Source organism: Pseudomonas sp. No.21, assembly GCF_054558415.1.
Genome location: NZ_BAAJNO010000003.1, coordinates 1 through 111,243 on the forward strand (window position 1 = coordinate 1; position 111,243 = coordinate 111,243).

105 protein-coding genes (1 of these 105 only partly in view) are annotated in these 111,243 nt (G+C 68.0%); 53 read left to right on the forward strand and 52 right to left on the reverse strand.

Annotated elements, in window-relative coordinates; translation table 11 throughout:
- The first annotated feature begins 374 nt into the window (after positions 1-374).
- Entirely contained in the window at positions 375-1,367 is a 993-nt protein-coding gene (locus ACYJSS_RS05630; protein ID WP_236204637.1) for an alpha/beta fold hydrolase, read from the forward strand.
- Positions 1,368-1,576: 209 nt separating this feature from the next.
- Here the strand turns inward: ACYJSS_RS05630 and glpD are convergent, their stop codons facing one another.
- Both glpD and ACYJSS_RS05640 read right to left on the reverse strand, forming a co-directional pair.
- A complete protein-coding gene (gene glpD / locus ACYJSS_RS05635) occupies positions 1,577-3,103 on the reverse strand; it encodes a glycerol-3-phosphate dehydrogenase (RefSeq protein WP_236204636.1) in 1,527 nt (508 codons plus the stop codon).
- A 136-nt stretch (positions 3,104-3,239) separates the two neighbouring features.
- Complete coding sequence (locus tag ACYJSS_RS05640) at positions 3,240-3,998, reverse strand: DeoR/GlpR family DNA-binding transcription regulator (protein WP_111261076.1); 759 nt, start codon at positions 3,996-3,998, stop codon at positions 3,240-3,242.
- Between the two features lie 106 nt (positions 3,999-4,104).
- Here ACYJSS_RS05640 and ybaK point away from each other — a divergent pair, with 106 nt between their 5' ends.
- The 4 genes from ybaK (at position 4,105) to ACYJSS_RS05660 (ending at position 8,067) form a co-directional block, all read left to right on the forward strand.
- Positions 4,105-4,575 (forward strand): Cys-tRNA(Pro) deacylase, encoded by a 471-nt coding sequence (gene ybaK, locus ACYJSS_RS05645; protein ID WP_111261077.1) that lies wholly within the window; start codon positions 4,105-4,107, stop codon positions 4,573-4,575.
- A 29-nt stretch (positions 4,576-4,604) separates the two neighbouring features.
- On the forward strand, positions 4,605-6,101 hold the full coding sequence (gene glpK, locus ACYJSS_RS05650; protein ID WP_236204635.1) for a glycerol kinase GlpK: 1,497 nt from the start codon (positions 4,605-4,607) through the stop codon (positions 6,099-6,101).
- A gap of 39 nt (positions 6,102-6,140) precedes the next feature.
- The gene (locus ACYJSS_RS05655) at positions 6,141-6,932 is read left to right on the forward strand and encodes a substrate-binding periplasmic protein (protein ID WP_236204634.1); all 792 of its coding nucleotides are present in this window, start codon (positions 6,141-6,143) and stop codon (positions 6,930-6,932) included.
- Between the two features lie 64 nt (positions 6,933-6,996).
- On the forward strand, positions 6,997-8,067 hold the full coding sequence (locus tag ACYJSS_RS05660; RefSeq protein ID WP_236204633.1) for a GGDEF domain-containing protein: 1,071 nt from the start codon (positions 6,997-6,999) through the stop codon (positions 8,065-8,067).
- Here ACYJSS_RS05660 and ACYJSS_RS05665 read toward each other — a convergent pair.
- Entirely contained in the window at positions 8,049-9,155 is a 1,107-nt protein-coding gene (locus tag ACYJSS_RS05665) for an ABC transporter ATP-binding protein (protein WP_236207043.1), read from the reverse strand. The two genes, ACYJSS_RS05660 and ACYJSS_RS05665, sit on opposite strands and share 19 nt — an antisense overlap.
- A complete protein-coding gene (gene argF / locus ACYJSS_RS05670) occupies positions 9,152-10,069 on the reverse strand; it encodes an ornithine carbamoyltransferase (RefSeq protein WP_111261082.1) in 918 nt (305 codons plus the stop codon). The genes ACYJSS_RS05665 and argF overlap by 4 nt, the downstream gene beginning before the upstream one ends.
- A 474-nt stretch (positions 10,070-10,543) precedes the next feature.
- Between argF and ACYJSS_RS05675 the strand changes: the two genes are divergently transcribed.
- From ACYJSS_RS05675 to grxD, 3 genes are all read left to right on the forward strand, one after another.
- Complete coding sequence (locus ACYJSS_RS05675; RefSeq protein ID WP_111261083.1) at positions 10,544-10,981, forward strand: hypothetical protein; 438 nt, start codon at positions 10,544-10,546, stop codon at positions 10,979-10,981.
- A 137-nt stretch (positions 10,982-11,118) separates the two neighbouring features.
- Positions 11,119-13,227: a molybdopterin oxidoreductase family protein gene (locus ACYJSS_RS05680; protein ID WP_111261084.1), complete on the forward strand. Its 2,109-nt coding sequence runs from the start codon at positions 11,119-11,121 to the stop codon at positions 13,225-13,227.
- A gap of 96 nt (positions 13,228-13,323) precedes the next feature.
- On the forward strand, positions 13,324-13,653 hold the full coding sequence (gene grxD, locus ACYJSS_RS05685) for a Grx4 family monothiol glutaredoxin (RefSeq protein ID WP_111261104.1): 330 nt from the start codon (positions 13,324-13,326) through the stop codon (positions 13,651-13,653).
- 57 nt (positions 13,654-13,710) lie between these two features.
- Here the strand turns inward: grxD and bfr are convergent, their stop codons facing one another.
- From bfr to pyrC, 4 genes are all read right to left on the reverse strand, one after another.
- Positions 13,711-14,181: a bacterioferritin gene (gene bfr / locus ACYJSS_RS05690; protein WP_111261085.1), complete on the reverse strand. Its 471-nt coding sequence runs from the start codon at positions 14,179-14,181 to the stop codon at positions 13,711-13,713.
- Between the two features lie 198 nt (positions 14,182-14,379).
- Positions 14,380-14,598 (reverse strand): bacterioferritin-associated ferredoxin, encoded by a 219-nt coding sequence (locus tag ACYJSS_RS05695; RefSeq protein WP_111261086.1) that lies wholly within the window; start codon positions 14,596-14,598, stop codon positions 14,380-14,382.
- Positions 14,599-14,841: 243 nt separating this feature from the next.
- On the reverse strand, positions 14,842-15,516 hold the full coding sequence (rnt, locus tag ACYJSS_RS05700) for a ribonuclease T (RefSeq protein WP_111261087.1): 675 nt from the start codon (positions 15,514-15,516) through the stop codon (positions 14,842-14,844).
- On the reverse strand, positions 15,513-16,559 hold the full coding sequence (gene pyrC, locus ACYJSS_RS05705) for a dihydroorotase (protein ID WP_111261088.1): 1,047 nt from the start codon (positions 16,557-16,559) through the stop codon (positions 15,513-15,515). Before pyrC ends, rnt begins: the two co-directional genes overlap by 4 nt.
- Positions 16,560-16,786: 227 nt before the next feature.
- On the opposite strand from pyrC, the gene ACYJSS_RS05710 reads away from it, so the two are divergent.
- From ACYJSS_RS05710 to gloA, 3 genes are all read left to right on the forward strand, one after another.
- Entirely contained in the window at positions 16,787-17,725 is a 939-nt protein-coding gene (locus ACYJSS_RS05710) for a flagellar protein MotY (RefSeq protein ID WP_173176267.1), read from the forward strand.
- Between the two features lie 128 nt (positions 17,726-17,853).
- The gene (locus ACYJSS_RS05715) at positions 17,854-19,071 is read left to right on the forward strand and encodes an argininosuccinate synthase (RefSeq protein ID WP_111261089.1); all 1,218 of its coding nucleotides are present in this window, start codon (positions 17,854-17,856) and stop codon (positions 19,069-19,071) included.
- A 122-nt stretch (positions 19,072-19,193) separates the two neighbouring features.
- On the forward strand, positions 19,194-19,586 hold the full coding sequence (gene gloA, locus ACYJSS_RS05720) for a lactoylglutathione lyase (protein WP_111261090.1): 393 nt from the start codon (positions 19,194-19,196) through the stop codon (positions 19,584-19,586).
- 166 nt (positions 19,587-19,752) lie between these two features.
- Here gloA and ACYJSS_RS05725 read toward each other — a convergent pair whose 3' ends face one another.
- From ACYJSS_RS05725 to metG, 9 genes are all read right to left on the reverse strand, one after another.
- A complete protein-coding gene (locus tag ACYJSS_RS05725; protein ID WP_111261091.1) occupies positions 19,753-19,932 on the reverse strand; it encodes a PA3496 family putative envelope integrity protein in 180 nt (59 codons plus the stop codon).
- Positions 19,933-20,039: 107 nt separating this feature from the next.
- Positions 20,040-20,678, reverse strand: a complete 639-nt coding sequence (nth, locus tag ACYJSS_RS05730; RefSeq protein WP_111261092.1) for an endonuclease III — start codon at positions 20,676-20,678, stop codon at positions 20,040-20,042.
- 16 nt (positions 20,679-20,694) lie between these two features.
- On the reverse strand, positions 20,695-21,240 hold the full coding sequence (locus ACYJSS_RS05735) for an Rnf-Nqr domain containing protein (protein ID WP_236204631.1): 546 nt from the start codon (positions 21,238-21,240) through the stop codon (positions 20,695-20,697).
- Complete coding sequence (locus ACYJSS_RS05740; RefSeq protein WP_236204630.1) at positions 21,237-21,839, reverse strand: RnfABCDGE type electron transport complex subunit G; 603 nt, start codon at positions 21,837-21,839, stop codon at positions 21,237-21,239. Before ACYJSS_RS05740 ends, ACYJSS_RS05735 begins: the two co-directional genes overlap by 4 nt.
- Positions 21,836-22,837 carry an RnfABCDGE type electron transport complex subunit D gene (locus ACYJSS_RS05745; protein ID WP_111261095.1) on the reverse strand — a complete coding sequence of 334 codons (1,002 nt, stop codon included), beginning with the start codon at positions 22,835-22,837 and terminating at the stop codon, positions 21,836-21,838. Before ACYJSS_RS05745 ends, ACYJSS_RS05740 begins: the two co-directional genes overlap by 4 nt.
- The gene (gene rsxB / locus ACYJSS_RS05750; RefSeq protein ID WP_111261096.1) at positions 22,834-24,210 is read right to left on the reverse strand and encodes an electron transport complex subunit RsxB; all 1,377 of its coding nucleotides are present in this window, start codon (positions 24,208-24,210) and stop codon (positions 22,834-22,836) included. The genes ACYJSS_RS05745 and rsxB overlap by 4 nt, the downstream gene beginning before the upstream one ends.
- The gene (locus tag ACYJSS_RS05755; protein ID WP_111261097.1) at positions 24,207-24,758 is read right to left on the reverse strand and encodes an Rnf-Nqr domain containing protein; all 552 of its coding nucleotides are present in this window, start codon (positions 24,756-24,758) and stop codon (positions 24,207-24,209) included. The genes rsxB and ACYJSS_RS05755 overlap by 4 nt, the downstream gene beginning before the upstream one ends.
- A 101-nt stretch (positions 24,759-24,859) precedes the next feature.
- Positions 24,860-25,660: a DUF4349 domain-containing protein gene (locus ACYJSS_RS05760; protein WP_256604791.1), complete on the reverse strand. Its 801-nt coding sequence runs from the start codon at positions 25,658-25,660 to the stop codon at positions 24,860-24,862.
- A 100-nt stretch (positions 25,661-25,760) separates the two neighbouring features.
- The gene (gene metG, locus ACYJSS_RS05765) at positions 25,761-27,797 is read right to left on the reverse strand and encodes a methionine--tRNA ligase (RefSeq protein WP_111261106.1); all 2,037 of its coding nucleotides are present in this window, start codon (positions 27,795-27,797) and stop codon (positions 25,761-25,763) included.
- Between the two features lie 130 nt (positions 27,798-27,927).
- On the opposite strand from metG, the gene apbC reads away from it, so the two are divergent.
- The gene (gene apbC / locus ACYJSS_RS05770) at positions 27,928-29,019 is read left to right on the forward strand and encodes an iron-sulfur cluster carrier protein ApbC (RefSeq protein ID WP_111261099.1); all 1,092 of its coding nucleotides are present in this window, start codon (positions 27,928-27,930) and stop codon (positions 29,017-29,019) included.
- 20 nt (positions 29,020-29,039) lie between these two features.
- Here the strand turns inward: apbC and ACYJSS_RS05775 are convergent, their stop codons facing one another.
- A complete protein-coding gene (locus ACYJSS_RS05775; RefSeq protein ID WP_236204628.1) occupies positions 29,040-29,792 on the reverse strand; it encodes a glycine-rich domain-containing protein in 753 nt (250 codons plus the stop codon).
- Positions 29,793-29,966: 174 nt separating this feature from the next.
- Here ACYJSS_RS05775 and dcd point away from each other — a divergent pair, with 174 nt between their 5' ends.
- The 3 genes from dcd to ACYJSS_RS05790 all read left to right on the forward strand — a co-directional run bounded on the left by dcd (position 29,967) and on the right by ACYJSS_RS05790 (position 31,486).
- Positions 29,967-30,533: a dCTP deaminase gene (gene dcd, locus ACYJSS_RS05780; RefSeq protein WP_016491514.1), complete on the forward strand. Its 567-nt coding sequence runs from the start codon at positions 29,967-29,969 to the stop codon at positions 30,531-30,533.
- Positions 30,534-30,609: 76 nt separating this feature from the next.
- Entirely contained in the window at positions 30,610-31,158 is a 549-nt protein-coding gene (locus ACYJSS_RS05785; protein WP_236204627.1) for a hypothetical protein, read from the forward strand.
- A 124-nt stretch (positions 31,159-31,282) separates the two neighbouring features.
- The gene (locus tag ACYJSS_RS05790) at positions 31,283-31,486 is read left to right on the forward strand and encodes a hypothetical protein (protein WP_021219189.1); all 204 of its coding nucleotides are present in this window, start codon (positions 31,283-31,285) and stop codon (positions 31,484-31,486) included.
- A gap of 4 nt (positions 31,487-31,490) precedes the next feature.
- On the opposite strand, the gene nadE is transcribed toward ACYJSS_RS05790, so the two are convergent.
- Genes nadE through ACYJSS_RS05805 form a run of 3 tightly spaced genes read right to left on the reverse strand, consistent with a single transcriptional unit; the run spans position 31,491 to position 34,231 of the window.
- Positions 31,491-32,318: an ammonia-dependent NAD(+) synthetase gene (gene nadE / locus ACYJSS_RS05795; protein ID WP_111262334.1), complete on the reverse strand. Its 828-nt coding sequence runs from the start codon at positions 32,316-32,318 to the stop codon at positions 31,491-31,493.
- 15 nt (positions 32,319-32,333) lie between these two features.
- The gene (gene pncB / locus ACYJSS_RS05800; RefSeq protein WP_021219191.1) at positions 32,334-33,539 is read right to left on the reverse strand and encodes a nicotinate phosphoribosyltransferase; all 1,206 of its coding nucleotides are present in this window, start codon (positions 33,537-33,539) and stop codon (positions 32,334-32,336) included.
- Between the two features lie 2 nt (positions 33,540-33,541).
- Complete coding sequence (locus ACYJSS_RS05805; protein ID WP_371921703.1) at positions 33,542-34,231, reverse strand: nicotinamidase; 690 nt, start codon at positions 34,229-34,231, stop codon at positions 33,542-33,544.
- Between the two features lie 47 nt (positions 34,232-34,278).
- Here ACYJSS_RS05805 and ACYJSS_RS05810 point away from each other — a divergent pair, with 47 nt between their 5' ends.
- The gene (locus ACYJSS_RS05810) at positions 34,279-34,884 is read left to right on the forward strand and encodes an adenylyltransferase/cytidyltransferase family protein (protein ID WP_236204626.1); all 606 of its coding nucleotides are present in this window, start codon (positions 34,279-34,281) and stop codon (positions 34,882-34,884) included.
- Complete coding sequence (locus ACYJSS_RS05815) at positions 34,881-35,561, forward strand: NUDIX domain-containing protein (protein WP_236204625.1); 681 nt, start codon at positions 34,881-34,883, stop codon at positions 35,559-35,561. Before ACYJSS_RS05810 ends, ACYJSS_RS05815 begins: the two co-directional genes overlap by 4 nt.
- Positions 35,562-35,727: 166 nt before the next feature.
- Here ACYJSS_RS05815 and pdeM read toward each other — a convergent pair whose 3' ends face one another.
- The 4 genes from pdeM to ACYJSS_RS05835 are packed head-to-tail and all read right to left on the reverse strand — an operon-like array spanning position 35,728 to position 41,556.
- Entirely contained in the window at positions 35,728-36,390 is a 663-nt protein-coding gene (pdeM, locus tag ACYJSS_RS05820; RefSeq protein ID WP_236204624.1) for a ligase-associated DNA damage response endonuclease PdeM, read from the reverse strand.
- Positions 36,387-38,882, reverse strand: coding sequence for a ligase-associated DNA damage response DEXH box helicase (locus ACYJSS_RS05825; RefSeq protein WP_236204623.1), 2,496 nt, complete (start codon positions 38,880-38,882; stop codon positions 36,387-36,389). Before ACYJSS_RS05825 ends, pdeM begins: the two co-directional genes overlap by 4 nt.
- Positions 38,879-40,543, reverse strand: a complete 1,665-nt coding sequence (locus tag ACYJSS_RS05830) for an ATP-dependent DNA ligase (protein WP_236204622.1) — start codon at positions 40,541-40,543, stop codon at positions 38,879-38,881. The genes ACYJSS_RS05825 and ACYJSS_RS05830 overlap by 4 nt, the downstream gene beginning before the upstream one ends.
- Entirely contained in the window at positions 40,540-41,556 is a 1,017-nt protein-coding gene (locus ACYJSS_RS05835) for a ligase-associated DNA damage response exonuclease (protein ID WP_236204621.1), read from the reverse strand. The genes ACYJSS_RS05830 and ACYJSS_RS05835 overlap by 4 nt, the downstream gene beginning before the upstream one ends.
- 191 nt (positions 41,557-41,747) lie before the next feature.
- On the opposite strand from ACYJSS_RS05835, the gene ACYJSS_RS05840 reads away from it, so the two are divergent.
- Positions 41,748-42,905, forward strand: a complete 1,158-nt coding sequence (locus tag ACYJSS_RS05840) for a sterol desaturase family protein (RefSeq protein WP_236204620.1) — start codon at positions 41,748-41,750, stop codon at positions 42,903-42,905.
- Positions 42,906-43,223: 318 nt separating this feature from the next.
- Here the strand turns inward: ACYJSS_RS05840 and ACYJSS_RS05845 are convergent, their stop codons facing one another.
- The 4 genes from ACYJSS_RS05845 to ACYJSS_RS05860 all read right to left on the reverse strand — a co-directional run bounded on the left by ACYJSS_RS05845 (position 43,224) and on the right by ACYJSS_RS05860 (position 47,306).
- Positions 43,224-45,764: a penicillin acylase family protein gene (locus ACYJSS_RS05845; protein WP_111262326.1), complete on the reverse strand. Its 2,541-nt coding sequence runs from the start codon at positions 45,762-45,764 to the stop codon at positions 43,224-43,226.
- Positions 45,765-45,847: 83 nt separating this feature from the next.
- Positions 45,848-46,498 carry a glutathione binding-like protein gene (locus tag ACYJSS_RS05850; RefSeq protein WP_111262325.1) on the reverse strand — a complete coding sequence of 217 codons (651 nt, stop codon included), beginning with the start codon at positions 46,496-46,498 and terminating at the stop codon, positions 45,848-45,850.
- A 96-nt stretch (positions 46,499-46,594) separates the two neighbouring features.
- Entirely contained in the window at positions 46,595-46,798 is a 204-nt protein-coding gene (locus ACYJSS_RS05855; RefSeq protein ID WP_111262324.1) for an SEC-C metal-binding domain-containing protein, read from the reverse strand.
- A 7-nt stretch (positions 46,799-46,805) separates the two neighbouring features.
- The gene (locus ACYJSS_RS05860; RefSeq protein WP_111262323.1) at positions 46,806-47,306 is read right to left on the reverse strand and encodes an LEA/WHy family protein; all 501 of its coding nucleotides are present in this window, start codon (positions 47,304-47,306) and stop codon (positions 46,806-46,808) included.
- 112 nt (positions 47,307-47,418) lie between these two features.
- Here ACYJSS_RS05860 and ACYJSS_RS05865 point away from each other — a divergent pair, with 112 nt between their 5' ends.
- On the forward strand, positions 47,419-47,988 hold the full coding sequence (locus ACYJSS_RS05865; protein WP_111262322.1) for a hypothetical protein: 570 nt from the start codon (positions 47,419-47,421) through the stop codon (positions 47,986-47,988).
- Positions 47,989-48,067: 79 nt separating this feature from the next.
- Here the strand turns inward: ACYJSS_RS05865 and ACYJSS_RS05870 are convergent, their stop codons facing one another.
- The 9 genes from ACYJSS_RS05870 to ACYJSS_RS05910 all read right to left on the reverse strand — a co-directional run bounded on the left by ACYJSS_RS05870 (position 48,068) and on the right by ACYJSS_RS05910 (position 59,081).
- A complete protein-coding gene (locus ACYJSS_RS05870) occupies positions 48,068-49,930 on the reverse strand; it encodes an NAD(P)-binding protein (protein WP_111262321.1) in 1,863 nt (620 codons plus the stop codon).
- A gap of 68 nt (positions 49,931-49,998) precedes the next feature.
- Complete coding sequence (locus tag ACYJSS_RS05875; protein WP_043240261.1) at positions 49,999-50,475, reverse strand: ester cyclase; 477 nt, start codon at positions 50,473-50,475, stop codon at positions 49,999-50,001.
- A 300-nt stretch (positions 50,476-50,775) separates the two neighbouring features.
- Positions 50,776-52,200: a gamma-aminobutyraldehyde dehydrogenase gene (locus ACYJSS_RS05880; protein ID WP_111262320.1), complete on the reverse strand. Its 1,425-nt coding sequence runs from the start codon at positions 52,198-52,200 to the stop codon at positions 50,776-50,778.
- A gap of 67 nt (positions 52,201-52,267) precedes the next feature.
- Positions 52,268-53,074: an ABC transporter permease gene (locus tag ACYJSS_RS05885; RefSeq protein WP_021217182.1), complete on the reverse strand. Its 807-nt coding sequence runs from the start codon at positions 53,072-53,074 to the stop codon at positions 52,268-52,270.
- Complete coding sequence (locus tag ACYJSS_RS05890; protein WP_111262319.1) at positions 53,064-54,014, reverse strand: ABC transporter permease; 951 nt, start codon at positions 54,012-54,014, stop codon at positions 53,064-53,066. The genes ACYJSS_RS05885 and ACYJSS_RS05890 overlap by 11 nt, the downstream gene beginning before the upstream one ends.
- 1 nt (position 54,015) lies before the next feature.
- The gene (locus ACYJSS_RS05895) at positions 54,016-55,044 is read right to left on the reverse strand and encodes an ABC transporter ATP-binding protein (RefSeq protein WP_111262318.1); all 1,029 of its coding nucleotides are present in this window, start codon (positions 55,042-55,044) and stop codon (positions 54,016-54,018) included.
- Between the two features lie 286 nt (positions 55,045-55,330).
- Entirely contained in the window at positions 55,331-56,482 is a 1,152-nt protein-coding gene (gene ydcS, locus ACYJSS_RS05900) for a putative ABC transporter substrate-binding protein YdcS (RefSeq protein WP_111262317.1), read from the reverse strand.
- A 77-nt stretch (positions 56,483-56,559) separates the two neighbouring features.
- Complete coding sequence (locus tag ACYJSS_RS05905; protein WP_111262316.1) at positions 56,560-58,065, reverse strand: gamma-aminobutyraldehyde dehydrogenase; 1,506 nt, start codon at positions 58,063-58,065, stop codon at positions 56,560-56,562.
- A 104-nt stretch (positions 58,066-58,169) separates the two neighbouring features.
- Positions 58,170-59,081 (reverse strand): LysR family transcriptional regulator, encoded by a 912-nt coding sequence (locus ACYJSS_RS05910; protein ID WP_021217177.1) that lies wholly within the window; start codon positions 59,079-59,081, stop codon positions 58,170-58,172.
- Between the two features lie 240 nt (positions 59,082-59,321).
- Between ACYJSS_RS05910 and ACYJSS_RS05915 the strand changes: the two genes are divergently transcribed.
- From ACYJSS_RS05915 to ACYJSS_RS05950, 8 genes are all read left to right on the forward strand, one after another.
- Entirely contained in the window at positions 59,322-60,032 is a 711-nt protein-coding gene (locus ACYJSS_RS05915) for a tellurite resistance TerB family protein (protein ID WP_111262315.1), read from the forward strand.
- Between the two features lie 421 nt (positions 60,033-60,453).
- Positions 60,454-62,073 (forward strand): methyl-accepting chemotaxis protein, encoded by a 1,620-nt coding sequence (locus ACYJSS_RS05920; protein ID WP_111262337.1) that lies wholly within the window; start codon positions 60,454-60,456, stop codon positions 62,071-62,073.
- Position 62,074: 1 nt separating this feature from the next.
- On the forward strand, positions 62,075-62,566 hold the full coding sequence (locus tag ACYJSS_RS05925; protein ID WP_111262314.1) for a chemotaxis protein CheW: 492 nt from the start codon (positions 62,075-62,077) through the stop codon (positions 62,564-62,566).
- On the forward strand, positions 62,563-63,816 hold the full coding sequence (locus tag ACYJSS_RS05930; protein WP_111262313.1) for a CheR family methyltransferase: 1,254 nt from the start codon (positions 62,563-62,565) through the stop codon (positions 63,814-63,816). Before ACYJSS_RS05925 ends, ACYJSS_RS05930 begins: the two co-directional genes overlap by 4 nt.
- Positions 63,806-64,489 carry a chemotaxis protein CheW gene (locus ACYJSS_RS05935; RefSeq protein WP_111262312.1) on the forward strand — a complete coding sequence of 228 codons (684 nt, stop codon included), beginning with the start codon at positions 63,806-63,808 and terminating at the stop codon, positions 64,487-64,489. The genes ACYJSS_RS05930 and ACYJSS_RS05935 overlap by 11 nt, the downstream gene beginning before the upstream one ends.
- Positions 64,486-66,759 carry a hybrid sensor histidine kinase/response regulator gene (locus tag ACYJSS_RS05940; RefSeq protein ID WP_111262311.1) on the forward strand — a complete coding sequence of 758 codons (2,274 nt, stop codon included), beginning with the start codon at positions 64,486-64,488 and terminating at the stop codon, positions 66,757-66,759. Before ACYJSS_RS05935 ends, ACYJSS_RS05940 begins: the two co-directional genes overlap by 4 nt.
- The gene (gene cheB / locus ACYJSS_RS05945; RefSeq protein ID WP_111262310.1) at positions 66,756-67,745 is read left to right on the forward strand and encodes a chemotaxis response regulator protein-glutamate methylesterase; all 990 of its coding nucleotides are present in this window, start codon (positions 66,756-66,758) and stop codon (positions 67,743-67,745) included. The genes ACYJSS_RS05940 and cheB overlap by 4 nt, the downstream gene beginning before the upstream one ends.
- A gap of 118 nt (positions 67,746-67,863) precedes the next feature.
- Complete coding sequence (locus tag ACYJSS_RS05950) at positions 67,864-68,892, forward strand: diguanylate cyclase (RefSeq protein WP_111262309.1); 1,029 nt, start codon at positions 67,864-67,866, stop codon at positions 68,890-68,892.
- Positions 68,893-69,164: 272 nt separating this feature from the next.
- Here the strand turns inward: ACYJSS_RS05950 and ACYJSS_RS05955 are convergent, their stop codons facing one another.
- Positions 69,165-70,814 (reverse strand): GGDEF domain-containing protein, encoded by a 1,650-nt coding sequence (locus ACYJSS_RS05955; protein WP_111262308.1) that lies wholly within the window; start codon positions 70,812-70,814, stop codon positions 69,165-69,167.
- Between the two features lie 160 nt (positions 70,815-70,974).
- Between ACYJSS_RS05955 and ACYJSS_RS05960 the strand changes: the two genes are divergently transcribed.
- The 11 genes from ACYJSS_RS05960 (at position 70,975) to ACYJSS_RS06010 (ending at position 82,467) form a co-directional block, all read left to right on the forward strand.
- Positions 70,975-73,014 carry a VIT and vWA domain-containing protein gene (locus ACYJSS_RS05960; protein ID WP_111262307.1) on the forward strand — a complete coding sequence of 680 codons (2,040 nt, stop codon included), beginning with the start codon at positions 70,975-70,977 and terminating at the stop codon, positions 73,012-73,014.
- A complete protein-coding gene (xrtQ, locus tag ACYJSS_RS05965; protein ID WP_111262306.1) occupies positions 73,011-74,348 on the forward strand; it encodes an exosortase Q in 1,338 nt (445 codons plus the stop codon). Before ACYJSS_RS05960 ends, xrtQ begins: the two co-directional genes overlap by 4 nt.
- A gap of 93 nt (positions 74,349-74,441) precedes the next feature.
- Positions 74,442-75,537, forward strand: a protein-coding gene (gene prfB, locus ACYJSS_RS05970) for a peptide chain release factor 2 (protein ID WP_111262305.1) whose coding sequence is annotated in 2 segments (ribosomal slippage) — positions 74,442-74,513 and positions 74,515-75,537 — 1,095 coding nt in all. Because the reading frame shifts where the segments join, the coding sequence is not laid out codon by codon here.
- A 125-nt stretch (positions 75,538-75,662) separates the two neighbouring features.
- Positions 75,663-77,168: a lysine--tRNA ligase gene (gene lysS, locus ACYJSS_RS05975; RefSeq protein WP_111262304.1), complete on the forward strand. Its 1,506-nt coding sequence runs from the start codon at positions 75,663-75,665 to the stop codon at positions 77,166-77,168.
- 114 nt (positions 77,169-77,282) lie between these two features.
- Positions 77,283-77,996 (forward strand): TetR/AcrR family transcriptional regulator, encoded by a 714-nt coding sequence (locus ACYJSS_RS05980; RefSeq protein ID WP_111262303.1) that lies wholly within the window; start codon positions 77,283-77,285, stop codon positions 77,994-77,996.
- Positions 77,997-78,066: 70 nt separating this feature from the next.
- A complete protein-coding gene (locus ACYJSS_RS05985; RefSeq protein ID WP_111262302.1) occupies positions 78,067-78,621 on the forward strand; it encodes a hypothetical protein in 555 nt (184 codons plus the stop codon).
- Positions 78,622-78,623: 2 nt separating this feature from the next.
- Positions 78,624-79,919: a flavohemoglobin expression-modulating QEGLA motif protein gene (locus ACYJSS_RS05990; RefSeq protein ID WP_111262301.1), complete on the forward strand. Its 1,296-nt coding sequence runs from the start codon at positions 78,624-78,626 to the stop codon at positions 79,917-79,919.
- A 95-nt stretch (positions 79,920-80,014) separates the two neighbouring features.
- Complete coding sequence (locus ACYJSS_RS05995) at positions 80,015-80,761, forward strand: TIGR00266 family protein (RefSeq protein WP_111262300.1); 747 nt, start codon at positions 80,015-80,017, stop codon at positions 80,759-80,761.
- Complete coding sequence (locus ACYJSS_RS06000) at positions 80,758-81,639, forward strand: alpha/beta hydrolase (RefSeq protein ID WP_111262299.1); 882 nt, start codon at positions 80,758-80,760, stop codon at positions 81,637-81,639. The genes ACYJSS_RS05995 and ACYJSS_RS06000 overlap by 4 nt, the downstream gene beginning before the upstream one ends.
- The gene (locus ACYJSS_RS06005) at positions 81,636-81,959 is read left to right on the forward strand and encodes a hypothetical protein (protein WP_111262298.1); all 324 of its coding nucleotides are present in this window, start codon (positions 81,636-81,638) and stop codon (positions 81,957-81,959) included. The genes ACYJSS_RS06000 and ACYJSS_RS06005 overlap by 4 nt, the downstream gene beginning before the upstream one ends.
- A 7-nt stretch (positions 81,960-81,966) precedes the next feature.
- Positions 81,967-82,467 carry an O-acetyl-ADP-ribose deacetylase gene (locus tag ACYJSS_RS06010; RefSeq protein WP_111262297.1) on the forward strand — a complete coding sequence of 167 codons (501 nt, stop codon included), beginning with the start codon at positions 81,967-81,969 and terminating at the stop codon, positions 82,465-82,467.
- Between the two features lie 202 nt (positions 82,468-82,669).
- On the opposite strand, the gene ACYJSS_RS06015 is transcribed toward ACYJSS_RS06010, so the two are convergent.
- The gene (locus tag ACYJSS_RS06015) at positions 82,670-84,922 is read right to left on the reverse strand and encodes a heavy metal translocating P-type ATPase (RefSeq protein WP_236204619.1); all 2,253 of its coding nucleotides are present in this window, start codon (positions 84,920-84,922) and stop codon (positions 82,670-82,672) included.
- 77 nt (positions 84,923-84,999) lie between these two features.
- Between ACYJSS_RS06015 and cadR the strand changes: the two genes are divergently transcribed.
- Positions 85,000-85,467, forward strand: coding sequence for a Cd(II)/Pb(II)-responsive transcriptional regulator (gene cadR / locus ACYJSS_RS06020; RefSeq protein WP_111262295.1), 468 nt, complete (start codon positions 85,000-85,002; stop codon positions 85,465-85,467).
- 122 nt (positions 85,468-85,589) lie between these two features.
- Here the strand turns inward: cadR and ACYJSS_RS06025 are convergent, their stop codons facing one another.
- The 3 genes from ACYJSS_RS06025 to ACYJSS_RS06035 all read right to left on the reverse strand — a co-directional run bounded on the left by ACYJSS_RS06025 (position 85,590) and on the right by ACYJSS_RS06035 (position 87,693).
- Complete coding sequence (locus ACYJSS_RS06025) at positions 85,590-86,327, reverse strand: hypothetical protein (protein ID WP_111262294.1); 738 nt, start codon at positions 86,325-86,327, stop codon at positions 85,590-85,592.
- 134 nt (positions 86,328-86,461) lie between these two features.
- On the reverse strand, positions 86,462-87,241 hold the full coding sequence (locus ACYJSS_RS06030) for an OmpA family protein (RefSeq protein WP_111262293.1): 780 nt from the start codon (positions 87,239-87,241) through the stop codon (positions 86,462-86,464).
- 41 nt (positions 87,242-87,282) lie between these two features.
- Positions 87,283-87,693 (reverse strand): DUF4398 domain-containing protein, encoded by a 411-nt coding sequence (locus ACYJSS_RS06035; RefSeq protein ID WP_111262292.1) that lies wholly within the window; start codon positions 87,691-87,693, stop codon positions 87,283-87,285.
- Between ACYJSS_RS06035 and ACYJSS_RS06040 the strand changes: the two genes are divergently transcribed.
- On the forward strand, positions 87,638-87,823 hold the full coding sequence (locus ACYJSS_RS06040; RefSeq protein ID WP_178082972.1) for a hypothetical protein: 186 nt from the start codon (positions 87,638-87,640) through the stop codon (positions 87,821-87,823). The genes ACYJSS_RS06035 and ACYJSS_RS06040 overlap by 56 nt on opposite strands.
- A gap of 163 nt (positions 87,824-87,986) precedes the next feature.
- Here the strand turns inward: ACYJSS_RS06040 and ACYJSS_RS06045 are convergent, their stop codons facing one another.
- Entirely contained in the window at positions 87,987-88,331 is a 345-nt protein-coding gene (locus ACYJSS_RS06045) for a pilin assembly protein (protein WP_111262291.1), read from the reverse strand.
- Between the two features lie 201 nt (positions 88,332-88,532).
- On the opposite strand from ACYJSS_RS06045, the gene ppc reads away from it, so the two are divergent.
- From ppc to ACYJSS_RS06090, 9 genes are all read left to right on the forward strand, one after another.
- The gene (gene ppc / locus ACYJSS_RS06050) at positions 88,533-91,169 is read left to right on the forward strand and encodes a phosphoenolpyruvate carboxylase (protein WP_111262290.1); all 2,637 of its coding nucleotides are present in this window, start codon (positions 88,533-88,535) and stop codon (positions 91,167-91,169) included.
- A 156-nt stretch (positions 91,170-91,325) separates the two neighbouring features.
- Entirely contained in the window at positions 91,326-91,973 is a 648-nt protein-coding gene (gene adk, locus ACYJSS_RS06055; protein ID WP_111262289.1) for an adenylate kinase, read from the forward strand.
- A gap of 88 nt (positions 91,974-92,061) precedes the next feature.
- Positions 92,062-92,742 (forward strand): tRNA (adenosine(37)-N6)-threonylcarbamoyltransferase complex dimerization subunit type 1 TsaB, encoded by a 681-nt coding sequence (gene tsaB / locus ACYJSS_RS06060; protein WP_111262288.1) that lies wholly within the window; start codon positions 92,062-92,064, stop codon positions 92,740-92,742.
- 109 nt (positions 92,743-92,851) lie between these two features.
- Positions 92,852-93,193 (forward strand): hypothetical protein, encoded by a 342-nt coding sequence (locus tag ACYJSS_RS06065; protein ID WP_111262287.1) that lies wholly within the window; start codon positions 92,852-92,854, stop codon positions 93,191-93,193.
- On the forward strand, positions 93,193-94,053 hold the full coding sequence (locus ACYJSS_RS06070; RefSeq protein ID WP_111262286.1) for a DUF72 domain-containing protein: 861 nt from the start codon (positions 93,193-93,195) through the stop codon (positions 94,051-94,053). Before ACYJSS_RS06065 ends, ACYJSS_RS06070 begins: the two co-directional genes overlap by 1 nt.
- A gap of 61 nt (positions 94,054-94,114) precedes the next feature.
- Positions 94,115-94,942: an isocitrate lyase/PEP mutase family protein gene (locus ACYJSS_RS06075; protein WP_236204618.1), complete on the forward strand. Its 828-nt coding sequence runs from the start codon at positions 94,115-94,117 to the stop codon at positions 94,940-94,942.
- 4 nt (positions 94,943-94,946) lie between these two features.
- The gene (locus tag ACYJSS_RS06080) at positions 94,947-95,642 is read left to right on the forward strand and encodes an extensin-like domain-containing protein (protein WP_373875097.1); all 696 of its coding nucleotides are present in this window, start codon (positions 94,947-94,949) and stop codon (positions 95,640-95,642) included.
- Between the two features lie 71 nt (positions 95,643-95,713).
- Positions 95,714-96,496: a class I SAM-dependent methyltransferase gene (locus ACYJSS_RS06085; protein WP_236204616.1), complete on the forward strand. Its 783-nt coding sequence runs from the start codon at positions 95,714-95,716 to the stop codon at positions 96,494-96,496.
- 19 nt (positions 96,497-96,515) lie between these two features.
- The gene (locus tag ACYJSS_RS06090) at positions 96,516-97,793 is read left to right on the forward strand and encodes a cytochrome P450 (RefSeq protein ID WP_236204615.1); all 1,278 of its coding nucleotides are present in this window, start codon (positions 96,516-96,518) and stop codon (positions 97,791-97,793) included.
- Here ACYJSS_RS06090 and ACYJSS_RS06095 read toward each other — a convergent pair.
- Entirely contained in the window at positions 97,771-98,430 is a 660-nt protein-coding gene (locus tag ACYJSS_RS06095) for a TetR/AcrR family transcriptional regulator (protein WP_111262282.1), read from the reverse strand. The two genes, ACYJSS_RS06090 and ACYJSS_RS06095, sit on opposite strands and share 23 nt — an antisense overlap.
- Before the next feature lie 92 nt (positions 98,431-98,522).
- Here ACYJSS_RS06095 and ACYJSS_RS06100 point away from each other — a divergent pair, with 92 nt between their 5' ends.
- Positions 98,523-99,626 carry an efflux RND transporter periplasmic adaptor subunit gene (locus ACYJSS_RS06100; RefSeq protein WP_111261701.1) on the forward strand — a complete coding sequence of 368 codons (1,104 nt, stop codon included), beginning with the start codon at positions 98,523-98,525 and terminating at the stop codon, positions 99,624-99,626.
- A 6-nt stretch (positions 99,627-99,632) separates the two neighbouring features.
- Positions 99,633-102,704 carry an efflux RND transporter permease subunit gene (locus ACYJSS_RS06105; RefSeq protein ID WP_236204614.1) on the forward strand — a complete coding sequence of 1,024 codons (3,072 nt, stop codon included), beginning with the start codon at positions 99,633-99,635 and terminating at the stop codon, positions 102,702-102,704.
- 148 nt (positions 102,705-102,852) lie between these two features.
- Here ACYJSS_RS06105 and ACYJSS_RS06110 read toward each other — a convergent pair whose 3' ends face one another.
- Positions 102,853-104,625: an AMP-dependent synthetase/ligase gene (locus tag ACYJSS_RS06110; protein ID WP_236204613.1), complete on the reverse strand. Its 1,773-nt coding sequence runs from the start codon at positions 104,623-104,625 to the stop codon at positions 102,853-102,855.
- A gap of 40 nt (positions 104,626-104,665) precedes the next feature.
- Positions 104,666-105,499: a crotonase/enoyl-CoA hydratase family protein gene (locus tag ACYJSS_RS06115; RefSeq protein ID WP_111261698.1), complete on the reverse strand. Its 834-nt coding sequence runs from the start codon at positions 105,497-105,499 to the stop codon at positions 104,666-104,668.
- Between the two features lie 101 nt (positions 105,500-105,600).
- On the opposite strand from ACYJSS_RS06115, the gene ACYJSS_RS06120 reads away from it, so the two are divergent.
- On the forward strand, positions 105,601-106,203 hold the full coding sequence (locus ACYJSS_RS06120; protein WP_111261697.1) for a TetR/AcrR family transcriptional regulator: 603 nt from the start codon (positions 105,601-105,603) through the stop codon (positions 106,201-106,203).
- 18 nt (positions 106,204-106,221) lie between these two features.
- Positions 106,222-107,382 carry an aromatic ring-hydroxylating oxygenase subunit alpha gene (locus ACYJSS_RS06125; protein WP_236204612.1) on the forward strand — a complete coding sequence of 387 codons (1,161 nt, stop codon included), beginning with the start codon at positions 106,222-106,224 and terminating at the stop codon, positions 107,380-107,382.
- 236 nt (positions 107,383-107,618) lie between these two features.
- On the opposite strand, the gene ACYJSS_RS06130 is transcribed toward ACYJSS_RS06125, so the two are convergent.
- From ACYJSS_RS06130 to plsB, 5 genes are all read right to left on the reverse strand, one after another.
- On the reverse strand, positions 107,619-108,296 hold the full coding sequence (locus ACYJSS_RS06130; protein ID WP_111261695.1) for a DUF4197 domain-containing protein: 678 nt from the start codon (positions 108,294-108,296) through the stop codon (positions 107,619-107,621).
- Positions 108,297-108,326: 30 nt separating this feature from the next.
- Positions 108,327-108,725, reverse strand: coding sequence for a YbaY family lipoprotein (locus tag ACYJSS_RS06135; protein ID WP_236204611.1), 399 nt, complete (start codon positions 108,723-108,725; stop codon positions 108,327-108,329).
- Positions 108,726-108,809: 84 nt separating this feature from the next.
- Entirely contained in the window at positions 108,810-109,328 is a 519-nt protein-coding gene (locus ACYJSS_RS06140) for a hypothetical protein (RefSeq protein WP_236204610.1), read from the reverse strand.
- Positions 109,325-109,588 carry a hypothetical protein gene (locus ACYJSS_RS06145; RefSeq protein ID WP_146603014.1) on the reverse strand — a complete coding sequence of 88 codons (264 nt, stop codon included), beginning with the start codon at positions 109,586-109,588 and terminating at the stop codon, positions 109,325-109,327. Before ACYJSS_RS06145 ends, ACYJSS_RS06140 begins: the two co-directional genes overlap by 4 nt.
- Positions 109,589-109,750: 162 nt before the next feature.
- Positions 109,751-111,243 carry the 3' portion of a glycerol-3-phosphate 1-O-acyltransferase PlsB gene (gene plsB / locus ACYJSS_RS06150; RefSeq protein WP_173176157.1) on the reverse strand. 1,006 nt of this gene lie beyond the right edge of the window, so 1,493 of the gene's 2,499 nt are visible here — the last part of the coding sequence; the start codon falls outside the window, past its right edge; it ends in the stop codon at positions 109,751-109,753.

Here is a 111,243-nt window from a genome sequence, read left to right on the forward strand (position 1 = left end):
GGGACGTCCTCGGTCATGGTCTTGGGAGAGCGGTAGCAAGGGCGGTGCCAGTGCCGGGAAAGCCAGGTTTATCAAGGGGTTGCTCGCGGGGCCGGCCTCGCGCTGCGGCACCGCTGTAGGGTTTTCGCTACAGCCGTTAGAACCCGGGAGGCCCGGCGGCAGTCAGACACACGGCTGCCATGGCCTGCAGCCGCTGTAGCGTTGTCGATACGCTGGAATGAAATCGCTACGAGCTGCCCGGCAAGAGGCCTTGCACGAGCCTGCAACGACCGTTGGGCGCCCTTCATGAAATTGTCACGGTTGTGTGGCAGTGCGAGCGAAAGGGATTCATCAGAATCGCGTTTCACTGGGGTTTTGCGTTCTGGATTTTCATCATGCGCCTTTTCATTTTTCTCGCCGCCTTGCTGTGCGGCCTGCCCGCCTTTGCCTCCGCGCGCTGCGATACGCAGGTGCCGACGGAGACCGTGCACCTGGGCGAGGTGCGCCTGGCCTACCAGAGCATCGGCGAGGAAAAGGACCCGGCCCTGCTGCTGATCATGGGGCTGGGCGGGCAACTCATCCACTGGCCGGACGAGGTGGTGGCGGCGCTCTGCGAGCAGGGGTTCCGGGTGATCCGCTATGACAACCGCGATGTCGGCCTGTCCGCCTGGAGTCACCCTGAACCTGCCGCCAACCTGACCTATGAGGCGCTGCGCTACCGCCTGGGCTTCCCGGTGCAGGCGCCCTACAGCCTGCGTGACATGGCCGGGGACGCGCTGAGCCTGATGGACGCCCTGAACATCCGCCAGGCCCATGTACTGGGCGCGAGCATGGGCGGGATGATCGCCCAGCATGTGGCCGATATTGCGCCGGAGCGGGTGTTGAGCCTGACCCTGGTGATGACCAGTTCCGGCGCCCAGGGGCTGCCGGCTCCGAGCCATGCGCTGATCGCCCTGCTGGCCCGTCGCGAGGCGCCGAGCCGCGAGGTGGCGCTGGAGCAGCAGGCCGATCTGCTGGCCGCATTGGGCAGCCCGGACGTGGCCGATGACCGTGCGCAGTTGTTGCAACAGGCGGCGCGGGCCTACGACCGTGCCTTCACCCCCGAGGGTGTGCAGCGGCAGATGCTGGCGATCCTCGCCGAACCGAGCCGGGTGGAGATGCTCAACCGCCTGAGCGTGCCGACCCTGGTGGTGCACGGCACCGCCGACCCGCTGCTGCCGGTGATGCATGGCGTGCATGTGGCGGCGCATATCAAGGGGTCGGAGCTGAAGCTGATCCCGGGGCTGGCCCATCGCTTCCAGGAGGCGTTCAAGGAGCCCCTGCTGGCGGCGGTACTGCCGCACCTGCTGGCCCATCGGCAGGTGGATGGGCACGTGGCGCAGCTGTGAACTCATCGCTGGAGAGGGGTAGGGTGGGCTTCAGCCCACCGATGGACGCTCCAGGGTCATCCGGTCATCCCCCACTTCGCGCCAGGCTTCCCGGGCTGAAGCCCAGGCCCCCCGCGGCATGACCATTTCTTCCCGGAACCGCTTACCGCTTCGCTGTTGGTGGGCTGAAGCGGAACGCCGCCCGGCCCACCCTACGAGGGTATTCCGTGTCAGGCGGCGTCGGCCTTGGGGCGATTGAGCAGGTACTGGGCGAGGCGCTCCTGCTGGCCGGGGGTCATGAACAGGCCGAGCTTGGTGCGGCGCCAGAGGATGTCGTCCAGGCCGGTGGCCCACTCCTCGCGGCACAGGTAATCCACTTCACGTGCGTACAGGCCACTGCCCAGGTGTTCGCCCAGGTCGGTGAGGTTCTGCACGCCGTCCAGCATCGCCCAGGTGCGGCTGCCGTAGGTGCCGGCCCAGCGCCGCGCCAGGCTGTCGGGCAGCCAGCCGAAGCGGTTGCACAGGGCTTCGGCCAGGTCGGCCTGGCTGTTCATCTGTTCGCCGCCGGGAAGCGGCTGGCTGGCGGTCCAGCTCGGCTTGGCATTGGGGAAGAAGGGTGCCAGCTGGGCCAGGGCGGATTCGGCTAGCTTGCGGTAGGTGGTGAGCTTGCCGCCGAACACCGAGAGCAGCGGTGCCTCGCCCGGATGGGCCTCCAGGGACAGGGTGTAGTCGCGGGTGACGGCGGACGGGTCGTCCGACTCGTCATCGCACAGCGGGCGAACGCCGGAGTAGGTGCGCAGGATGTCCTTCTCGCCGATCTGTTGCTTGAAGTGGCGGTTGACCACGTCCAGCAGGTAGGCGGTTTCCTCGGCGCTGATGGCCACCTTGGCCGGGTCGCCCTGGTATTCGCGGTCGGTGGTGCCGATCAGGGTGAAGCGCTCGAGGTAGGGGATGGCGAAGACGATGCGCCGATCCTCGTTCTGCAGGATGTAGGCGTGTTCACCCTCGTACAGCCTCGGCACGACGATGTGGCTGCCCTGGATCAGGCGGATGCCGTAGGGCGATTTCTGCTTGAGGTCGTCCTTGATGAACTTCGCGACCCAGGGGCCGGCGGCGTTGACCAGGGCGCGGGCGCGGATCGACAGCAGGGTGCCGTCGGCGCGCTCCAGGTGGATGTGCCACAGGCCCTTGCTGCGACGGGCGCTGACGCAGCGGGTACGGGTGTGGACGTGGGCACCGCGCTCGCGGGCGGCCATGGCGTTGAGCACCACCAGGCGGGCGTCGTCGACCCAGCAATCGGAATATTCGAAGCCCCGGGCGATGTCCGCCTTCAGCGGGCTGCCGGCACCGAACTTCAGGCCGCGGGAACCCGGCAGCTTCTCGCGCTTGCCGAGGTGGTCGTAGAGGAACAGGCCGGCGCGGATCATCCAGGCCGGACGCAGGTGCGGGCGGTGCGGCAGCACGAAGCGCATGGGGCGGACGATGTGTGGCGCCTTGGCCAGCAGCACCTCGCGCTCGGCCAGCGCCTCGCGCACCAGGCGGAATTCGTAGTGCTCCAGGTAGCGCAGCCCGCCGTGGATCAGCTTGCTGCTGGCGGAGGAGGTGTGTTGGGCGAGGTCGTCCTTTTCGCAAAGGAAAACGGACAACCCACGGCCCGCCGCATCGGCGGCGATGCCCACGCCATTGATGCCGCCGCCGACGACGGCGAGGTCATAGACTTCGGAAATGGGCGATTTGCGGCTCATCGGAGGGTTCATGCGGGGCACCGGAAGTCGAAAGTGAACTTTGAATGTTCGTTTTCGAAAAATGCTAGACGAATACGCATGAAATCGCCAGCCCGCCGGCGCAGCGGCCGGCGGGTGGGCGACGAAAGGAAATGGGCGGCGACGGCGCTCAGACCAGGTCGAGGTGGACCTTGTGTTCGGCCATCAGGCGGGCCAGGGCGGGGGAGGGCGCGTGGTCGGTGATCATGCGGTCGACCAGCGCGATGGAACCCAGGCGGACCACGGCGTTGCGGCCGAACTTGCTGGAGTCGGCGGCCAGCAGGACCTGGCGGGCGTTGTCGATGATGGCCTGGGAGACGCGCACTTCCTGGTAGTCGAAATCCAGCAGGCTGCCGTCGTCGTCGATGCCGCTGATGCCGACGATGGCGAAGTCCACCTTGAACTGCTGGATGAAGTCCACCGCCGACTGGCCGACGATGCCGCCGTCGCTGCGCACCGTGCCGCCGGCCACCAGTACCTCGAAGTCCGGGCGGTCGGCCAGTTGCGCGGCCACGTGCAGGTTGTTGGTGATCACCTTCAGGCCCTTGTGGCCCAGCAGTTCCCGGGCGATGGCCTCGGTGGTGGTGCCGATGTTGATGAACAGCGAGGCGTGGTCCGGGATCAGCGCCGCCACGGCCTCGGCGATGCGCTGCTTCTCGTCGCGCATCTGCCCGGCGCGCATGGCGTAGGCGGTGTTCTGGATGCTCGACGCCTCGCTGGCGGCGCCGCCGTGGGTGCGCCGCAGCAGGCCCTGCTCGGCGAGCTGGTTGATGTCGCGGCGGATGGTCTGAGGGGTCACGGCGAAGGCCTGGGCCAGCTCGTCGATGCTGACGTAGCCACGGTCGCGGGCGAGGTCGAGGATTTCCTGCTGGCGGGGCGCCAAGGTCATGGGAAGGGCTTCCGGATTTTTGTCGCGCATTATAGCGACGTGCTGCCGAACGGCGACTTTTCAGCTAAGGTACGCCCAATTCGCCCTCCTGTTTTCACTATCGAACATGACGCCTGCCATCGATCTGCTGAAGAAAGCCAAGGCCGAGCACAGAGTGCTCAGCTACACCCACGATCCCAAGGCGCCTTCCTACGGGCTGGAAGCGGCCGAGAAACTAGGCCTGGACCCGGCGCGGGTGTTCAAGACGCTGCTGGCCGCCACCGAGAAGGGCGAGCTGCTGGTGGCCGTGGTACCGGTGGCCGGCACCCTCGATCTGAAGGCGCTGGCCCATGCAGCCGGGGCCAAGAAGGTGGACATGGCGGCGGCGGACGCGGCCCAGCGCGCCACCGGCTACCTGGTGGGCGGCATCAGCCCGTTGGGGCAGAAGAAGCGCCTGCGCACCTTCATCGACGAATCGGCCCGTTCGCACCCGACCATCCATGTCAGCGCCGGCCGGCGTGGCCTGGAGGTCGAGCTGAGTGCGGACACCCTGGCCCAGCACACCCAGGCGCAGTTCGCGGCGATCGGCCGCGAGTGACGCCCCCATAACAACAAGGAAGCCTGCATATGGCCCAGTACCTACTTGCCATCGATCAGGGCACGACCAGCAGTCGTGCCATCGTCTTCAGCGCCCAGGGCCTGCCCGTGGCGCGCGCCCAGCAGGAGTTCAAGCAGTACTTCCCCAAGGACGGCTGGGTCGAGCATGACGGCGAGGAAATCTGGCTGACCACGCTCAAGGTCTGCCGCGAGGCGATCCAGAAGAGCGGGATGCCGGCTGCGGATATCGCCGCCATCGGCATCACCAACCAGCGCGAGACCACCCTGGTGTGGGACGCCGCGACCGGCACGCCGATCCACCCGGCCATCGTCTGGCAGGACCGGCGTACCGCCGACTATTGCTCGACGATGAAGGAGGCCGGCCACGAGGACGAGGTGTCGCGCCGTACCGGCCTGCTGATCGACCCCTATTTCTCCGCCACCAAGCTGCGCTGGATCCTCGACAACGTGCCGGGGGCCCGCGAACGCGCGGAGCAGGGCGAGCTGCGCTTCGGCACGGTGGATTGCTTCCTGCTGTGGCGGCTGACCGGCGGCAAGGCGCACCGCACCGATGCCACCAATGCGTCGCGGACCATGCTCTTCAACATCCACACCCAGCAGTGGGACGAGGCGCTGCTCAAGCTGTTCGAGATCCCCGCCAGCCTGCTGCCGGAGGTGCTCGACAGCGCCGCCGACTTCGGCACCACCGAGGCGCCGCTGCTGGGCGCGGCCATCCCGGTGCTGGGCATGGCCGGCGACCAGCAGGCCGCGCTGATCGGCCAGGCCTGCTTCCAGCCGGGCATGGTCAAGAGCACCTACGGCACCGGCTGCTTCCTGATCCAGAACACCGGCGAGACGCCCGTCACCTCGCGCAACCGCCTGCTCACCACGGTCGGCTACCGCCTGGACGGCAAGGTCACCTACGCGGTGGAGGGCAGCATCTTCGTCGCCGGCGCGGCGGTGCAGTGGCTGCGCGACGGCATCAAGCTGATCAGCCATGCCCGCGATACCGAGGCCCTGGCCGAGCAGACCGGCGATGCCTGCGGCGTCTACCTGGTGCCGGCCTTCACCGGTCTTGGCGCGCCCTACTGGGACCCGCGCGCCCGTGGCGCGATCTTCGGCCTGACCCGCGATACCGGGATCAAGGAAATCGTCACCGCCGGCCTGCAGTCGGTCTGCTACCAGACCCGCGACCTGCTCGAAGCCATGGGCCAGGACGGCGCCGCGGCGCCCAGCGCGCTGCGGGTGGACGGCGGCATGGTGGAGAACAACTGGGTGATGCAGTTCCTCGCCGATATCCTCGGTGTGGCGGTGGAACGCCCCGAGGTCACCGAGACCACCGCCCTGGGCGCCGCCTACCTGGCGGGCCTGAAGGCGGGGCTGTACCGCGACCTCGACGAGATCGCCCGGCACTGGCATCGCCAGCAGCGTTTCACCCCGCACATGGCGAGCGCGCACCGGGCCAGGCTTTACGAAGGATGGCTGGATGCCGTCCAACGGGTACGCAGCGAGGCCAGCGAGGCGTAAGCTGCGCTCTGGAGCTGGTCGCGATACAGGGAGTTCTACGTGTATTTCAGGGATGCTTTTCGTCATCGCCGCGTGCGCGGCCTGGCCTTCGGGCTGGCCGCGTTGTTCGCCATCGGCCCCGTGCGGGCCGAGACGGTGGTCATCGCCGGCGATATCTGGTGCCCGATCAACTGTGCGCCCGGCTCGGCCAAGCCGGGTATCTTCGTCGAGCTGGCGCGGGACATCTTCGCCGAGTCCGGCATCCAGGTTGAGTACCGGGTGGTCAACTGGGCGCGCGCCATCAGCGATGCCCGCACCGGCAAGCTCAACGCGGTGATCGGCGCCGGTATCCAGGACGCTCCCGATTTCCTCTACACGCCTACGGCGCCGGGCATCTCGCGCATGTGCTTCTACGTCGCTCAGGGGGCGACCTGGCGCTACCAGGGGCTGGGTTCGCTCGCACAGGTGCGCCTGGGCACCATCAACAGCTACAGCTACGGGCAGGAGATCGATGCCTACGTCCGCCTGCACCGCGCGAAAGGCGACCGGGTGCAGGTGGTCTCGGGCGAGCAGGCTCTGGAGATGAACGTGGAGAAGGTGCGCTTCGGGCGCCTCGACGCCACGGTGGAGAATAGCTGGGTGATGGAGAACCTGCTGGCCCGCACCCGTCAGCAGGATCGCCTGCAGGTGGCGGGCTGCCGCGCCCCGGATGTGCCCATCTACCTGGCGTTTTCCCCCGCCATCGAGGCCAGCGCGCGCTACAACGCCCTGTTCGAGGAGGGGCTGCAGCGCTATCGGGCGTCAGGCCGGCTGGATGCCCTGATGCGCAGCTATGGCGTGACGACGCCCTGATCGGCGGCGGGATCACGACGCCTGTCTATACTCCCGGCCATTCATCGCCAAGAAAGGGGAGCCCATGCAGCCCTCCCGACATCAGCTGCTGCGCCTGCGAAGGGTATCGCTGGCCAGCGGTGCATCATTGTTGTTCCTGCTGTTGTGCTGGTCGGCGCACGCCGCCGGTTACCTGGGCCTGAGCCTGGTCGGCATGCTGGTGCTCACGGGCCTGGTCGGGCTCAGTTGCCTGGCATTCCTGGCCCTGGTGCGCAGCAACCTCAACCTGCGCTTCCACGATCCCAGCCTGACGCTGCCGCTGATGAGCTGGGCGATCTGCGTGATCTTCGCCACCGCCTACCATGCCGGCGAGCTGCGCCTGCTGTTTCTGATGACGGTGCTGCTGGTGCTGATGTTCGGCACCTTCCGCCTGCAGTTGCGCGGCTTCCTGCTGGTGATCCTGCTGACCGCTGTGTGCTACGCCCTGCTCATCAGCTCGCTGGTCGCCTCGGGGCGGGAACTCGACCTGCACAGCGAAGCGATCCAGGCGGTGGAGTTCTTCGTGCTGCTGACCGGTGTCGGCCTGCTTTCGCTGGAGATGAACGGCCTGCGGCGCAGCCTGGTGCAACGCAACAACGACCTGCGCATGGCCCTGGAGAGCATCCAGAAGCTGGCCATCACCGATGAGCTCACCGGGCTCTACAACCGCCGTTTCACCAAGGACATCCTGGCCCAGCAGAAGGCCCTGGCCGATCGTGGCGACTATGGCTTCGTGCTCTGCCTGGTGGACCTGGACTACTTCAAGAACGTCAACGATCGCTATGGCCACGGCTGCGGCGACGCGGTGCTGCGGCAATTGTCGAAGATGCTCCAGGACTCGGTGAGGGACGTGGACTTCGTCGCGCGGCTGGGCGGCGAGGAGTTCCTGCTGGTGCTTTCACGCACCAACGAGGCGGGCGCCGAGGTGATGCTGGAGCGCTTGCAGGCCAAGGTGCGCGCCGCGCACTGGGATCAATGCCCGGGCCTGAAGCTGACGCTGTCCCTCGGAGTCAGCGCCTATCGGCCCGGCGAGTCCTGGGAGGACAGCCTGCTGCGGGTCGACATGGCGCTCTACGAGGCCAAGCACAGCGGCCGTGATCAACTCGCCGTGCTGTAGCGGCGCACGCCCTCGTCCTGCATGGCCTGGGTGGCGACGCTGCCGTTGGCGGGGAACACCACCAGGTGGTCGGCGGCCACGCGGATGCCCACGTGCTGGCCGGGCTGGTGGTCGGCATGGCTGGGGAAGATGGCTTCCAGCTGGGTGCCGGTAGGCAGTTGCAGGCGGTAGAGGGTGGCGGCGCCGAGGAAGGTCTTGCCGGTTACCAGCGCCCTGAGCGCGCCATCGGGCGCCGGGACGATGTCGTCCGGGCGCAGCAGCACGTCCACCGCGCTGCCTTCCGGCCAGGCGTAGGCACGGTTGCCGCTGATCACCCCGAGCTCGGTCTGGACCGTATCCGGGCAGACCTGCTGGCCGCGGATGAAGTAGCCCTGGCCGACGAAGCTGGCGACGAAGGGGGTCGCCGGCTCGTGGTAGAGGTTGTAGGGGGTGTCCCACTGTTCCAGGTTGCCGTTGTGGAACACACCGACCTGGTCGCTGACCGCGAAGGCCTCTTCCTGGTCGTGGGTCACCAGCACGGCGCTGGTGCCGCGGGCCTTGAGGATGTCGCGCACCTCATGGCTGAGGCGGCGGCGCAGCTCGCCATCGAGGTTGGAGAAGGGCTCGTCGAGCAGCAGCAGCACCGGTTCCGGCGCCAGGGCGCGGGCCAGGGACACGCGTTGCTGCTGGCCGCCGGAAAGCTCGTTGGGGTAGCGCTTGGCGAGGTGCCCGAGCTTGACCAGCTCCAGCAGCTCGCTGGTGATGCGCTCGCGCTCGGGGTGCTTGCGGATGCCGAAGGCGACGTTCTCTTCCACCGTGAGGTGGGGGAACAGCGCGTAATCCTGGAACACCATGCCGATGCGACGTTTTTCCGGGGCCAGGGTGAAGCCGGCCCTGGAGATCACCTCGCCGGCCAGCACGATCTCGCCTTCGAATACGGGTTCGAAGCCGGCGATGGCGCGCAGGGTGGTGGTCTTGCCGCATCCGGACGGCCCCAGCAGGCAACCGATGTCGCCGGCGTTGAGGTGCAGGTTGAGGTTCTGTACGACGCGCTGGTCCTGGTAGCCGCAGCTCAGGTTGCGCAGGTTTAGAAGCAGTTCGTGGCTCATGCTCGGGACGCGTGTTCGACGAGAAGTTCCAGCAGCGCCTTTTGCGCATGCAGACGGTTTTCTGCCTGGTCCCAGGCCACGGAACGCGGGTCGTCGAGCAGGTCCATGCTGATTTCCTCGCCCCGGTGCGCCGGCAGGCAGTGCATGAAGATAACCGCTTCATCGGCCAGCGCAAGCAGCGCCTGGTTCACCTGGTAGGGCTTGAACAGCGCCAGGCGCCGAGCGGTTTCCTCTTCCTGGCCCATGGAGGTCCAGACATCGGTGCTCACCAGGTGGGCGCCGCGCACCGCTTCGCGCGGGTCGCGCATCACCTGCACGCGGTCACCCGCCTGGGCGAGGAACGCCGGGTTGGGCTCGAAGCCCTCGGGGCAGGCGACGTTGAGGCGGAAATCGAACTGGATCGCCGCTTCTATATAGGTGTTGCACATGTTGTTGCCGTCGCCGATCCAGGCCACGGTCTTGCCCTGGATGGCGCCGCGGTGTTCCTGGAAGGTCTGCATGTCGGCCAGCAACTGGCAGGGGTGCAGGTCGTCGGACAGGCCGTTGATCACCGGTACGCGGGAGTTGGCGGCGAATTCCACCAGCTTGCTGTGGGCGAAGGTGCGGATCATCACCGCATCGAGCATGCGCGACATGACGATGGCGCAGTCGCTGATCGGCTCGCCCCGGCCCAGCTGCGTGTCGCGGGGCGAGAGGAAGATCGCCTGGCCGCCGAGCTGGATCATGCCGGCCTCGAAGGAGAGGCGGGTGCGGGTGGAGGCCTTCTCGAAGATCATGCCCAGCACGCGGCTTTTCAGGGGCTCGTAGGGGACGCCTCGGTGGCGCAGGTCCTTCAGCTCGATGGCTCGACGGATCAGGCTGCTCAGCTCCTGGGGGGTGCAATCCATCAGGGAGAGAAAGTGCCTTGCGCTCATTGCTGACTACCTTTTTTTGCCTCTGGCCGCGGGTCCTGGTCGGTTTTTTCAGGGAAAAGCAGGCGGGACCGGCGGGCTAAGCCGCACGGGGCGACGGAATAGGGGGAGGCGCGATCTTATAAGGAATTGTCGCACTCTGCCAACCAGTGCCTCGAAGGCCCCGTGCCAGAGGCGTGCCCGCGTCTTCTTGGCCGTCGGCTCGAGGTCGTGGCGAAAACCGTCCCGACAGGTATCCAGGGCGTGCTGCCTGGAATCGTGGCCGGACCGGATGGCGCGAACGCTTGACCGAATGCAAGGAAATTCGGCGAAGAGGTAGGGTGTGGGAAATTTCCAAGGGACAAATCAGCCTGCATGAACTTATGCGACGCAGGGCGCGTTGCTAGCTTGTGCCGCCTCGAAATCACTCGGTTTCGAGGGCGGGGCCCGCCTACGGATGTTGGGCCCGGCCAGCATGTTCTGATCATGGAGATACCAATGAAGAAGTTCCTCGTACCTGCCGCCCTGGTCGTCGCTATCGCCGGTATGACCGGTTGCAGCAGCTACAACGTCAGCCAGCCGAGCTCACCGCTCAACGGCAACGTCAAGACCGGCCTGAAGGCAGATGTGGCGGTAGGCGAGCCGATCAGCGGGCAGTCCGAAGTGAACATCCTGTTCCACTTCCTGCAATTCGGCGGCGACTCCCAGTTCGCCGATGGCGTGGTCTACGGCGGTGATGCCGGTGGCAGCCTGCCTTTCGGGCCCGATCCCATCTCGGCGGTGAAATCCGCTGCCGCGTTCAAGGCCGTCAAATCCTCCGGTGCCGACCTGATCGTGGCGCCGCGCTATGAGCTCACCATCCAGGACTATTTCGTCTTCAAGAAAGTGAGCGCCAAGGTGACTGGCAACAAGGGCACCATCCAGTCCATCCGCTGACCCGTTAAGCGAATCGGCAGGCCTGATGCCTGCCGATTCATACCGTTGAATCTACTGGCCGGCCGATCGATCTGCTTCCATAGTTCTGCTCTTGCGACCCGACCGGTCGTCTCGACACAAGAACATGAGGCAAGGCCATGACCAAGTCCGTTCACCACCGTGCATGCCATCTCTGCGAAGCCATCTGCGGGCTGACCATCGAAACCGAGGATCGGGAAGATGGCTCCCGGCACATCCTTTCCATCAAGGGGGATGCCCAGGACAGCTTCAGCCGTGGCCACATCTGCCCCAAGGCCGTGGCCCTTCAGGACATCCAGAACGACCCCGACCGCCTGCGCCAGCCCATGCGTCGCGCCGGCAGCGAGTGGCAACCCATCGGCTGGGACGAGGCGTTCGCACTGGTCGCGGAGCGCATGGCCGACATCCAGGCGCGCCACGGCCATAACGCAGTGGCCGTGTACCAGGGCAACCCGAGCGTGCACAACTATGGGTTGATGACCCACAGCAACTACTTCCTCGGCCTACTGAAGACCCGCAGCCGCTTCTCCGCCACCTCCGTGGACCAGTTGCCCCACCACCTGGTGAGCCAGCAGATGTACGGCCATGGCCTGCTGATCCCCATACCCGACATCGACCACACCGATTTCATGCTGATCCTCGGCGGCAACCCGCTGGCGTCCAACGGCAGCATCATGACCGTGCCCGACGTGGAGAAGCGCCTGAAGGCCATCAAGGCGCGCGGCGGCCGCCTGGTGGTGGTGGACCCGCGTCGCAGCGAGACGGCCGCCATCGCCGACCAGCACCTGTTCGTGCGGCCGGGGCAGGATGCAGCGCTCCTGCTGGCATTGCTCAATACCCTGTTCGAAGAGGGGCTTGGCCGCCCGACGCACCTGGCGGTCGACGGGCTGGACGAGGTCCGCCGTGCCATCACCGCGTTCACCGCCGAGGCCATGGGCCCGCGTTGCGGCATCGATCCCGCCGCCATCCGCCAGCTGGCGCGTGACTTCGCCGCTGCCGGGAGTGCCGTCTGCTACGGGCGCATGGGGGTTTCCACCCAGGCCTTCGGTAGTCTTTGCCAGTGGTTGATCCAGTTGATCAACCTGGTCACCGGCAACGTCGACAGCGTCGGCGGTGTGCTCTGCACGGAGCCGGCCGTGGACCTGGTCGCGACCACCTCGGGCGGTCATTTCAACCGCTGGCAGAGTCGCGTCTCCGGGCTGCCGGAGTACGGTGGCGAGCTGCCCGTCTCGGCCCTGGCCGAGGAGATGCTGACCCCGGGCGAGGGGCAGGTCCGCGCGTTGGTGACGGTCGCCGGCAATCCGGTGCTGTCCACACCCAACGGGCGACGCCTCGAACAGGCCCTCGACGGGCTGGAGTTCATGCTCAGCATCGACCTCTACATCAACGAGACGACGCGCTACGCCGACCTGATCCTGCCGCCCACCGCGCCGCTGGAACATGATCACTACGACACCACCTTCAACCTCTTCGCCGTGCGTAACGTCACCCGCTTCAACGAGCCGGTGCTGGCCAAGCCCCAGGGTGCGTTGCATGACTGGGAGATCTTCGTCGGCCTGGCCAAGGCATTCGCGGCGCGTACCGGCGTGGAGCTGAAGCCGACCCTGGAGCCCAGGCAGATGATCGACATGGGCCTGCGCTTCGGCCCCTATGGCGAGCGTTCCGAGCACAAGCTCTCGGTGCAGCGCCTGGGGGACTTCCCCCATGGGCTGGACCTTGGCGCGCTCAAGCCCAACCTGGCGGGTCGCCTGAAAACGGCCGACAAGCGCGTGCTCGCAGCCCCCTCGATCTTCCTCGACGACCTGGCCCGCTTCGCCACGCAGGCCGTGCCCGAGGAGGGCGGGCTGGTGCTGATCGGCCGCCGTCACGTACGCAGCAACAACTCCTGGATGCACAACTACCACCGCCTGGTGAAGGGCAAGCCACGTCACCAGCTGCTGATGAACCCGGGCGACCTGGCGCGTCGTGGGCTGGTCGATGGCCAGCGGGTGAAGGTGCGCTCGCGCGTGGGGATGATCGAGGTCGAGGTGGCGGCCAGCGAGGAGATGATGGCCGGCGTCGTCAGCCTGCCTCACGGTTGGGGGCATGCGCGCCCGGGCGTGATGATGGGCATCGCCAGCGAGCAGCCGGGGGCCAGTGCCAACGACCTGACCGACGAGCGGTATCTGGATGCGGTCTCCGGCAACGCCGCGCTCAACGGCGTGCCGGTGGAGGTGGTGGCGGCCTGAATGTCGCGGGGCAAGTCCGAGCGTTGAGCTCGGACTTCCGTTACAATGCCGCCCATCCTGCCGACCGACGAGTCGGAACGTTCAGCCGAGGTAGCCATGGATATCATCGAAACCATCAAAGAGCAGATCGCCAACAACACCGTACTGCTGTACATGAAAGGCTCGCCGAATGCCCCCCAGTGCGGCTTCTCGGCACGCGCCGCTCAGGTCGTCATGGGCTGTGGCGAGAAATTCGCCTACGTCGACATCCTGCAGAACCCGGAAATCCGCGCCAACCTGCCCACTTACGCCAACTGGCCGACCTTTCCCCAGCTGTGGGTGAATGGTGAACTGGTCGGCGGCAGCGACATCCTCGCCGAGATGTTCGAGAAGGGTGAGCTGCAGCAGCTGATCAAGGACGCGGTGAGCAAGAAAGCCAGCGCCTGATTCCTCGCTGCAAAAGAAAAGCCCCGCAGATGCGGGGCTTTTTCATGTCCGGAGTCTTTACTCGTCCATCTGCGATTGCAGGTAGTTCTCCAGGCCCACCTTCTCGATCAGGCCCAGTTGGGTCTCCAGCCAGTCGATATGCTCTTCCTCGGACTCGAGGATGTCTTCCAGCAGTTCGCGGCTGCCATAGTCACCGACGCTCTCGCAGTAGGCGATGGCGGCTTTCAGGTCCGGAATGGCGTTCAGCTCCAGCTTCAGGTCGCTGGCGAGCATTTCCTTGGTGTTCTCGCCGATCATCAGCTTGCCCAGGTCCTGCAGGTTGGGAATGCCTTCCAGGAAGAGGATGCGCTTGATGAGCTTGTCGGCGTGCTTCATCTCGTCGATGGACTCGTGGTACTCGTGCTTGCCGAGTTTCTCCAGGCCCCAGTCCTCGTACATGCGCGCGTGCAGGAAATACTGGTTGATGGCCACAAGTTCGTTGCCGAGGATCTTGTTGAGATGCTGGATGACTTTCTTGTCGCCTTTCATGTGGAGTCCTGCCGTGCAAATGGGTGTCAGTGGTCGAATTTTATCCAGTTGCCGGGCAAAGTCAACGTAAGTTATTGATATGTAAGATAATTTGAATGTGAATAAGAATGTTTAGATTCCGCGTCTTGGTGCTAACTGCTTGAATTGCAGGCATAAAAAAACCGGACGCCAGGTCCGGTTCTTCAAAACTTCTTCAACTCACGCAGGCACGAAACTCGCAGGGTAGGCGAGGGATGCCTGGCTGCTCCGTACGTCCGAGAGGGTTTCACGCACGACCTGCTTGGCGAGGCAGGCACACTTGCCGCATTGGGTGCCGACGCCGAGGGTCTCGCGGACCTCGCGGTAGCTGCAGCAGCCTTCATAGATCGCATCACGAATGTGGCCGTCAGTGACACCTTGGCAGAGACAGACGTACATGGGTGGGCTCAATGCTCGGTTGTGGGCTTGATGGAAAGCGATACTAATCAGAATGAGAATGATTGTCAAAGTCCGTTCGTCAGGCCCCGTCCCAGAGCGTTTCCGTGGGGGCGGCTGGTTCCAGGCCGGTAGTGAGAGGACGCAGCGTCATAGCGCTTGGCGCCAAGCTGCGGTCGATTCCAGGCAGAAGAAAACCCGGCATCGCCGGGCTTCCTTATATAGAGGGCGTTGGGGGGCGTGACGTCAGTCGTCGTCTTCCATCCAGCCGCCCATCTCCTTCCAGCGATTGACGATGCCGCAGAACAGCTCGGCGGTCTTCTCGGTGTCGTAGCGCGCGGAGTGGGCTTCGCGGCCATCGAACTCGATGCCGGCCACCTGGCAGGCTTTCGCCAGTACGGTCTGGCCGTAGGCGAGGCCCGCGAGGGTCGCGGTGTCGAAGCTGGAGAAGGGGTGGAAGGGGTTGCGCTTGATGCCGGTCCGGTTCACCGCCGCGTTGAGGAAGCCCAGGTCGAAGCTGCTGTTGTGCCCCACGAGGATGGCGCGCTTGCAGCCGCTGGCCTTGATCGACTTGCGCAGGCCCCGGAAGATCTCGTTCAGCGCGTGCTCCTCGCTAACCGCCATGCGCAGCGGGTGGTCGAGCTTGATGCCGGTGAACTCCAGCGCCGCCTGTTCGATGTTGGCGCCCTCGAAGGGCTCGACGCGGAAGAAGTGGGTGTGATCCGGGTAGAGGAAGCCCTGTTCGTCCATGGCGATGGTGGTCGCCGCGATCTCCAGCAGGGCGTCGGTGGCGGCGTTGAAACCGCCGGTCTCGACATCCACTACCACGGGCAGGTAGCCACGGAAGCGGGCGGCCATCGGGTGGCGGGGACCTTGCGGCAGGTTGCCGTCGAGCTCTTCGTCGTACAGGTCTTCGCTCACGCGTTGTCCTCCAGCAGGCGCCAGCGCAGCGTCTCGCCAGCGCGCAGCGGAATCACGGTCTGCTCGCCGAGCGGCAGGCTCGCAGGGGCGGTCCATTCTTCACGGACCAGGGTGATGGTGTCGGTGTTACGCGGCAGGCCGTAGAAGTCCGGGCCGTTCTTGCTGGCGAAGGCCTCCAGCTTGTCCAGCGCGTTGCGCTGCTCGAAGGCCTCGGCATAGAGCTCGATGGCGGCGTAGGCGGTGTAGCAGCCGGCGCAACCACAGGCGGCTTCCTTCGCGTGCTTGGCGTGGGGGGCCGAGTCGGTGCCGAGGAAGAAGCGCTCGCTGCCGCCGGTGGCCGCGTCCAGCAGGGCTTCCTGATGCACGTTGCGCTTGAGGATCGGCAGGCAATAGAAGTGCGGGCGAATGCCGCCGACCAGCATGTGGTTGCGGTTGTACAGCAGGTGGTGTGCGGTGATGGTGGCACCGACGTTGGCCGAGGCCGATTCCACGAACTGCACGGCATCGCGGGTGGTGATGTGCTCGAAGACTACCTTCAGGGTCGGGAAGCGTTCGACCACGCGACGCAGATGCTCGTCGATGAAGACCTTCTCGCGGTCGAACACGTCGATTTCGCTGCGGGTGACCTCGCCGTGCACCAGCAGCAGCATGCCGACTTCGGCCATGGCTTCCAGGGCCGGGAAGATCGTGTCGATGCGGGTCACGCCCGAATCCGAGTTGGTGGTCGCGCCGGCCGGGTAGAGCTTGGCGGCATGGACGAAGCCGGAAGCCTTGGCCGCACGGATGTCCTCGGGGCTGGTGCGATCGGTGAGGTAGAGCACCATCAGCGGCTCGAAGCGGCTGCCGGCCGGGCGGGCGGCGAGGATGCGCTGGCGATAGCCGTCGGCCTCTTCGGCGTTGCGCACCGGTGGCACCAGGTTGGGCATGATGATGGCGCGGCCAAAGGTGCGCGCGGCATCGGCGACTGTGTGGGACAGCACGGCACCATCGCGCAGATGGATGTGCCAGTCGTCGGGGCGCAGCAAGGTCAAACGGTCGGACATGGGGGGCTTCCAGGCGGGCAAAACTCGTCGTGCATGCTACCGGAAAAGCTTTTTCGGGGCACGCGGGGCTTGTGTTTCAGGGCATCGGCGGCTGTTCACGATGTGACGGGGGAGGGCGCCACGGCTGGCCCTCTCCTACAAGGACGTGCGTCGAATCCACTCAAGTTTTGCCCTACGCCACCGATAGCCCAGGGGAGTGCAGAAATTTCCCCGTGGAGCCCGCCGCCGTGCGCCAGCGCTATGTCGCCCTGCTCAGCCTGTTCGCCAGCCTTCCGGCCATGGCCATTACCTTCCAGACGCGCCTGGAGAAGGCCGAGTGGACGGTCGAGGGGGACAAGTTCGAATGCCGCCTGTCGCAACCGATCACCGATTTCGGCAGCGGCGAGTTCGTACGTCGCGCCGGTGAACAGGTGACGTTCCGCATCAAGGCCCGCGAGCGCTGGCTGGGGGCAGGCTCCGCCACCCTGCTGGCCGCTGCGGCGCCCTGGCAGCCCGGACGCGGCGATATCAACCTCGGCGCGGTCAGCGTCGGCAATGGCGATGTCCCCTTCAACAGTTCCCAGCTCCAGGGCGGCCGCCTGCTGGCCGGCCTGCTGGAAGGGCGCAGCCCGCTGGTGCGCCACCGCACCCTGCAGGGTGGGGATGCCATCGAAGTGCGCCTGTTGCCGGTGAAGTTCAACAAGGCCTACAACGACTACCTCGCCTGCACGACCAAGCTGCTGCCGGTCAACTTCGACCAGATCAAGAACGCCCAGGTCGGCTTTGCCGGCGGCGGCACGGCGCTGGACGAGATGGCGCGGGCCCGGCTGGAGATCATCCTCGACTACCTGAAGGCCGATCCCAGCGTCAATCACCTCGAAATCGACGGCCACTCCGACAACGCCGGCAACCGCCTGACCAACCGCGACCTGTCGCGCCGCCGCGCCCTGGCCGTCTACGACTACTTCAAGGCCAACGGCATTCCCGAGTCGCACATGGTCATGCGCTTCCACGGCGAGCGCTATCCGCTGGTGCCCAACAACAACGAGGCCAACCGCGCGAAGAACCGCCGCGTCACCCTCAGCCTGTCCCGCGAGGCCGAGGCGCCCCCTGCCGAAGCCCCTGCAGCGGCGCCCGCGCCGATCATCCCCGAGGCCGACAAGGCCACCCAGGGCGCCGCCTCCTGAATCCTGCCCGGGTCGATTGGACGAAAGAATCTGTCGCTTGGTCGTCATTGCCTGTCGCGCCACTGTAATTTGGCCGCCAGGGTCAGTAGAATCACGGGTTTTTCGTACAACCCCGTGGAGTTGATGGCATGGCGGACGTGAAGAAGGTTGTCCTGGCGTATTCCGGTGGCCTGGACACCTCGGTAATCCTCAAGTGGCTGCAAGACACCTATAACTGCGAAGTGGTGACCTTCACCGCCGACCTCGGTCAGGGCGAAGAGGTCGAACCGGCCCGCGCCAAGGCCCAGGCCATGGGCGTCAAGGAAATCTACATCGACGACCTGCGCGAAGAATTCGTCCGCGACTTCGTCTTCCCGATGTTCCGCGCCAACACCATCTACGAAGGCGAGTACCTGCTGGGTACCTCCATCGCCCGCCCGCTGATCGCCAAGCGCCTGATCGAGATCGCCAACGAGACCGGCGCCGACGCCATCTCCCATGGCGCCACCGGCAAGGGCAACGACCAGGTCCGCTTCGAGCTGGGCGCCTACGCGCTGAAGCCGGGCGTGAAGGTGATCGCCCCCTGGCGCGAGTGGGACCTGCTGTCCCGCGAGAAGCTGATGGACTACGCCGAGAAGCACGCCATCCCGATCGAGCGCCACGGCAAGAAGAAGTCCCCGTACTCCATGGACGCCAACCTGCTGCACATTTCCTATGAGGGCGGCGTGCTGGAAGACACCTGGACCGAGCACGAAGAGGACATGTGGAAGTGGACCAAGTCGCCGGAAGCGGCGCCGGACACCCCCACCTACATCGAGCTCACCTACCGCGCCGGTGACATCGTCGCCATCGACGGCAAGGACATGACCCCGGCCCAGGTGCTGACCGAGCTGAACCGCGTCGGTGGCGAGAACGGCATCGGCCGCCTCGACATCGTCGAGAACCGCTACGTCGGCATGAAGTCCCGTGGCTGCTACGAGACCCCCGGCGGCACCATCATGCTGCGCGCCCACCGCGCCATCGAGTCCATCACCCTGGACCGCGAAGTGGCCCACCTGAAAGACGAGCTGATGCCCAAGTACGCCAGCCTGATCTACACCGGCTACTGGTGGAGCCCCGAGCGCCTGATGCTGCAGCAGATGATCGACGCCTCGCAGAGCAACGTGAACGGCGTGGTACGCCTGAAGCTCTACAAGGGCAACGTCATCGTGGTCGGCCGCAAGTCCGACGACTCGCTGTTCGACGCCAACATCGCGACCTTCGAGGAAGACGGCGGCGCCTACAACCAGGCGGACGCGGCGGGCTTCATCAAGCTCAACGCCCTGCGCATGCGCATCGCCGCCGGCAAGGGTCGCAAGCTGTTCTGAGCTGTAAGCCGAGAGCTTGGAGCAGGAAGACTTCCCGCTTCGGGCTTCCGGCTTTAAGCTGCCTTCCAAGCCCCGGTCACGAGCCGGGGCTTGTCGTTTCAAGCCAATGAGGAGAAACCGAGATGCGACTGCTGCATACCATGCTGCGCGTCGGCGACATGGACACATCCATCGCCTTCTACACCGAAGTCCTGGGCATGACCCTGCTGCGTCGCAAGGACTACCCGGACGGCCAGTTCACCCTGGCCTTCGTCGGCTACGGCAACGAAGCCGAGAACAGCGTCATCGAGCTCACCTACAACTGGGGTGTGGACAGGTACGAGCTGGGCACCGGCTATGGCCATATCGCCCTGGAAGTGGCCGATGTCTACAAGGCCTGCGAAGACATCCGCGCCCGTGGCGGCAAGATCACCCGCGAGCCGGGTCCAATGAAGCACGGCACCAGCATCCTGGCTTTCGTCGAAGACCCGGACGGCTACAAGATCGAACTGCTCTCGCCTTCGCGCAACGACTGAGCGCCTCGATCCCGAAGAGCCCCGCCGATGCGGGGCCTTCTTGCCTGTGGACCCGGGCTCCAAGCCCCACCCCGTCATCCCCGCGAACGCGGAGAGCCACTGAAAGCCCTTTCTGCTGGCCAACAAAAAGCCCCGCATCGGCGGGGCTTTCGGGCGGCTTCACAGATCAGAAGTCGAAATCGTAGTCGGACAACTGCTTCTGCAGGCGGCGCTCTTCCAGGTAGTTGTCGATGATGCGGCGCTTGGTCAGGTTGGTCTTGGCAGCTTCGACGGGAGTTTCGCCTTCATCGCTGTCTTCGGCGACGAAGTCTTCCTCGGTCTCGATCTCTTCTTTGCCTGTGCTCATACGGTCACTCCACGATGCGGGGCGCTATTGGCGCACCTTATAGCGACAAAGCCGGAGCCGGTAAAAAAGATTTTTTCAATCGAAACATTGGGCGATTCAATGAAGCTTCAATCGTCCGAGGTTTTCGCCTTGTATTCGCACAGGTCCTCGATCCGGCACGCGCCGCAGCGCGGCTTGCGGGCCACGCAGACGTAGCGGCCATGCAGGATCAGCCAGTGGTGGGCGTCGAGCAGGTAATCCCTTGGTACGAATTTGAGCAGCTTCTTCTCCACCTCCAGCACGTTCTTGCCGGGGGCGATGCCGGTGCGGTTGCTGACGCGGAAGATGTGCGTGTCCACCGCCATGGCCAACTGGCGGAAGGCGGTGTTGAGCACCACGTTGGCGGTCTTGCGACCGACGCCGGGCAGGGCCTCCAGCGCCTCGCGCTCCTGCGGCACCTGGCTGCCGTGCTTCTCGACGAGGATGCGGCAGGTCTCGATGACGTTCTTCGCCTTGCTGTTGTAAAGGCCGATGGTCTTGATGTACTCCGACAGCCCCTCCACGCCCAGCGCGTAGATGGCTTCCGGCGTATTGGCCACCGGGAACAGCCTGGCCGTGGCCTTGTTCACCCCGACATCGGTGGCCTGGGCGGAGAGGATCACCGCGATCAGCAGTTCGAAGGGCGAGGAATAGGCCAGCTCGGTCTTGGGCTCGGGGTTGTCCTCATGCAGGCGGCGGAAGATTTCCAGGCGTTTGGCGGCATTCATGGTCGACGGCTTCTGATTAGGGTTTGAGGCGCACGAGCGCCAGGAGCAGGCCGAGGAGGATAAGGCCTCCCGGTGCCGAGACGAAGAGCGGCAGGCCATCGGCTGCGGCCTGCCAGTGCAGGGCGCCGAGGCCCAGCCATTCGCCATGGGCCAGCAGGCTGGCATGGCCGAGCAGTTCCCGCAGTGCGCCCAGCGCCAGGGCGAACGATGCGAACACCAGCCCCTGGCGCAGGCCCGCATCGGGGCCGCCGGGCTCGCTCGCCACCAGCAGCAGGCAAGGCAGCGCCAGCAGGGCGAGGAAGGGGCCCAGGGCCCGATGCAGTTCGAACGCTGCGGCCTGCATCAGCAACTGGGCGGCGCCTGTCAGCGCGCCGGCGAGCAGCGTGGCGCCGAGCCACAGGGCGCGCCCCTGGAGCAGCCGGCGCAGGGTGGGCAGTGCCGCGCCGAACAGCGTCAGCAGCGGCAGGGCGACCAGGGTGATGCCCAGCGCCTTGACCAGCAGGTCGCTGGTGCCCAGCAGCGGCGCCAGGCCGAGCAGCGCCAGGGGGCTCACCGGTTTCATGGCGCCTCTCCCAGCAATTGCTCGCGATGGCTGTCGAAGTAGCGCAGCCCCTGCTGGGTCGCGGCGAGTACGGCACGCGAGGTGATGGTGGCACCGGCGATCTGGTCGAACCCGCCGCCATCGGCCCTGACCCGCCATTCCCCGGGGCGATTGCCGAGCGAGATGCCGTCCAGGCTCGCCAGCCAGGGGCTGCGTGACGGCTCGATGCGGTCGCCGATACCCGCGGTCTCGCGGTGCTCCAGCACCTTGCTGCGCAACAGGCGGCCGTCCGGGGCGATGGCCAGCAGCAGGCGGATCGGGCCTTCGTACCCTTGCCCCGTGACGGGCAGGAGCAGCGCCATCACCTGACCCTCACGGCGGGCCAGCCACGCCGAATCGGGCGCCGGGCGCCCCAGGGCTTCGGCATCCGGGAGGGTGACGGGCTCGCGCAAGGGGTGATTGTCATAGCTGCCGGTCGGCAGCAGGTCGAGCAGCGCGCGTTCCTCGGCCGCCTGGCGTGCCTCGTCGATGCGCGGGGCGAGGCCCAGCTGCAGGGCGACCAGCAGCACGGTTCCCGCCATCCCCAGGGCCAGCAGCGTCACCAGGGCGCGGCCGTTCATCGGCGCTCGCTCCACGCCGCCAGGCGTTCCAGTGTCGGCACCAGCAGGTTCATTGCCAGCACCGCGAAGGCCAGCCCGTCCGGGTAGCCGCCCCAGGTGCGGACCGCATAGACCAGCAGGCCGGCGCCGGCACCGAACAGCAGGCGCGCACGGTCGCTGGAGGGGCCGGAAACAGGCTCGGTGACGATGAAGAAGGCGCCGAGCATGGTGGCGCCGGAAAACAGGTGCAGCAGCGGCGAGCCGTTGGAGTCCGAGCCGCTGCCGTTCCAGCACAGCAGCGCGACGACGAACAGCGCGGCGAGCAGGCCCACGGGCGCGTGCCAGCGGATCACCCGCTGCTGCAGCAGGAACAGGCCGCCGGCGAGGAACGCCAGGTTGACCCACTCGACACCGCGCCCGCCGACACCGCCGAAGGCGCCGTGGCCGGCGAACAGCTCGTCGATGGTCAGGCGATCGTTGTGGCGCAGGCTGTCCAGCACCGTGGCCTGGCTCCAGCCGTCCACCAGGCCGCTGCCGACGCCGAACACCTGTTGCACGGCGGCCCAGAGCCCATGGGCATGACCGGCAGCGGGCCAGTGGGTGAACTGTGCGGGGAAGGCCAGCAGGGCGAGGGCGAAGCCGAGCATCGCCGGGTTGAAGGGGTTGTGGCCGAAGCCGCCGAACAGCGACTTGCCGAGCAGGATGGCGCTCGCGCTTGCACAGAGCGCCAGCCACCAGGGCGCGTAGGGCGGTAGCGCCAGCGCCAGCAGCACGGCGGTGACCAGGGCGCCGCCCTCGGCCAGGGGCGCCAGGCCGAACAAGGCGTCGGTCGGGGCGATGCGCTGGTGGCGCAGGTGCCTGGCCAGCGCCTCGCAGGCCAGCGCCGTGGGGATGGCGAGGGCCAGTTGCACCAGGGTGCCGCAGCCGTATTGCCAGAGCAGTACGAACAGGCCCGGCAGGCAGGCCAGCAACACCAGGCGCATGCCTGGGCGCGGGTCGAAGCCGGGCTGTTCGGTCATGATGCCGCGTGCCCGTCGAGCTGCGCCTGGGCGCGCTCCAGGCGTTCGCGGGCGCGGGTCAGGGCCTGTTCGTCGACGGGCTGGCGACGTTCCAGCTTGCTGACCTCGGCGCGGGCCATGGCCAGCTCGGTCTTCAGGGCCCGCAGTGCCGGGTCGATGGGGGTCTTGTCGATGCGTTGCAGGTCCGGCGGGGTCTTGCCGCTGGCATCCTCGGCGGTGTGCAGCGCCTGCTCGGCGTCGGCCAGGGCCTGGCGCAGGGGGCCCAGCTCGGTTTCGGTGGCGCCTCGCGCCTCGGCGCTGCGCAGTTCGGCGCGGCGGCTGACCAGGGCGATCTTCGCCTGCTTCAGCGCGGCCATGCCCGGGGTGGGGGCGGCGGCCTGGGCGCCCTGGAGGCGATCCAGCTCGGCTTCGGCCTGGGTCACGATTGCGCGCAGCGCCTCCAGTTGGGCGCGTTGTTCCGGCGACGGCTCATCGCCAAAGGCCTTCTCCGCCTTGGCCAGTTGGGTGCGGCCCATGGCGGCGGCGATCCTGGCCTTCTTGTAGGCGGCTTCGTCGAAGGCTGCCACCGGTGCCTGGTTGGCGGCCTCCAGTGCGGCCTGTGCCCTGGCGTTGGCGACGCGCAGCGCTTGCACCTGGGCGGCGATGTCGGAGGTGCCGTAGACCTCCAGCTGCTTCTCGGCCTTGGCCAGGGCGACCCGGGCCTGGGCGGCCTCGATCTTCAGACGTTTCTGCAGTTCGGTCCGGGTGCCGGCGGCGGCCTTCTGTGCCTTGACCCGCTCGATGGCGGCCTGCACCGGGTCCGGGGTGGCCGCCGCCTGCTGCCGCGCATGTGCCTGGGCGGCCCTGGCGGCGCGGGCTTCGCGCTCGGCCAGGCGCCGGGCTTCGTCGCGGGCGAGGCGGCGGTTGCGTTGTTCGTAGCGGCGGCGGAACTGGTCGGCGTGCTGGCGCTGCAGGCTGGCCGCAGGCTCCGCCAGGGGCAGGATGTCGATGCAGTCCACCGGGCAGGGGGCGACGCACAGCTCGCAGCCGGTGCATTCGTCGGCGATCACCGTATGCATCTGCTTGGCCGCGCCGACGATGGCGTCCACCGGGCAGGCCTGGATGCACTTGGTGCAGCCGATGCACTCGGCCTCGCGGATGAACGCCAGCTGCGGCGGCACCGGGCCGCCGGGGGCCTCCAGGGGCAGCGTCGGCACCTGCAGCAGGTCGGCCAGGGCGATGATGGTGGCGCTGCCGCCGGGCGGGCACTTGTTGATCGCCTCGCCCCGGGCCATGCCCTCGGCGTAGGGCCGGCAGCCGGGGTGGCCGCACTTGCCGCATTGGGTCTGGGGCAGCAGGGCGTCGATGCGCTGGATCAACTCCGCCTGGCTCATGAGGCCACCATGCCGTTGAAGCCGAGCAGGGCAACGCCCATCACCCCGGCGCAAATCAGCATCACCGGCAGGCCGCGGAAGGGCGCGGGCACGTCGGCCGCCTCCACCCGCTGCAGCAGGTCGTCGAACAGGCGCAGGGCGACCCAGAAGCCGATACCGCCGCCGATGCCGAGGCCAAGGGCGCTGGTGAAATCACCGGCAGCGGCCAGCAGCATGGCACCCAGTGCCGCGCCGTTGCCCAGCAGCAGGGGCAGCAGGCCGTCGCGGGGCAGGCGTGGAGCTGCGCGGGCGAGCAGGGCGAGGCTCGCCCAGGCCAGCGGCAGCAGGGCGGGGATGAACAGGGCGATGCCCAGGTAGCCGAGGCCGAGGGGCGCGAGCAGCCGGTCCAGCACCCAGGCCAGCGGCGTGGCGAGCGCCAGCAGCAGGCCGCCGGCCAGCGCCAGGCTGCGGCTGCGGGGCTGGCGCAGGGCGTCGGTGCCCAGGGGCAGGACGAGAATCAGGTTGTTGACCAGCGCTGCGCCGAGCAGGGCGAGGATGAAGTCGGTCATGTCAGGGGCGTCGGGGTCTATCGAAAAGGCCGCGCATTATCCGGGATGCTGCCGGAGCGGTACAGGGCCGCACGGTCGCGGCCCTTGTCAGCAAGGCTAGCTCAGGGCTGGGCGGCGGCCTTGCCGCGACGCGTGGATTTGCGCCACAGCCAGCGCACCAGCAGCGCCAGGGGGAAGAGGATGATCACGAAGGGGATGCCGTAGCCGAGCATCTCCAGGGCCTGGGCGGTGCCTTCGGTGGCGTTGTCCAGCAGGCCGGCGGCGGCATCGCCGATGCGCGACAGGCGGCTCGGGCGCTGCTGGTCGGTGGTGAAGTCCAGGGTCAGCAGGTTGGTGGCGATGCGCCGCTGCTGCTGGGCGGCTTCCTGGTTGGTGGCGGCCAGCTGCACCTCCAGCTCGGCCATTTCCCGGGCCAGGGCCAGCAGGTCGGCGACGGCCAGGTCCTTGCGCCCCTGGAACTCCTCGAGAGTTTTGTACTGGCGCTCCAGGCGCTCGCGGGTGCGGGCGTTGTCGCCCACGGCCTGGGCCAGGTCCTCGGCGCGGGTGTTGCGGCTTTCCAGTTCGCCCCCTTCGGCGGCCAGGGCGACCATCTTCTCCACGCCCTCGGGCACGATGCGCAGCACCAGCTGGCCGGCACGGTAGCCGCCCTGGCTCTGCTCGATGGCCAGCAGGTCGCAGGTGCCGAAACGCCCGTCATTGCAGGCTTCCCGGGCGGCGGCCAGGCGCGGGGCGACGTTTTCGGCGGCGAGGTGGATCGACACCTGGTGCTCGTAGGCGAGGAAGGCGCCGGGTTTGGAGGCTTCGCCCTGGAAGGCGGCACCGCCGCCCGACTCGCGCTCTGACGGGGAGCAGCCGGCCAGGGCGGTGAGGGCCAGCAGCAGGGACAGGGTCCAGTGCTTGATCATGTGCGTTCCTTGCGTGGTGTCGCGTGGTTTATCGGTTCCTGAAACGACGAAGCGCCTGGCCGGTGACCGGGCAGGCGCTTCGCGGTGGCCGTCGCGCTTATTTCACGCGCTGGCCGGGCTTGGCGCCGCTGTCGGGGCTGAGCAGGTAGATCTCCTCGCCACCAGGGCCGGCGGCCAGGACCATGCCTTCGGAGACGCCGAACTTCATCTTGCGCGCGGCCAGGTTGGCCACGTACAGGGTGAGGCGGCCTTCCAGCTTGCTCGGGTCCGGGTAGGCGCTCTTGATGCCGGAGAACACGTTGCGTTTCTGGTCGCCGATATCCAGCGACAGGCGCAGCAGCTTGTCGGCGCCTTCGACGAACTCGGCCTTCTCGATCAGCGCGATGCGCAGGTCGACGGCGGCGAAGGCGTCGAAGCCGATCTCGGCGGCCAGCGGGTCCTTGGTCAGCTCGCCATTGCCGGCGGGGGCCGGTGCGGCGGCGGCCAGGTCTTCCTTGGACGCGGCGACCATGGCTTCGATCTTCGCCGGCTCGATGCGGGTCATCAGCGGGGTGAAGGCGTTCAGCTGGTGGTCGGCCAGCAGCGTCTCGTGGTCGGCCCAGCTCAGCGGGGCGACGTTGAGGAACTGTTCGGCGGCGGCGGAGAGGTTCGGCAGCACCGGCTTGAGGAAGATCACCAGCTGGCGGAACAGGTTGACGCCCGCGGCGCAGACGGCCTGGACCTCGTCCTGCTTGCCTTCCTGCTTGGCCAGGGCCCAGGGCGCCTTGTCGGCGATCCAGGCGTTGGCACGGTCGGCCAGGGCCATGATCTCGCGCATGGCGCGGGCGAAGTCACGGTTCTCGAAGGCCTCGGCGATGCTCGGCGCAGCGGCCTTGAACTCGGCGAACAGCTCCGGCGCGGCGTTGGCGGCCACCAGGCGGCCGGCGTTGCCCTTGTGGATGAAACCGGCGCAGCGGCTGGCGATGTTGACCACCTTGCCCACCAGGTCGGAGTTCACCTTCTGCACGAAGTCCTCGAGGTTCAGGTCGAGGTCGTCCACGCCGCGGCCCAGCTTGGCCGCGTAGTAGTAGCGCAGGTATTCCGGGCTCAGGTGGTCGAGGTAGGTGCGCGCCTTGATGAACGTGCCGCGGGACTTGGACATCTTCTGCCCGTTCACCGTCAGGTAGCCGTGCACGTTGAGCGCGGTCGGCTTGCGGTAGCCGGCGCCTTCGAGCATGGCGGGCCAGAACAGGGCGTGGAAGTTGACGATGTCCTTGCCGATGAAGTGGTACAGCTCGGCGCTGGAGTCCTTGCCCCAGAAGGCGTCGAAGTCCAGCTCCGGGCGGCGTGCGCAGAGGTTCTGGAAGCTGGCCATGTAGCCGATGGGCGCATCCAGCCAGACGTAGAAGTACTTGCCCGGGGCATCGGGGATCTCGAAGCCGAAGTAGGGCGCGTCACGGCTGATGTCCCACTCCTGCAGGCCGGCATCCAGCCATTCGGCGATCTTGTTGGCCACCGACTCCTGCAGGGCGCCGCTGCGGGTCCACTGCTTCAGCATGGCGTCGAAGTCCGGCAGCTTGAAGAAGTAGTGCAGCGATTCCTTGAGCACCGGGGTGGCGCCGGAGATGGCCGACTTGGGGTTCTTCAGCTCGGTGGGCGAATAGGTGGCACCGCACACTTCGCAGTTGTCGCCGTACTGGTCCTCGGCCGCGCATTTCGGGCAGGTGCCCTTGATGAAACGGTCGGCCAGGAACATCTGCTTGTCCGGGTCGAAGTACTGGGTCACCGGGCGGGTGGCGATGTGGCCGGCGTCGCGCAGCTTGGTGTAGATGCTGCTGGACAGCACGCGGTTCTCGTCCGAGTGGGTCGAATGGTAGTTGTCGAACTCCACCAGGAAGTCGGCGAAATCGGTGGTGTGCTCGGCGCGCACGTTGTCGATCAGCTGCTCGGAGGTGATGCCCTCCTTCTCGGCGCGCAGCATGATGGCCGAACCGTGGGCGTCGTCGGCGCAGACGTAGATGGCCTGGTTGCCGCGCATCTTCTGGAAGCGCACCCAGATGTCGGTCTGGATGTACTCGACCATATGCCCGAGGTGGATGGAACCGTTGGCATAGGGGAGGGCGCTGGTGACGAGGATCTTGCGGGCTTCGGTCATGGTGATCGGCTGCACTGGGAACACGGGAAAGTCGGTAACTATATAGGCGCGGCGGGGCATTTTCATCTGTTGCATGGGCTTTGGGTTAAGATGCCCGCCTGTTTCAGTCGGTCTTTTCCCGGAGTCTTCCATGCCTGTCACCCGCGCCGTGGTGGAAGCCACGCTTCGCCAATTCACCGATCCCCACCTTGGCCAGGACCCGGTCAGCGCCGGCTGCCTGCGCGAGGTCGACATCCAGGGCGGCAAGGTCCACGTACGCCTGGAATTGGGCTATGCCGCCGGCCTGTTCAAGAGCGGCTGGGCGCAGATGCTGCAGATGGCCCTGGAGAACCAGGACGGCATCGACTCGGCCAAGGTCGAGGTCGACTGCGTGATCGAGCCGCACAAGGCCCAGGCCCAGGTGCCGGCCCTGGCCAACGTCAAGAACGTGATAGCCGTCGCCTCGGGCAAGGGCGGTGTGGGCAAGTCCACCACCGCCGCCAACCTGGCCCTGGCGCTGGCCCGCGAAGGCGCCCGCGTGGGCATCCTCGACGCCGATATCTACGGCCCGAGCCAGGGCATCATGTTCGGCATCGCCGAGGGCACCCGCCCCGAGGTGCGCGACCAGAAGTTCTTCGTGCCGATCAAGTCCCATGGCGTGGAGGTCATGTCCATGGCCTTCCTCACCGACGACAACACCCCGGTGGTGTGGCGCGGCCCGATGGTCTCCGGTGCGCTGATCCAGCTGATCACCCAGACCGCCTGGGACGACCTCGACTACCTGGTGGTGGACATGCCCCCGGGCACCGGCGACATCCAGCTGACCCTGGCGCAGAAGGTGCCGGTGGCCGGCAGCGTGATCGTCACCACCCCGCAGGACCTGGCCCTGCTGGACGCCAGGAAGGGCGTGGAGATGTTCCGCAAGGTCAACATCCCGGTGCTGGGCGTGGTGGAGAACATGGCCGTGCACATCTGCTCCAACTGCGGCCATGCCGAGCACCTGTTCGGCGAAGGCGGCGGCGAGAAGCTGGCGGCCCAGTACGGCGTCGACCTGCTGGCCTCCCTGCCGCTGTCCATGGCCATCCGCATGCAGTCCGATGGCGGCAAGCCGACCACCGTCGCCGACCCGGAAAGCCAGATCGCCATGATCTACCAGGAAATGGCGCGCTGCGTCGGCGCGCGCATCGCGCAGTCCGGCATGGGCGCCGGTGCCATGCCGACCATCACCATCAGCGACGACTGATGTCGCACGGCGGTGGGGGCTCAATCGCCCCCGCCGCCGCCACACCCTCCGCCACATCCCCCTCCGCTGTCCCCGCCGCCGTCCGAACCGCCCCCATCGCTCGATGAATCGCCGCCCTGATGGCTGCCGCTCGTGCCGCTGCCATCGCCGAAGTCGCTGGAGCCGTAGCCCGAGTCGGCGCCGACGAAGTCCCCGCCGCAGTAGATGACGCCGCTGCCCGCGTCGCCGCCGTCGTTGCGCCGCACGCCCTTGCAATCGGCCACATAGAGGAAGCCGCCGACGATGCCCAGGCGGCTGTCCAGGTCGAACAGCAGCGGTACCCGGCCGGGCTTGCGCGGGTCGATGCGCTCCTGCTCACAGGCGTACCACCAGCAGCGGCGCAGGCCGGCGTCGGCCTGGCGGGCGTTGCCCGAAAGGGTGCGCGCCGGGCGGTGGTGCAGGAAGCGGCCGAAGGCCTTCTGGCAGAAGCGCTTGTATTGGCGGGTGTCGAGGATGAAGGCGTGCCACAGGTCGTCCACCACCTGGGAGGGCATGGAGACGTAGCCGAAGCCGCTCTTCAGGTAGCAGAGGAAGTACTGGCGCAGGCCGGCGCTCACCAGCATGCAGTCTTCCAGGCTCAGTTGCGGGTGGCGCTTGCGCAGTTCGTCGAACAGCCAGGGCGCCGGGCGGAACTCGCGGATGAAGCGTTCCCGGCCGATTGCGCGGCGGCGTTTGAAGAACGAGAAGGAAAAGACGGCGAAGAACAGGCCGGGAATGATCAGCCAGGGGGTCATGGTGGGTCCTTTCTCCACAAGGGCGGGCCAACAGTGGCGCACTCGACGGCGCCGCCACAAGCCCCGCTCGGCGGCACTGGGCGGCAGGGCACGCTACCGGTCGCTGCCCTTTGCCCGAAAGGCCCGCGCCCGGTAAGATTCGCGATCATTTTTCACCTTCACAGGACCCCCGCCATGAGCATCAAATCGGACAAGTGGATTCGCCGCATGGCCCAGGAACACGGGATGATCGAGCCCTTCGTCGAGCGCCAGGTGCGCGGCGCGGACGACAGCCGGGTGATTTCCTACGGGGTGTCCAGCTACGGCTACGACGTGCGTTGCGCGGCCGAGTTCAAGGTCTTCACCAACATCCATTCCGCCGTGGTCGACCCGAAGAACTTCGATGAGAAGAGCTTCGTCGACATCAACAGCGACGTCTGCATCATCCCGCCGAACTCCTTCGCCCTGGCCCGCACCGTCGAGTACTTCCGCATCCCGCGTGACGTGTTGACCATCTGCCTGGGCAAGAGCACCTACGCGCGCTGCGGCATCATCGTCAACGTCACCCCGCTGGAACCGGAGTGGGAAGGTCACGTGACCCTGGAGTTCTCCAACACCACCAACCTGCCGGCGAAGATCTACGCCCACGAAGGCGTGGCGCAGATGCTCTTCCTGCAGTCGGACGAAGCCTGCGAAGTCTCCTACCGCGACCGCGGCGGCAAGTACCAGGGCCAGACCGGCGTCACCCTGCCCAAGGCCTGAGCCACCTGCGTTGCGACCAAAGCCGGGCCCATGCCCGGCTTTTTCATGGCTCTATCCAGTCAAAGGAACCTGACGAATGAACCTGCTCAAATCCCTCCTGCTCACCCTCGGCCTGGGCGTTTTCTCGTCGTTGCAGGCTGCGGAGCTTTCCGTGCTCAGCGGTACCGGGGCATTCGGCCTGCCCGCCAGCGCCACCCGCGCGCAGTTCGTCGAGCGCCTGGGCACGCCCACGGCCGAGCTGCCCATGTACGGCAAGCGGCGCGGGCTGCTGTATGGCAATTCGATGATGCTGGTGTTCCTTGGCGACCGCCTGCGCGAAGTGCGCTGCTGGGAGCTGAGCGGCTACAACGACAGCCTGTTCCTCGGCTGGATGCAGGGCGTGGGCGAGCGCGGCGCGGATTGGCGCTTCAGCCTGGACGGCCAGTTGCACCTGGGCCAGCGCCGCGAGCAGGTCGGCCCCTGGTTGCAAGGGCTGGAAGGCACCGGCGACGAGCGTTCGGACCTGGTGGTCAAGAACGGCAGCGAGGTCTGGCTGGGCTATGGCTTCGAGCCGGAGTACCGCCAGGGCGACGAGGAGCAGCCGGTGCTGGTCTCCATCACCGTGCACTTCAACGACCCGCGTTGAGAGCGCCTCGGGAAGAGCCCCGGGCTGAAGCCCGGGCTACGAGGCGGAGGCGCAAATAGGCGGAATTCTTCAGCGATCACGGGGCTCTACTGCTTGAAGCCACTGTGAACGCCGGAGGAACGCCATGCGCTCCCAGATCATCCTCGAAGCCCTGACGCCCAGTGCCAGTGCGCTGGTGGACGCCATCCTCGCCCATAGCGACCCGTCGCTGGTGCTGCAACAGGTGCCGGGGCCGGGCGACCCGGAGGAGCCGGGTGAACCCACTCAGCCCCACGAACCGGGCGAACCGACCCTTCCCGACCCGCCGCCGCCCGCTCCGGTGGTGTAGCGCCTCAGGGCACCAGCGGCAGGTCGCGCTTGTGCTGGGTGGCGTCGTAGGTGCGCACGATGATGTCGTAGGCCTCCTGGCGTACGGCCTCGCCGTGCAGGAAGGCGTCGATCTCGGCGTAGCTGACGCCATGGGCTTCCTCGTCCGGCTTGCCGGGGCGCAGCTCTTCGAGGTCGGCGGTCGGCACCTTCTGCACCAGGTTGTCCGGCGCACCCAGGTAGCGGGCGATGGCGCGCACCTGGTTCTTGACCAGGCCGGAGAGCGGTGCCAGGTCGCAGGCGCCGTCGCCGAACTTGGTGAAGAAGCCCATCACCGCCTCGGCGGCGTGGTCGGTGCCGATCACCAGGCCGTTGTTGGCGTTGGCGATGGCGAACTGCGCGACCATGCGGATACGCGCCTTGACGTTGCCGACCACGAAGTCACGGCGGGCGTCGCTCAGCGCCTGCAGGTGGGTGACCTGCTCGCCGAGGCCGATCACGCTGGCGGCGATGTTCACCGTGTCCTCGACATCGGCGCGGATGAATTTCAGTGATTCCTGGGCGTCATGCTCATCGTGCTGGGTGTTGTGCGGCAGGCGCACGGCGATGAAGCGGTAATCCGGGTCGCCGGTCTCTGCGCGCAGTTCCTCCACCGTCAGCTGGGCCAGGCGGCCGGCGGTCAGCGAATCCACGCCACCGCTGATGCCCAGCACCAGCACCTTGAGCCGCGCATTGCGCAGGCAGGTCTTGATGAAGGCCTTGCGCCGCTCGATCTCTGCCTGCAGGGCGGCGTCGTCGGCGAAGGGGGGCACCACATCCAGGGCGGCGGCTATCTCTTTCTGGCGATTGCTCATGATGGTTCCTCGGCGCTAGCGCGCATCTGATACGCGAAATACGTGTTTCAGGTAGGCGACGAAGTTCTCGTCGCGGCACTGGGTCTTGCCCGGGGTATCGGAGATCTTCGCCACCGGCTGGCCGTTGCAGGCGGTCATCTTGATCACGATGTTCATGGGCACGACACCGGGAATGTCGCAGGTCAGGTTGGTCCCGATACCGAAGCTGACGTGGATACGACCGTGCAGGGCGCGATACAGCTCCAGCGCCTTGGGCAGGTCGAGGCCGTCGGAGAATACGAGGGTCTTGGTCTGCGGGTCTATACCGAGCCTTTCATAGTGGCGGATGCACTTCTCGGCCCATTCCAGCGGGTCGCCGGAGTCGTGGCGCAGGCCGTCGAAGAGCTTGGCGAAGTACAGGTCGAAGTCCTTGAGGAAGGCATCGGTGGTGATGCAGTCGGTCAGGGCGATGCCCAGCAGGCCCCGGTACTCGCGGACCCAGCAGTCCAGCGCGGCGATCTGGCTGTCGATCAGGCGCGGGCCCAGTTGCTGGTGGGACATCAGCCATTCGTGGGCCATGGTGCCGATGGGCTTGATGTCGAACTCGCGGGCCAGGTGCACGTTGCTGGTGCCGACGAAGCGCCCGGGGAAGTCGCGCTTGAGGATGTGCACCATCTCTTCCTGCACCCGGTAGGAGAAGCGCCGGCGGGTGCCGAAATCGGCGATCTGGAAGCCCGCCAGCTCGCTGGCGCTGGCTTCGCCCTTGAGCCAGTCGAGCTTCTGGTACAGGCGCTCGCTGGCCTGTTCGAGGATCACCTCGCGATAGCGGTAGCGGTTGCGCACCTCGCTGACGATGGCCAGCAGCGGGATCTCGAAGAGGATCACGTGCAGCCAGGGGCCGCGCAGGCGGATGCACAGCTGGTCGTCCTCGATGCCGGCCTGGACGTAGCGCATGTTGAAGCGGAACAGGCTGAGGAAGCGGGTGAAGTCCGGCTTGATGAAGGGGATGCGCTCCAGGAAGGCCAGCTGGTCGGCGGTGATGGAGATCTCCGACAGGCGCTCGATCTGGTAGCGGATCTCCGCCAGGTAGGGCTTCAGGTCCTCGGCGTTGCGGCAGCGGAATTCCCACTCCACCTCGGCGTTGGGGTAGTTGTGCAGCACCGCCTGCATCATGGTCAGCTTGTAGAAATCGGTGTCCAGCAGGTTCTGCACGATGCGGTCGGAAAACACGCTCTCGGCCATGATCAGCTCTCCTTCTCGATGCTGTTCAGCAAGGCGTCCAGTTCGGCCTCGCTGGCGCACAGCGTGATGCCCAGTTCGTTCATCTGCAGCCGCGCGGCTTCGGCCGTGGCTTCGGCGATTGCCCGGCACGCTGGGAGGTAGACGATAACCGCAAAGCCGGCGCGGCGCAGTTGCAGCGCGGTGGTCTTCACGCAGTAGTCCAGGGCCAGGCCGCCCACCAATACGTGGCTGACGGCGTTCTGCCGGAGGAATTCGATCACCCCGGTGCTGCGGCGTTCCGCCAGGTCGTGGTAGCAGGCGCCGTAGGGGTGCAGGTCGGGCTCCACGCCCTTCCACACGAAGTAGTCGTAGTCCAGCGGCTGGGGCAGCTCGTCGAGCAGCTCGAAGCCGGCGGTGCCCGGTACGCAGTGGCTGACCCAGGTGATGTCGGCGTTGGCCAGGGGCAGCGGTGCGAGCATCTGGTCGTGGCTGGGCACGACCCAGGCGGCCTGCGGGCTGTGGGCGTCCTTGCTGCCGATGCGCAGTTCGGCGCGACGGGCCAGCAGGTTCAGGTGCGCTGCGATCTCGTCGCCGCCCGGCACCGGGAGTTCGGCGGGGCAGAGGGGGGTGAAGCCTTTCTGGGCGTCGACATCGAAGCTGGCGATTTTCATGGCTGCGTTCCTCGTTCGGTTGCGGCTGGCTACATATTCCATCTCGTGTAATATGTCGTCAAGCACTCTTTGATCGCAGGAGGACAGCGATGAGAAACAGTCGGCAGGATTTTCCCGATCCCAGCCTGCGGGCCTACCCGGCGGGCAGCGCGTCTCCGGCCCCGGTGCGCTTCCGCCTGGCGGTGTACGGCGGTGCCTTCGATCCGCCCCACCCGGGCCATGAAAGCGTGGTGCGCCGGGTACTGGAGTGCGCCGAGCAGGTGCTGCTGGTGCCGAGCCACCGCCACGCCCACGGCAAGCGCATGGTGGATTTCGCCCTGCGCTGCGCCTGGCTGGAGCGCCTGGCGACACGCATCGACCCCGCGCGGGTGCGTTGCGACGCCATCGAGGCGCGGCTGGCCCCGGGCGCGACGGCGGTGTACAGCTACGACCTGTTGCAGGCATTGGCGGGTGAGTACGGTGTAGCGCCGGGGGACATCGCCCTGGTCATAGGCGAAGACAACCTGCCCCAGGTGGCGGGCTTCCATCGCGGGGCGGAACTGCGCGAGCGCTTCGGCCTGCTGGTGGCGGACGAGACGCTGCTGCTGCACAGTTCGGCCATCCGCCTGCACCTGCGCGAGGGCCTGGCGCTGCCGCCGGCCTGGTGCCTGCCGGAAGTGCAGGGTGAACTGGATATCTATAGGGAGCTGCAATGAGTTCTGCACAGGTACTGGCCAGCGTCGACATCGTCGCGCTGCGCCTGAACGAGGCCCAGGGGCTGGAGCTGCTGCTGATCCGCCGGGCCCAGGCGCCCTTCGAGGGCGAGTGGGCGCTGCCGGGCGTGCTGGTCAACGGCCGCTGCGACGACGCCGACCTGGACGCCGCCGCCACCCGGGCCCTGGCGGAGAAGGCACGGGTGCGCCCGCAGCACCTGGAACAGGTGGCCACCGTGGGCAATGCCCGGCGCGACCCGCGCGGCTGGTCGCTGTCGACCTTCTACCTCGCGCTGCTGGAGCCCGACACGCAACTGAGTGACGCCGACCTGCGCTTCCTGCCGCTGGACGAGGCCTGCGGGTTGCCCTTCGACCATGACCAACTGGTGCGCCAGGCCCGCGAGCGGCTGGCCGGCAAGTCGGTCTACACCTCCCTGCCGTTGCACCTGCTGCCCCGGCGCTTCACCGTGACCGAGGCCCTGGGCGCCTTCCAGGCCTGCCTCGGCCAGGCGGTGCAGCACACCACCCTGCGCGGGCGCCTGGAGAAGATGAAGGGGCAGGGCTGGGTGCTGGATACCGGCGAGCACAACCACCCGAAGATGGGCCGCCCGCAAAAGGTCCTGGAGCACTGCCCGGCGGAAGGCGGCGTGTTCACCTTCGACCGCAGCGTGTTGTCCTGACGGCACGGCGACGGCGAATTGCGGGCAAAAAAATAGGCGCCAACGTGGGCGCCAGGGAGCAATGAACAATGCATAGGTTCTGAGTGCTCCCTGGCGCGTAAGTTCAGAAAAACAGCAAAAAAGACGACATCCTGCGGCCATCCATAGGCCATCAAGCCAGGCGGCGTCAGCCGGGGAAGGCGGGCCAGACGCCGCCGTCGCCGCAGACGAAGACCCGCGTCGCGTTATCCATGGCCTGGTCCATGCCTCCGGTGAACTCGCCGAAGGCCGGCAGCAGGCTGAGCCGCTCGCCGAGGCGGAAGCAGGGCAGGCGCAGGCTCTGGCGACCGGCTCCGCGCAGGCGGAAGGTCGGGTGCAGGTGGCCGGCCAGCACGTGCAGCGTCGGGTGCGGCTCGGGCTCGTGCTGCAGGGCGAAGGGCTCCAGGGCCAGCGGTTCGTGGTGCAGGCTGAAGCCGAGCGCGGCGGGCGGGTCGCCGGCGTGGCGGTCGTGGTTGCCGCGCACCAGGTCGATGGCCAGGTGCGGATGCCCGGCGCGCCAGGCGGTGAGCACCGGCCAGAGCGGCGCCTCGGCGCCCTGGCGGGCATGCAGGAAGTCGCCGAGGAACACCAGCCGGCGGCAGCCATGCTGGTGCAGCAGCCGGTCCAGGCGGCGCAGGTTCTCTGCCGTGGTGCCGCTGGGCACCGGCTGGCCGAGGCGACGGAAGCTGGCGGCCTTGCCGAAATGGATATCGGCCACCAGCAGGCAGCCTTCCTCGGGCCAGTACAGCGCGCGGTCGGCCAGCAGCAGGACGCGGGTGCCGGCCAGTTCCACCTCCAGCCCGGCGTTCATCGCGCGCGGCTCCGGCGTGGCGGCTGGTCGGCGGCGCGTTCCAGTTGCTCGACCATGCGGGCGATGCGGTCGGCCAGCTTCTCGCTGCTCAGGCCCTCGCGGAAGCGTTCCACCAGCAGCGGGAAGGCCAGCGGGGTGGGGCGCGCCACCTCCACCAGGCGCAGCTCGCGCTCGCGGATGCGTTGCAGGCAATCCTCCAGGCGCGGCAGGTCCAGCTCCTGGCGCAGCACCTCCTCGCGGGCCTGGTGCAGCAGCAGGTTGTCCGGGTCGTATTGGCGGAACACGTCGAAGAACAGCCCGCTGGAGGCCTGCAGCTGGCGTGTGCTCTTGCTGGCGCCGGGGCGGCCGGCGAACACCAGCCCGGCGATGCGGGCGATCTCGCGGAAGCGCCGCCGCGACAGCTCGCTGGCATTGAGGCTGTGCAGCAGGTCGTCGAGCAGCGCGTGCTCGCTGAACAGCCCGGGGCGCAGGCACTCGGCCCAGTCCACCTCGGTGGCTGCCAGCAGCTCCAGGCCGTAGTCGTTGACGGCGATGGAGAAGCTGACGGGCCGTTGCCGGGCCAGGCGCCAGGCCAGCAGACTGGCGAGGCCCAGGTGCACCTGGCGGCCGGCGAAGGGGTAGAGGAACAGGTGCCAGCCTTCGCGGCTCTTCAGGCGCTCGGCCAGCAGGTTGTGCTCGTCGGGCAGCGCCGACCAGGCCTGCTGCAACTCCAGCAGCGGCCGGGTCAGTTTCAGCTCCGGGCTGTCGTAACGGCCCCGCGCGGCCTCGCCCAACTGGTGCACCAGGGCATCGGCCAGTTCGCTGGAAAGTGGCATGCGCCCGCCATTCCAGCGCGGGATGGCGGCCTTGCCCGCGGCGCTGCGGCGCACGTAGGCGGTCATGTCCTCGACCCGCACCAGCTCCAGCGGGCGCCCGGCGAAGAGGAAGGCGTCGCCCGGACGCAGGCGCGAGATGAAGCCTTCCTCGATGCTGCCCAGGGAGCCGGCGGCGCCACCCTTGCCCCAGAAGCGCACCTGCAGGCTGGCGTCGCTGACGATGGTGCCGATGCTCTGCCGGTGCCGCCGCGCCAGCTGTGCGCTGGGCACCTGCCACAGGCCGCTGTCGTCGGGCTCGGCGCGGCGGTACTCGGGGTAGGCGGTGAGGGAATGGCCGCCATGGCGGATGAAGGCCAGGGCCCAGGCCCATTCGTCGTCGCCCAGGGCGCGGTAGGCCCAGCAACTGCGCACCTCGGCGAGCATCGCCTCGGCCTGGAAGCCACCGCCCAGGGCCATGCTGACCAGGTGCTGGACCAGAACGTCCAGCGGCTTTTCCGGGCTCAGGCGTGCTTCGATGCGGCGCTCGGCGATGGCCTGGCGCGCGGCCACCGCCTCCACCAGTTCCAGGCTGTGGGTGGGCACCAGGGTCACCCGCGAGGCGCGGCCCGGTGCGTGGCCGGAGCGGCCGGCCCGTTGCATCAGCCGCGCCACGCCCTTGGCGGTGCCCACCTGGAGCACCCGCTCCACGGGGAGGAAGTCGACCCCCAGGTCGAGGCTGGAGGTGCACACCACCGCCTTGAGCCGGCCCTGCTTGAGGCCGTTCTCGACCCACTCGCGCACCTCGCGGGAGAGCGAGCCATGGTGCAGGGCGATCAGCCCGGCCCAGTCCGGCCGCGCCGCCAGCAGGGCCTGGTACCAGGCTTCGGACTGCGCGCGGGTGTTGGTGAACACCAGGCTGCTGGCGCTGGACTCCAGCTCCGCGACCACCTGCGGCAGCATGCGCAGGCCCATGTGCCCGGCCCAGGGGAAGCGCTCGACGTTGGCCGGCAGCAGGGTGTCCACCTCCAGGCGCTTGCGTTGTTCGCCCTGCAGCAGAAGCCCGTTGCCGTCGGGCACCAGCACCTGCAGCGCGTGGTCCAGGTTGCCCAGGGTGGCGGAGAGGCCCCAGGTGGCGAGCCCGGGGTTCCACAGGCGCAACCGTGTCAGGGCCAGTTGCAGCTGTACGCCGCGCTTGTTGCCGAGCAGCTCGTGCCATTCGTCGACCACCACCATGCGCAGCCCGGCGAAGGCCTGGGCGGCGTCGGCGCGGGTCAGCAGCAGGGTCAGGCTTTCCGGCGTGGTGACCAGCACGCTGGGCAGGTTGCGCGATTGCCGGGCCCGCTCGGCGCTGCCGGTGTCGCCGGTGCGCAGGCCCAGGCTCCAGGGCAGGCCGAGTTCGTCGATGGGCGCCTGCAGGGCGCGGGCGGTGTCGGCGGCCAGGGCGCGCATGGGGGTTATCCACAGCACCGAGAGCGGCAGCACCTGGCCCTTGCCACGCTCCTTGCGGGTGGGGGCGGCGCCGGCCAGCACATCGAGCGCGGCGAACCAGGCGGCGTAGGTCTTGCCGGCGCCGGTGGTGGCGTGGAGCAGGCCGGAGCGGCCCTGGGCGACGGCGCGCCAGAGGGCCTTCTGGAAGGCGAAGGGGCGCCAGCCACGGTCGCCGAACCAGCGCGAGGAGGGGCGGGGGGCGCGGCTCAAGCCTCGGGCTCCGGCGCGGCATCGGCCAGCAGGGCCTGGAGGCTGGCGAGGGTGTCGGCCTCGGCCACCGGTTTGTCCTGGCGCCAGCGCAGCATGCGCGGGAAGCGCACGGCGACGCCGCTCTTGTGGCGCTTGGACAGGGCGATGCCCTCGAAGCCCAGTTCGAACACCAGGGTGGGGGTGACGCTGCGCACCGGGCCGAATTTTTCCACCGTGGTGCGGCGGATGATGGCGTCGACCTTGCGCATCTCCTCGTCCGTGAGGCCCGAGTAGGCCTTGGCGAAGGGCACCAGGGCGCGCTCGGCGCTGGCGTCGTCGCCCTCCCAGACGGCGAAGGTGAAGTCGGTGTAGAGGTTGGCGCGGCGACCGTGGCCACGCTGGGCGTAGATCAGCACGGCGTCGACGCTGTAGGGGTCGAGCTTCCATTTCCACCAGGTGCCCTGGTCCTTGGTGCGGCCGACGCCGTACAGCGCGTCGCGGGCCTTGAGCATCATCCCTTCGACGCCGAGGGCGCGGGCGCCCTCGCGCTGGCGGGCGAGGTCGGCCCAGTCTTCGCCGTGTACCTCGGGGGACAGCCCAAGCACCGGGTCGCTCAGCTCCTCCAGCAACTGCTCCAGGCGTTCGCGGCGTTCGGCCAGGGGGCGCTGGCGCCAGTCCTCGCCACGCCACTCCAGCAGGTCGTAGGCCACCAGGCGCACGGGGGCGTCGTCGAGCACCTTGCGCGTCAGGCGCTTGCGGGCGATGCGTTGCTGCAGCAGGGCGAAGGGCTGCACGCGGCCGTCCTTCCACACCAGGATCTCGCCGTCGATCACCGTGCCTTCGGGCAGTGCATGGGCCAGGCCGTGGAGTTCGGGGAAGCGCTCGCTGACCAGCTCCTCGCCCCGCGACCAGATCCACAGGTGGCCGTCGCGGCGCACCAGCTGGGCGCGGATGCCGTCCCATTTCCACTCGACCAGCCAGTCCGCCGGCGGGCCGAGCAGGTCGTCGAAGGACGCCACCTCTGCCTGCAGCGGGTGGGCGAGGAAGAAGGGGTAGGGCAGGCCGCCGCGCTCCAGGTGCTCGGCCTCGCTCTGTGCGGCGATGAGCCGGGCATAGCCCTGGGCACTGGGCGGGCGCGAGGTGTCGGTGTAGCCGACCAGGCGCTGGGCGACGCGCTTGGGGTCGAGGCCGGCGAGGTTGGCCAGGGCGCGGGTGACCAGGAGGCGCGAGACGCCGACCCGGAAGGCCCCGGTGACCAGCTTCAGGCACACCAGCAGGCTCAGGCGGTCGAGCCGTGCCCAGAGCGGCGGCAGGCGGGCGGCGAGCTCCGCCGGGGGCAACCCGCGCAGGGGCAGCAGGTGGTCCTCGACCCAGGTGGCGAGGCCCTCGTCGGAGCGCTGGACGCTGGGCGGCAGCAGCAGGGAAATGGTTTCGGCGAGATCGCCCACCGCCTGGTAGCTCTCCTCGAACAGCCACTCGGGCAGGCCGGTGATGGCCAGGGTGATTTCCCGCAGCTGGCGCACCGGCACCAACTGGCGCGGCTTGCCACCGCTGAGGAAGTACACCGCCCAGGCGGCGTCCTCGGGTGGGGCGCTGGCGAAGTAGTCCTGCAGGGCGGCCAGCTTGGCGTTGCTGGAGGTGCTGGCGTCGAGGCGGCCGTAGAGCTCGGCGAAATCCTTCACGGCGTCGCCTCCGGGGCGCTGGCCGGTTCGTCCTCGTCGCCGTATTCGGTGCTGAAGCCCTGGGCGTCCAGGCCCTGTTCGCAGAGGTAGCGCACCAGCACGTTGACCGAGCCGTGGGTGACGAACACCCGCTCGGCGCCGCTCTGCTCGATGGCCCAGAGCAGGCCGGGCCAGTCGGCGTGGTCGGAGAGCACGAAGCCACGGTCCACGCCGCGCCGCCTGCGGGTGCCGCGCAGCATCATCCAGCCGCTGGCGAAGGCGTCGCTGTAGTCGCCGAAGCGGCGCATCCAGGTGCTGCCGCCGGCCGAGGGCGGGGCCATGACCAGGGCCTGGCGCAGCAGTGGATCGTTGCGGGCTATGTCGCCGGCGTAGCGGGTTTCCGGCAGGGCGACGCCGGCTTCGCGGTAGACCCGGTTGAGCGGCTCCATGGCGCCGTGGACGAGGATCGGGCCGATGCTGGCGTCGATGCCGTGGAGGATGCGCTGGGCCTTGCCGAAGGCGTAGCAGAACAGCACGCTGGCGCGCCCGGCGGCCTGGTTGGCGCGCCACCAGGCGTCGATCTCGGCGAACAGCGCGGCTTGCGGCTGCCAGCGGTAGATGGGCAGGCCGAAGGTGGATTCGGTGATGAAGCAGTGGCAGCGCACCGGCTCGAAGGGCGCGCAGGTGCCGTCGGCCTCGGTCTTGTAGTCGCCGGAAGCCACCCACACCTCACCCCGGTACTCCAGGCGCACCTGGGCCGAGCCGAGCACGTGGCCGGCCGGGTGCAGGCTGAGGGTGACGCCGCCATGCTCCAGGCGCTCGCCGTAGTCGAGGGTCTGCAGGCGGATGTCGCCCAGGCGCGCACGCAGGATGCCTTCGCCGGCATGGGTCGCCAGGTAGTGGCCGCTGCCGGTGCGCGCGTGGTCGCCGTGGCCGTGGGTGATGACGGCACGTTCCACCGGTTTCCAGGGGTCGATGTAGAAGTCACCGGGCGGACAGTAGAGGCCTTCGGGCCTCGCGACGACCAGGTCCATGGGGCTGCCTCGTTGTGGGCTCATGTCTATGAGCATGGTCGGGTTCGGTTGGTTCGGCTGGCAAGTTCGCCTCGGGACCGCGACACAGGTCACACAAGCCCCGGGTGTTCGTCGGAACAGGTGGCCTGGAGCTTGGTGTGGACGTCAAGATCGGGAGCGGCTTTTCTGCCGACTTCATGGAGGATGTGTGAATGCAGGCGATCAAGGCCTATTTCCAGCGCCACGGTCATGATCCGTTCCGGATCGGCGAGGGTCGTATCAGCGGTTATCTTTCCGCGGCGCTGGGGCTGCTCAGCCTCTGCGCGGTGCTGTGTTTCCTGTTCCCCGAGTGGCTGACCTTCGCCGAGTTCCGCAAGGTCTACAGCGAGCAGTTCGCCCGTAGCGTGCTGCTGGTGGGGCTGGTGGCGTCGTTCTCCCTGGGCACGCTCAACATCCTGCTCAACCGCCGCAAGCGGCTGGGCTTCACCGGCATCGCCGCCTCGGGCCTGGCGGTGTTCCTCGGTGGCACCAACATCCAGTTCGAGACCATCGGCCAGACCCCCTATTCCCTGGGGCTGGACTGGTTCGTGCTGGCGCTGCTGGTCTCGGCCATCGTCTTCATCCCGCTGGAGAAGCTCTACGCCAAGGACCCGCAGCAGAACATCCTGCGTCCCCACTGGCGCACGGACCTGGCGTACTTCTTCGTCAGCCACATGCTGGTGCAGTTCATCCTGATCTTCGTCACCGCCTCGTCCACGCTGCTGGGTGGCTGGGCGGTGTCGCCGGCCTTCCAGGCGGGCGTGCAGTCGCTGCCGATCTGGCTGCAGTTCATCCTCGCGGTGCTGGTGGCGGACCTGGGCCAGTACTGGCTGCACCGCCTGTACCACGTGGTGCCCTGGCTGTGGCGCTTCCACGCGGTGCACCACTCGAGCACGGCGATGGACTGGCTGGCCGGCTCGCGCATCCACTTCGTGGAAATCCTGCTGACCCGCACCGGGGTGCTGGTGCCGCTGATGCTGATGGGCTTCTCGCCCCAGGCGATGAACGCTTACGTGATCCTGGTGGGCGTGCAGGCGGTGCTGGCCCACGCCAACGTGCGCATCGACGGCGGCTGGCTGAACTACCTGCTGGTGCTGCCGCGCTACCACCACTGGCACCACGCCCGGCACCCGGACTACATCTACAAGAACTACGCGATCCACCTGCCGATCGTCGACATGCTGTTCGGCACCTTCAAGCTGCCGCCCAAGGAATGGCCGACCCGCTACGGCGTGTTCGGCAAGCCGCTGCCGGACGGCATCCTGCGCCAGCACCTGTACCCCTTCCAGAAGCCTGCGCCCAAGGCACCGGCGAAGCCGAAGGCGTCCTGACCCTCGACGGCGGCCCATGTGCAATGCGTGGGCCGTTGTCTGGTTTTCTCCCTTTCCCTTCTTGCCGATCTCCCGGGCTGAAGCCCGGGCTACGTTCGGGCTGCGTTCGTCGGTTGGTGCCGGGCGAGGCCTAACATCGCGGCTGGGATCGGCCTGGACGCGTTGGGCTTCGTGCCTCGGCCCAACCTACAGCGCAGCGGTGGCCTTTTCGCGGGCAAAAGAAAGGGCGCCGGTGAGGGCGCCCTGAAAGAATGTGATCTATGGAGTAAGTCCGCTTACATAGACCGTGCCGGGGCGGTTAGTTCCCGCCCCGGGCGATCATTTTTGCGGGGTGAGCATCAGCCGCTTGGTGCCGTAGACCTTGTCCAGGTTCTGCGACTGGAAGGGGAAGCTCATGTAGCGGGCCTTGAGCCAGGCGTCGATGCCGTCGGCGTAGTTGGGGCTGGCCGGGTTGCCGGACTGGCCGGAGCTGTTGAGCCCGATCATGGGTTCCGGCTGGCCGAAGTCGACGATGATGCGCATGGCCGGGATCAGCCAGGTGTCGAAGTCGTTGCCCCACTCGTAGGCCGAGACGTTCAGCGTGTTCATGTCGCCGCCGGCCGGGTAGGGGCCACGGTCCAGGTAGCCCTGGATGGCGTTGATCCCGGTGCGCTGGCTGGCGCTCATGAAGGGCGCGAGGCGGGTGGTGTCGGTGGCCCAGGTGTAGCTGTGCAGCTTGCCCCATTGCCAGGCCTTGCGGTCGGCACCGAGCTTGCCTTCGGCGAAGCTGACGGCGGCGGCCAGGCTGCGGGCGAGGATGGCGGGCTTGTCTTCCTTCTGCGCCGTGCGCACGTCGTCCCAGAAGGGGCTGTCGGCGCGGCCCAGCAGGTGGTCGGCCTGGGCGGAGTAGGAGAGGTTGGCGGTTTCCACCAGCGCCTGCCAGGCCGGGCTGCCTTCGGGGCCGAGCTCGTCCTGGAAGATCTGCCTGGCGCTTTCCTGCAGGAAGGCTTCGTAGAACACCGCATCGGCGGAGGTCGGGCGCAGGTCGCCATCGAAGGCCAGCAGGCGGCTCAGCGCTTCGCGGGCCTTGTCGCGCTCGGCCGTGGGCAGGGCGTCGATGGCCTTCTTCAGCGGCTGGGCCATGGCCGGGTCTTCGAACATGGCCTTGAGCTTGGCGGCGAAGGGCGTGGTCTGGTCGTACTGCATGGCGATGGTGCTGCGGGTGTCGTGCTTGCCGCTGCCGGCGAGCTGGGCGATGCGCTCGGCCCGCTCCGGGTAGAACCAGGAGTTGGACAGCTGCACGCCATAGCCGCCCTGCACGGTGCGGTGGTTGGCGGTGCCGAGCCAGCCCTGGGTCGGGTCTTGGTCATAGGGGTGCAGCATGGGGTCGGCAAAACCGTCCCAGTCATAGCGGCTGTCCCAGCCGGGGGAGGGCATCAGGCCACGGCCTTCGCGACGGTTGGGGTAGCGGCCGGTCACCTGCCAGGCGATGTGCTGGGCATCGGCGGTGAGCAGGTTGAGGCCGATGGCGCGGATCGAGCGCGTCGCCTCGCTGGCCTGCTCGACGGACTGCGCGCGGGACAGGTCGAAGAAGGCGTCCAGGGTCTGGTCGTTCTCGAACTGCGCGGTCTTCAGGGCGATGCCCAGGCCGCTCTTCATCTCCAGGGGCTGCAGCGGGTGCTTGCGCTGGCCGAGCACGGAGTTGAGCAGCGGGCCGTGGCGGGTCTCGTAGAGGGTTTCGCGGATCGGCCGCTCGCCCTTGATGAAGAAGGTTTCGTTGCGCTCGATGGCCGGCTGCCATTTGCCGTCGGCCAGGTAGTAGAGGCGGCTGCCCTCGCGCTTGACCTTCTCCAGGTAGAGATCCTGGTTGTCGCCCATGACCATGGTCATGCCCCAGGCCAGCTTGCCGTTGAAGCCGGCTACCACGGCGGGCACGCCGGCGATGGTGACGCCTGCGGCCTGGAACTTCGGCGAGCGGATCTGCATGAAGTTCCAGTACGAGGGCATGGCCAGCGGCAGGTGGGTGTCGTTGGCGAGGATGCTCTTGCCGTTGCGCGTGCGCTGGGGCGCGATGGCCCAGTTGTTCGAGGCGGCGACGCCGAGCATGTTAAGGCCGGCCAGCTGCCCGGCGGCCTGGTCGATGGCGGCCAGGCCCTGGATCTGCCCGCCGAGGTTGAGGCCCTTGAGCTTGTCGGCTTCGTCGAACGGCAGGTCCTCGTCCGGGTAGATGGGCAGCAGCCAGGCGACCTTGTCGGCGCCGACCTTCTGCGCCATGACCAGCGAGGCGATCTCTTCCTGCAGGTTCACCGCCAGGCCGAAGTTGAGCAGGGTGAAGACCAGCACCGAGTCCTCGGGTTTCCAGTAGGCCGGCTTGTAGCCGGACTCGGCGAGGTCCATCGGCAGCTTGTCGCGGTACTGGAAGAGGTAGGCGTTGACCCCGCGCGCATAGACCTCGAAGAAGGACTTCAGGCGCGGGGAGGCGTTCTTGTAGAGGATGTCGGCACTCTTGCGCAGGTTCACCGCACGCATGAAACGGTCCACCTCCAGCACGCCGGGGCCGGCCATCTCGGCCAGGCGGCCCTCGGCCATGAGGCGCAGGCCGACCATCTGGCTGAGGCGGTCGGAGGCGTGCACGTAGCCCATGGCGAACAGGGCGTCGTGGAAGGTGGTGGTCTCGATCAGCGGCATGCCCAGCGGGTTGCGGCGGATGGAGACGCTCTGCGCCAGGCCCTTGACCGGCTTGAAGCCGGAGGTGGGGGGCAGGCTGTCGGAGTAGCGGCTGTCGAGCCAGGACTGGCAACCGGTCAGCGCGACCATGGCGCCGAGGGCGGCGGCCAGGCAGAAACGAGGCAGGAAGCGCTTGGGCGCAGGCGAGGCCATGGAGCGGTATCTCCCGAAGAGGCGGCGGTTTTCAAACGCGCTACGTTAGAGAGCGGCCTCGCACTGCGCAAGCGCCGTTGGCCCTACTTTTTAGCGGCGGCGGGGTTGATCTTTTCCACCAGCTCATAGGCGCGGATCGTGGCCGGGCGGGCCTGGATGCTCTGGAACCAGCGCTTGAGGTTGGGGAAGTCGTCGAGGTCCTGTTCCTGGTAGGTGTGCGGGACGATCCAGGGATAGATGGCCATGTCGGCGATGCCGTACTCGGCGCCGGCGACGAAGGCGCGGTCGGCCAGGCGCTTGTCGAGCACGCCGTAGAGGCGGGCGGTCTCCTTCACGTAGCGCTGGATGGCGTAGGGCACCTTCTCCGGGGCGAAGCGGTTGAAGTGGTGGTTCTGCCCGGCCATCGGACCGAGGCCGCCCATCTGCCAGAACAGCCACTGCAGGGTTTCCTCGCGGCCGCGCAGGTCGACGGGGATGAAGCTCCCGGTCTTCTCGGCGAGGTAGAGCAGGATGGCACCGGACTCGAACAGCGAGAGCGGTTCGCCGCCGTCCGCCGGGGCGTGGTCGACGATGGCGGGGATGCGGTTGTTCGGGGCGATCTTGAGGAAGTGCGGCTGGAACTGCTCGTCCTTGCCGATATCGATGGGGTGGATCCGGTAGGGGAGGCCGGTCTCCTCGAGGAACAGCGTGATCTTGTGGCCGTTGGGGGTGGTCCAGTAGTAGAGATCAATCATCTTGGGACTCCTCAGGAAGTGGGCGGCCAGCCTAAAGGATTCCCGACCCCAACGAAAAGGCCCGTGCTAGACGGGCCTTGGTTGCACTGGCGCGGTTCAGGCGCCGTGGCATTTCTTGAACTTCTTCGCGCTGCCACAGGGGCAGGGATCGTTGCGGCCCACTTCCTTCAGCGGGTTGCGCACCGGCTCCTGCGGGCCGTGGTTGCAGTGCGGGCCGTGCACATGGCCGTGATCGTGGTGGTGGTCATGATCATGGTCGTGGTTGCAGTCGGGGCCATGGACATGGGGTTGTTGACTCATGGAAAGGTCACTCCGGGATGTAGTTGCCCGGGATTATCTCGCCATTGCGCGAGAGGTGCACGCTCCTGCCGAACATCAGGCCGGTCTTCACCTCGCCTTCGAGGCGGTAGTGGATCGGCTCGTCGGGCTTCTCCAGGAGCTTGACGATGTACTTCATGTGGCGCCAGAGGTTGGTGCGCACCGGGACATCGAAGGTCTCGTGGCCATTGGCGGGCACGGTGAACCAGGTGCTGGACTCGCCCGAAGCGAGCTTCACGTCGTTGAGGTGGACGGTATAGACCAGGCCGCGGACGGGCAGGCTGACGTCGTTGGGGTTATCCACGCGAAAGCGCAGCAGGAACTGCTGTTCGAGGAGTTTCGCCTTGATCACATCGACCTTGACCAGCCGCACGTCCGGGTCGCGGAAGCCGCCGGTCATCCAGGTGGAACATCCCGTCAGGCCCGAAAAAGGAAGGGCCAGTAACATCATTAGGCTGAGAATTCTTATCGTTTGCGCCTGAGAAAACATTGCATTACTCCATCGACGCTCAAGTGTAACAAGCAACTGCTTGGCTGCAACTTGTTGTTTGCAGAAAAAAACCTGCGCCATACTGCGGTCTGTTTCGGACAGGAGTGTGACCATGAGCCGCTACGAGATCGCTTTCTCCGGCCAACTGGTTCCGGGAGCCCGGCTGGAGCTGGTGCAGGCCAACATGGCCAAGCTCTTCCAGGCTGACGCGCAACGCATCGCCATGCTGTTTTCCGGCAGGCGCATCGTGATCAAGAACAACCTCGATGAGGCCGCCGCCGAGAAATATCGTGCAACGCTTGAGCGTGCCGGTGCGGTGGTGGACGTGGTGTCGATGGACGTCGAGATCGAGGAAGTGGAGCTGGCGCCGCCGCCAGCGCAGGAGCCGGTCGCCGCACCGCGCGCACCGGTGGCCCAGCCGGTTGGGGGGAGCGCTCCGGTGGGGCGCCTGAAAGTGGCGCCGCGTGACGAATACATGGCGGCGTTCAGTGAAGTGGACGCGCCTGACTTCGGCATCGCTCCGGTGGGGGCGGACCTGCAGGACGCCAAGGCCGAGGCGCAGGCGCCCAAGGTCGACCTGAGCCAGTTCAGCCTGGCGCCGGTGGGCAGCGACATGGGCCAGGCCAAGGCCGCCCCGGCTGCGCCGCCGCCGGATACCTCGCACCTGCGCATACAGGAGTGAGTGCCCACCCATGAAAAAGCCCGCCGATCGGCGGGCTTTTTCATGGGCGGCGTGGGCATCCCGCGCCTTCATCGCTGCGTCAGCCCAGCTCGCCCACTGCCCTCCAGGCCTCGTCGATGGCGGCGTGCGCGTAGGCGCTCCAGGCCGCATCGGAGTTGGCGATGGTGACGTTGCCGACCTTGGTGCGCGCCAGGTTCATCAGCTTCTCGCTCTCGTCTTCGTCGTCGAACAGGCTGTTGGCGAAGTAGGCGTAGCCGTGGGACCAGCGGTTGACGGTGATGGCGAGGATGTCCTTCTGGTGGTCGAAGCCGGCTGGGCCGAGCATGGCCTGGAGCTGCTCGCGGATCATCGCCTCCATCTGCTCGAAGCTCATGGCGTAGAGCTTGCCACGGCCGACCCGGGCCTGGGTGCGGGCGTCCATGCCCATGCCGGGGCTGGTGGGCACGTAGACCATGTGCAGGCCGATGGGCTGGGCCGGGTCGCGGGGGTGGCGGTAGCCGCCGATGTCCACCGGGTAGTCGAGCTTGACGCGGCTGTAGGGCTGGCTGGGGGCGTAGATCTCGTGCACGCCGAGCTTGGCGAAGCTGTGCCAGTTGCGGATCACCACCTTGGTGTACACCAGCGGGAACTTGACGTTCTGCGCCAGGGCGTGGGCCTGCGGGGCGGGCAGGTCGCGGAGCAGGTAGGGAATCATCATGTTGTAGCAGGCCAGCACGCAGTGCCGGGCGCGCACGCGGTGCAGCTGGCCGCCCCGGCTGTAGCCCACGTCCACGGCGCCGGCGTGGTTGCGCACGCTGACGGCGGTGCTGTTCAGGCGCAGGCGCACGGCGTTGGAGGGCAGGTCGAGGCGGGCGTAGTCGAAGTCGGCGAGGACGATGTCGTCCATGCCCTTGCCCGAGGCCACGCCCGGTATCAGGCTGCGCACCAGCAGGCGCGCCACCGAGGCGTTGCCATCGGGGAAGTGGTAGATGTACGGCTCTTCCATCTCGGCCTTGGCTTCCTCGCTGATGGGCGAGAGGTCCATCGCGGCGAAGCCGGGGAAGCCCACGGCGTAGGCATCGGCGGCGGCGACGGCGTCGATGCTGAGGGCGGAGAAGTCGTTGGTGCGGCTGAGGAAGTAGCGGGTGGCGGCTTCGCTCAGGCCGACGTCCTTGCGCAGGAAGTCCTGGTAGCTGGTCTTGGCGAGGTGGGCTTCCTTCTCCTCGCGGCTCTTGCCGGCCAGGTAGTCACGGGGCGCTTCGTGCAGGGCGATGAGGGCCTCGCGGTCGGCCTCGGGCAGCGGGAAGTCCTCGATGAAGGCGCGCCAGCTGCGGGCGTTGAGTTTTTCCGGGGCGATGTCGTCGGCCACCATGGGCGTCGGGTCGCCGGTCACCAGCTTGTCTTCACCGAAGCCAGCCTTGTCGAAGAACACCCCGCGCGACAGCCCGAGGCCCGGGTAGAAGTCGCGGTCGAAGGCGGTCTCGAAGCGGTCGATGTCCACGCCCAGCTGCTTGAGCAGGCCGTTGACCTGGCTGCTGTAGAGGCTCTTGGGCGACTGGAAGGCTTCGCTGCCGCCGTAGCCGAGGATCATCCGGCCGCCGGCCTGGAATTCGTTGCGCTTGGCGTGGCCGCCGAAGTCGTCGTGGTTCTCGACGATGAGGATGCGCGCGTCGGGGTTCCGCTGCCGGTAGAACCAGGCCGCGGCGAGGCCGCTGATGCCGCCGCCGACCACCACCAGGTCGTACTCCTCCTCGATCTTCAGGCCGTCGGTGTCGAACACCTTCTTCTCCCAGCCCATCTGGTGCGCCACCTCGAAGGCGCCGGGGTGGCTACCGCGCAGGCCGGTGAGGGCGGGCGGGTAGTAGCGGCCGGAGGGGGCAGCCTGGAGCAGTTGCAGCGGAGTGAGTCCGGCGCCGATGGCGAGGGCTGCGCCGTTGAGGAAGTCGCGGCGGGTGATGGTCATGGTGTACCTGCAAGGCGTTGTCGTTTTTTATGCATGGCGCCCGGGTCGTGCCGGGCGCCACGTCGGGCTTACCAGCCCAGTTGTTTATTGAAGCCCAGGGCGTCGTAGTAGTCGCCCTGGTAGGCGATCTTGCCGTCCTTGATGCGGACGAAACTCACCCCTTCGAACTTCAGGGGCTTGTTCGTGGCCGGGGTCTCGGCCCCCCAGGCACCGCTGTTGGTACCGCTGAACTCCCACTGGAAGGCGATGCCGTCGGGCCCGACGATGGGCTCGCTGGTCATCCTCCACTTCAGGTCCGGCACCGCGCCGATGAACACCTTGATGACGTTGTCGCGGGCGGCGGCCTTGCCTTTCTGCGGGGTGCCGACGGTGGCGTCGAAGTACTCCGCATCCTCGGCGAGGAAGGTGGCGGCCTTGTCGGCATCGTGGGCATTCCAGGCAGCCATGTAGCCCTCGACTACGGACTTGGCATCGCCGGCGGCCTGGGCCAGGCCGGTGGCGGCGCACAGCAGGATGAAGCTGAAACTACGCAGGGTGGTTCGCATTTCGGTTCTCCTGGGGTTTGGGTGCAGCGGTTGTGAAGCAGAGCCGGTGGTGAGCAGGAACCTGTGGGAGCGAATTCATTCGCGAAAGCCGCGCAGCGGGCAGCCGATTACCTGCCGGCCCTGCGGGCCGGATCGCGAATGAATTCGCTCCCACGAAAAGCGTGCGGAACGCTGAGCGGCTGGGCGTCGTGAGCGACGGCCAGGCTAGGCGGAAGACGGCGAGAAAGCGGAATGTACGTTTGTACATGAGCATTTCGAGCCGGCTTCCAACAACGCCTGGCCTAGCGCAACAGCTCAGGGTCAGTGTTTGAACATGACGTGGCGGATGGCGGTGTAATCCTCCAGTCCATACATCGACATGTCCTTGCCATAGCCCGACAGCTTCACCCCGCCGTGGGGCATCTCGCTGACCAGCATGAAGTGGGTGTTGACCCAGGTGCAGCCGTACTGCAGGCGCGCGGAGAGGCGGTGGGCGCGGCCGACGTCGGCGGTCCAGAGCGAGGAGGCCAGGCCGTAGTCGGAGTCGTTGGCCCAGGCCAGCACCTGCGCCTCGTCGTCGAAGGCGGTGACCGAGACCACCGGGCCGAAGACTTCGCGGCGCACGATCTCGTCGTCCTGGCGGGCGTCGGCGATCACGGTCGGCTCGAAGAAGAAGCCGGGGCCTTCGACCTTCTTGCCGCCGGTGACGATGCGGATGTGCGGCTGGGCGGCGGCGCGCTCGACGAAGCCGGCCACGCGCTCGCGGTGCTGTTCGGTGATCAGCGGGCCGAGTTCGGTGCCGGCGTCGTCCTGCAGGCCGTACTTGAGGGTGGAGACGGCGGCGCCGAGCTTCTCGACGAACGTCTCGTAGATGCCCTTCTGCGCGTAGATGCGGCAGGCGGCGGTGCAATCCTGGCCGGCGTTGTAGAAGCCGAAGGTGCGGATGCCTTCCACGGCGGCGTCGATGTCGGCGTCGTCGAAGATGATCACCGGGGCCTTGCCGCCCAGTTCCATGTGCATGCGCTTAACGGTGTCGGCGGTGCCGGCGATGATGCGCGAGCCGGTGGCCACCGAGCCGGTGAGCGAGACCATGCGCACCTTGGGGTGGGTGGTCAGCGGCTCGCCGACGCTGGGGCCGCGGCCGAAGACGATGTTGACCACGCCGGCGGGGAAGATCTCGGCCAGGTACTCGGCCAGCTTCAGGGCGGTCAGCGGGGTCTGCTCGGAGGGCTTGAGCACCACGGTGTTGCCGGCGGCCAGGGCCGGGCCGAGCTTCCATGCGGCCATCATCAGCGGGTAGTTCCAGGGCGCGATGGAGGCGACCACGCCCACCGGGTCGCGGCGGATCATCGAGGTGTGGCCGGGCAGGTACTCACCGGCGGCGGAACCGCTCATGCAGCGGCTGGCGCCGGCGAAGAAGCGGAACACGTCGGCGACGGCGGGCAGCTCGTCGTTCAGCGCGGCGGCGTAGGGCTTGCCGCAGTTGTCCGACTCCAGGCGCGCCAGTTCCTCGGCACCGGCGTCGATGCGGTCGGCGAGCTTGAGCAGCAGGGCGGAGCGGTCCTTGGGCGAGGTCTGCGACCAGGCGTCGAATGCGGCGTCGGCGGCGCGTACGGCGGCGTCGACCTGTGCCGCGCTGGCTTCGGGGATGTCCACCAGGGTGGTGCCACGGGCGGGGTTGAGCACGGCTTGCGCGGCGCCTTCGCCGGCGACCAGTTGGCCGTTGATCAAGAGTTTGGTCTGCATGGTGAATCCTCCAGTGGGGGTTCGCTGATCCGGGTTGGAGCCCCCGCCACGCGGGCGGGGGCGGTTGTCACTTGCCGCTGCCGGCGACGCCTTCGCCACCCTTGGTCAGGTAGTAGGCGCCGAGGATCGGCAGCATGGTCACCAGCATCACCAGCATGGCGACGACGTTGGTCACCGGCACGTCGCGCGGGCGGCTGAGCTGGTTGAGCAGCCACAGCGGCAGGGTACGTTCGTGGCCGGCGGTGAAGGTGGTGACGATGATCTCGTCGAAGGACAGCGCGAAGGCCAGCATGCCGCCCGCCAGCAGGGCCGAGCCGAGGTTGGGCAGGATGATGTAGCGGAAGGTCTGCCAGCCGTCGGCGCCCAGGTCCATCGAGGCTTCGATGAGGCTGTGGGAGATGCGCCGGAAGCGCGCGATCACGTTGTTGTGGACGATCACCACGCAGAAGGTGGCGTGGCCGATGATGATGGTCAGCAGCCCCGGCTCCAGGCCCAGGCTCTTGAACGCCGAGAGCAGCGCGATGCCGGTGATGATGCCGGGCAGGGCGATGGGCAGGATCAGCATCAGCGAGATGCTTTCCTTGCCGAAGAAGCTGCGCCGGTACAGTGCCGCCGAGGCCAGGGTGCCTAGCACCATGGCGATCAGCGTGGCGACGCAGGCGACCTGCAGCGACAGCTTGATCGACTCCAGCACGTCCTCGCGGGCGAAGGCCACGCTGAACCAGTGCAGGGTGAAGCCCTTGGGCGGGAAGCTGAAGGCCGCGTCCTCGGTGTTGAAGGCGTAGAGGAAGATGATCAGGATCGGGAAGTGCAGGAACACCAGCCCGCCCCAGGCGGCCGCTTTCAGGCCCCAGGATGCTTTCTCAGAGTGCATCGAATGCCCCCAGACGTTTGACGATGGAGAGGTAGACGGCGATCAGCACGATGGGCACCAGGGTGAAGGCGGCGGCCATGGGCATGTTGCCGATGGCGCCCTGCTGGGCGTAGACCATGCTGCCGATGAAGTAGCCGGGCGGGCCCACCAGCTGCGGCACGATGAAGTCGCCCAGGGTCAGGCTGAAGGTGAAGATCGAGCCGGCGGCTATGCCCGGGATCGACAGCGGCAGCACCACCTGCAGGAAGGTCTGGCGGGGCTTGGCGCCGAGGTCGGCGGAGGCCTGCAGCAGGTTCGGCGGCAGGCGCTCCAGGGAGGCCTGGATCGGCAGGATCATGAACGGCAGCCAGATGTAGACGAACACCAAAAAGCGCCCGAGGTGCGAGGTGGACAGGGTGCTGCCGCCGACGCCGGGGATGTCGAGGATGAACTGCAGCACCGGCTCCAGGCCGAACTGCTGGACGAACCACTGGGCCACGCCGCCCTTGGCCAGCAGCAGGGTCCAGGCGTAGGCCTTGACGATGTAGCTGGCCCACATGGGCATCATCACCGCGATGTAGAAGAACGCCTTGGTCTTGCCCGTGGTGTAGCGCGCCATGTAGTAGGCGATGGGGAAGGCCAGCATGCCGCTGGCGATCGACACCGCCACGGCCATGGCCAGGGTGCGCTGGATGATGTCGAAGTTGGCGGCCTGGAACAGCGCCGCGAAGTTCGCCAGGGTCAGGTCCGTGGACACCGCCATGGTGAAGTCGTCGAAGGTGTAGAAGCCTTGCCACAAGAGGCTCAGCAACGAGCCCAGGTAGATGGCGCCGAACCACAGCAGCGGCGGGATCAGCAGCATCGACAGGTACAGCGTCGGCCGGCGGTAGAGCAGGTTGGACAGGCGCCGCATGGCCCCGTTGGGGGCGGCCTGTGCCTGGGCGGTCAGGGTCGCGCTCATCTCACACGCCCTCGCTCAGCTGCACCATGGCCTCGCGGGCCCAGCGCACGGTGATGCGCTCGCCGGGCTGGAACGACGGCGCGGCGGCCTGCCACTGGTTGTTGGCCTGGCTGATGCACAGGTTCTGGCCGTTATCCAGGCGCAGCTCGTAGCGGGTGGCGGCGCCCTGGTACTGGATGTCGTGCAGCAGGCCGCTGATCTGCACCTCGCCGGCCAGGGCCGCCTCGGCCGTGGCGAAGCGGATGTGCTCGGGGCGGATGGAGAAGGGCTGCTCGTTGCCGGTCAGCTCCAGGGCCACGGCACCGCGCAGCACGTTGGAGGTGCCGACGAACTCGGCGACGAAGGGCGTGGCCGGCTGCATGTAGAGGTTGCGCGGGGTGTCGACCTGCTCGATGCGCCCCTTGTTGAACACCGCCACGCGGTCGGACATCGACAGCGCTTCGCTCTGGTCGTGGGTGACGAAGATGAAGGTGATGCCCAGCTGGCGCTGCAGCTTCTTCAGCTCGCTCTGCATCTGCTCGCGCAGCTTCAGGTCCAGCGCGCCCAGGGGCTCGTCCAGCAGCAGCACGCGGGGGCGGTTGACCAGGGCGCGGGCCAGGGCCACGCGCTGGCGCTGGCCACCGGAGAGCTGCGCCGGCTTGCGGTCGCCGTAGCCGGCCAGGGCCACCATGCCCAGGGCCTCTTCGGCGCGGTTCAGGCGCTCGGACTTGCCCACGCCCTTGACCTTCAGGCCATAGGCGACGTTGTCGCGCACGTTCATGTGGGGGAACAGCGCGTAGTCCTGGAACACGGTGTTGACGTCGCGCTGGTAGGGCGGCAGGCCGGCGGCCTCCTCGCCATGGATGCGGATGGAACCCGAGCTGGGCTGCTCGAAGCCGGCGATCAGGCGCAGGCAGGTGGTCTTGCCGGAGCCGGATGGGCCGAGCATGGAAAAGAACTCGCCGTCCTGGATATCGATGGATACCCGGTCGACGGCCTTGACCTCGCCGAAGAGACGGGAAACCTGGGTGAACTGGACTGCAAGCGTCATGGTGCGGTGCTCCGGTAAAGCGAAAAGGGTGCAGGTGTGGCGAAACGGCCCCCCGCCCGCAGGCGAGGGGGAAACTTCAGGTACTGCTTTGTATCCAGTGGGGTTCCGCGTTCGCGGGGGTGATCGGGCAACGGAGCGGTTCCGTGCCTGGTCATCCTCGCGAATGCGGGGGCCCACTCAAACGGAGGAGGCTGTCCAGTGGGTTCCCGCGTTCGCGGGAATGACGGTGCCATGGCGTGATTCCGCGCCTCGCCTCGTCATCCTCGCGATGCCGGGACCCGGTGAATTACCTGCCGCCCATGATGGCGATGTAGTCCTGGGTCCAGCGGCTATAGGGCACGAACTTGCCGCCCTGGGCCTGCGGGGTCTTCCAGAAGGCGATCTTGTCGAACTGGTCGAAGCCGTTGGTGGCGCAGCCTTCGGCACCGAGCAGCTCGCTGGCCTTGCAGCCGGCGGGAACGGCGGGAAGGGAGCCGAACCAGGCGGCGACGTCACCCTGGACCTTGGGTTCCAGGGACCAGTTCATCCACTTGTAGGCGCAGTTGGGGTGCTTGGCCTCGGCGTGCAGCATGGTGGTGTCGGCCCAGCCGGTGGCACCTTCCTTCGGTACCACGGAGGCGATCGGCTGCTTCTCCAGCTGCAGGGCGTTGACCTGGTACGGCCAGGCGCTGGAGGCGACCACGCCTTCGTTCTTGAAGTCGCTCATCTGCACCGTGGTGTCGTGCCAGTAGCGGTGGATCAGCGCGTGCTGCTTGCGCAGCAGGTCGAGCACGGCGCTGTACTGCTCTTCGTTCAGCTCGTAGGGGTCCTGGATGCCCAGGGCCGGCTGGGTGGCCTTCAGGTAGAGGGCGGCGTCGGCGATGTAGATCGGGCCGTCGTAGGCCTGCACGCGGCCCTTGTTGGCCTTGCCGTCGGGCAGGTCCTGGGCTTCGAAGAGGGTCGCCCAGCTGGTGGGCGCTTCCTTGAAGGTGTTGGTGTTGTACATCAGCACGTTGGGGCCCCACTGGTAGGGCGAGCCGTAGTGCTGGCCGTCCACCGTGTACCAGGGTGCGTCCTTCAGGCGCTCGTCGAGGTTCTTCCAGTTGGGGATCAGCGCGGTGTTGATCGGCTGCACGCGCTTGCCGTAGATCAGGCGCAGCGAGGCGTCGCCGGAGGCGGTGACCAGGTCGTAGCCGCCCTTGGCCATGAGGCTGACCATCTCGTCGGAGGTGGCGGCGGTCTTGACGTTGACCTTGCAGCCGCTGTCCTGCTCGAACTGGCTGACCCAGTCGTAGTTCTTGTCGGTCTGGCCGCGTTCGATGTAGCCGGGCCAGGCGATAATGTCGAGCTGGCCTTCGCCAGTGCCGACTTGTTTCAGAGGCTCGGCGGCCTGCAGGCTGGCGCTGGCCAGCAGGGCGGTGGAGAGCGCACTGAGCAGAGCGGTTTTGCGCGCGGACATTGATGTTCCCTCTTGTTGACTAGTTATTGGTCGGGGCAGTTGAACGTCGTTTCGCGGGCCTTCCGGCCTTTGTTGTTTTAGAAGTCCTGGCCGTGGCGCGCCATGATGTGGCGCACCACGCTGTAGTCCTGCAACGAGTCGCTGGACAGGTCCTTGCCATAGCCGGAGCGCTTCAGCCCGCCGTGGGGCATCTCGCTGGCCAGGGTGAAATGGGTGTTGATCCAGGTGCAGCCGTACTGCAGGCGGTTGGCCAGCTGGAAGGCCTTGTCGAGGTTCTGCGTCCACACCGAGGAAGCCAGGCCGTACTCGGAGTCGTTGGCCCAGTCCAGCGCCTGGTCGAGCTGGTCGAAGCGGGTCACGGTCACCACCGGGCCGAACACTTCGCGCTGGACGATCTCGTCGCCCTGCTTGCAGCCGGCCAGCAGGGTGGGCTGGTAGTAGAAGCCGGCGCCGGAATGCACGGCGGCACCGGTGACGCGCTCGATGTGCGGCTGGCCGAGGGCGCGCTCGACGAAGCTGGCCACGCGGTCGCGCTGGCGCGAGCTGATCAGCGGGCCGATCTCGTTGTCCTGGTCGCGCTTGCGAGCGAAGCGCAGGCTGGAAACAGCGTCGCCCAGTTCACTGACGAGGCGGTCATGGATGCCGGCCTGGGCATAGATGCGGCAGGCGGCGGTGCAGTCCTGCCCGGCGTTGTAGTAGCCGTAGGCGCGCACGCCCTGGACCACGGCCTCGAGGTCGGCGTCGTTGCAGACGATCACCGGCGCCTTGCCGCCCAGCTCCAGGTGGGTGCGCTTGAGGGTGCGGGCTGCGGTCTGGAGGATCTTCTGCCCGGTGACGATGTCGCCGGTGAGCGACACCATGCGCACCTTGGGGTGGCTGACCAGGTGGCTGCCGACGCCTTCGCCGCCGCCGGAGACGATGTTGATCACCCCGGCCGGGAGGATTTCCGCGAGGGCGGGGGCCAGGGCCAGGATCGACAGCGGGGTGTGTTCGGAGGGCTTGAACACCAGGGTGTTGCCCGCCGCCAGCGCCGGGGCGATCTTCCAGGCGGCCATCATCAGGGGGTAGTTCCAGGGCGCGATGGAGGCGACCACGCCCACCGGGTCGCGGCGCACCATGCTGGTGTGGCCGGGCACGTACTCGCCGGCGAGCTGGCCTTGCTGGCAGCGCACGGCACCGGCGAAGAAGCGGAACACGTCGGCGGTGGCGGAAATGTCGTCCTGGCGCGCCAGGTGCAGCGGCTTGCCGCAGTTCAGGGATTCCAGGCGGGCCAGTTGCTCGGCATTGGCCTCCACCGCATCGGCGATGGCCAGCAGGGCGGCGGCGCGCTGCGCGGGTGTGGTGCGGGACCAGCCGGCGAAGGCCTTGTGCGCGGCGAAGACGGCGGCTTCCACCTGCTCGATGGAGGCTTCGGCGATGGTGATCAGGGTTTCCCCGGTGGCGGGGTTGAGGATGGGCTCGGCCAGGCCTTCACCGATGACCAGTTGGCCTCCGATCAGCAAATGGGAATGCAGGGTGGGCGTGCTCGCAGTGCCGGCCATCTTCGGGGCTCTTTTCTTCCTGGGTTTTTGTTCTTCAGTCATGGCTGTGCTCCTGGCGGCGCCCGGCATGACTCTCTTTATAGGAAGCAGAGCCTAGTGGGCGGGCTTGAGGTCGACAAATTCTAAATATTGAAAGTGGCGTTCGATTAAATCGAAGGCTTGCGGGCGTTCGGCTGTTCGCGGGCCAGGGTGAGGAAGGGGTCCACCAGTGCCGGCCGCGCCGTGCCGCGACGCCAGGCCAGGCCCACGTCCAGCGGTTCGCCCAGGTCCACCAGCGGGCGCGCCTCGATGATGTCGCCCTCCAGGGACCAGGGGCGGTAGGTCATGTCCGGCTGGATGGACAGGCCGAGCCCGGCCGCCACCAGGCTGCGCACCGCTTCCACCGAGGCGGTGCGCAGGGTCACCTGGGGCGTGAGCCCGGCGCGGGACCAGATGCGCTGGGTGTGCAGGCCCATCTCGTCGGCGTTGAGCTGGATCAGCGGCTCGCCGGCTACGTCCGCCAGGCTGATGCTGTCGTGCTCCAGCAGCGGGTGCTGGGCGGGCAGCCAGAGGCGGTGGGGCGAGTGGGTGAGGACCTCGGTCTGCAGGGCGTGGCGGTCCTCCAGGTTGGAGAGGATGAGCACGCCGACATCGATCTCGCCGCTCACCAGCAGGTGTTCGATATAGGGGCGCTCGTCCTCCACCACGCGGGTCTTCACGTTGGGGTAGGCGCGCTGGAAGCGGGTGATCAGGTCGGCCAGGTAGTAGCCGGCCACCAGGCTGGTCACGCCGATGGTGAGGCTGCCGGCCACCTGGTCGGTGCTCTGCTGCAGGCTGCGCTTGGCGTTGTCCACGGTCGCCAGGATCAGGTGCGCCTGGCGCAGGAACTGGTGGCCCTGGTGGGTCAGGGACATGCCCTTGGCGTGGCGGTTGAACAGGCTGACGCCGATCTCCTCCTCCAGCTGCTGGATGGCCAGGGTCAGGGTGGACTGGGAGATGAACACCGCCTGTGCGGCGGCGGAGATGGAGCCCGTCTCGGCGACGGCGATGAAGTGGCGGATCTGGCGCAGGGTCATCATGGGGCGGGTTTCCGCAGGTGGAAATGCTGCGCGACAGTATGGTTTATCGAAAATCGAGTGGGTGATTCTTTTTTATCGAATGCTTCTTGTCTTTTGCAGGATGGGCCTGATGTCAGTCCGGCGGTCGGGGCGGGGCCGGCGCAGCGGCAATATCCCGAAGCAATCCGGCGCTCACGTGCCTGGAAACTCGGCGGCTAGAGTGCAGTCCATCAGAAGATTCGCCCACCGAAGGAGGTTGTGATGAACACCCGTGGATTGCTCGATCAACTGCTCAAATCCGGCCAGGACCTGCTGCAACAGAAGACCGGCGGCAAGTCCGGCGGCTTCACAGGCGGTGGCTCCGGCGGCGTGGGCGGCAACCTCGGCAGCCTGCTCGGCGGCGCCGGTGGCGGCGCGCTGGCGGCCGGTGCGCTGGGCCTGCTGCTGGGCAACAAGAGCGCCCGCAAGCTGGGCGGCAAGGCATTGACCTATGGCGGCCTGGCCGCGCTGGGCGTGCTGGCCTACAAGGCCTACGGCAACTGGCAGGCCAAGCAGGCCAACGCGCCCCAGGGCGAGCCGCAGACCCTCGACCGCCTGCCTGCGCCCCAGGCCGAGCAGCACAGCCAGGCCATCCTCAAGGCGCTCGTGGCGGCGGCCAAGGCCGATGGCCATGTCGACGCCCGCGAGCGCCAGCTGATCGAAGGCGAGCTGGGCAAGCTGACCCGGGATGCCGAGCTGCAGTCCTGGCTGGAGCTGGAGTTGAACAAGCCGCTGGACCCCGCCGACGTGGCCCGTGCCGCACGCACGCCGGAAATGGCCGCGGAGATGTACCTCGCCAGCGTGCTGATGGTGGACGAGGAGCACTTCATGGAGCGCGCCTACCTCGACGAGCTGGCCCGCCAGCTCAAGCTCGACCCCGCGCTCAAGGCCGAGCTGGAAGGGCAGGTCCGCCAGGAATTGCAGGGCAGCTAGGTCCCTGCAGAGGTGCCTGCACGTCCGATCGCGAATGAACTGGCTCCTGCAGGGGGCCGCTGTGCGCCGTTGGGCGACTGAAGTCGCCCCTGCAGCGCCCGGCGGGTGGGCATGACCGCTGCGTAGGGTGGAGGTCGCCCTTGGCCTCCACCAGGCGGAGCCGGGCCCTGACACCCATGATGGGCTTCGCGGTGCTCGCCGAATGGCGATGGCCTTGCTCGGCTGTGGCACCGCCCATCCCCCCAACACGCCCGGCACGATTTCTCGTTTCTGCCAGACTTCCAGGCGGGCCCGCCAAAGGGCCGATGCCCCGTTGCGCTTTGTCTTGCAAGGACGTGGGGCGAGTCTCTAGAGTCGCCGCTCAATGACGCGCGCGATGTCCGGCGCGGTAAGCGACAAGGTCTGGCAAGCGGGGGTCTACGTGAAGAACTGGTCGGTGCGGCTAAGAATCCAGGCGAGTTTCGCCATCATCATCGCGATCATGGTGCTCATGGCCGTCACTTCCTATATGCGCTTGTTCACGGTGCAGAAGGGGGCGGAGCGCCTGGCGCAGGACGCCATGCCCGGCATGTTCCTCATCACCCAGGTACGCAGTGCCTGGACCGATGTGTTCATCCAGACCCTGGAGCGCGTGGGTGCCTCCGACCAGCCGCTGGAGAAGGTCGACCTGGACAACCTGCGCCTGCTCGACGAACGGCTCGACGGTGTCGTGGCCGACTACCGCAAGACCGTCCGCGACGACAACGACCTGGCGCTCCTGGAGAGCTTCAACCAGAGCCGCAAGCGCTATGACGCGGTCCTTTCCACGGTTATCGAGTTGCACCAGCAGAAGCGACTGGGCGAAGCCCGCTCGCTGCTCACCGGCGACCTCACCAAGCTGTGGAACGACGGACGCAATGGCCTGACCGAGCTCATCAGTTACAACCGCAAGACCGCCGAGGAGGCGACCGGCAACATCGTCGACGCCGCGCGCAATGCCGAGCTGAGCATGATCGTCTCGGTGCTCCTGGCCGTCGCCGCCGCTTTCGTCTGTGGAGCCTTGCTGGTGCGGGCCATCACCGAGCCGGTGCAGCGCGTGGTGCAGAACCTCCAGGCGCTCGCCTCGGGCGATCTCACCGCGCGCCTGCACCTTGGCCGCAAGGATGAGTTCGACTCCATCGAGACGGGCTTCAACAGCATGGCGGAGGAGTTGAAGAGCCTGGTATCCCAGGCCCAGCGGTCCTCGGTGCAGGTCACCACCTCGGTGACCGAGATTGCCGCGACCACGCGCCAGCAGCAGGCAACCGCCACCGAGACGGCGGCCACCACTACGGAAATCGGTGCCACGTCACGTGAGATCGCCGCCACGTCGCGGGACCTGGTGCGCACCATGACCGAGGTTTCCGGCGCCGCCGAGCAGACCTCCACCCTGGCCGGCTCCGGCCAGCTGGGCCTGGCGCGAATGGAGGAGACCATGCACCAGGTGATGGGCGCCGCCGACCTGGTCAACGCCAAGCTGGCGATCCTCAACGAGAAGGCCGGCAACATCAACCAGGTGGTCACCACCATCGTCAAGGTCGCGGATCAGACCAACCTGCTTTCCCTCAACGCCGCCATCGAGGCGGAGAAGGCCGGCGAATACGGCCGCGGGTTCGCCGTGGTGGCGACCGAGGTGCGCCGCCTGGCCGACCAGACGGCCGTGGCCACCTACGACATCGAGCAGATGGTGCGCGAGATCCAGTCTGCCGTCTCCGCCGGGGTGATGGGCATGGACAAGTTCTCCGAGGAGGTGCGCCGCGGCATGTCCGAGGTCGGCCAGGTCGGCGAGCAGCTGTCGCAGATCATCCAGCAGGTGCAGGCCCTGGCGCCGCGTGTGCAGATGGTCAACGAAGGCATGCAGGCGCAATCCACCGGCGCCGAACAGATCAACCAGGCCCTGGTGCAGCTGGGCGAGGCTTCGGGGCAGACGGTGGAGTCCCTGCGCCAGGCCAGCTCCGCGATCGATGAGCTCAACCACGTCGCCCAGGGCCTGCGGGCCGGCGTCAGCCGCTTCAAGGTCTGAGATGACGACCCGCGCGACTGGCCAGCAGCCCCGTCGTGGGCAGCTCTACCTGCTGTTCGGCATGGGCAGCGACCGCTATGCCCTGGACGTACGCGACGTGCTGGAGGTGATGCCCCTGCGCCGTCTCAAGCGCCTGCCCGAGGCGCCTGCCTGGGTGGCCGGCGTCTTCGACTGGCGCGGTACACCAGTGCCGGTTCTGGATCTCGGCGCCCTGGCTTTCGACGAGCCCGCCCGCCCGCGTACCAGTACCCGGCTGGTGATGGTGCGCTACGCCGGACATAGCCTCGGCCTGGTCCTGGAGCAGGCCACCGAGACCCTGCGCTGCCAACCCGAGGCGTTCCAGGACTACGGGCTGGATGGGGGCGAGGCGCGTTACCTGGGGCCGGTTTTCCGCACTGCACAAGGGCTGGTGCAGCGTGTCGAGATCGCCGAGCTGCTCGGTGAAGAGGCACGCGCGCTGCTGTTCCCGGCCGATGCGGAGGCCGCATCATGACCCCGCGCTTCGAGCGTCTGCTCAAGGAGCGCATCGGCCTTGACGTCGAATCGGTCGGCCGCGAGCTGGTGGAGCGCGCCATACGCCTGCGCATGCAGGCCAGTGGTTGCCGGGACGTGGACGAGTACTGGCTGAGCCTGGAATCGTCCCACGGCGAGCAGCAGGCCCTGGTCGAGGCCGTCGTGGTCCCCGAGACCTGGTTCTTCCGCTACCCCGAGTCTTTCGTGGCCCTGGCCCGGCTGGCCTTCGAGCGCCTGCCGCGCCTCGCCTCCGGGCGCCCGCTGCGGGTGCTGAGCCTGCCCTGCTCCAGTGGCGAGGAGCCGTACTCCATCGTCATGGCGCTGCTCGATGCAGGCTTTGCCCCGGCACTATTCCAGGTGGATGCGCTGGACGTCAGCGAGAAGGTGCTGGAGCGCGCGCGCCAGGCCGTCTACGGGCGCAACTCGTTCCGTGGCGAGGAACTGGGCTTCCGTGATCGCCACTTCCTGGCCGTCGAGGAGGGCCACGTCCTCACCGAGCAGGTCCGGCGCAAGGTGAACTTCCGCCACGGCAACCTGCTGGGGCCGGGCCTGTTGGCGGGCGAGGCGCCCTATGACTTCGTGTTCTGTCGCAACCTGCTGATCTACTTCGACCGGCCCACCCAAAGCCAGGTGTTGGCGGTGCTCAAGCGTCTGATGTGTCCTGACGGGGCGCTGTTCGTCGGTCCTGCCGAAGCCAGCCTGCTGAGCCAGGACGGCATGCGTGCGCTGGATCTGCCGCAGTCTTTCGTGTTCCTGGCGGGCGTGGCCAGGGCGCCACGCGCCGTCGCGCCGAGTCCACGGGTCGCTTCCGCTCCGGTGCCTGCCCCGGCCCCTGCCCCACGAAGGGCTGCCCCGCCAGCGTTCCGCCCGGCGCCCGTTGCCCCGCGCCCGGCACCGGTCGGGCGCGGCCAGGAGGCCGCTGGCGAGCTGTTGGAGATCGCCCGGCTGGCCAACGGCGGCAACAGCATCGAGGCCCGCGCCGCCTGCGAGCGCCACCTGGCCGCCCATGGCCCTTCGGCGGCGGTGTTCTACTGGCTGGGCCTGCTCTGCGATGTGGCCGGCCAGCAGCGCGAGGCGCAGGACTACTACCGCAAGACCCTCTACCTGGAGCCCGGGCATGCCGAGGCCCTGGCCCACCTGGCGGCGCTGCTCGCCGCGCGCGGCGACCTGGCGGGGGCCAGGCGGTTGCAAGAGCGCGCCAGCCGTGGAGTGAGCGACCATGATCGATAGCCGCGTCATACGCCTCGACGACAGCACGCAGGCGCCCATCGACGACTGCTGGAACCGTATCGGCGTGCACGGCGACAAGAGCTGCGAACGCCTGCAGGCGCATATCCACTGCCGCAACTGCGAGGTGCATGCGCTGGCGGCCACCCGGCTGCTGGACCGCTATGCGCTGCACCGCGAGGTGGAAGAGGAGCAGGCGTCCGCTGAGGAGGACCTCGGCGAGACCCGTTCGACGCTGGTCTTCCGTCTCGGGGACGCCTGGCTGGGGCTCGCCACGCGACAGCTGGTCGAAGTGGCGCCCCAGTCGTTGATCCACTCCCTGCCGCACCAGCGCTCCCTCGGCCTGCTCGGGGTAACCAACGTGCGCGGCGCGCTGGTCGCCTGCCTGTCGCTGGTGGAAGTGCTTGGCCTGGAAGCGGGGGGCGGCGTGGTGACGGAGCGCCGCGTGGTGCCGCGCATGCTCATCGTCGCCAGCGGGGACGGCCCCGTGGTGACGCCGGTGGATGAGGTCGACGGGATTCATGCCATCCCCCTGCACGCCGTGCTGGAAGGGGGCCGCGGCACCGCCCAGGTAGCCCGCCCCTTCGCCGCCGGCGTGGTGCAGTGGCGAGGGCGCAGTATCACCCTGCTGGACGAGGCGATGCTGCAGCAGGCCATCGCCAGGAGCCTCGGATGACCCCGGACCAGATGCGCGATGCGTCGTTGCTGGAACTGTTCAAGCTGGAGGCCGAGGCGCAGACCCAGGTGCTCAGTAGTGGGCTGATGGTGCTGGAGCGCAACCCGCGCCAGGCCGACCAGCTCGAAGCCTGCATGCGCGCCGCCCACTCGCTCAAGGGGGCTGCGCGCATCGTCGGCATCGAGGCTGGCGTGCGCATCGCCCACGTGATGGAAGACTGCCTGGTGGGCGCCCAGGAGGGGCGCCTGCAGTTGCAGTCCGAGCATGTCGACGCGTTGTTGCAGGGCTCCGACCTGCTGCTGCGCCTGGGCTCGGCGGCGGGTGCCGACTGGGCCGACAAGGACGGTCGCGCGCAGATCGATGCCCTGGTGGAGCGTCTGCAGGCCTTGGCCAGCGGGCAGCGCGTGGCCCCTCGCGAGCCGGGCGCCCGCTACGAGCCGGTTGCCGAATCCGTGGTCCTGCCCACCGTGGCGGCACCCGAGGAGGAGCACCTGGCATCCGCTCCAGCGACCGGCGAGAGCCGGGACCGGGTGCTGCGGGTGAGCGCCGAACGCCTCGATCACCTGCTGGATATCTCCAGCAAGTCGCTGGTGGAGTTCCAGCGCATCAAGCCCCTGGGGGATGCGTTGCAGCGCCTCAAGCGCCTGCAGGCCAGCGCGGCACGCACGCTCGACGGGGTGCGCGAGGCGGTGCAGGACGACGCTATGGACGCCCCCTCCCGCGCCATGCTGGCCGAGGCCAGGCAGTTGCTCGGCGAGTGCCAGCAGATGCTCGCCCGGCACATGGCCGACCTCGATGAGTTCGGCTGGCAGGGTGGCCAGCGCGCGCAGTTGATGTACGACGCTGCGCTGGCCTCGCGCATGCGCCCGTTCGCCGATGTGCTCGTCGGCCAGGCCCGCATGCTGCGCGATCTCGGCCGTTCCCTCGGCAAGCAGGTGCGCCTGGACATAGAAGGCGAGAACACCCAGGTCGACCGCGATGTGCTGGAGAAGCTCGAAGCGCCGCTCACCCACCTGCTGCGCAATGCCGTGGACCATGGCATCGAGAGCCCCGCGCAGCGAATCGCCCGTGGCAAGCCGGAGGAAGGGCGCATCCTCCTCAGCGCGCGCCACCACGCCGGCATGCTGGTGCTGGAGCTGCGTGACGATGGCGCCGGGGTCGACCTGGAGCGCCTGCGTGCTGCGGTCATCGAACGCGGCTTCGCCAACGCCGAGACCGGCGCGCGACTGAGCGAGGAGGAACTGCTGGCCTTCCTCTTCCTGCCCGGCTTCAGCATGCGCGGGCAGGTCACCGAGGTGTCCGGTCGCGGTGTCGGGCTGGATGCCGTGCAGCACATGGTCCGTCAGTTGCGCGGTGGCGTGCGCATGGAGCAGCGCCAGGGCGAAGGCACCCGCTTTCATCTGGAGGTGCCGCTGACCCTGTCGGTGGTACGCAGCCTGGTCGTGGAAATCGGCGGCGAGGCCTATGCCTTCCCCCTGGCGCACATCGAGCGCATGACCCGCGTGCCCGCCGAGGCCTTGGTGCAACTCGAAGGCCGCCAGCATTTCTGGCATGAAGAGCGGCATGTCGGCCTGGTAGCCGCCAGCCAGATATTGCAACGCCCGGAGGGCGATGCCGGCGGGGACGGCCTGGCGGTGGTGCTGGTGCGGGAGCGTGAGGCGCTCTACGGCATCGTCGTCGACCGCTTCATCGGCGAGCGCACCCTGGTGGTGATGCCGCTGGACCCGCGCCTGGGCAAGGTCCAGGACGTTTCCGCCGGCGCGCTGCTGGACGATGGCACGCCGGTGCTGATCCTCGATGTCGAGGACATGCTCAAGTCGGTCGGCAAGCTGCTCGGCAGCGGCCGCCTGGAACGTGTCGGCGGCCTGTCCCGGCAGGGCGCCGGCCATCGACGCAAGCGGGTGCTGGTGGTGGATGACTCGCTCACCGTGCGCGAGCTGGAGCGCAAGCTGCTGCTCGGCCGTGGCTACGAAGTGGCGGTGGCGGTGGATGGCATGGACGGCTGGAACGCATTGCGTTCGGAAGCCTTCGACCTGCTGATCACCGACATCGACATGCCGCGCATGGACGGCATCGAGCTGGTGACCCTGGTGCGCCGCGACAGCCGGCTGCAATCGCTGCCGGTGATGGTGGTGTCCTACAAGGACCGTGAAGAAGACCGGCGCCGTGGCCTGGATGCCGGCGCCGACTACTATCTGGCCAAGGCCAGTTTCCACGACGAGGCGTTGCTTGACGCGGTGGTCGTGCTGATCGGAGAGGCACAGGGATGAGGATAGGAATCGCCAATGACATGCCCCTGGCGGTCGAGGCGCTGCGTCGCGCCCTGGCCCGCGAGCCGGCTCACCAGATCGTCTGGATCGCGGGCAACGGCGCCGAAGCGGTGCGTTTCTGCCAGGAAGACACCCCGGACCTGGTGCTGATGGACCTGCTGATGCCGGAGATGGATGGCACCGAGGCGACCCGGCGGATCATGGCCCAATCCCCCTGCGCCATCCTCATCGTCACCGTCGACAAGGAGCAGAACATCCACCGTGTGTTCGAGGCGATGGGCCAGGGCGCCCTGGACGCCGTGGACACGCCCGCCCTGGGCGCCGACCACGAGCGCGACGCCTCGGCACTGCTGCGCAAGATACAGAACATAGGCTGGCTGATCGGGCAGCGCGTGGGCAGTCGCGGGGCTCGCGAGCCCTCGTGCCGGCAGTTGGTGGCCATCGGTGCCTCGGCCGGCGGGCCCGCGTCCCTGGCGCAGTTGCTCAAGCAGTTGCCGGCCGACTTCGCGCCGGCGGTGATGCTGGTGCAGCACGTCGACGAGACCTTCGCCGCCGGCATGGCCGAGTGGCTGGGCAGCGAGTCCAGCCTGCCGGTGCGCCTGGCTCGCGAGGGCGATCAGCCGCAACCCGGCCACGTGATGCTGGCGGGCACCAATAACCACATGCGCCTGCTGCGCAATGGTGAGCTGGCCTATACCGAGGAGCCTCGCAGCCACGTCTACCGGCCTTCCATCGACGTGTTCTTCGACAGCCTGGTGGCGCATTGGCGGGGCGATGCGGTGGGCGTGTTGCTCACCGGCATGGGCCGCGATGGTGCGCAGGGGCTCAAGGCCATGCGTGACCGGGGCTTTCTCACCATTGCCCAGGACCAGGCGAGCAGCGCCGTATACGGCATGCCCAAGGCGGCGGCAGCGCTGGATGCCGCCGTGGAAATCCTGCCCTTGCAGCGGATCGCACCGAGGCTCGTGGAAGCGTTCTCGCGATGATGGCTGCCCGGGGCGACAGTATTTTTTGGCGGCGGCCTACCTGTGACACGCATTATCATGGGCCGCGCACTCGATGCAGTGTGCGTGTCGCGTAAGGCCCGTGGGCCCGGAGAACGTTATGCATTACCCCTATCGCAATCAGGCCGAAATGCACTCGATTACCGAGAACAAGGTGATGGTGCTGCTGGTCGATGATCAGGCGATGATCGGCGAGGCGTTGCGCCGCGCCCTGGCCGATGAAGCCGGAATCGACTTCCATTTCTGTGCGGACCCGCAGACGGCCGTCGAGGTCGCCCGGCAGATAAGGCCGACGGTGATCCTCCAGGACCTGGTGATGCCCGGCGTGGACGGCATCAGCCTGCTGGCCGACTATCGCGCCGCCGCCGAGCTGCGTGACGTGCCCATCATCGTGCTGTCGACCCGTGACGACGCCGCGGTCAAGAGCACCGCATTCGCCGCCGGCGCCAACGACTACCTGGTCAAGCTGCCCGACTCCATCGAGCTGGTGGCACGCATCCGCTACCACTCGCGCTCCTACCTCGCCCTGCAACAGCGCGACGAGGCCTACCGTGCCCTGCGCGAGAGCCAGCAGCAGTTGCTGGAGGCCAACCTGGTGCTGCAGCGGCTGATGAACTCCGACGGCCTCACCGGCCTGTCCAACCGCCGTCACTTCGACGAGTACCTGGAAATGGAATGGCGCCGTGCCTTCCGCGAGCAGACCTCGTTGTCCCTGCTGATGATCGATGTGGACTATTTCAAGGGCTACAACGATCACTTCGGCCATGTCGCCGGGGATGATGCCCTGCGCCGCGTGGCCGAGACCCTGCGCGAGTCCTGCACGCGTTCCTCCGACCTGGCCGCGCGCTATGGCGGCGAGGAGTTCGCCATGGTCCTGCCGGGCACTTCCAGCGGCGGCGCCCGCCTGCTGGCGGAAAAGGTACGGCGTGCGGTAGAGGCTCTGGCCATCCCCCATGACCTGCCCCAGGACGGGGCCTCGCTGAGCGTGAGCATCGGCGTCTCGACCCTCACGCCCAAGGCTGGCCAGGTATCGCTGTTGCTGGTGGATCTCGCCGACCAGGGGCTCTACACGGCCAAGAACAACGGTCGCAACCAGGTGGGGCTGGTTGCCGATGCGCCCGGCACATAGCCATTTCGTGCGCCGCCGGGAGAACCGCCCCGCTCTCGTGGGGGCGGACTCATTCGCGAACGGTCTTCCCCGGGCGCATCGTCCTTTTGCAGTACGCCCGTCGATGCGGCGCCTCGAAAAAGCCGGTGTAGGTAAAAGGCGACCTCCACCCTAGGTATCGATCAGGTCCACAGGGTGGGCCGACCTTGCAGGGGCGACTTCGGTCGCCAGGCGGCATCTGGCGCCGCCGCTCTGCGCGGGGCGAATGCCGGTCTCCCCGATTCCCGTGGCCTTCACGCCGAGCGCTCGCCCTGCGGCGGCCGCGCGCCATGGAACACCACCCGGTTGCGTCCTTCGTGCTTGGCGCGGTAGAGCGCCTGGTCGGCCAGCTCCAGGGCCTCGCCCAATTGCGCGGAGTCCTGGGGCCAGAGGGCGCCGCCGATGCTGCAGCCGATGTTCAGGCGCAGTTCGCCCAGCTGGATGGGGTCGCCCAGTGACTGCAGGGTACGCAGCGCCACCTGGCGGGCCTGCTGGGCGGCCTCGCCTTCCGGGACCTGGAGGATCATCAGGAACTCGTCCCCGCCAAGCCGCGCCACCAGGTCGCCTTCGCGCAGGCTGGCGCGCATGCGGGCGGCGGCCTCGCGCAGTACCTGGTCGCCCACCGAGTGGCCGTGGTTGTCGTTGACCGGCTTGAAACCGTCCAGGTCGAGGTAGAGCAGGGCCAGGGAGCTCTTGCCCAGCTGGCTGCGCTGCTGCACGCGGGGCAGGTGTTTTTCCAGGGCGGTGCGGTTGGGCAGGCCGGTGAGCGGGTCGTGGTGGGCGAGGCTTTCCATCAGGCCCAGGGCGTTCTGCTGCTGGGTCAGGCTTTCCACCAACTGGCGGATCGATTGGCTGAGGGTGCGGATCTCGCGGGTGCCCTGGTCGTCGGGTATCACCGCGATCTCGCCGGCTCGCAGGCGGTCCGCCGCGGCGGCGATCTCCCGCAGCGGCCGGGTGATGCGCCCGGCCAGGACCCAGCCGATGAAGGCGAAGATCACCGCCAGGGCCGCGCCCCAGATATAGATGTCGCGCTGCAGTTCCACCGAGGGGGCGAAGGCTTCCTCGACCGATTGCCGGGCGATCACCGTCCAGCCCAGGCCCTTGTAGTCCTGGTAGCCGGTGCTGCGGGCGAAACCGGTGAGCCAGGTGCCGCCATCGGGCCATTCCTGAACCCGCCAGTAGTGGGTGTCGCCCTGGTCGAGGGCGGCCAGGTGCAGGCGCTGACCGATCATGGCGCGCGGGCCGAGGAGCACGGTGCGGTCGCTGCCGATGATGAAGAACTCGACCTTGCGCCGTTGCTGCATGGGTTCGAGCAGCGAGCGGCGCACATCGTCGGCCCAGGCCCAGGACAGGTGCGAGGCGAGCACCCCGACCGTGGCGCCGTCCAGGCCCTTCACCGGCATGGCGATGTCGACGAACTTCATCGCCTCGCCGGTGGGGTTGGGCAGCAGCTTGGCCAGCAGCACGGCTTCGTGCACGTCGCCGATGAACAGGCCCTTGATGCCGTTGATGTACACCGGGCGCTGGCTGAGGCTGGCGCCTTCGAGTACGCCGTTGCTGGAGGCCAGCACGGTGCCGGCCGGGTCGGTGTAGCCGATCCAGGCGATCTCGTGCAGTTCGTGCTGCAGGCTGTCGAGCAGGCCGCGGACCTGGGCGATGTCGTCGGGCTGGCGCAATGCGCGCAGCTGGCTGAACACCTGCAGCACCTTGGCGCGGTCGGCCATGTCGCGGTCCAGGCGGTCGATCATCTGGAAGGAGACTTCCGCCAGGTCCTGGCCGATCTCCTCGCGCATGCGCAGGCTGGAGTCGTGGCCGATCAGGGTGCCCAGCAGCCAGCACAGCGCGCCTACCAGCAGGGCGACGAGCAGGGCGATACGGCTGCGCAGGCTGTGCGTGGCTTGCATGGGGAATCTCCGGAGGGCGGGCGAGGGCTGCGGGGCCGCACTGAAAGCTTAGCCCAGCGGCGGCGGGGCCATTTCCACACAATCTCCACGGGCGCTGCAAATTGCGTCCACACAGGGGCGGGAACATGGCTGCACGAACATTTTTCCTGGAGTGCGCCGCATGTATCGCCTGTCCCTGCCTTCCCTTTCGCCCGGCCGCTGGCTGCTGGCGTTGTTCCTCGCCCTGGTCGGCGTGGCACCGTGCCTGGCCGAGGATGCCTCGGAGCGCGGCGAGAGCCCCTATTTCGCCGTGGACAACGCCGAGCCGGGCGTCGACGGCCTGCCGCTGAAGTCCACCCGCGTGGAGGTGCAGGTGCTGGGCGTGATCGCCAACGTCAAGGTCATCCAGCAGTACCGCAACGAGGGGGCGCGGGCCCTGGAGGCGCGCTATGTGTTCCCCGGCTCCACCCGTGCGGCGGTGCACGGCCTGACCGTGCGCCTGGGCGACCGTGAGCTGCAGGCGCAGATCCGCGAGAAGCAGAGCGCCCAGCGCGAGTACCAGGAGGCGAAGAGCGCTGGCAAGACCGCCGCGCTGCTGGAGCAGGAGCGCGCCAATGTGTTCCAGATGAGCGTGGCCAATATCCTCCCGGGCGACGTGGTGGACGTGGAGCTGCGCTACACCGAGCTGCTGCTGCCCACCGACGGCACCTACCACTTCGTCTTCCCGACCGTGGTCGGGCCGCGCTACAACGGCGCGCCGGGGCAGGAGAGCCACAAGGCCGAGGCGTGGAGCTCCACGCCGCACCTGGCCGAGGGCGACCCCGGTCGCAGCGCCTTCTCGATGCAGGTCGACCTGCAGTCGCCCACCGCCATCGGCGAGGTCGCCTCGCGCACCCATCGCATCGTCCGGCAGGTGGTCGCGCCCCGGCACACCCGGGTGACCCTGGAGGAGGGGCAGGGGCCGGGCAACGACCGCGACTTCATCCTCGACTACCGCCTGGGCAGCGAGGTGTTCGAGAGCGGCGTGCTGCTCGCCCGTGGCGCCGAGGAGAACTTCTTCCTGGCCATGGTGGCGCCGCCGGCCGCGGTGAAGCCCGGCAGCATCGTGCCGCGCGAGTACATCTTCGTGGTGGATATCTCCGGCTCCATGCACGGCTTCCCGCTGGATACCACCAAGGTCCTGCTGCGCCGCCTGGTCGGCGGCCTGCGCCCGGTGGACAGCTTCAACGTGCTGCTGTTCTCCGGCAGCAGCAGCCTGCTGGCGCCGCAGTCGCAGCCAGCCACCAAGGCCAACATCGAGCAGGCGCTGGTGATGCTCGACACCCAGATGGGCAGCGGCGGCACCGAGCTGCTGCCGGCCTTGCGCCAGGCGCTGGCGATGCCGGCGGATGCCGAGCGCTCGCGCAGCTTCGTGGTGGTCACCGATGGCTACGTGACGGTGGAAACCGAGGCCTTCGAGCTGGTGCGCAAGAACCTCGGCAAGGCCAACCTGTTCGCCTTCGGCATCGGCAGCTCGGTGAACCGCGAGCTGATCGAGGGCCTGGCCCGGGCCGGGCAGGGCGAGCCCTTCGTGGTGCTCGACGACAGCTCGGCGCAGGCCGAAGCCGAGCGCCTGCGGCGGATGATCGACTCGCCCGTGCTGGTGCACCCGAAGCTGTCGTTCAGCGGCCTGGAAACCTACGACGTCGAACCGGTGGCGCTGCCGGACCTGTTCGCCCAGCGCCCGCTGGTGATGTTCGGCAAGTGGCGCGGCGAGCCCCGTGGCGTGCTGCAGGCCGAAGGTATGGCCGCCAGCGGCCCGTGGCGCACCGAGGTGCCGATCGAGGCGGGCAAGGTGATCGAGGGTGACCAGGCGTTGACCCATCTGTGGGCGCGGCACCGCATCGCCTCGCTGGTGGACCAGGAAAGCCTGGACGGCGGCTTCGGCTACAGCCAGCAGATCCTCGACCTCGGTCTGAAGTACGGCCTGCTGACCCCCTACACCTCGTTCATCGCGGTGGACCAGGTGGTGCGTAACCCCGACCCCGCCGGCAGCACCACGGTCAAGCAGCCGCTGCCGTTGCCCCAGGGTGTGAGTGCGCAGGCCATCGGCACCGCCGGCGCGGCTCCCGCCACCGCCGCCCTGCAGGTATCGAGCACGCCGGAGCCGGGCACCTGGGCGATGCTGGCACTGGCGTTGCTGGGCATGGGCTGGGCGACGCGCCGCCAGGTGCGGGGGTGAAGGCTCGCGCACTGCCGGGCTGGGCCTGGCTGCTGCCACCGGTGCTGGCGCTGTGGCCGGTGTGGCTGTGGAGCTTGCGGCGCATGGGCGACGGCTCGGACGACCCCTACGGGGTGGTTGCGCTGATCGCCCTGCTGCTGGGCCTGGGGCGTGAGCGCCGGGGCTTTTCGGCGGTGCCCCGGCGCGGGTGGTTGCTGGTGTCGCTGGGGCTGGCGCTCCTCGGCAGCGCGCTGATCCCGGCGCTGGGGCGTGGCGTGCTCGCGGTGCTGGCGGTGATCGCCACCACCCTGGCGCTGCGCCGCCCGGGCCAGCCGGTGCTGGCATGGCTGGGGCTGGGGTTGCTGGCGCTGCCGATCCTCTCGTCGCTGCAGTTCTTCGCCGGCTATCCGCTGCGCCTGGTCACCGCCGAAGCCAGCCTCTGGCTGCTGCGCGGGCTGGGGCGGGAGGTGCTGCGCCAGGGCACGGCGCTGGAAGTGGGCGGGCAACTGGTGATGGTGGATGCGCCCTGCTCGGGCGTGCACATGGCCTGGGTGGCCTACTTCACGGCCTTCGCCACTGCCGCCTGGCTGCGCCTCGGCGACGGGCAACTCCTGCGACGCCTGCCGTGGATCGGGCTGCTGGTGCTGGGGGGCAACAGCCTGCGCAACACCCTGCTGGTGCTGCAGGAGACCGGGCAGGCGGGCTGGCCCGGCTGGATGCACGAGGCCACCGGGCTGGTGGTGTTCGTCGGCGTCTGCGCGCTGGTGCTGCGCACCGTGGCGGCAGGGCAGGGTGCAGGCGTGCCGCTGCCGGCGGCGAGCGTGGCCACGGCGTCGCCCTGGCAGGGCGGTCGCGCTCTGGTGGCCGGGGCGTTCCTGTTGCTGGGGCTGGCCGCGCTGCCGGGGCGGGCTGTCGTGGAGGCGTCGCCGGACTCGGCCTTCGTCGAATGGCCGCAGCGCTTCGACGGCGAACGGCTGCGCCCCCTGGCACTCTCGAAGGTGGAGCAGCGCTTCGCCGAGCAGTTCCCCGGCGCCATCGCCCGCTTCAGCACGGGCTCGCGGGTGGTCACCCTGCGCCATGTCACGGCGCCCACGCGCAAGCTGCACCCGGCTGCCGACTGCTACCAGGGCCTGGGTTACGTGATTCGCGCCATCGCCTTGCGCCAGCGACCCGGCAACCGCGGGCTGCAGCGCTGTTTCGTCGCCGAGGGGCGTGGGCCGGCGCAGCAGGTCTGCGAGTACATCGAGGACGCCGCCGGGCAGAGCTTCAGCGACAATTCCGCCTGGTACTGGGCGGCGCTCAGCGGCGCCTCCACCGGGCCCTGGCGGGCGGTGACGGTGGCCGAAGCGCTCTAGCGCGGACAGTGGTCGGGCGGGCTGCCCGGCCGGTTTCGAGTCGGGTATACTCGCCGGCTTTTCCGAAAGTTTTGCCTGAGAGCGCTTCCAGCCATGGAAATCAACCCGATCCTGAACAGCATCAAGGACCTCTCCGACCGCACCCAGACCATTCGGGGGTATCTTTGACTACGATCACAAGCATGATCGTCTCGTCGAAGTAAACCGCGAACTCGAAGACCCCAACGTCTGGAACAACCCGGAGTACGCCCAGAATCTCGGCCGCGAGCGCTCGCAACTGGCGCAGATCGTCGAGACCCTGGATGAGCTGACCGGCGGCCTGGCCGACTCCCGCGACCTGCTCGACATGGCGGTCGAGGAGAACGACGAAGGCGCCGTGAACGACGTCGCCACCGAAGTCGAACGCCTGCGCGAGATCCTCGAGAAGCTCGAGTTCCGCCGCATGTTCAGCGGCGAGATGGACCCCAACAACGCCTACCTGGACATCCAGGCCGGTTCCGGCGGCACCGAGGCCCAGGACTGGGCCAACATGCTGCTGCGCATGTACCTGCGCTGGGCCGACAAGAACGGCTTCGCCGCCGAGATCGTCGAGCTGTCCGAAGGTGAAGTCGCCGGCATCAAGGGTGCCACCGTGCACATCAAGGGCGAGTACGCCTTCGGTTGGCTGCGTACCGAGATCGGCGTGCACCGCCTGGTGCGCAAGAGCCCGTTCGACTCCGGCAACCGTCGCCACACCTCGTTCACCGCGGTGTTCGTCTCCCCCGAGATCGACGACAACATCGAGATCGAGATCAACCCGGCCGACCTGCGCATCGATACCTACCGCTCCTCCGGCGCGGGCGGCCAGCACGTGAACACCACCGACTCGGCGGTACGTATCACCCACGTACCGACCAACACGGTGGTCGCGTGCCAGAACGAACGCTCCCAGCACGCCAACAAGGACACCGCCATGAAGATGCTGCGGGCCCGGTTGTACGAGCAGGAGATGCAGAAGCGCACCGCCGCCTCCCAGGCGCTGGAAGACACCAAGTCCGATATCGGCTGGGGCCACCAGATCCGTTCCTACGTGCTCGACCAGTCGCGCATCAAGGACCTGCGTACCGGCGTCGAGCGCAGCGACTGCGACAAGGTGCTGGACGGCGATCTGAACGAGTACCTCGAAGCGAGCCTCAAGCAAGGTCTTTGAGACGGCCGGGCGCAGGTCAGGCTGCGTTGATCGCCTGACCTGCGCCCGCTTTTCCTTCACAGCCCTTGCCCAGCGATGACTTTTTCACCAGGCGCCAAAACGCCGAAGCAGGAACCACCAAGACCATGAGCGACCAACAACCCGACCAGCACGAACTGCAACAGGAAGAGAACAAGCTGATCGCCCAGCGCAAGGAAAAGCTTGCCGCCGTGCGTGAAGCCAAGGCCATCGCCTTCCCCAACGACTTCCGCCGCGACGCCTATTTCGCGGACCTGCAGAAACAGTACGCGGACAAGACCAAGGAAGAGCTGGAAGCCGCAGCCATCCCGGTCAAGGTCGCCGGTCGCATCATGCTCAACCGTGGTTCCTTCATCGTCCTGCAGGACAGCACCAGCCGCCTGCAGGTCTACGTGAACCGCAAGACCCTGCCGGAAGAGACCCTGGCCGAGATCAAGACCTGGGACCTGGGCGACATCATCGGCGCCGAAGGCACCGTGGCCCGTTCCGGCAAGGGCGACCTGTACGTCGACATGACCAGCGTGCGCCTGCTGACCAAGTCCCTGCGCCCGCTGCCGGACAAGCACCACGGCCTGACCGACACCGAGCAGCGTTACCGCCAGCGCTACGTCGACCTGATCGTCAACGAGGAAACCCGCCACACCTTCCGCGTGCGCTCCCAGGTCATCGCCCACATCCGCCGCTTCCTGTCCGAGCGTGGTTTCCTCGAAGTGGAAACCCCGATGCTGCAGACCATCCCCGGCGGCGCGGCGGCCAAGCCCTTCGAAACCCACCACAACGCCCTGGACATGGCCATGTTCCTGCGCATCGCGCCGGAGCTGTACCTCAAGCGCCTGGTGGTCGGTGGCTTCGAGAAGGTCTTCGAGATCAACCGCAACTTCCGTAACGAAGGCGTCTCGACCCGACACAACCCCGAGTTCACCATGCTCGAGTTCTACCAGGCCTACGCCGACTACGAAGACAACATGGACCTGACCGAGGAGCTGTTCCGCGAGCTGGCCCAGGCCGTGCTCGGCAGCACCGACGTGCCCTACGGCGACAAGGTCTTCCACTTCGGCGAGCCCTTCGCCCGCCTGTCGGTGTTCGACGCCATCCTCAAGTACAACCCGGACATCACCGCCGCCGACCTCAACGACGTCGAGAAGGCCCGCGCCATCGCCAAGGCCGCCGGCGCCAAGGTCCTCGGCCACGAAGGCCTGGGCAAGCTGCAGGTGATGATTTTCGAGGAACTGGTGGAGAGCAAGCTGGAGCAGCCGCACTTCATCACCCAGTACCCCTTCGAGGTGTCCCCGCTGGCCCGCCGCAACGACAAGGACCCGAGCGTTACCGATCGCTTCGAGCTGTTCATCGGTGGCCGCGAGATCGCCAACGCCTACTCCGAGCTCAACGACGCCGAAGACCAGGCCGAGCGCTTCATGCTGCAGGTCAAGGAGAAGGACGCCGGTGACGACGAGGCGATGCACTACGACGCCGACTTCGTCAACGCGCTGGAGTACGGCATGCCGCCCACCGCGGGCGAGGGCATCGGTATCGATCGCCTGGTGATGTTGCTGACCAATTCGCCGTCTATTCGTGACGTCATCCTGTTCCCGCATATGCGGCCCCAGGCCTGACGTGTGAGAAAAACCGCCTTCGGGCGGTTTTTTCTTGGCCGGCGATGAGTTGAATAGCCGGATAAATGGTCGAAACTGTCTTGCATCCCAGCCGAACCCGGAGGTCCATGAATCTTGCCCAAGTCGTCCCGTAGCGACAGCGCCGCCCAGGCGGCCAGCGCCCTCGCCGAAAGTGTCCAGTACCAGGGTCGCAAGGCCAGCCGGCAGGGCAGCGAGCAACGCCGCCAGGCGATCCTCGATGCCGCCATGCGCATCATCGTGCGCGACGGCGTGCGCGCGGTGCGCCACCGCGCGGTGGCGGCGGAGGCGCAAGTGCCGCTTTCGGCCACCACCTACTATTTCAAGGACATCAACGACCTGATCACCGACACCTTCGCCCAGTTCGTCGAACGCAGCGCCGAAGCCATGGCCGCGTTCTGGGGCAGCGTCGAGGGTGACCTGCAGGCCATGGCGGCGGCGCTGAGCCGCGACGGCGCCTCGCGGCGGCAGATGACCGACGAGATCGTCGAGATGGCGATCCAGTACGTGCGCCGCCAACTGATCGAGAACCGCGTGCAGCTGCTGGCCGAGCAGGCGTTCCGCCAGGAGGCGTTGATCAACCAGGGCCTGCGGCCGCTGGCCGACGCCCACCGGGGAATCCTCTCCCAGGGCGCCGAGCACTTCTTCCAGGTGCTGGGTTCGGATGAGCCGGCGGAGGATGCCAAGGTGTTGACGGCCATCATTCTGCGGATGGAATATCAGGGCCTGCTCGATGGGGTGGACAACCTCGATATCGACGAGATGCGAGCCGTGCTCAAGCGCTACCTCTATCTGGTGATGGGGCTCTAGGACACGGTACGAGACCCCGCATTCAGGCCACCTGTCTTGCGGGGTTTTTCATGGTCACAAGGAGAGCGAAATGAAACCCTGGCGCGCATTGGTCGCCCTGTCCTTCCTGCTGCTGAGCGGGTGCCTGGTCACCTTGCGGGACCCGATCCCGGCCCACGAGCCGGCACCGATCCCGCTGCTGGGCGACTGGACGCGCAAGGACGAATGGGGCGAACGCCTCTACCTGGAGATCAGCCGCGCCGGTTCCAACCTGTACAAGGCCCGCACCTACGAGGGCAGCAAGGACAACCTCGACAGCCTCCAGGAATACGGCTTCACCGTCGCCCACCACGGCCGCCGCTGGTACCTCTCCGCCGGGCTGCCGAAGAAGTGGGGCGCCAACTTCGCCGTCGCCGGCTTCGAGCTGACCACCGACAACGAACTGGTGGTCTACAACCTCGACGTCGAACGCCTGCAGCAGGAACTGGAGCACGGCACCTTCGAAGGCGCCAGCGTGGAGATGCCCGACGGTGACGGCGTGTTGCTGACCTCGCCCTGGGAGAAGATCCAGGCCTGGCTGGACGACCCGGCCAACTCCGACGTCTTCGTCGAGGTGGCGCGTTACCAGCGTTCCACCGAGGAGTGAGCATGAGCCGGCGCAAACTGCCCGACGACTACCAGAACATCGTCCGCACCCTGTCCGATCGCATCGTCCACGCGCAGACGCCGATCCGCGTGCTGGATGCCATCAAGTGGGACGACAGCGTTCGCCAGGGCTTCCTCAAGCACAAGGGCAAGGCCATGCCCGAGGTGGACCGCGCCTACTACGAGAGCCGGCCGCTGGCCTTCGACTCCTCGGCCAAGAAGCTGGAATTCCAGAACATCGAGCGCGACATCACCCGCCAACTGGGCCAGTTCAACCCGGTGGGGCAGATCATGCGGCGCATGTGCAAGGAATACCGCATGGTGATCCGCATGCTCGAAGCGCGCGGCACCGCCGATTTCGGGTTGATCTCCCAGGAGCTCTACGGCGCCGCCTCCGACGCCTTCCACGCCGGTGACCCGACCCTGTCCGACCTGGGGCTGATGCTCTCGGACTACCTGAACAAGATCGACGACCGGGGCGACCTCAAGGACGAGCCCAAGACGCTCACCGCCAAGGACGCCGTGGCCATGCTGCAGAGCCGCCTGAGCGCGGTGTTCGGCGAGGGCGACGACACCATCCGCGTGTTCGAGTCCGATGGCATCGTCGCCGACGCCGCTGCCGGTGCCGACTACATCAAGGTGCGCGCCGACGCCATGTTCAACGAACGCGACGTGCGCGCCCTGGAAGTGCACGAAGGCCTGGTGCACGTCGGCACCACGCTCAACGGCCAGAACCAGCCGATCTGCACCTTCCTGGCCAAGGGCCCGCCGTCGTCCACCGTGACCCAGGAAGGCCTGGCCATCCTCATGGAAGTGATCGCCTTCGCCTCCTACCCCACGCGCCTGCGCAAGCTCACCAACCGCACCCGCGCCATCCACATGGCGGAGGAGGGGGCCGACTTCCTCGAGGTCTACCACTTCTACCGCGAGCAGGGCTACGGCATGGCCGAGAGCTACGGCAACGCCAGCCGCGTGTTCCGCGGCTCCTCGCCGGACGGCCTGCCCTTCACCAAGGACCTGTCCTACCTGAAGGGCTTCATCATGATCTACAACTACATCCAGCTCGCCGTGCGCAAGGGCAAGCTGGAGCAGATCCCGCTGCTGTTCTGCGGCAAGACCACCCTCGAAGACATGCGCACCCTGCGCCAACTGGTGGACGAAGGCCTGGTGGCACCGCCCAAGTACCTGCCCCCGCAGTTCCGCGACCTCAACGCGCTGTCGGCCTGGATGTGCTTCTCCAACTTCCTCAACCACCTCAGCCTGGACCGCATCGAGGCGGATTACGCGAATATTCTCTAGAGCGGCAAGCTGCAAGCGACAAGCCGCAAGGGGTGAGCCCCTGGCGCTCTTGCAGCTTGCCGCTTGAAGCCTGCAGCCAACCGAAGGTTCCCCACATGCCCAGCCATCAGCTCGACTACGAAATCCTCGGCGCTTCGGCGCAGACCGTTGAGATCATCCTCGACCCGCAGGAAACGGTGATCGCCGAAGCCGGGGCGATGAACTACATGACCGAAGGCATCCGCTTCGAGGCGCGCATGGGCGACGGTTCCTCCAGCGGCGTGCTGGGCAAGCTGTGGGGGGCGGGCAAGCGCCTGCTCACCGGCGAGTCGCTGTTCATGACCCATTTCACCAACGAAGGACGCGGCCAGCAGCGGGTCGGCTTCGCCGCGCCCTACCCGGGCACGGTGGTGCCCATCGACCTGGCCCAGGTCGGCGGGCGCCTGGTGTGCCAGAAGGACGCCTTCCTCTGCGCCGCCCACGGCACGCAGATCGGCATCGCCTTCAACAAGCGCATCGGCGCCGGTTTCTTTGGCGGCGAGGGCTTCATCCTGCAGAAGCTCGAAGGCGACGGCCTGGCCTTCGTGCATGCCGGCGGCACGGTGATCCGCAAGGAGCTGAACAACGAGACCCTGCGCCTGGACACCGGCTGCCTGGTGGCCTTCACCACGGGCATCGACTACGACATCGGCCTGGCCGGCGGGCTGAAGAGCATGCTCTTCGGCGGCGAGGGCATCCTCCTGGCCACCCTCAAGGGCACCGGCACGGTGTGGATCCAGAGCCTGCCCTTCTCGCGCCTGGCCGAGCGCATCTACGAAGCCACCTACAAGGCGCGCGAGGAAACCCGCGCCGGCGGCAAGTGATCCGTCCCGGCCTCCTGCTGCTGCTCCTGCTGCTGCAGGGCTGCAGCGGGCTGCTGTTCTACCCCGAGCGCCAGCTGCCCTTCACCCCGGAGCGCGCCGGCCTGGCCTACCGCGACGTCGAGCTGCTCACCGCCGATGGCGTGCGGCTGCACGGCTGGTGGCTGCCGGCGGCGCCGGGCAAGGGGGTCAAGGGCACGGTGCTGCACCTGCATGGCAACGGCGGCAACGTCGCCTCGCACCTGGGCGGCAGCTGGTGGCTGCCCGAGCAGGGCTACCAGGTGCTGCTCCTGGACTACCGGGGCTACGGCCGCTCCGAGGGCAGCGCCTCGCTGCCGGCGGTGTACCGGGACATCGACGCCGCCTTCGCCTGGCTCGACCAGGCCCCCGAGGTACGCGGCAAGCCCCTGGTGCTGCTCGGCCAGAGCCTCGGTGGCGCCCTGGCGGTGCATTACCTGGGCGAACACCCCGAGCGCCGCGCCCAGCTGCGCGCCCTGGTGCTCGACGGCGTGCCGGCGAGTTACCGTGACGTGGCTCAATTCACCCTGGGCAATGGCTGGTTAACCTGGCCGCTCCAGGTGCCGCTGTCCTGGCTGGTGCCTGATGGCGACAGCGCGATCGGCGCGATTTCCACGCTGCAGGGCCTGCCGATGCTGATCTACCACAGCATCGACGACCCGGTGGTGCCTCTTTCCAACGGCGTGCGCTTGTATCAAGCTGCGCCGCCGCCGCGGGTGTTCCAGCCGACTCGCGGTGGCCATGTGCAGACCTTCGCCGACCCCACCTGGCGGGAGGTGATGCTGCGCTACCTCGACGACCCGAAAGGTTTCGTCGGGCTGCGACGGCTGGCTGAAGTCCCGAATACAGAGAGTCCCCAATGAGCGAACGCAACCCCATCCCGCTGATCCTCACCGGCGTCGGCACCATCATCGGCACCGTGATGGTCCTCTGGTACTACGGCTACCTGCACTTCGCCAAACCGGAAGATGCGCTGCTGCTGTCCGACTTCACCATGCTCAAGACCATCCCGGGCGAGGACTACAAGATTTCCCTGACCCCGGCCACCCAGGTCGCCCAGTGCATCGATGGTGTGCTGGTGCTGTTCGACACCGAGCAGAAGGGCCTGACCGGCGTGCTGGTGAACAACAAGAAGCAGGCCGTGCGCTGCATGGGCCAGGAGACCCCGCAAGAGGTCAAGTGAGGACGCGATGAGGATCGAGGTCTGGCAGGGCGACATCACCTGCCTGGACGTGGACGCCATCGTCAACGCGGCCAATTCCTCCCTGCTCGGCGGCGGTGGCGTGGATGGTGCGATCCACCGCGCGGCGGGGCCGGAACTCGTCGCCCGCTGCCGCATCGTCGGCGGCTGCCCCACGGGCGAGGCGCGCATCACCCCGGGCTTCCGCCTGCCGGCGCGCTTCGTGATCCACACGGTCGGGCCGGTCTGGCGCGGGGGCGGCAATGGCGAGCCCGAGCTGCTCGCCGGCTGCTACCGCAACAGCCTGGCCCTGGCCGAGGCCGAAGGGCTGGCCAGCATCGCCTTCCCGGCCATCAGCTGCGGCATCTACGGCTATCCACTGCAAGCCGCTGCGCAGGTCGCCATCGCCGAACTGCGCCGCCCGCGCCCGGCCGGCAGCACCCTGCAGCGTGCGGTGCTGGTGGCCTTCTCCGAGGACATGGCGCGCCTCTACCGCGAAGCCCTGGTCTGATCTGGCGGCTTTTGCGCCCATCGCTCTTCCCGCCCGGTTATGGATGGGGCCCTGAAGCCCGGGCTACGCAGTGTACTGACGCCGCTTGGTGGAGGTAAAAAGCGACCTCCACCCTACGCAGCGGTCATGCCCGTGTGGCGGGGGCGGCTGCTTTTGTAGGGGCGACTTCAGTCGCCAAGCGGCGCGCAGCGCCGCCATTCGCTCACCGCGCCCCGCGCAGCAACCGCAACCCGTTGAACACCACCAGCAGGCTGGCGCCCATGTCGGCGAACACGGCCATCCACAGGGTGCCCATGCCGGCCAGGGTGAGGGCGAGGAACAGCGCCTTGATGCCCAGCGCCAGGACGATGTTCTGCACCAGTACCGCATGGGTGCGGCGCGAGAGGCGGATAAACAGCGGCAGCTTGCGCAGGTCGTCGTCCATCAGCGCCACGCCGGCGGTCTCGATGGCGGTGTCGGTGCCGGCGGCACCCATGGCGAAACCGATGTCGGCACGGGCCAGGGCGGGGGCGTCGTTGATGCCGTCGCCGACCATGCCGATGCGCTGGCCGCCCTGCTGGCGCCGTTCCACTTCGCGCAGCTTGTCCTCGGGCAGCAGGTTGCCCAGGGCTTCGTCTATGCCCACCTGGGCGGCGATGGCGGCGGCGGTGTGCGGGTTGTCGCCGGTCAGCATCAGGGTGCGTACGCCCAGTCCGTGCAGCTCGGCCACCGCCTCGCGGCTGGTCTCGCGCACGCCGTCGGCCACCGCGAACAGCGCCAGCGGGCCTTCGGCGTCGAGCAGGACGATGGCGGTCTTGCCTTCGCGCTCGAGACTATCCAGGCGCATTTCCAGCGTCGTCGAGCACAGGCCCAGTTCTTCCACCAGGCGGTGGTTGCCGAGGTGGTAGGGCCGGCCATCGATCACGCCCCTGACCCCGCGCCCCGGCAGCGCGGCCAGCTCGTCGACGCTATACAGGGCGATGCCGTCGGCTTCCGCCGCGCGGGCCAGGGCCTGCGACACCGGGTGGTCCGAGCGCGCGGCGAGGCTGGCGGCCAGGGCGCGCGCCTCATCGGCGCTGCCCTCGCGCAGGGGCACATAGTCGGTCTGCTGCGGGCGGCCTTCGGTGAGGGTGCCGGTCTTGTCGAGGGCGACCCAGGCCAGCTGGCGGCCCATTTCCAGGTACGCGCCGCCCTTGACCAGCACGCCACGGCGCGCGGCGGCGGCCAGGCCGCTGACCAGGGTCACCGGGGTGGAGATCACCAGGGCGCAGGGGCAGGCGATCACCAGCAGCACCAGGGCGCGGTACACCCAGTCGAGCCAGGCGCCCTGCATCAGCAGTGGCGGCAGCACGGCGGTGAGCAACGCCAGGACGAACACCGTGGGCGTGTAGATGCGCGAGAAGCCGTCGACGAAGCGCTGGGTCGGCGCGCGGGTGCCCTGGGCCTCTTCCACCGCGTGGATGATGCGCGCCAGGGTGCTGTCGTTGGCGGCACGGGTGACGCGGTATTCCAGCTCGCCTTCACCATTGATGGTGCCGGCGAACAGCGGGTCGCCCGGCTCCTTGTCCACCGGCAGGCTCTCGCCGGTGATGGGTGCCTGGTTGACACCCGAGCGCCCCACTAAGAGCTCGCCGTCCAGGGCGATGCGCTCGCCGGGGCGCACGCGCACCCGGGCATCGGGGCGCACCTCGCTGGCCGGCATCTCGCGCCACTGGCCGTCCACCTGCACGGTGGCCTGCTGCGGGGCCAGGTCCAGCAGGCCACGGATGGCGTTGCGCGCGCGGTCCAGCGACTTGGCCTCGATCAGTTCGGCGAGGGCGAAGAGCACGCTGACCATGGCCGCCTCGGGCCACTGGCCGATGAGCAGGGCGCCGGTCACGGCGATGCTCATCAGGGCGTTGATGTTGAGGTTGCGGTTCTTCAGGGCGATCCAGCCCTTGCGGTAGGTGGACAGGCCGGCGGTGGCGATGGCCAGCAGCGCCAGGCCGGCCTCCAGCCACACGGGCCCGAAGCCGAACCATTCGCAGGCCTCGGCGGCCAGTGCGGCGACGCCGGCCAGGGCCAGCGGCCACCAGGGTTTGTCGGCGGCCCTGGCAGGCGGTGTGGCGGTGTCCAGCGGTTCGGCCTGCATGCCCAGTTGGGCCACCAGCCTCTGCAGCGGCGCCAGCTCGACGAAGCGGTGCTGCACTTTCAGCAGGCGTTGCATCAGGTTGAATTCCAGCGCCTCGATGGCCGCGACCTTGCCGAGTGCGTCACGCAGCAGGCGCTCCTCGGTGGGGCAGTCCATGGCCTCGATGCGCAGGCTGCTCCAGCGCAGCTCGCCGAGCGGTGCATCGCTCGCGTCCTCCACACCGGCGGGCTGCGCGCGAACATGGCCATGATCGTGCCCATGCCCATGCCCATGCCCATGTTCGTGCCGCGCCGGGCTTCCGGCCAGGCTCGAATGGTCGTGGTTGCAGCAGTTGTCCTTGCTCATCGCGGGACTCCATTGACGGGAATGGCGCTCATTGCACACCCTGTAGCAACTACAGAGTCAAGCAGAGGAAGGGAACGATGAAGATCGGCGAACTGGCGCGACTGACCGATTGCCCGGTGGAAACCATCCGCTACTACGAACGCGAAGGCCTGCTGCCCGAGCCTTCGCGCAGCGAGGGCAACTACCGCCAGTACACCTATGCGCATGTCGAGCGCCTGGCCTTCATCCGCCATTGCCGTTCGCTGGACATGACCCAGCAGGAGATCCGCGAATTGCTGCGCCTGCGCGACAGCCCGGAGGCGGACTGCACCGCCGCCAATCGCCTGATCGACGAGCATATCCACCATGTGGAGGTGCGCATCGCCGAGCTGCGTTCGCTGCAGGAACAACTGCGCCAGCTGCGTGCCCATTGCCAGACCGCCGGCAGCAGCGAGTCCTGCGGCATCCTCCGCGAACTGGAGCAGCCGGCGCCGCCGAGCATGATCGCCGACTCCTGCGCCGAGGCGGGGCACCTGCATGTGCCGGGGGCGCACAAGCGGCATTGAGGGGGCGGCGTTTCATCTGCAACGGTGTGCCGTTCTCGGCTCCGCCTGGTGGATGAGAAGAGCGTCATCCACCCGTCACAGCGGTCATGTCCGTGCGATGCGCAGCGCCGCCATCCTGCGGGCTACCGGGCTTCGAACGCGAAGGGATTCTGCGGGTCGGGGAACTGCAGGCGGTGGTGTTCCGCAGGGGTCTTGCTGCCGGGTTGCAGGTAGTCCACCCGCAGGCCAATCGGCTCGTTGTCGATCGTCTCTTCCAGGTAGGCATTGCTCGGGTAGAGGACGCCGCCTTCGGGGGCTTCGCGCACTGCCGCGCAGGAGGCGAACAGGGGCGGCAGGTTGTAGAGCGTCTGCCCCTGCACCAGCAGCACCTGGGTGTAGCGATCGGCACGGCCGCTGCCCTTGGCCGGCAGCTCCAGGCAGAAGGATTCGCCGTTGCGCCAGGCGGTGATGCTGTAGAGCCCCTCCGGGTCGATCGAGGCGCCGGCCTGCCAATCGGTCGGGGCGAGGTCGGTGACAGCTGCCAGGGTCCAGTGGCGCTCGCCGATGTCCAGGCGCTGGCCGTCGAAGGCGATCTCGGGCATGCCCGCCGGCGGCTCGCCTTCCAGCGCTCCGGGCGCGCTCCAACGCTCGGAGTCGTAGCGCTTCACCGCTGCCGCCATGGCGTTGACCCACAGGCACTGCTGCGCCTCGGTGCAGGCCAGGGACAGCTCGCTGCCGGCCCCTTCGAACAGGTTGCCACCCAGTGACCGGTAGAAGGCTTCATAGCCGTCGAAGCGCGCAGGCTCGGCCTGCGCCAACAGGGGCAGGGCGGTGCAGAAGGCGACTGCCAGAACCTGGCGTGAGAGGGCGAATGACGGCATGTTCCCTGGTCTCCGGGGGCGCGATGGCATGCATCCTAGCGAGGCGGCCGGTTTTGCGGGAGCGCTGATCGGCGCACCGCCAAGTCGCGCACAAAAAAGCCCGCCTGGCGGCGGGCTTTTCCGTTGGCGATGGATCAGAGCGCGGTGCGCGGGGCGACCGGGCCGGGGCCGTTGGCGATGGTCACTTCCACGCGGCGGTTCAGCGAGCGGGACGAGGCGGTGTCATTGCTGGCCACCGGATAGTCCTTGCCGAAACCGTGGGTGGTGACGCGCGCCGGGCTCACGCCCATGGCCACCAGGGCGCGACGCACCGAGTCGGCGCGGGCCTGGGACAGGCGCAGGTTGTGGTCGACGGTGCCGGTGTTGTCGGTGAAGCCTTCCACCACCACCTGGCGATCCGGGTTCTGCACCAGGAAGTTGCCCAGCTGCTGGACGTTGCTCATGCCGTTGGGGGTCAGCTCGGCACGGTCGACTTCGAACAGCACGTCGCCCAGGGTCACCACTTGGCCACGGTCGGTCTGCTTGGCCTTGAGCTGGTTGACCAGCACGTCCACCTGCTGGTTGCGGGCATCCAGCTGGGCTTGCGTGCGCTGGGCCGGCGCGTTGGCCAGGGCCTCTTCGGCGGCCTTCTGCTTGATGGTCTGGCGGGCCAGTTCGACACGCTGGTTGGTGAGGTAGGCGAGCTGGTCGACCTGCACCTGGTCCTGCTTGTCGGCGTAGGCCTGCTCGGCACGGCTGAGCATGTCGCCGGCTTCCTTGGTTTCCAGCGCGGCCAGGGTGCTGGCTTGCGGCTCGGCCTGCAGCTCGGAGTAGTTGCTGCGTGCCTGGTCAAGGTTGGGGTTGGGCTTGGAGGCGCAGGCCACCAGCGCCAGGCTGAGTACGGAGAGGGCGGAAACTGTGATCAGCTTGTTCATGACGGATCATCCTTATCGATGCGGAAAGAGGGCGGCGCGGATCACTGCAGAATGATCGGCTGGCGCGAGCCTTCCTCGCGAATCTGCTGGACGCCTTTCTGGGCATCCTCCAGGGTTTTCTGGGCCTTGGTGGCCAGGGCCTTGCGCTCGGCGACACGGGCGTCCCACTCGGCCTGCTCGGCGATGCGGCGGGCTTCGTCGTAACGCTCTTCACGCAGCAGGTTCTCGGCCTGGGCCAGTTTGTCCTGGGCGGTCTTCATCTCGACCGGCGCGTATTGCGGGGCACCCGCACTGACGGCGCTCTTGACCACGGTGTTGGTCACGGCGAACTGCTCGGTGGGCGGATTGCCGGCGCAACCGGCGAGCAGCACGGTGCCGCCTGCGACCAGGGCGGTCATGACTGTTCTGCGAATCATTACAGCAGGGCTTGTCTTCATGATGTTCAGCTCCATTGGAAATACCACGCCATTTCGTTTCTCATGGCAACTTGCCTACCAGATGCATGCTTGTGACCGCTATATCGACGATTTTCCGCCAAAAATTCGCCGATCAATGGTTGATGCGCTGGCTTGCCTTTTGTGACAGGGGGGCTTTCGGAAATGTTCAATAAAATTTACGCAAAAAGGCTGAAAGCCCCGCCGTGCAAGGCCTGCGGCAGGGAGGTTCGGTGTGGGAGATGCGCGCTCGCGAAGGGGCGAGGGAGCAGGCTGAAGCGGCCCCCGTTGCGGGGGCCGGCTCGGGACGGTCAGTGCTCGATGCTGCTCTGCTGCTGCTCGAGCAGTCGCAGGTGCTTGCGAGAAAGGGCGAGGAAGCGTGGCGTGGGGCCGATGTCCTCGAAGAGCGGGTCGCCCTGCTCGTCGGTCGCCACCACCTGGCTGCCCTTGACATAGGGCAGGCTGGCCTCGAGTTCTTCGAGGGCGGAACCGAGCAGTTCACCCAGCAGTTCCTCGATGCTGCGCTTGGGGTACATCTCGTTGAGGGCGGCGAGTCGCGCCGCGGATTCCACGTCCAGGTGGATGTTGTAGCGGCTGCGGGTCAGGCGGCCCTTGGCGTTGCTTTCCCAATGGCGGATCAGTTCGCGGATCTTCATGGTCACCTCGTGCCGGGCCCGCTCGTGGCGGGCATCTGCTGGAGGTCGGCGGCGCGGGCCGTCGGCCGGCGGGCACTTCTGGCGCCCGCCTGTTTCCAGCCTAGCTCGCCGGGAGCCGGGCAGCGACATGGCGTCGCACCCTTGTAAGTCGATGGCGCGCTCGGCACTCTGGACGCTCGACTTCTCTCTGGGGAGCCTGTCATGGCGGAAATCGACGCACGCCTGCGCGAAGACGTTCACCTGCTCGGCGAATTGCTGGGCAACACCATCCGCGCCCAGCAGGGCGAGGCCTTCCTGGACAAGATCGAGCGCATCCGCAAGGGCGCCAAGGCGGCCCGCAAGGGCTCGCGGCAGGGTGAGCAACAGCTCAACGAGGCGCTCGACGGGCTCACGGCCGACGAACTGCTGCCGGTGGCCCGCGCCTTCAACCAGTTCCTCAACCTGGCCAACATCGCCGAGCAGTACCACCGCATCCGTCGGCGCGGGCCGCAGGAGCCCGAACTCTTCGAGAACCGCGTGCTGCCCGAGCTGTTGCAGCGCCTGGGCGCCGCCGGCCATTCGCCGGAGCAGCTGGCACGGCAGGTGGCGCGGCTGGACATCGAGCTGGTGCTGACCGCGCATCCGACCGAGGTGGCGCGGCGCACGCTGATCCAGAAATACGACGCCATGGCCGCGCAGCTGGCGGCCCAGGATCACGGCGACCTCAGCGAGGGCGAGCGGGCACGGGTGCGTACCGCGCTGGAGCGGCTGATCGCCGAGGCCTGGTTCACCGACGAGATCCGCCGCAGCCGGCCGACGCCGGTGGACGAAGCCAAGTGGGGCTTCGCGGTGATCGAGCATTCCCTCTGGCAGGCGCTGCCGGAATTCCTCCGCCAGACCGACCGCGCGCTGTTCGCCGCCACCGGCCTGCACCTGCCGCTCACTGCTGCACCGGTGCGCTTCGCCTCGTGGATGGGCGGTGATCGTGACGGCAACCCCAACGTCACCGCGGCGGTGAGCCGCGAAGTGCTGCTGCTGGCGCGCTGGATGGCTGCCGACCTCTACCTGCGCGATGTCGACCACCTGGCCGCCGAGCTGTCCATGCACCAGGCCAGTGATGAGTTGCGCGTACGCGTGGGCGTGCATCCGGAGCCCTATCGCGCCCTGCTCAAGCAGCTGCGCGAACGCCTGCGGGCAACTCGCGCCTGGGCCCAGGCGGCGTTGCAGGGCGAGGTGGCGCCCGGCCCCGAGGTGCTGCAGGACAACCAGCAACTGCTCGAACCCCTGGAACTCTGCTACCACTCGCTGCACGCCTGTGGCATGGGCGTGATCGCCGACGGCGCCTTGCTCGACTGCCTGCGCCGGGCGGCGTGCTTCGGGCTGTTCCTGGTCCGCCTCGACGTGCGCCAGGACTCCGCCCGCCACCGCGCGGCCCTGGCGGAGATCACCGACTACCTCGGCCTGGGCGACTACGCCGCCTGGGATGAGGACGCACGGCTGGCCTTCCTCCAGCGCGAGCTGGACAACCGCCGGCCACTGCTGCCGCCGCATTTCCGGCCGTCCGCCGACACCGCCGAAGTGCTCGCCACCTGCCGCGTGGTCGCCGCGGCGCCAGCGGCGTCCCTGGGCTCCTACGTCATCTCCATGGCCGGCGCGCCGTCCGACGTGCTGGCCGTACAGCTGCTGCTGAAGGAGGCGGGGCTGCAACGGCCGATCCGCGTGGTGCCGCTGTTCGAGACCCTCGCTGACCTGGACAACGCCGCACCGGCCATCGAGCGGCTGCTCGGGCTGCCCGGCTACCGCTCGCGCCTGCACGGCCCGCAGGAAGTGATGATCGGCTACTCCGATTCGGCCAAGGACGCCGGCACCACGGCCGCCGCCTGGGCCCAGTACCGCGCGCAGGAGGCGCTGGTGGAAACCTGCCGCCGGCACCAGGTCGAGCTGCTGCTCTTCCATGGCCGTGGCGGCACCGTCGGGCGCGGCGGCGGCCCGGCCCACGCGGCGATCCTGTCGCAACCCCCAGGCTCGGTGGCGGGGCGTTTCCGCACCACCGAGCAGGGCGAGATGATCCGCTTCAAGTTCGGCTTGCCGGACATCGCCGTGCAGAACCTCAACCTCTACCTGGCCGCCGTGCTGGAGGCGACCCTGTTGCCGCCGCCGCAACCCGAGCCCGCGTGGCGTGCGGCGATGGACCGCCTGGCCGGCGAAGGCGTGGCCGGCTACCGCGCGGTGGTGCGCGAGCACCCGCAATTCGTCGAGTACTTCCGCCAGGCCACGCCCGAGCAGGAGCTGGGGCGCCTGCCCCTGGGCAGCCGCCCGGCCAAGCGCCGCGCCGGCGGCGTGGAGAGCCTGCGGGCGATTCCCTGGATCTTCGCCTGGACCCAGACCCGGCTGATGTTGCCGGCCTGGCTGGGGTGGGAGCGTGCGTTGCGCAACGCGGTGGAGCGGGGCGAGATGGCGCTGCTGCAGGAGATGCGCGCGCACTGGCCGTTCTTCGCCACCCGTATCGACATGCTGGAAATGGTCCTGGCCAAGGCCGACGCCACCATCGCCGAACACTATGACAGGCGGCTGGTGGAAGAGCGGCTGCTGCCGCTGGGTGCGCATCTACGCGACCTATTGTCGCAGGCCTGTACGACCGTACTAGGCCTGACCGGCCAGTCCGAGCTGCTGGCGTCCAGCCCGGAGACCCGTGAGGCCATCAGCGTGCGCAACACCTACCTCGACCCGTTGCACCTGCTCCAGACGGAGCTTCTGGCCCGTTCCAGGCGCGCGGAAAACGCCGCCGAAGGCCCCTTGGAACAGGCGTTGCTGGTGAGTGTGGCGGGCATCGCGGCGGGGCTCAGGAACACCGGCTGAAGGGGCTTCTTATCCGACTTTCGGTGGCTTGTGCGGCATAGGGGTGCTGTGTATCTTGATCAACCTTTTGGCCGCTCAACGACGCCGAAACCCGATACTGAGATTGGCCCCAAGAGGCGAATCCGAGACTTCAAAACAATCTTGAGGAGCACATCGATGCGCGTGATTCTGCTGGGGGCGCCCGGTGCCGGAAAAGGTACCCAGGCTGGTTTCATCACCAAGAAATTCGCTATTCCGCAAATCTCCACCGGCGACATGCTGCGCGCAGCGGTCAAGGCGGGCACCGAGCTCGGCCTGAAGGCCAAGAGCGTGATGGATGCCGGCGGCCTGGTTTCCGATGACCTGATCATCAATCTGGTCAAGGAGCGCATCGCCCAACCCGACTGCGCCAACGGTTTCCTCTTCGACGGCTTCCCGCGCACCATCCCCCAGGCCGAAGCCCTGAAGGACGCCGGCGTCGCCATCGACCACGTGGTCGAGATCGCCGTGGACGACGAAGAGATCGTCGGCCGCATCGCCGGTCGCCGCGTGCACCCGGCCTCGGGTCGCGTCTACCACACCGAGCACAACCCGCCCAAGGTCGCCGGCAAGGACGACGAAACCGGCGAGGACCTGATCCAGCGCGACGACGACAAGGAAGAGACCGTGCGTCATCGCCTGTCCGTCTACCACTCGCAGACCAAGCCGCTGGTGGACTTCTACCAGAAGCTGTCGGCCGCCCAGGGCACCCCGAAGTACAGCGCCATCGCTGGCGTGGGCAGCGTGGAAGAGATCACCGCCAAGGTGTTCGCCGCGCTTTCCTGATCGATCGACGATCGATTCGACCAACGGCCCGCTTGCGGGCCGTTGGCGTTTATAATGCGCGCCTTTTTCGACCCACCTGGATGCACCGATGACCACCTTGCTGGCCCTGGATACCGCCACCGAAGCCTGTTCCGTCGCCCTGCTGCATGACGGCCGCGTGCTCAGTCACTACGAGGTGATCCCGCGCCAGCATGCCCTGCGCCTGCTGCCGATGATCCAGGACCTGCTGGCCGAGGCCGGTGTCGGCCTGCCCGCCCTGGATGCCATCGCCTTCGGGCGTGGTCCCGGTGCCTTCACCGGCGTGCGCATCGCCGTGGGCGTGGTCCAGGGCCTGGCCTTCGCCCTCGACCGCCCGGTGCTGCCGGTTTCCAACCTCGCCGTGCTGGCCCAGCGTGCCCATCGCGAGCAGGGCGTCGCCCAGGTGGCCGCCGCCATCGACGCCCGGATGGACGAGGTCTATTGGGGCTGCTACCGCCTGGACGCCGGCGAGATGCGCCTGGCCGGCAGCGAGGCGGTGCTGCCGCCCGAGCGCGCGGCGCTGCCCCGCGACGCCCAGGGTGAGTGGTTCGGCGCCGGCACCGGCTGGGGCACCTTCGCCGCCCGCATCCCGGTGGCGGTCAGCGGCCAGGCGCCCGACCTGCTGCCCCACGCCCAGGACCTGCTGGCCCTGGCCGCCTTCGCCTGGGCCCGCGGCGAGGCGGTGGTGGCCGACGAAGCGCAGCCGGTTTACCTGCGCGACAACGTCGCCACGCCCAAGGCGCCCCGCTGAGCGGGCTGACCACCGGCAGTGCCGGGCGTCAGGGACGATTGAAAATCCCTGGATGTCCGGCTAGATTCCACCCCATTCGCCGATCCCTTTTCCTGCCTGACCTCCATTGATGCGCATCGACGGCTTCACCTCATCCATCTCGCTGGATCGCAGCCCCCGCCAGGGCAGCGCGAACACGGCTTTCCGCGAGGTGCAGCGTGAGGTCGAGAGCCGACGCGACGTGCCGGCCACCCCGGCCAGCACCCAGGGCTTCGAGCAGACCGCCCAGCCGCGCAAGGTCGAGGCCAGCAACGCCAGCAGCAACAGCCTGCCGGCCCGCCCGCAGGACATCGTGCAGCAACGCAACCTGAGCAACCGCGCCTACCAGGCCATGGCCAGCTACGCCTCCACCGCCAGCTTCGCGTCGGAGACCGACGCGCCGGAAGTGCTCGGGCTCGATCTCTACGCCTGATGCTGCCGTACTTCCTCGGCTGCCCGTCCTGGAACGAGCCCGCCTGGCGCGGCAGCTTCTATCCCGCCGACGTGCGCCCCGCCGATACCCTCGAACACTACGCCCGCGTGTTCAACGCGGTGGAAGGCAACACCACCTTCTACGCCAGGCCCTCCGCCGCCACGCTGCAGCTGTGGGCCGAACGCATGCCCGGGCAGTTCCGCTTCTGCGCCAAGCTCCCCCGTGACATCAGCCACGAGGGCGACCTGCGCGAGCGCATCGGCGCCACCGGTGAGTTCCTGCGGCTGCTCGAACCCCTGGGCGCACGCGTGGCACCGCTCTGGCTGCAGCTGCCGGCGAGCTTCGGGCCGCAGCGCCTGGGTGAGCTGGCGGACTGGCTGGACACCTTTTCCCACCGCGCCATCGCCGTGGAGGTGCGCAACGCCGCGTTCTTCGCCCGGGGCGAGGAGGAGAAGGCCCTCAACCGCCTGCTCCACGAGCGCGGGGTGGAGCGCATCTGCCTGGACTCGCGGGCCCTGTTCGCCTGCGACTCCGACGACCCGGCGGTGCTCCACGCGCAATCGAAGAAGCCCCGCGTACCGGTGCGCCCGACCGCTTTCAGCGCCTCCCCCCAGGTGCGCTTCATCGGTGGTCCGGACCTCGACGCCAACCAGCGCTACCTCGACCCCTGGCTGGACAAGGTGGCCGACTGGATAGGCGAGGGCCTGGTGCCCCATGTCTTCCTGCACACCCCCGACAACCACCTCGCCGCCGCCCAGGCGCAGCGCTTCCATGCCGGGCTGATGAGCCGCCTGCCGGGCCTGCCGGCATTGGCCGAGAGCGCCTTCGAGGCGGAATCGACGCAACTCCACCTGCTCTGACGCTGTCACTTTCCCCAGGGCGCGGGTTAAGGTCGGGCCTTTGCAACGAGGGAGTGATGCCATGCCGAACCAGGCCCAACGTGCCGAAACCTTCCGCGCCCTGCACCAGGGCGATGGACTTCTCGTCTTGCCGAACCCCTGGGATGCCGGGTCGGCGAAGATGCTCGCCGCCCTGGGCTGCCGTGCCCTGGCCACCACCAGTGCCGGGCTGGCCTTCTCCCTGGGCCGGCGTGACGCCGAAGGCGCGGTGAGCCGCGAGGAGGCGCTGGCCAACGCCCGCGCCATCGTCGAAGCCACGCCGCTGCCGGTGGCCGCGGACCTTGAGAACGGCTATGGCGACAGCCCCGAAGCCTGCGCCGAGACCCTCCGCCTCGCCGCCGAGGTCGGGCTGGTGGGTGGCTCGATCGAGGACGCCAGCGGCTGTTCCGATGCCCCCATCTACCCCTTCGAACTGGCCGTCGAACGCGTCCGTGCCTCGGTGGAAGCGGCGCGCCGCCTGCCGTTCCCCTTCACCTTCGCCGCCCGTGCGGAGAATTTCCTCCACGGCCGGCCCGACCTCGACGACACCATCCGCCGCCTGGTGGCCTATGCCGAGGCCGGCGCCGATGTGCTCTATGCGCCGGGGCTGACCACTCGCGAGCAGATCATTGAAGTGGTACGCGCGGTGGCGCCCAAGCCGGTCAACCTGCTGGTGGGGTCGCCCGCCTTGAAGGTGGGCCTGGCGGAGCTGGCCGAGCTCGGCGTCAAGCGCGTCAGCCTGGGCTCCAACCTGGCGCGGGTCGCCTACGGGGCGTTCTTCCGCGCAGCGGAGGACCTGCTCTGCGGTGATCTCACGGCCACCCAGCGGGCGATGCCCTTCGACCGCATCAACGACCTGTTCAAGGGCTGAACGGGTGCGCGTGCGCCGGCTGATCCCCTGGCTGGTCCTGCTGCTGGTGCTCGGCGCGCCGCTGGCGGTGTACCAGAAGTGGGTGACGCCGCCGCCACGCTGGGACCCCTGGGCGCCACTGGATGTGCGCGACGAACCCAACCTGCTGACATCCTTCAAGCTGATGCGCCTGCAGGCCGACCCGGCGCTGTGCCGGCTGGCGTTGCAGACCTCCAGCCTGAAGTACGTGGCACTGCCGGACAGCTCGCCGGCAGTCGGTTGCCCCATCGAGAACAGCGTGCGCGTCAGCGGCTCCGGGCTGGCCTTCAGCAGCAGCTTCATCGCCACCTGCGAGGTGGCCGTGGCCTTCGCCCTGTTCGAACGCCACGGACTGCAACCCGTCGCCCGTGAACTCTACGGTCAGCCGGTGGCGCGCATCGATCACCTGGGCAGCTTCGCCTGCCGCAACATCGGCGGCACCCAGCGTCGCAGCCAGCATGCCTCGGCCAACGCGCTGGACATCGCCGGCTTCCGCCTGGCCGATGGCAGGCGCATCAGCGTGGCCCGCGACTGGGCCGGCGACGACACCGAGGCGCGCTTCCTGCGGCGGGTGCGCGACGCCGCCTGCGAGCACTTCAACACCACCCTGGGGCCGGACTACAACGCTGCCCACCAGGATCACTTCCATGTCGACATGGGCCTCTTGCGCATGTGCCGCTGAGTGCCGTGCACGGGCGCCTGGCGCTGGGCTCTGGCAAAATGCCGCCCATCTTGGAACAACGGATTCGATCGATGAGCGATGAGCGGGAACAGGCCCGGGTGCGTGTCGACGCGCTGGCGCCGCAGCACCAGGCGCGTGCTGCCGAGTGGGCGGCACGGCTCGGGCTGCCCCAGGACGGCGAGGCGGATTTCGCCCTGCAGCTGGGGGACGAGGGTCTGCAACTGGTGGACCTGTCGCCCCAGGCGCCGGGCCCGGTGCGGGTCGACTTCGTCGAGGGCGCGGCGGCCCATCGTCGCCAGTTCGGCGGTGGCGCCGGGCAGATGATCGCCAAGGCGGTGGGCGTGCAGCCGGGCATCCGCCCGCAGGTGCTGGACGCCACCGCCGGGCTCGGTCGCGACGCCTTCGTGCTCGCCAGCCTGGGCTGCGAGATGGACCTGATCGAGCGTCAGCCCCTGGTCGCCGCACTGCTGGAAGATGGCCTGGTCCGCGCCTGCGACGATGCCGAGGTGGTCGCCATCGCCGCCCGCATGCGCCTGCACACCGGCAACGCCATCGAGCTGATGCAGGGCTGGCAGGGCGAGGCGCCCCAGGTGATCTACCTCGACCCGATGTTCCCGCACCGCGACAAGAGCGCGCTGGTGAAGAAGGAAATGCGCCTGTTCCGCCCGCTGGTGGGGGACGACCTGGACGCCCCGGCCCTGCTCGCCGCCGCCCTGGCGCTTGCGACCCACCGGGTGGTGGTGAAGCGCCCGCGCAAGGCGCCGATCATCGAGGGCACCAAGCCCGGCTATGCGCTGGAGGGCAAGTCCAGCCGCTACGACATCTATCCGAAGAAGGCCCTGAGCAAGGGCTGATCGCAAGGGAAGGGACTCCATGGACGACGCCATCCGCTGCCCCATCCGCCGCACCCTCGCGCACCTGCCCTGGGTCGGCGACGACCGCGCCGGCGCCCGCCACTGGCTGGCGATGCAGCGCGACCCGCTGGCCTGGCTGCAGAAGGTGCACGCCGAGCAGCCGGACATGGCGGTCACGCGCATGGGGCTGAGCCGGCTCTGGTGCCTGTTCCACCCCCGGGCGGTACAGGAGCTGATGGTCGACCACCGCGAACACCTCAAGCGCTGGGAACCCAGCCTGTGCATGATGCGCCAGTGGAACGGGCGCAGCTTCATGATGCGCGAGGGCGAGCCGGCCCGTGAAAGGCGCAAGGAGGTGCGACCGCATATCGCCGCACCGGCGCCGGCCGAGATCCTGCGCCTGGTGGAGCGCTGGGGGGAAGGCATCGAGGATGGCGCCGAGCGTGATCTCGACCTGGAGATGGCCGCCTACAGCGTCACCCTCACCGGCCGGGCGCTCTTCGGTATCGACCTGGAGAACGACGCCTTCCGCGTGGCCCGCGCGGTGCGCCTGTTGTCACGGGTGGCGCTGCTGGAAACCAGTACCGGCATCCCGCTCGGGCACTGGTTCCCCAGCAAGCTGTGCCCGCGCAAGCGCTGGGCGCTGACGCAGCTGCAGGAGGTGGTGGGGCGCTGCGCTGACGAATCGCGCCGTCCGCTGGCGGTACATCGCGACGAACTGGCCACGCTGCTGATGGCGGGGCACCAGTCCACCGGCGCGACCCTGACCTGGGTGCAACTGCTGCTGGCGCAGCACCCGGCGGTGCGCGAGGCGCTGCGGGGCGAACTGAAGGGGGTGGACTGGAGCCGGGTGCAGGGCATGGCCGACCTGCGCCAGTGCCCGCTGCTGCGGGCGGTGATCCAGGAGAGCCTGCGCCTCTACCCGCCGGCCTATGGGCTGGTGCCCCGGCAGCTCACGGCGGATGTGGAGGTGTTCGGCCAGGGCCTGAAGAAGGGCGACATCGTCATGCTGTCGAGCTGGATCACCCATCGCGACCCGCGCTGGTTCGAGGCGCCGCTGGAATTCCGCCCGCAGCGCTTCATCGAACCCTCGAGCTGGCCGAAGGGCGCCTACTTCCCCTTCGGGCTGGGGGACCGCGCCTGCCCGGGCACGGCGATGGCGATGATGGACCTGGCGGTGTCGCTGGCCTGGTGGGTCGAGCACTGGGACGTCGAGCCCCTCGGCCCGGTGGAGCCACAGGGCTGGTTCTCCCTGCGGCCCAGGCGCGCACGGGTCAGGTTCGTGCGGCGGGGGTGATCTCCGCGGCGTAGGCGCGGAGGAACAGGTCCACCACTTCCTGCACGTGCTGCTCGGCCTCCTCGCCCTCCAGCGGCGCGCCGCAGCCGATCAGCAGGCGGAAGTTCTGCCCGCCCTTGATCAGGCAGAAGAAGTGCTCGGCGGCGTTGATCGGCTTGTCGATGCGCAGCTTGCCGGCCTTGTCCGCCTGGATCAGCAGGCGCTCCATCTCATTGAGGATCTGCTGCGGGCCGGCATCGAAGAACAGCTTCGAGAGCTTCGGGTCCTGGTTGCCCAGGGTCACCATCAGCCGATGCAGCTCGATGGATTCGCTGCTGTTGATCAGGGCCTGGAAACCCATGCCGATGTTGCGTAGCACAGTTTCGATGGTCCCACCCAGGGGCAATTCGAACAGCAACTCCGGCAACTGCTCCATGCACTTGGCCTTCACCGCGGCGGAGAACAGCGTCTCCTTGTCGGTGAAATGGCTGTAAACGGTGAGTTTGGAGACCCCGGCCTCGGCGGCGATGGCGTCCATGCTGCTGCCGTCGTAACCCTTGCTGAGGAACAGCGACTTGGCCGCCTCGAGGATCGCCGCGCGCTTGGCGGGGTCCTTCGGGCGACCGGGGCCGCTGGCTGGTAAAGATTTGTCAGACATTCGCGTTTAAATACTGGACTGGTGAGTTTGCTATTTTTACTATACCCGGCAGTATAAATATTCCAACAGCACTTCGCGAAAGGTCATACACCATGTTCCGCCATGTCCTGCCCCTCGCTCTGCCTCTGACACTCTCTTTGCTCGTCGGTGCCTGCGGCAATGACGAGACCGTCCAGCAATCGATACGCCCGGCCATGGTGGTGCAACCGCAGCCCGCCGGCGACGCGATGGTGACCTACCCGGGCGAAGTGCGCGCCAGGCTGGAGCCGGAACTGGCCTTCCGCATCGGCGGCAAGATCACCCGCCGCCTGGTGGAGGTGGGCGACCGGGTCAAGGCCGAGCAGCCCCTGGCCGAGCTCGACCCGCAGGACGTGCGCCTGCAACTGGAGGCCTCGCGCGCCCAGGTCGCCGCCGCCGAGGCCAACCTCAAGCTGGTGCGTGCCGAGCGCGACCGCTACAAGACGCTGCTGGACCGCAAGCTGATCAGCCCCTCGCAGTTCGACAACGTCGAGAACCAGTACCGCTCAGGCGAGGCGCGGCTGAAACAGATCCAGGCCGAATACAACGTGGCCAGCAACCAGGCGGGCTACGCCGTGCTGCGCGCTTCGCAGAACGGCGTGATCGCCACCCGCCGCGCCGAGGTGGGCCAGGTGGTGGCGGCCGGGCAGACGGTCTTCACCCTTGCGGCCGACGGCGAGCGCGAAGTGCTGATCAGCCTGCCGGAACACGCCATCGACCGCTTCAAGATCGGCCAGCAGGTGGCCGTCGAACTCTGGTCGCAGCCCGACAAGCGCTTCCCCGGGCGCATCCGTGAACTCTCGCCGGCCGCCGACCAGCAGTCGCGCACCTTCGCCGCGCGCATCGCCTTCACCGCCGGTGAGGTGCCCGCCGAGCTGGGCCAGAGCGCCCGCGTCTACATCCAGGCCAACGGCGAGGTGCCGCTCTCGGTGCCGCTCTCGGCGCTGACCGCCGAAGCCGGTGAACCCTACGTCTGGGTGGTGAACCCGGACAGCTCGAAGATCGAACGACGCCCCGTGCGCGTCGGCCCCTACGGCGAGGATCGTGTTCCGGTGCTCGAAGGCCTGAAGCCCGAGGACTGGGTGGTCGCCGCCGGTGTCCAGGTGCTGCGTGAAGGCCAGGAAGTCCGCCCCGTGGACCGCGCCAACCGCGCGGTGAAGCTGATCGCCAAGGAGTAGGGCCGAGTGAACTTCAACCTTTCCGCCTGGGCGCTGAAGAACCGTCAGATCGTCCTCTACATCATGCTGCTGCTGGGCATAGTCGGCGCCATCTCCTACACCAAGCTGGGGCAGAGCGAAGACCCGCCCTTCACCTTCAAGGCCATGGTGATCCGCACCAACTGGCCCGGCGCCAGCGCCGAGGAGGTTTCCCGCCAGGTCACCGAGCGCATCGAGAAGAAGCTCATGGAGACCGGCGAGTACGACAAGATCATTTCCTTCTCCCGCCCCGGCGAATCCCAGGTGACCTTCCTCGCGCGGGACTCGATGCACTCCAACGAGATCCCCGAGCTCTGGTACCAGGTGCGCAAGAAGGTCAGCGACATCCGCCATACCTTGCCCCAGGGCATCCAGGGGCCGTTCTTCAACGACGAGTTCGGCACCACCTTCGGCAACATCTATGCGCTGACCGGCGAGGGCTTCGACTACGCCGTGCTCAAGGACTACGCCGACCGCATCCAGCTGCAACTGCAGCGGGTCAAGGACGTGGGCAAGGTCGAGCTGCTCGGCCTGCAGGACGAGAAGATCTGGATCGAACTCTCCAACACCAAGGCCGCCACCCTCGGCCTGCCGCTGGCCGCCGTGCAGCAGGCGCTGGAGGAGCAGAACGCGGTGGCTGCCGCCGGCTTCTTCGAGACGGCCAGCGACCGCGTGCAGCTTCGCGTCAGCGGGCGCTTCGACTCGGTGAAGGAGATCCGCGACTTCCCCATCCGCGTGGGTGACCGCACCTTCCGCATCGGCGATGTCGCCGACGTGCACCGCGGCTTCAACGACCCGCCCGCGCCGCGCATGCGCTTCATGGGCGAGAACGCCATCGGCCTCGCGGTCTCGATGAAGGCGGGTGGCGACATCCTGATCCTCGGCCAGGCCCTGGAGGGCGAGTTCGCCCGTCTGCAGGAAACCCTCCCGGCCGGCATGCAGCTGCGCAAGGTCTCCGACCAGCCGGCGGCGGTGAAGACCGGCGTGGGCGAGTTCGTCCGCGTGCTCACCGAGGCGCTGATCATCGTGCTGCTGGTGAGCTTCTTCTCCCTGGGCCTGCGCACCGGCCTGGTGGTGGCGCTGTCGATCCCGCTGGTGCTGGCGATGACCTTCGCCGCCATGTACTACCTGGGCATCGGCCTGCACAAGATTTCCCTCGGCGCGCTGGTGCTCGCCCTGGGCCTCCTGGTGGACGATGCGATCATCGCGGTGGAGATGATGGCCATCAAGATGGAGCAGGGCTACGACCGGCTCAAGGCGGCCAGCTATGCCTGGACCAGCACGGCCTTCCCCATGCTCACCGGCACCCTGATCACCGCCGCCGGCTTCCTGCCCATCGCCACCGCGCAATCGGGCACCGGCGAGTACACCCGTTCGATCTTCCAGGTGGTGACCATCGCCCTGCTGGTGTCCTGGGTCGCCGCCGTGGTCTTCGTGCCCTACCTGGGTGACCGCCTGCTGCCGGACCTGGCTAAGCGCCACGCCGAGAAACACGGCGGCAGCGGCGCCCACGACCCCTACGCGACGCCCTTCTACCAGCGCGTGCGGCGCGTGGTGGAGTGGTGCGTGCGCCGGCGCAAGACGGTGATCGTCCTCACCCTGGTGGCCTTCGTCGCCGCCATCGCCCTGTTCCGCTTCGTGCCCCAGCAGTTCTTCCCGGCTTCCGGGCGCCTGGAGCTGATGGTCGACCTCAAGCTGGGCGAGGGCTCCTCGCTGAGCAACACCGAGGCCGAGGTGACGCGCCTGGAGAAGCTGATCAAGGAACACCCGGGCGTGGATAACTACGTGGCCTACGTGGGCACCGGTTCGCCGCGCTTCTACCTGCCGCTGGACCAGCAACTGCCGGCGGCGAGCTTCGCCCAGTTCGTGGTGCTGGCCAAGACCATCGAGGACCGCGAGGCCCTGCGCAGCTGGCTGATCCAGACCCTCAACGACGAGTTCCCTAGCCTGCGTACCCGTGTCTCGCGCCTGGAGAACGGCCCGCCCGTGGGCTATCCGGTGCAGTTCCGCGTGTCCGGCGAGCACATCGACGAGGTCCGCGCCTACGCGCGCAAGGTGGCCGACAAGGTGCGCGAGAACCCCCACGTGGTGAACGTGCACCTGGACTGGGAAGAGCCGAGCAAGGTGGTGCGCCTGAACATCGACCAGGACCGCGCCCGTGCCCTGGGCGTGAGCACCGCCGACCTGTCGCGCTTCCTGCAGAGCTCGCTCACCGGCTCCACGGTCAGCCAGTTCCGCGAGGACAACGAGCTGATCGACATCCTCCTGCGCGGCACCCCGCGCGAGCGCCAGGAGCTGGCGCTGCTGCCGAGCCTGGCGGTGCCCACCGACAGCGGCAAGAGCGTGCCCCTGTCGCAGATCGCCACCCTGGAGTACGGCTTCGAGGAAGGCATCATCTGGCACCGCAACCGCCTGCCGACGGTGACCGTGCGCGCCGACATCTACGACAAGTCGCTGCCGGCCAGCCTGGTGACGCAGATCATGCCGACCCTGGAGCCGATCCGCGCCGAACTGCCCGATGGCTACCTGCTGGACGTGGGCGGCACGGTGGAGGACTCCGCGCGCGGGCAGAAGTCGGTGAATGCCGGTGTGCCGCTGTTCATCGTCGTGGTGCTGACGCTGCTGATGCTGCAACTGAAAAGCTTCTCGCGCTCGGCGATGGTGTTCCTCACCGCGCCCCTGGGGCTGATCGGGGTGACCTTGTTCCTCCTGGTGTTCCGCCAGCCGTTCGGCTTCGTGGCCATGCTCGGCACCATCGCCCTGGCGGGGATGATCATGCGCAACTCGGTGATCCTGGTGGACCAGATCGAGCAGGACATCGCCGCCGGCCTGGACAAGTGGCACGCGATCATCGAAGCCACGGTGCGTCGCTTCCGACCCATCGTGCTCACCGCCCTGGCGGCGGTACTGGCGATGATCCCGCTGTCGCGCAGCGTGTTCTTCGGCCCCATGGCGGTGGCCATCATGGGCGGCCTGATCGTCGCCACCGCGCTGACCCTGCTGTTCCTGCCGGCGCTCTACGCGGCCTGGTTCCGGGTCAAGGAAGTGCCCAGGGCCTGACGGAAAGGCCATCCGCATGGGGTTCGCTGCGCTCTACCCATCCTACGGTTCCGACGGGCCGTAGGTTGGGCCGAGGTACGAAGCCCAACGTTGCGATGCCAGCCCCGGCACCGCTCGTTGGGCTTCAATCCATGCGTTCATGTCACCGTCATCCCCGCGAAGGCGGGGACCCACTGGACAGCGCCCCGCCGGGGCTCTCCTCATACATCCCATCCAGCAGCAACGCGAAGTTGCGCTCCACCACCGGGCGCTTGAGCTTCTGCGTTGGCGTCAGTTCGTCCTGCTCCTGGCTGAGCAGGCGCGGCAGCAGCGCCCAGGCCTTGATCCGTTCCACCTGGGACAGCTCGGCGTTGATCGTATCGACGTGCCCCTGCAGCTCCGCCAGCAGCGCCGGTGCCTGCAGCCAGGTATCGGCGTCCCCCGCCAGCCCCTGGCGTTTCGCCCAGATGGCCAGGCTCTGTGGGTCGAGGGCGAGGAGGGCGCTGAGGTGCTTGCGCCGGTCGCCGTGGACCAGGGCCTGCTCCACCAGTGGGTGCTGCCTGAGGCGTGCCTCGATGGGGGTCGGTGCGATGTTCTTGCCGCCGGCGGTGATGATCAGCTCCTTCTTGCGCCCGGTCAGCCAGAGGTGGCCGGCGGCGTCCAGCCGGCCCAGGTCGCCGGTGCGCAGCCAGCCGTCGAGGGTGAAGGCCTCGGCGGTCTTCTCCGGTTGCTGGAAGTAGCCCTTGAACACCTGCGGCCCGCGTACCAGTACCTCGCCGTCATCGGCGATGCGTACCTCGACGCCTGGCAGGGGGCGGCCCACCGACCCGGCCTTGGCCAACCCGGCTTCGTTGCTGGTGAGGAAGGCGGTGGACTCGGACATGCCCCAGCCTTCGCAGAGCGGCACGCCGAGGGCGGTGAAGAAGGCCACCAGTTCGGCATCGAGTGGCGCGCCGCCGCTGACCAGGGCGCGGATGCGCGCACCGAACAGGCGCTGGCGCAGGCCGTTGAGCACCAGGCGCCGGGCCAGCAGCAGGTGCAGGCCGCCGCGCTGGCGGGCGCCGGTGCGCAGCGCCCAGTCGAGCACGCGGCGTTTGCCGGGCGACAGGGTTTCACGCTGGGCCATGACCGCCCCGTGCAGCTTCTCGAAGAGCCGAGGCACGCTGCCGAAGAAGTCCGGCTGCACCTCGGCGAGGGCCCGGGGCACGTCGTTGATGTCCGGCACGTAGGCGGCCTGGGCGCCGCACCAGAGGCGCTGGTACTGGCCGATCACCCGCTCGCCGACATGGGCCATGGGCAGGAAGGCGAGCCCGGTGTAGCGCTGCGGCGGCAACTGGTAGGCAGCGACGGCGGCGAGGAGGTTGCCGTGGCTGAGCATGGCCGCCTTGGGCTCGCCCGTGGTGCCGGAGGTGAACACCAGGTTGGCCAGGGACGTGCGGTCGAGTGCCTGCCAGCGTCGACGAACCTCGTCGGCCGGCACGTCGCTGCCTTCGGCGATGAAGGCGTCCAGGCCTGCCGGCCCGTCGCCGTCGATGGCGACGATGCGCAGGCCCGGCAAGGCCAGGCCCTGTGCCTGTCCCGGCCGCTCGACGAACAGCAGCCGGCAGCCGGCACGCTGCAACTGCTGGATCGCCTGGGCCGTGGTGAGGCTCGGGTAGAGGCCGACGCTGGTGGCGCCGGCCATGAGGGTGGCGAAATCCAGCAGGCTCCATTCCAGGCGGGTGCGGCTCCAGATCGCCACGCGATCGCCGGGCTCGACGCCGGCGGCGACCAGGGCCCTGGCCAGGGCTTCGCTGCGGCGGGCCACTTCGCCCCAATCGAGGCTGCGCCAGGCGTCGTGTGCCCGCACCTGGGCGGCGGGCCAGTCGGGCGTGCGCTCGGCGCGCCAGGCGAGCAGGGCGGGGATGCTGGGAAGATCGGCCGGCGGTTGCTGCGTCGTCATCGAACACCTCCTGTACTCGGATTGGACGGGCGGGAACGGCTCAGGGAATCGGCTGGCCCGAGTCGCGCTCCTTCACCGCCTGGGCGAACCCGACCTCCTCGCAACGTGCCTTGAAACGCACGCCCTCCGGGCTGTGGCGGGTGATGCCGTCGAAGAGTGTGGCGAACATCTGCGTGGTTTCCAGGCCCATGTTGTGGAAGGCCTGGTTGATCATCAGCTTCTGCATCATCAGTTGGTTGCGGGGGATGCCCTGCATGCGCGCGGTGAGCGCTTGCACCGCCGCGTCCAGCTCGGCCAACGGCACGCTCTGGTAGACCAGGCCCAGGCGTTGGGCCTCGCGACCGTCGATGAGATCGCCGGTCAGCAGCATGCGCTTGGCCTTCTCCGGGCCAAGGCGGTAGACCCACATCGCCGTGGTCGGGCAGCCCCAGACCCGTGCCGGCGGGTAGCCGATCACCGCCTCGTCGGCCATCAGGATCAGGTCGCAGCACAGGGCGATGTCGCTGCCGCCGGCCACCGCCGGACCGTGCACCTTGGCGATCACCGGCTTGTAGCTGCGGAACAGGCTCATGAAGTGCTCGGTGTTCTTCTTCATCAGTGCGTAGTCGACCATCGGGTCCCAGGGCATTTCCTGGCTGCCGTAGATGCCGCGCGGGTTCTCGGCGAAGAACTTGAGGTCGTAGCCGCTGCAGAAGCCCCGCCCGGCACCGGTAAGGACGATGACGTGCACGGCGTCGTCGGCGTTGGCGCGCAGCACGGCGGCTTCCAGGTCGGCGGGCAGGCGGTCGTCGATGGCGTTGAGGCGCTCCGGCCTGTTCAGGGTGAGGGTGGCGATGCGGCCGTCGACCGCGTAGTGGACGGTGGAGTCGGTCATGGGAATGCTCCGTTGGTTTTTATTGGATCGGGGCTTGGCGCGTCGGGAGAAATAAGTAAACTGAATTCACTTTTACTGTCCAGCGCTTTATCGAGAACCCCATGACCGATCTTTCCCCCAAGGCCCAGAGAACCCGCGCCAGCCTGCTGGACGCCGCTCGTGACGAGTTGCTCGAACTCGGTGGCGGCCTTGAGGTGGGGCGCGTGGCGGAGCGGGCGGGTGTCTCGGTCGGTCTGATCTACCGCTACTTCGCCTCGCGCGCGGGGCTGCTGGCCGCGGTGGCGGAGGACTTCCACGACCGCTACCAGGCCGAGGTGATGGCGGCCGATCCGCTGCCGGGCGCCGAGGACTGGTGCAGCCGCGAGGAGCAACGGGTGCGCCGCGCGGTGCAGTTCGTCTACGCCGAGCCCCTGGCACCGCTGCTGCTGGTGAGCCTGGCGCGGGAGCCGGAGGTGGCCGCGCTGGAAGCCCGGCGCATCGCCGAGAACGTGCGCCAGGGTGCCGACAACATCCGCCGGGGCCAGGCCGCCGGGCAGCTGAACGCGGGCCTCGACCCGGAGCTGGTCTCGGCGATGATCCTCGGCGGCATGCACCAGGCACTGCTGGAGGCGCTCGGCCGCTCGCCGCGTCCGCCGGCGGAGCAGCTGTCGCGCCAGCTCTGGCATTTCATCCGTGGTGCCCTGGCGCCACTCCAGCCGACATGACGACAAGAAGAGGCAGGCATGCAGCACGCGACCCAGGTTGAATTGCTGAGGAAGGCATTGGCGCTGGCCGAAGAGGGGGTTTCCGATTGCCTGGAGATGCCCTCGTCCCTGGCGGTGGACAGCTACCTCGACGAGGCGCGCCATCGGCGTGAACGGGATGAGGTGCTGCGCCGCGAGCCCCTGCTGGTGGCGCGCTCCAGCGAGGTGGCGGCGGGGCGCTTCATCACCCGCGACCTGTTGGCGCCGCTGCTGCTGGTGCGTGACGAGGCGGGGCGGCTGCGCGGCTTTCTCAACGTCTGCAAGCACCGTGGTACGCAACTGGTGGCCGAGCCCGAAGGGGCCAACCGGGTGTTCGTCTGCCCCTACCACGCCTGGGCCTACAACCCGGACGGGCAACTGCGTGGCATTCCCCACGGCTATGGGTTCGAGGGGGTCGACCGGGGCTGCCTGAACCTCACCGAGGTGCCGGTGGCCGAGTGTTTCGGTGCCATCTGGGCGCGGCACTCGCCGGGCCCGGCATTGGACATGCCGGCGTTCTTCGGCCCCGAGCTGATGGCCGACTTCGCCAGCTTCGGCCTGGACGACCACGTGGTCTTCGACCCGCGCGACATCCGCCGACCGGTGAACTGGAAGCTGACCATCGACACCTTCCTGGAGAACTACCACGTGGCCAAGGCGCACCAGGCCACCATCGACCCCCTGTTCTGGCCGAACCTGGGGCTGTTCGAGCGCTTCGGCCGGCACATCCGCAACTACTACGTGAAGCGCAACCTGCGCGAAGTGCAGGCGCTGCCCGAGGCCGACTGGGACCTGCGCCGTCACGGCAACCTGCTGTATTTCCTCTGGCCCAACACCCTGGTGCTGGTGGAGCCGGACCACATCGACTTCTCCACCGTGTTCCCCGATGGCCCGCTGGCCACACGGGTGCTTGGCCACACGCTGCTGGCCGAGGCACCGGTGACGGAGAAGGCCCGGCGCTATTTCGAGAAGAACAACGCGATCCTCTATGCCGCCCTGGAGGAAGACTTCGTCATGGCCGCGAGGGTGCAGAACGGTATCCGCTCGGGGGCCAGCGACCGCCTCTGGCATGGGCGCTACGAGCAGGCATTGCGCTGGTTCCACCAGGGCCTGGACGAGGCGCTGGGGGATTCCCGCGTCGAGGTGGTGCGGCGGGGTTGATCGCGAGCGCGGTGAACCCCTTCACTGCGGAGCCCAGGATTGAACCTGTGCCGCGTTCGACTCCGCCTGGTGGAGGTAAAGAGCGACCTCCACCCTACACAGTGGTGATGAGCCTGCCTTCGTGGGAGCGAATTCATTCGCGGATCAGGCCACTACACAGTCTCGGATGCCTACGAGAAAGTGGCACATGAAAAAGCCCGGCGCTTGGCCGGGCTTTCTCGTGGCGCGGGCGTGGCTCAGAGCACGCCGAAGACCTTCTTCGCCAGGCCGGTGGCAGCGGCAGCGGGGTTCTTGCGGATGCTGGCCTCCTGCTCGGCGATCATCTTGAACAGGCCGTCGAGGGCTTCTTCGGTCACATAGCTCTCGATGTTGGCGCTCTTGGCGTCGACCACGCCGAAGCTCGCGGCCTGACCGGCGAAGCTGTTGTACTGCTTGGCCAGGCCGACCTGGTCGGTCGCCTTCTTGACGATGGGCAGGAACCTGGCGCGCAGCTGCTCGCGGCTGGTCTTGTTCAGGTACTGGGTGGCGGAATCCTCGGGGCCGGAGAGGATGCCCTTGGCGTCCTGCACGGTCATTTTCTTCACCGCGTCCACCAGCAGCGCCTGGGCTTCCGGCACCGCTGCTTCGGCGGCCTTGTTCATGCTGGCTTCCAGTTGGTCGACCTGGGCGCCCATGCCCATCATCTTCATGGTCTTGGCGGCCTTGCCGAGCTTGCCCGGCAGCTCGATGCGCACCTCGGGGTTCTCGCTGAAGCCGCCCGGCTTGCCAAGCTGCTGCACGGCGACCTTGGCGCCCTGGGTGAGGGCGTCCTTGAGGCCGCCGCTGGCGTCCTGCTGGCTGAGGTCGCTGAGGGAGAGGGCGAAGGCGCTGGCGGAGAGGGCGAGGCCGGCGACCAGGGTGGTGAGTCGGAACATGGCGGCATCCTTGTGGCGGGAAAGCGGTTGTCAGGGAACGGCGTCGACCTTGATACGCAGGGGCTGCGGGTCGCTGCCGTCGAGTTTAACCGAGTGGCGCTCGGTGCTGATGAACAGCAGCTTGCCCGCGCGCTCGATGCGGGCGCTCACCGCGTAGCTGTGGCCGGGCTGCAGGTTGGCCGGGTCGTAGCTGAGCTGGAAGGGCAGGGGCACCTGCCCCTCGACGCGGCCCTGCTGGTAGGCCAGCTCGCGGGCGGGGGAATCGGCCAGCGAGACGTCCTGCAGCGAGACGCGCAGGGTGGCGTCCGGCGGCAGGGCGCTGCGTTGCAGGTAGTAGACCTCGCCGTTCAGGTGCTCCTGGGACGGTGGCTGGACGGTGGTGCAGGCGACGAGCAAGGCGCTGGCGAGCAGCAGGCTGGGCGATTTCATGGGGGTCTCGTGGTCCGTTGGCGGCGATAGACACACTATAGAAGCGAGGGCGCGGGGGTACAGCACCCGTGCGCCCGGATCGGATCATCGACCGTCGGCGTCAGCGTCGGCGTCGGCGTCGGCCTTCGAGACCGGTGCTCGCTCCTGCAACACGCGGCTGAGTTCCTGCAGGCGCCGCTGGGCGCTGACCAGCTGTTCCAGTCGCAGCGCCATGCTCCGGCCGCGCTGGCGCTGCGCCGCCTCGCGCTCGGCCAGGCTGGATTCCCGGCGCTCCAGTTCCGCTTCGCGCCTGGCCAGTTCGCGGGCCTGCTGCTGGAGTCGCTCCATGCGCTCGGCGAGGTCCCTTTCCAGGCGCTGCAGATGCGCCGCGCGACCGGATGTCGCGGGTGGCGCTGCCTTGCCTGGCGCCGCGGCGATATTCCAGGTGCCGTGCTCCTGCTCGCGGTGGGCCTTGCCGGCGACGGCCATGAGCCGCTCCAGCGCGTCGCGGTCGAGCAGCACCGTGCGGTGCTCTTCCACGCGGCTCGGTTTCACGGGCTGGATCAGCGGCAGCGCCTTGAGGTTCAGCAGGTGGAATTCCAGCGCATGCTGGCGGGGGCTCATGAGCAGCGCTCCCGGGTCAGCTCCTTGAGCACCCGTTTCACCTGGCTCCAGTGGTGGTCCTCGATGGCGTTCAGGCTGTAGCCCTCGGTATGGAGGGTGAGCTCGGCGATGTAGGCCTTGCAGCGTCGGCCGGGTTGGGGCTCGTCGAGGGTATAGAGAAGGAAGTCGCGCTCCAGGGCGGCGATCCCGAAGCAGCAGAGGATGGCGGCATTGAGCGTCTGGCCCTCGGCGTTCTGGATGGGGATTGATCTGAGCAGCATGGTCGGCATCGTCCTCGTTGAAGGAGTCCTGCTGGGCGCAGGCCGGCCATGGTACTGAGCGGGCACGAGCAGGCCGCTCGGCACGCTCCCCAGCGGCTTGTAGGCGAGTTCCCTAAATGTTCGGAGGAGGAGGGCCGGCCCCGGGCGGGGCCGGCCGGGGGGTCAGGGCGCGTCGACCGGCGCTTCGGTCTCGGCTTCGCCCTGGCGCTCCAGGGCGACCTGGCGGATCGACAGGCGGATCTCCGCCGGCAGCACGCGCTTGGCGGCGCCTTCGGCAAGATCGCCAAGGGCCGGGTGGTAGCTGAGCTTGCCGGCGTCGTCCTGGCGCAGCACGCGCTGGTCGAGCAGGGTCTGGATGAAGTGGCGGAACAGGCTCTTGTCGAAGAACTCCGGGGCGTTGAGGCCGTGGAGGATGGACAGGCGCTGGGCCATTACGGTGCACAGGTCCTCGAGCTCTTCGGCGGTCAGCTGGTTCTGCCCGGCGTTGAGCAGCAGGGCGATGGCCATGTAGAAGCGCTGCAGGGTCTGGGCGATGGCACGCGAGAGCAGGGTCAGCAGCACGAACTGGCGCGAGCTGGGTGCGGGTCGCACGTAGGTGTCGTTCTCGAACTTCAGCAACCCCTGCTCGACGAAGGCGGCCAGCCACTGGTCGACCACGGCGTCCAGCTCGTCCAGGTTCCAGCGGATGAACAGCTCGGCCTGCAGGTAGGGGTAGAGCGCGCGGGTGTAGCGCAGGATCTGCTCGCGGCTGCTGCGCCCGCTGCTCTGGAAGAAGCTGGCGAGCAGCGCCGGCAGGGCGAAGATGTGCAGCACGTTGTTGCGGTAGTAGGTCATCAGGACGGCGTTCTGCTCGTCCAGGTAGAGGATCTTGCCCAAGGCGTCCTTCTGCTCGGCCAGCAGGTTCATGCTCTGCACGTACTGGATCAGTGCCTGGCCATCGCCTTCCGGCAGGGTGGCGTGGGGCGAGTAGGGCACGGCGCGCAGCAGGGCCAGGTAGAGGTCCAGGACCCGGGTGAGGGCACGTTCGTCCAGCGCCAGGCGGCTGGTGGAGAGCAGCGCCAGGGCGACCAGGTTGACCGGGTTGATCGCCGCTGCGTCGTTGAGGTGGCGGGCGACGCGGGTGGCCAGGCGGTTGGTGGTCTCGTTGAGCCATTGCGGACGGAATTGCGGGCCCAGCTCCTGCTCACGCCAGTCGGGCTGCTCCTGGTCGAGGAACTCGGCCAGCTTGATCGGCTCGCCGAAGTTCACCGCGACGCTGCCGAAGCGCAGCTTCAGCGCGCCGATGACCTTGAAGATGTCGAAGATCGATTCCTTCTTCTTGCTCGCGCCGCGCAGCTCGCCCAGGTAGGTGCGGCCCTCCAGCACGCGCTCGTAGCCGATGTAGACCGGGACGAAGACGACGGGCAGGCGCGAGGAGCGCAGGAAGCTGCGCAGGGTGATGGCGAGCATGCCGGTCTTGGGGTGGAGCATGCGGCCGGTGCGCGAACGCCCGCCCTCGACGAAGTACTCCACCGGGAAGCCACGGCTGAACAGGGTGTGCAGGTATTCGTTGAACACTGCGGTGTAGAGCGGGTTGCCCTTGAAGGTACGGCGCATGAAGAAGGCGCCGCCACGGCGCAGCAGGCCGCCGATCACCGGCATGTTGAGGTTGATGC

Bases quoted from the DNA above. Each gene is read 5' to 3' on its own strand.
- ACYJSS_RS05630 (WP_236204637.1), top strand. From the start codon at position 375: ATGCGCCTTTTCATTTTTCTCGCCGCCTTGCTGTGCGGCCTGCCCGCC.
- glpD (WP_236204636.1), bottom strand. From the start codon at position 3,103: ATGAACCCTCCGATGAGCCGCAAATCGCCCATTTCCGAAGTCTATGAC.
- ACYJSS_RS05640 (WP_111261076.1), bottom strand. From the start codon at position 3,998: ATGACCTTGGCGCCCCGCCAGCAGGAAATCCTCGACCTCGCCCGCGAC.
- ybaK (WP_111261077.1), top strand. From the start codon at position 4,105: ATGACGCCTGCCATCGATCTGCTGAAGAAAGCCAAGGCCGAGCACAGA.
- glpK (WP_236204635.1), top strand. From the start codon at position 4,605: ATGGCCCAGTACCTACTTGCCATCGATCAGGGCACGACCAGCAGTCGT.
- ACYJSS_RS05660 (WP_236204633.1), top strand. From the start codon at position 6,997: ATGCAGCCCTCCCGACATCAGCTGCTGCGCCTGCGAAGGGTATCGCTG.
- ACYJSS_RS05665 (WP_236207043.1), bottom strand. From the start codon at position 9,155: ATGAGCCACGAACTGCTTCTAAACCTGCGCAACCTGAGCTGCGGCTAC.
- argF (WP_111261082.1), bottom strand. From the start codon at position 10,069: ATGAGCGCAAGGCACTTTCTCTCCCTGATGGATTGCACCCCCCAGGAG.
- ACYJSS_RS05675 (WP_111261083.1), top strand. From the start codon at position 10,544: ATGAAGAAGTTCCTCGTACCTGCCGCCCTGGTCGTCGCTATCGCCGGT.
- ACYJSS_RS05680 (WP_111261084.1), top strand. From the start codon at position 11,119: ATGACCAAGTCCGTTCACCACCGTGCATGCCATCTCTGCGAAGCCATC.
- grxD (WP_111261104.1), top strand. From the start codon at position 13,324: ATGGATATCATCGAAACCATCAAAGAGCAGATCGCCAACAACACCGTA.
- bfr (WP_111261085.1), bottom strand. From the start codon at position 14,181: ATGAAAGGCGACAAGAAAGTCATCCAGCATCTCAACAAGATCCTCGGC.
- ACYJSS_RS05695 (WP_111261086.1), bottom strand. From the start codon at position 14,598: ATGTACGTCTGTCTCTGCCAAGGTGTCACTGACGGCCACATTCGTGAT.
- pyrC (WP_111261088.1), bottom strand. From the start codon at position 16,559: ATGTCCGACCGTTTGACCTTGCTGCGCCCCGACGACTGGCACATCCAT.
- ACYJSS_RS05715 (WP_111261089.1), top strand. From the start codon at position 17,854: ATGGCGGACGTGAAGAAGGTTGTCCTGGCGTATTCCGGTGGCCTGGAC.
- gloA (WP_111261090.1), top strand. From the start codon at position 19,194: ATGCGACTGCTGCATACCATGCTGCGCGTCGGCGACATGGACACATCC.
- ACYJSS_RS05725 (WP_111261091.1), bottom strand. From the start codon at position 19,932: ATGAGCACAGGCAAAGAAGAGATCGAGACCGAGGAAGACTTCGTCGCC.
- nth (WP_111261092.1), bottom strand. From the start codon at position 20,678: ATGAATGCCGCCAAACGCCTGGAAATCTTCCGCCGCCTGCATGAGGAC.
- ACYJSS_RS05735 (WP_236204631.1), bottom strand. From the start codon at position 21,240: ATGAAACCGGTGAGCCCCCTGGCGCTGCTCGGCCTGGCGCCGCTGCTG.
- ACYJSS_RS05740 (WP_236204630.1), bottom strand. From the start codon at position 21,839: ATGAACGGCCGCGCCCTGGTGACGCTGCTGGCCCTGGGGATGGCGGGA.
- ACYJSS_RS05745 (WP_111261095.1), bottom strand. From the start codon at position 22,837: ATGACCGAACAGCCCGGCTTCGACCCGCGCCCAGGCATGCGCCTGGTG.
- rsxB (WP_111261096.1), bottom strand. From the start codon at position 24,210: ATGAGCCAGGCGGAGTTGATCCAGCGCATCGACGCCCTGCTGCCCCAG.
- ACYJSS_RS05755 (WP_111261097.1), bottom strand. From the start codon at position 24,758: ATGACCGACTTCATCCTCGCCCTGCTCGGCGCAGCGCTGGTCAACAAC.
- metG (WP_111261106.1), bottom strand. From the start codon at position 27,797: ATGACCGAAGCCCGCAAGATCCTCGTCACCAGCGCCCTCCCCTATGCC.
- apbC (WP_111261099.1), top strand. From the start codon at position 27,928: ATGCCTGTCACCCGCGCCGTGGTGGAAGCCACGCTTCGCCAATTCACC.
- ACYJSS_RS05775 (WP_236204628.1), bottom strand. From the start codon at position 29,792: ATGACCCCCTGGCTGATCATTCCCGGCCTGTTCTTCGCCGTCTTTTCC.
- dcd (WP_016491514.1), top strand. From the start codon at position 29,967: ATGAGCATCAAATCGGACAAGTGGATTCGCCGCATGGCCCAGGAACAC.
- ACYJSS_RS05785 (WP_236204627.1), top strand. From the start codon at position 30,610: ATGAACCTGCTCAAATCCCTCCTGCTCACCCTCGGCCTGGGCGTTTTC.
- ACYJSS_RS05790 (WP_021219189.1), top strand. From the start codon at position 31,283: ATGCGCTCCCAGATCATCCTCGAAGCCCTGACGCCCAGTGCCAGTGCG.
- nadE (WP_111262334.1), bottom strand. From the start codon at position 32,318: ATGAGCAATCGCCAGAAAGAGATAGCCGCCGCCCTGGATGTGGTGCCC.
- pncB (WP_021219191.1), bottom strand. From the start codon at position 33,539: ATGGCCGAGAGCGTGTTTTCCGACCGCATCGTGCAGAACCTGCTGGAC.
- ACYJSS_RS05805 (WP_371921703.1), bottom strand. From the start codon at position 34,231: ATGGAATATGTAGCCAGCCGCAACCGAACGAGGAACGCAGCCATGAAA.
- ACYJSS_RS05810 (WP_236204626.1), top strand. From the start codon at position 34,279: ATGAGAAACAGTCGGCAGGATTTTCCCGATCCCAGCCTGCGGGCCTAC.
- ACYJSS_RS05815 (WP_236204625.1), top strand. From the start codon at position 34,881: ATGAGTTCTGCACAGGTACTGGCCAGCGTCGACATCGTCGCGCTGCGC.
- pdeM (WP_236204624.1), bottom strand. From the start codon at position 36,390: ATGAACGCCGGGCTGGAGGTGGAACTGGCCGGCACCCGCGTCCTGCTG.
- ACYJSS_RS05835 (WP_236204621.1), bottom strand. From the start codon at position 41,556: ATGGACCTGGTCGTCGCGAGGCCCGAAGGCCTCTACTGTCCGCCCGGT.
- ACYJSS_RS05840 (WP_236204620.1), top strand. From the start codon at position 41,748: ATGCAGGCGATCAAGGCCTATTTCCAGCGCCACGGTCATGATCCGTTC.
- ACYJSS_RS05845 (WP_111262326.1), bottom strand. From the start codon at position 45,764: ATGGCCTCGCCTGCGCCCAAGCGCTTCCTGCCTCGTTTCTGCCTGGCC.
- ACYJSS_RS05850 (WP_111262325.1), bottom strand. From the start codon at position 46,498: ATGATTGATCTCTACTACTGGACCACCCCCAACGGCCACAAGATCACG.
- ACYJSS_RS05855 (WP_111262324.1), bottom strand. From the start codon at position 46,798: ATGAGTCAACAACCCCATGTCCATGGCCCCGACTGCAACCACGACCAT.
- ACYJSS_RS05860 (WP_111262323.1), bottom strand. From the start codon at position 47,306: ATGTTTTCTCAGGCGCAAACGATAAGAATTCTCAGCCTAATGATGTTA.
- ACYJSS_RS05865 (WP_111262322.1), top strand. From the start codon at position 47,419: ATGAGCCGCTACGAGATCGCTTTCTCCGGCCAACTGGTTCCGGGAGCC.
- ACYJSS_RS05870 (WP_111262321.1), bottom strand. From the start codon at position 49,930: ATGACCATCACCCGCCGCGACTTCCTCAACGGCGCAGCCCTCGCCATC.
- ACYJSS_RS05875 (WP_043240261.1), bottom strand. From the start codon at position 50,475: ATGCGAACCACCCTGCGTAGTTTCAGCTTCATCCTGCTGTGCGCCGCC.
- ACYJSS_RS05880 (WP_111262320.1), bottom strand. From the start codon at position 52,200: ATGCAGACCAAACTCTTGATCAACGGCCAACTGGTCGCCGGCGAAGGC.
- ACYJSS_RS05885 (WP_021217182.1), bottom strand. From the start codon at position 53,074: ATGCACTCTGAGAAAGCATCCTGGGGCCTGAAAGCGGCCGCCTGGGGC.
- ACYJSS_RS05890 (WP_111262319.1), bottom strand. From the start codon at position 54,014: ATGAGCGCGACCCTGACCGCCCAGGCACAGGCCGCCCCCAACGGGGCC.
- ACYJSS_RS05895 (WP_111262318.1), bottom strand. From the start codon at position 55,044: ATGACGCTTGCAGTCCAGTTCACCCAGGTTTCCCGTCTCTTCGGCGAG.
- ydcS (WP_111262317.1), bottom strand. From the start codon at position 56,482: ATGTCCGCGCGCAAAACCGCTCTGCTCAGTGCGCTCTCCACCGCCCTG.
- ACYJSS_RS05905 (WP_111262316.1), bottom strand. From the start codon at position 58,065: ATGACTGAAGAACAAAAACCCAGGAAGAAAAGAGCCCCGAAGATGGCC.
- ACYJSS_RS05910 (WP_021217177.1), bottom strand. From the start codon at position 59,081: ATGATGACCCTGCGCCAGATCCGCCACTTCATCGCCGTCGCCGAGACG.
- ACYJSS_RS05915 (WP_111262315.1), top strand. From the start codon at position 59,322: ATGAACACCCGTGGATTGCTCGATCAACTGCTCAAATCCGGCCAGGAC.
- ACYJSS_RS05925 (WP_111262314.1), top strand. From the start codon at position 62,075: ATGACGACCCGCGCGACTGGCCAGCAGCCCCGTCGTGGGCAGCTCTAC.
- ACYJSS_RS05930 (WP_111262313.1), top strand. From the start codon at position 62,563: ATGACCCCGCGCTTCGAGCGTCTGCTCAAGGAGCGCATCGGCCTTGAC.
- ACYJSS_RS05935 (WP_111262312.1), top strand. From the start codon at position 63,806: ATGATCGATAGCCGCGTCATACGCCTCGACGACAGCACGCAGGCGCCC.
- ACYJSS_RS05940 (WP_111262311.1), top strand. From the start codon at position 64,486: ATGACCCCGGACCAGATGCGCGATGCGTCGTTGCTGGAACTGTTCAAG.
- cheB (WP_111262310.1), top strand. From the start codon at position 66,756: ATGAGGATAGGAATCGCCAATGACATGCCCCTGGCGGTCGAGGCGCTG.
- ACYJSS_RS05950 (WP_111262309.1), top strand. From the start codon at position 67,864: ATGCATTACCCCTATCGCAATCAGGCCGAAATGCACTCGATTACCGAG.
- ACYJSS_RS05955 (WP_111262308.1), bottom strand. From the start codon at position 70,814: ATGCAAGCCACGCACAGCCTGCGCAGCCGTATCGCCCTGCTCGTCGCC.
- ACYJSS_RS05960 (WP_111262307.1), top strand. From the start codon at position 70,975: ATGTATCGCCTGTCCCTGCCTTCCCTTTCGCCCGGCCGCTGGCTGCTG.
- lysS (WP_111262304.1), top strand. From the start codon at position 75,663: ATGAGCGACCAACAACCCGACCAGCACGAACTGCAACAGGAAGAGAAC.
- ACYJSS_RS05985 (WP_111262302.1), top strand. From the start codon at position 78,067: ATGAAACCCTGGCGCGCATTGGTCGCCCTGTCCTTCCTGCTGCTGAGC.
- ACYJSS_RS05990 (WP_111262301.1), top strand. From the start codon at position 78,624: ATGAGCCGGCGCAAACTGCCCGACGACTACCAGAACATCGTCCGCACC.
- ACYJSS_RS05995 (WP_111262300.1), top strand. From the start codon at position 80,015: ATGCCCAGCCATCAGCTCGACTACGAAATCCTCGGCGCTTCGGCGCAG.
- ACYJSS_RS06005 (WP_111262298.1), top strand. From the start codon at position 81,636: ATGAGCGAACGCAACCCCATCCCGCTGATCCTCACCGGCGTCGGCACC.
- ACYJSS_RS06010 (WP_111262297.1), top strand. From the start codon at position 81,967: ATGAGGATCGAGGTCTGGCAGGGCGACATCACCTGCCTGGACGTGGAC.
- ACYJSS_RS06015 (WP_236204619.1), bottom strand. From the start codon at position 84,922: ATGAGCAAGGACAACTGCTGCAACCACGACCATTCGAGCCTGGCCGGA.
- cadR (WP_111262295.1), top strand. From the start codon at position 85,000: ATGAAGATCGGCGAACTGGCGCGACTGACCGATTGCCCGGTGGAAACC.
- ACYJSS_RS06025 (WP_111262294.1), bottom strand. From the start codon at position 86,327: ATGCCGTCATTCGCCCTCTCACGCCAGGTTCTGGCAGTCGCCTTCTGC.
- ACYJSS_RS06030 (WP_111262293.1), bottom strand. From the start codon at position 87,241: ATGAACAAGCTGATCACAGTTTCCGCCCTCTCCGTACTCAGCCTGGCG.
- ACYJSS_RS06040 (WP_178082972.1), top strand. From the start codon at position 87,638: ATGACTGTTCTGCGAATCATTACAGCAGGGCTTGTCTTCATGATGTTC.
- ACYJSS_RS06035 (WP_111262292.1), bottom strand. From the start codon at position 87,693: ATGGAGCTGAACATCATGAAGACAAGCCCTGCTGTAATGATTCGCAGA.
- ACYJSS_RS06045 (WP_111262291.1), bottom strand. From the start codon at position 88,331: ATGAAGATCCGCGAACTGATCCGCCATTGGGAAAGCAACGCCAAGGGC.
- ppc (WP_111262290.1), top strand. From the start codon at position 88,533: ATGGCGGAAATCGACGCACGCCTGCGCGAAGACGTTCACCTGCTCGGC.
- adk (WP_111262289.1), top strand. From the start codon at position 91,326: ATGCGCGTGATTCTGCTGGGGGCGCCCGGTGCCGGAAAAGGTACCCAG.
- tsaB (WP_111262288.1), top strand. From the start codon at position 92,062: ATGACCACCTTGCTGGCCCTGGATACCGCCACCGAAGCCTGTTCCGTC.
- ACYJSS_RS06065 (WP_111262287.1), top strand. From the start codon at position 92,852: ATGCGCATCGACGGCTTCACCTCATCCATCTCGCTGGATCGCAGCCCC.
- ACYJSS_RS06070 (WP_111262286.1), top strand. From the start codon at position 93,193: ATGCTGCCGTACTTCCTCGGCTGCCCGTCCTGGAACGAGCCCGCCTGG.
- ACYJSS_RS06075 (WP_236204618.1), top strand. From the start codon at position 94,115: ATGCCGAACCAGGCCCAACGTGCCGAAACCTTCCGCGCCCTGCACCAG.
- ACYJSS_RS06085 (WP_236204616.1), top strand. From the start codon at position 95,714: ATGAGCGATGAGCGGGAACAGGCCCGGGTGCGTGTCGACGCGCTGGCG.
- ACYJSS_RS06090 (WP_236204615.1), top strand. From the start codon at position 96,516: ATGGACGACGCCATCCGCTGCCCCATCCGCCGCACCCTCGCGCACCTG.
- ACYJSS_RS06095 (WP_111262282.1), bottom strand. From the start codon at position 98,430: ATGTCTGACAAATCTTTACCAGCCAGCGGCCCCGGTCGCCCGAAGGAC.
- ACYJSS_RS06100 (WP_111261701.1), top strand. From the start codon at position 98,523: ATGTTCCGCCATGTCCTGCCCCTCGCTCTGCCTCTGACACTCTCTTTG.
- ACYJSS_RS06110 (WP_236204613.1), bottom strand. From the start codon at position 104,625: ATGACGACGCAGCAACCGCCGGCCGATCTTCCCAGCATCCCCGCCCTG.
- ACYJSS_RS06115 (WP_111261698.1), bottom strand. From the start codon at position 105,499: ATGACCGACTCCACCGTCCACTACGCGGTCGACGGCCGCATCGCCACC.
- ACYJSS_RS06120 (WP_111261697.1), top strand. From the start codon at position 105,601: ATGACCGATCTTTCCCCCAAGGCCCAGAGAACCCGCGCCAGCCTGCTG.
- ACYJSS_RS06125 (WP_236204612.1), top strand. From the start codon at position 106,222: ATGCAGCACGCGACCCAGGTTGAATTGCTGAGGAAGGCATTGGCGCTG.
- ACYJSS_RS06130 (WP_111261695.1), bottom strand. From the start codon at position 108,296: ATGTTCCGACTCACCACCCTGGTCGCCGGCCTCGCCCTCTCCGCCAGC.
- ACYJSS_RS06135 (WP_236204611.1), bottom strand. From the start codon at position 108,725: ATGAAATCGCCCAGCCTGCTGCTCGCCAGCGCCTTGCTCGTCGCCTGC.
- ACYJSS_RS06140 (WP_236204610.1), bottom strand. From the start codon at position 109,328: ATGAGCCCCCGCCAGCATGCGCTGGAATTCCACCTGCTGAACCTCAAG.
- ACYJSS_RS06145 (WP_146603014.1), bottom strand. From the start codon at position 109,588: ATGCTGCTCAGATCAATCCCCATCCAGAACGCCGAGGGCCAGACGCTC.